Annotated in this window: 85 protein-coding genes and 1 pseudogene (1 of these 86 running past the window's edge); 56 read left to right on the top strand and 30 right to left on the bottom strand. The window is 45.5% G+C overall.

Annotated elements, in window-relative coordinates; all coding sequences use genetic code 11:
• Window positions 1-67: the beginning of a DinB family protein gene (locus ABIE27_RS20570; RefSeq protein WP_123064882.1), read on the bottom strand. 407 nt of this gene lie to the left of the window's left edge; only the first 67 of its 474 coding nucleotides appear in the window; the start codon lies at window positions 65-67; its stop codon lies off the left edge, out of view.
• Window positions 68-279: 212 nt separating this feature from the next.
• Between ABIE27_RS20570 and ABIE27_RS20565 the strand changes: the two genes are divergently transcribed.
• The 4 genes from ABIE27_RS20565 (at window position 280) to ABIE27_RS20550 (ending at window position 11,009) form a co-directional block, all read left to right on the top strand.
• Window positions 280-1,269: a tRNA dihydrouridine synthase gene (locus ABIE27_RS20565; RefSeq protein WP_123064883.1), complete on the top strand. Its 990-nt coding sequence runs from the start codon at window positions 280-282 to the stop codon at window positions 1,267-1,269.
• A 258-nt stretch (window positions 1,270-1,527) separates the two neighbouring features.
• Window positions 1,528-4,608 (top strand): ATP-binding protein, encoded by a 3,081-nt coding sequence (locus ABIE27_RS20560; protein WP_429351371.1) that lies wholly within the window; start codon window positions 1,528-1,530, stop codon window positions 4,606-4,608.
• A gap of 35 nt (window positions 4,609-4,643) precedes the next feature.
• Window positions 4,644-5,759 carry a response regulator gene (locus ABIE27_RS20555; protein WP_161556946.1) on the top strand — a complete coding sequence of 372 codons (1,116 nt, stop codon included), beginning with the start codon at window positions 4,644-4,646 and terminating at the stop codon, window positions 5,757-5,759.
• 342 nt (window positions 5,760-6,101) lie between these two features.
• Complete coding sequence (locus ABIE27_RS20550; protein ID WP_429351370.1) at window positions 6,102-11,009, top strand: S-layer homology domain-containing protein; 4,908 nt, start codon at window positions 6,102-6,104, stop codon at window positions 11,007-11,009.
• 200 nt (window positions 11,010-11,209) lie between these two features.
• On the opposite strand, the gene ABIE27_RS20545 is transcribed toward ABIE27_RS20550, so the two are convergent.
• From ABIE27_RS20545 to ABIE27_RS20535, 3 genes are all read right to left on the bottom strand, one after another.
• Window positions 11,210-11,896 carry a response regulator transcription factor gene (locus ABIE27_RS20545; protein WP_123064887.1) on the bottom strand — a complete coding sequence of 229 codons (687 nt, stop codon included), beginning with the start codon at window positions 11,894-11,896 and terminating at the stop codon, window positions 11,210-11,212.
• Window positions 11,893-14,052 (bottom strand): ATP-binding protein, encoded by a 2,160-nt coding sequence (locus ABIE27_RS20540; RefSeq protein WP_429351369.1) that lies wholly within the window; start codon window positions 14,050-14,052, stop codon window positions 11,893-11,895. Before ABIE27_RS20540 ends, ABIE27_RS20545 begins: the two co-directional genes overlap by 4 nt.
• A gap of 124 nt (window positions 14,053-14,176) precedes the next feature.
• Window positions 14,177-15,232, bottom strand: coding sequence for an ankyrin repeat domain-containing protein (locus tag ABIE27_RS20535; RefSeq protein WP_123064889.1), 1,056 nt, complete (start codon window positions 15,230-15,232; stop codon window positions 14,177-14,179).
• Between the two features lie 253 nt (window positions 15,233-15,485).
• On the opposite strand from ABIE27_RS20535, the gene ABIE27_RS20530 reads away from it, so the two are divergent.
• The 4 genes from ABIE27_RS20530 to ABIE27_RS20515 all read left to right on the top strand — a co-directional run bounded on the left by ABIE27_RS20530 (window position 15,486) and on the right by ABIE27_RS20515 (window position 19,591).
• Window positions 15,486-16,055 carry an SF0329 family protein gene (locus ABIE27_RS20530; protein ID WP_429351368.1) on the top strand — a complete coding sequence of 190 codons (570 nt, stop codon included), beginning with the start codon at window positions 15,486-15,488 and terminating at the stop codon, window positions 16,053-16,055.
• Window positions 16,056-16,442: 387 nt separating this feature from the next.
• Window positions 16,443-17,639 carry a winged helix-turn-helix domain-containing protein gene (locus ABIE27_RS20525; protein WP_429351367.1) on the top strand — a complete coding sequence of 399 codons (1,197 nt, stop codon included), beginning with the start codon at window positions 16,443-16,445 and terminating at the stop codon, window positions 17,637-17,639.
• 145 nt (window positions 17,640-17,784) lie between these two features.
• Window positions 17,785-18,945: a cobalamin-independent methionine synthase II family protein gene (locus ABIE27_RS20520; RefSeq protein WP_123064892.1), complete on the top strand. Its 1,161-nt coding sequence runs from the start codon at window positions 17,785-17,787 to the stop codon at window positions 18,943-18,945.
• 322 nt (window positions 18,946-19,267) lie between these two features.
• Window positions 19,268-19,591 carry an FAD-dependent oxidoreductase gene (locus tag ABIE27_RS20515; RefSeq protein WP_123064893.1) on the top strand — a complete coding sequence of 108 codons (324 nt, stop codon included), beginning with the start codon at window positions 19,268-19,270 and terminating at the stop codon, window positions 19,589-19,591.
• Here ABIE27_RS20515 and ABIE27_RS20510 read toward each other — a convergent pair.
• Window positions 19,476-20,099 carry a GNAT family N-acetyltransferase gene (locus tag ABIE27_RS20510; RefSeq protein ID WP_429351366.1) on the bottom strand — a complete coding sequence of 208 codons (624 nt, stop codon included), beginning with the start codon at window positions 20,097-20,099 and terminating at the stop codon, window positions 19,476-19,478. The two genes, ABIE27_RS20515 and ABIE27_RS20510, sit on opposite strands and share 116 nt — an antisense overlap.
• Before the next feature lie 108 nt (window positions 20,100-20,207).
• Entirely contained in the window at window positions 20,208-21,029 is an 822-nt protein-coding gene (locus ABIE27_RS20505; RefSeq protein ID WP_123064895.1) for a TVP38/TMEM64 family protein, read from the bottom strand.
• A 160-nt stretch (window positions 21,030-21,189) separates the two neighbouring features.
• Here ABIE27_RS20505 and ABIE27_RS20500 point away from each other — a divergent pair, with 160 nt between their 5' ends.
• The 3 genes from ABIE27_RS20500 (at window position 21,190) to ABIE27_RS20490 (ending at window position 26,794) form a co-directional block, all read left to right on the top strand.
• The gene (locus ABIE27_RS20500) at window positions 21,190-21,888 is read left to right on the top strand and encodes a response regulator transcription factor (protein WP_429351365.1); all 699 of its coding nucleotides are present in this window, start codon (window positions 21,190-21,192) and stop codon (window positions 21,886-21,888) included.
• A complete protein-coding gene (locus ABIE27_RS20495) occupies window positions 21,881-23,218 on the top strand; it encodes a HAMP domain-containing sensor histidine kinase (RefSeq protein ID WP_429351364.1) in 1,338 nt (445 codons plus the stop codon). Before ABIE27_RS20500 ends, ABIE27_RS20495 begins: the two co-directional genes overlap by 8 nt.
• A gap of 195 nt (window positions 23,219-23,413) precedes the next feature.
• Window positions 23,414-26,794: a HEAT repeat domain-containing protein gene (locus ABIE27_RS20490; protein ID WP_429351363.1), complete on the top strand. Its 3,381-nt coding sequence runs from the start codon at window positions 23,414-23,416 to the stop codon at window positions 26,792-26,794.
• A gap of 86 nt (window positions 26,795-26,880) precedes the next feature.
• Here ABIE27_RS20490 and ABIE27_RS20485 read toward each other — a convergent pair whose 3' ends face one another.
• Window positions 26,881-27,372: a hypothetical protein gene (locus ABIE27_RS20485; protein ID WP_429351362.1), complete on the bottom strand. Its 492-nt coding sequence runs from the start codon at window positions 27,370-27,372 to the stop codon at window positions 26,881-26,883.
• A 216-nt stretch (window positions 27,373-27,588) separates the two neighbouring features.
• On the opposite strand from ABIE27_RS20485, the gene ABIE27_RS20480 reads away from it, so the two are divergent.
• The 12 genes and pseudogenes from ABIE27_RS20480 (at window position 27,589) to ABIE27_RS20425 (ending at window position 41,233) form a co-directional block, all read left to right on the top strand.
• A complete protein-coding gene (locus tag ABIE27_RS20480) occupies window positions 27,589-28,665 on the top strand; it encodes a glycosyltransferase (protein WP_429351361.1) in 1,077 nt (358 codons plus the stop codon).
• A gap of 594 nt (window positions 28,666-29,259) precedes the next feature.
• Complete coding sequence (locus tag ABIE27_RS20475) at window positions 29,260-30,618, top strand: radical SAM protein (protein ID WP_429351360.1); 1,359 nt, start codon at window positions 29,260-29,262, stop codon at window positions 30,616-30,618.
• Window positions 30,590-30,886, top strand: a complete 297-nt coding sequence (locus ABIE27_RS20470; protein ID WP_123064901.1) for a PqqD family protein — start codon at window positions 30,590-30,592, stop codon at window positions 30,884-30,886. The genes ABIE27_RS20475 and ABIE27_RS20470 overlap by 29 nt, the downstream gene beginning before the upstream one ends.
• Complete coding sequence (locus ABIE27_RS20465; RefSeq protein ID WP_429351359.1) at window positions 30,856-31,632, top strand: S24/S26 family peptidase; 777 nt, start codon at window positions 30,856-30,858, stop codon at window positions 31,630-31,632. Before ABIE27_RS20470 ends, ABIE27_RS20465 begins: the two co-directional genes overlap by 31 nt.
• The gene (locus ABIE27_RS20460; RefSeq protein ID WP_123064903.1) at window positions 31,620-31,862 is read left to right on the top strand and encodes a 4Fe-4S dicluster domain-containing protein; all 243 of its coding nucleotides are present in this window, start codon (window positions 31,620-31,622) and stop codon (window positions 31,860-31,862) included. Before ABIE27_RS20465 ends, ABIE27_RS20460 begins: the two co-directional genes overlap by 13 nt.
• A gap of 90 nt (window positions 31,863-31,952) precedes the next feature.
• Window positions 31,953-33,242, top strand: coding sequence for a hypothetical protein (locus tag ABIE27_RS20455; protein WP_123064904.1), 1,290 nt, complete (start codon window positions 31,953-31,955; stop codon window positions 33,240-33,242).
• On the top strand, window positions 33,239-35,083 hold the full coding sequence (locus ABIE27_RS20450) for an ATP-binding cassette domain-containing protein (protein ID WP_429351358.1): 1,845 nt from the start codon (window positions 33,239-33,241) through the stop codon (window positions 35,081-35,083). The genes ABIE27_RS20455 and ABIE27_RS20450 overlap by 4 nt, the downstream gene beginning before the upstream one ends.
• Window positions 35,083-36,792: an ATP-binding cassette domain-containing protein gene (locus tag ABIE27_RS20445; RefSeq protein ID WP_123064906.1), complete on the top strand. Its 1,710-nt coding sequence runs from the start codon at window positions 35,083-35,085 to the stop codon at window positions 36,790-36,792. Before ABIE27_RS20450 ends, ABIE27_RS20445 begins: the two co-directional genes overlap by 1 nt.
• Before the next feature lie 31 nt (window positions 36,793-36,823).
• On the top strand, window positions 36,824-37,831 hold the full coding sequence (locus tag ABIE27_RS20440) for a glycosyltransferase (RefSeq protein WP_429351357.1): 1,008 nt from the start codon (window positions 36,824-36,826) through the stop codon (window positions 37,829-37,831).
• Window positions 37,828-39,246 (top strand): glycosyltransferase family 2 protein, encoded by a 1,419-nt coding sequence (locus tag ABIE27_RS20435; protein WP_429351356.1) that lies wholly within the window; start codon window positions 37,828-37,830, stop codon window positions 39,244-39,246. The genes ABIE27_RS20440 and ABIE27_RS20435 overlap by 4 nt, the downstream gene beginning before the upstream one ends.
• A pseudogene (locus tag ABIE27_RS20430) lies at window positions 39,209-39,850 on the top strand (glycosyltransferase); the annotation flags it as partial. The gene ABIE27_RS20435 and the pseudogene ABIE27_RS20430, both read left to right, overlap by 38 nt.
• A gap of 804 nt (window positions 39,851-40,654) precedes the next feature.
• On the top strand, window positions 40,655-41,233 hold the full coding sequence (locus ABIE27_RS20425; protein ID WP_123064910.1) for a DUF4256 domain-containing protein: 579 nt from the start codon (window positions 40,655-40,657) through the stop codon (window positions 41,231-41,233).
• A gap of 111 nt (window positions 41,234-41,344) precedes the next feature.
• Here ABIE27_RS20425 and ABIE27_RS20420 read toward each other — a convergent pair whose 3' ends face one another.
• Window positions 41,345-42,181 (bottom strand): MerR family transcriptional regulator, encoded by an 837-nt coding sequence (locus tag ABIE27_RS20420; protein WP_123064911.1) that lies wholly within the window; start codon window positions 42,179-42,181, stop codon window positions 41,345-41,347.
• 129 nt (window positions 42,182-42,310) lie between these two features.
• Between ABIE27_RS20420 and ABIE27_RS20415 the strand changes: the two genes are divergently transcribed.
• A complete protein-coding gene (locus ABIE27_RS20415) occupies window positions 42,311-44,047 on the top strand; it encodes an ABC transporter ATP-binding protein (protein WP_123064912.1) in 1,737 nt (578 codons plus the stop codon).
• Entirely contained in the window at window positions 44,040-45,857 is a 1,818-nt protein-coding gene (locus ABIE27_RS20410) for an ABC transporter ATP-binding protein (RefSeq protein ID WP_123064913.1), read from the top strand. Before ABIE27_RS20415 ends, ABIE27_RS20410 begins: the two co-directional genes overlap by 8 nt.
• 111 nt (window positions 45,858-45,968) lie before the next feature.
• Here the strand turns inward: ABIE27_RS20410 and ABIE27_RS20405 are convergent, their stop codons facing one another.
• Together ABIE27_RS20405 and ABIE27_RS20400 are read right to left on the bottom strand one after the other, a co-directional pair.
• A complete protein-coding gene (locus ABIE27_RS20405) occupies window positions 45,969-47,777 on the bottom strand; it encodes a flagellin (RefSeq protein WP_429351355.1) in 1,809 nt (602 codons plus the stop codon).
• Window positions 47,778-47,981: 204 nt separating this feature from the next.
• A complete protein-coding gene (locus ABIE27_RS20400) occupies window positions 47,982-49,517 on the bottom strand; it encodes a carboxylesterase/lipase family protein (protein WP_123064915.1) in 1,536 nt (511 codons plus the stop codon).
• A 200-nt stretch (window positions 49,518-49,717) separates the two neighbouring features.
• Here ABIE27_RS20400 and ABIE27_RS20395 point away from each other — a divergent pair, with 200 nt between their 5' ends.
• The gene (locus ABIE27_RS20395) at window positions 49,718-50,533 is read left to right on the top strand and encodes an AraC family transcriptional regulator (RefSeq protein ID WP_123064916.1); all 816 of its coding nucleotides are present in this window, start codon (window positions 49,718-49,720) and stop codon (window positions 50,531-50,533) included.
• Window positions 50,534-50,554: 21 nt separating this feature from the next.
• On the opposite strand, the gene ABIE27_RS20390 is transcribed toward ABIE27_RS20395, so the two are convergent.
• Window positions 50,555-50,758: a hypothetical protein gene (locus ABIE27_RS20390; protein ID WP_429351354.1), complete on the bottom strand. Its 204-nt coding sequence runs from the start codon at window positions 50,756-50,758 to the stop codon at window positions 50,555-50,557.
• A complete protein-coding gene (locus ABIE27_RS20385; protein ID WP_429351353.1) occupies window positions 50,759-51,928 on the bottom strand; it encodes a glycoside hydrolase family 27 protein in 1,170 nt (389 codons plus the stop codon).
• Window positions 51,929-52,295: 367 nt separating this feature from the next.
• Here ABIE27_RS20385 and ABIE27_RS20380 point away from each other — a divergent pair, with 367 nt between their 5' ends.
• The 3 genes from ABIE27_RS20380 (at window position 52,296) to ABIE27_RS20370 (ending at window position 56,298) form a co-directional block, all read left to right on the top strand.
• Complete coding sequence (locus tag ABIE27_RS20380) at window positions 52,296-53,591, top strand: AAA family ATPase (protein ID WP_429351352.1); 1,296 nt, start codon at window positions 52,296-52,298, stop codon at window positions 53,589-53,591.
• Entirely contained in the window at window positions 53,588-54,589 is a 1,002-nt protein-coding gene (locus ABIE27_RS20375; protein ID WP_429351351.1) for a hypothetical protein, read from the top strand. The genes ABIE27_RS20380 and ABIE27_RS20375 overlap by 4 nt, the downstream gene beginning before the upstream one ends.
• A 536-nt stretch (window positions 54,590-55,125) precedes the next feature.
• Window positions 55,126-56,298: a DUF4317 domain-containing protein gene (locus tag ABIE27_RS20370; RefSeq protein ID WP_090923180.1), complete on the top strand. Its 1,173-nt coding sequence runs from the start codon at window positions 55,126-55,128 to the stop codon at window positions 56,296-56,298.
• 164 nt (window positions 56,299-56,462) lie between these two features.
• Here ABIE27_RS20370 and ABIE27_RS20365 read toward each other — a convergent pair whose 3' ends face one another.
• Window positions 56,463-57,581, bottom strand: a complete 1,119-nt coding sequence (locus tag ABIE27_RS20365; protein WP_429351350.1) for a response regulator — start codon at window positions 57,579-57,581, stop codon at window positions 56,463-56,465.
• Window positions 57,578-60,715 carry an ATP-binding protein gene (locus tag ABIE27_RS20360; protein ID WP_161556950.1) on the bottom strand — a complete coding sequence of 1,046 codons (3,138 nt, stop codon included), beginning with the start codon at window positions 60,713-60,715 and terminating at the stop codon, window positions 57,578-57,580. The genes ABIE27_RS20365 and ABIE27_RS20360 overlap by 4 nt, the downstream gene beginning before the upstream one ends.
• A gap of 277 nt (window positions 60,716-60,992) precedes the next feature.
• Here ABIE27_RS20360 and ABIE27_RS20355 point away from each other — a divergent pair, with 277 nt between their 5' ends.
• The gene (locus tag ABIE27_RS20355) at window positions 60,993-64,886 is read left to right on the top strand and encodes an S-layer homology domain-containing protein (protein ID WP_429351349.1); all 3,894 of its coding nucleotides are present in this window, start codon (window positions 60,993-60,995) and stop codon (window positions 64,884-64,886) included.
• Between the two features lie 101 nt (window positions 64,887-64,987).
• Here the strand turns inward: ABIE27_RS20355 and ABIE27_RS20350 are convergent, their stop codons facing one another.
• Entirely contained in the window at window positions 64,988-65,962 is a 975-nt protein-coding gene (locus ABIE27_RS20350; protein WP_123064923.1) for a helix-turn-helix domain-containing protein, read from the bottom strand.
• Window positions 65,963-66,139: 177 nt separating this feature from the next.
• Between ABIE27_RS20350 and ABIE27_RS20345 the strand changes: the two genes are divergently transcribed.
• The 9 genes from ABIE27_RS20345 (at window position 66,140) to ABIE27_RS20305 (ending at window position 79,468) form a co-directional block, all read left to right on the top strand.
• On the top strand, window positions 66,140-67,168 hold the full coding sequence (locus tag ABIE27_RS20345) for a glycoside hydrolase family 88/105 protein (RefSeq protein WP_429351348.1): 1,029 nt from the start codon (window positions 66,140-66,142) through the stop codon (window positions 67,166-67,168).
• A gap of 2 nt (window positions 67,169-67,170) precedes the next feature.
• On the top strand, window positions 67,171-69,348 hold the full coding sequence (gene gnpA / locus ABIE27_RS20340) for a 1,3-beta-galactosyl-N-acetylhexosamine phosphorylase (RefSeq protein ID WP_429351347.1): 2,178 nt from the start codon (window positions 67,171-67,173) through the stop codon (window positions 69,346-69,348).
• A gap of 335 nt (window positions 69,349-69,683) precedes the next feature.
• Complete coding sequence (locus ABIE27_RS20335; RefSeq protein ID WP_123064925.1) at window positions 69,684-70,391, top strand: DNA alkylation repair protein; 708 nt, start codon at window positions 69,684-69,686, stop codon at window positions 70,389-70,391.
• A gap of 52 nt (window positions 70,392-70,443) precedes the next feature.
• A complete protein-coding gene (locus tag ABIE27_RS20330; RefSeq protein ID WP_123064926.1) occupies window positions 70,444-72,276 on the top strand; it encodes a cache domain-containing sensor histidine kinase in 1,833 nt (610 codons plus the stop codon).
• Window positions 72,277-72,287: 11 nt separating this feature from the next.
• Window positions 72,288-73,892, top strand: coding sequence for a response regulator transcription factor (locus tag ABIE27_RS20325; RefSeq protein ID WP_123064927.1), 1,605 nt, complete (start codon window positions 72,288-72,290; stop codon window positions 73,890-73,892).
• Window positions 73,893-74,047: 155 nt separating this feature from the next.
• Window positions 74,048-75,718: an extracellular solute-binding protein gene (locus tag ABIE27_RS20320; RefSeq protein WP_123064928.1), complete on the top strand. Its 1,671-nt coding sequence runs from the start codon at window positions 74,048-74,050 to the stop codon at window positions 75,716-75,718.
• 286 nt (window positions 75,719-76,004) lie between these two features.
• Window positions 76,005-76,979 (top strand): ABC transporter permease, encoded by a 975-nt coding sequence (locus tag ABIE27_RS20315; protein ID WP_192895112.1) that lies wholly within the window; start codon window positions 76,005-76,007, stop codon window positions 76,977-76,979.
• 15 nt (window positions 76,980-76,994) lie between these two features.
• On the top strand, window positions 76,995-77,894 hold the full coding sequence (locus ABIE27_RS20310; protein WP_192895113.1) for a carbohydrate ABC transporter permease: 900 nt from the start codon (window positions 76,995-76,997) through the stop codon (window positions 77,892-77,894).
• A complete protein-coding gene (locus tag ABIE27_RS20305; protein ID WP_429351346.1) occupies window positions 77,891-79,468 on the top strand; it encodes a glycoside hydrolase family 43 protein in 1,578 nt (525 codons plus the stop codon). The genes ABIE27_RS20310 and ABIE27_RS20305 overlap by 4 nt, the downstream gene beginning before the upstream one ends.
• Before the next feature lie 214 nt (window positions 79,469-79,682).
• Here the strand turns inward: ABIE27_RS20305 and ABIE27_RS20300 are convergent, their stop codons facing one another.
• On the bottom strand, window positions 79,683-80,402 hold the full coding sequence (locus ABIE27_RS20300) for a suppressor of fused domain protein (protein ID WP_123064930.1): 720 nt from the start codon (window positions 80,400-80,402) through the stop codon (window positions 79,683-79,685).
• A gap of 131 nt (window positions 80,403-80,533) precedes the next feature.
• Here ABIE27_RS20300 and ABIE27_RS20295 point away from each other — a divergent pair, with 131 nt between their 5' ends.
• Window positions 80,534-80,863, top strand: a complete 330-nt coding sequence (locus tag ABIE27_RS20295) for an ArsR/SmtB family transcription factor (protein ID WP_123064931.1) — start codon at window positions 80,534-80,536, stop codon at window positions 80,861-80,863.
• Window positions 80,864-81,004: 141 nt separating this feature from the next.
• Here ABIE27_RS20295 and ABIE27_RS20290 read toward each other — a convergent pair whose 3' ends face one another.
• Window positions 81,005-82,270 (bottom strand): S1 family peptidase, encoded by a 1,266-nt coding sequence (locus tag ABIE27_RS20290; protein WP_429351345.1) that lies wholly within the window; start codon window positions 82,268-82,270, stop codon window positions 81,005-81,007.
• Between the two features lie 104 nt (window positions 82,271-82,374).
• Between ABIE27_RS20290 and ABIE27_RS20285 the strand changes: the two genes are divergently transcribed.
• From ABIE27_RS20285 to ABIE27_RS20275, 3 genes are all read left to right on the top strand, one after another.
• Complete coding sequence (locus ABIE27_RS20285; protein WP_123064934.1) at window positions 82,375-82,737, top strand: DUF3221 domain-containing protein; 363 nt, start codon at window positions 82,375-82,377, stop codon at window positions 82,735-82,737.
• 294 nt (window positions 82,738-83,031) lie between these two features.
• Window positions 83,032-84,804, top strand: a complete 1,773-nt coding sequence (locus ABIE27_RS20280) for a SulP family inorganic anion transporter (RefSeq protein WP_123064935.1) — start codon at window positions 83,032-83,034, stop codon at window positions 84,802-84,804.
• A 75-nt stretch (window positions 84,805-84,879) separates the two neighbouring features.
• Window positions 84,880-85,926 carry a phosphotransferase gene (locus ABIE27_RS20275; RefSeq protein WP_123064936.1) on the top strand — a complete coding sequence of 349 codons (1,047 nt, stop codon included), beginning with the start codon at window positions 84,880-84,882 and terminating at the stop codon, window positions 85,924-85,926.
• A 141-nt stretch (window positions 85,927-86,067) separates the two neighbouring features.
• Here ABIE27_RS20275 and ABIE27_RS20270 read toward each other — a convergent pair whose 3' ends face one another.
• Window positions 86,068-87,063 (bottom strand): DUF4003 family protein, encoded by a 996-nt coding sequence (locus tag ABIE27_RS20270; RefSeq protein ID WP_429351344.1) that lies wholly within the window; start codon window positions 87,061-87,063, stop codon window positions 86,068-86,070.
• 32 nt (window positions 87,064-87,095) lie between these two features.
• Entirely contained in the window at window positions 87,096-87,464 is a 369-nt protein-coding gene (locus ABIE27_RS20265; RefSeq protein ID WP_123064938.1) for a DUF6713 family protein, read from the bottom strand.
• A gap of 238 nt (window positions 87,465-87,702) precedes the next feature.
• Between ABIE27_RS20265 and ABIE27_RS20260 the strand changes: the two genes are divergently transcribed.
• Together ABIE27_RS20260 and ABIE27_RS20255 are read left to right on the top strand one after the other, a co-directional pair.
• A complete protein-coding gene (locus ABIE27_RS20260) occupies window positions 87,703-89,079 on the top strand; it encodes an amino acid permease (protein ID WP_123064973.1) in 1,377 nt (458 codons plus the stop codon).
• A 229-nt stretch (window positions 89,080-89,308) separates the two neighbouring features.
• Complete coding sequence (locus tag ABIE27_RS20255; RefSeq protein ID WP_123064939.1) at window positions 89,309-90,211, top strand: SDR family oxidoreductase; 903 nt, start codon at window positions 89,309-89,311, stop codon at window positions 90,209-90,211.
• Window positions 90,212-90,361: 150 nt separating this feature from the next.
• Here ABIE27_RS20255 and ABIE27_RS20250 read toward each other — a convergent pair whose 3' ends face one another.
• Window positions 90,362-92,863: a transglutaminase domain-containing protein gene (locus ABIE27_RS20250; RefSeq protein ID WP_429351343.1), complete on the bottom strand. Its 2,502-nt coding sequence runs from the start codon at window positions 92,861-92,863 to the stop codon at window positions 90,362-90,364.
• Window positions 92,864-93,253: 390 nt separating this feature from the next.
• Window positions 93,254-94,012, bottom strand: coding sequence for a GNAT family N-acetyltransferase (locus tag ABIE27_RS20245; RefSeq protein WP_123064941.1), 759 nt, complete (start codon window positions 94,010-94,012; stop codon window positions 93,254-93,256).
• A gap of 161 nt (window positions 94,013-94,173) precedes the next feature.
• On the opposite strand from ABIE27_RS20245, the gene ABIE27_RS20240 reads away from it, so the two are divergent.
• The gene (locus ABIE27_RS20240; protein WP_429351418.1) at window positions 94,174-94,833 is read left to right on the top strand and encodes a M48 family metallopeptidase; all 660 of its coding nucleotides are present in this window, start codon (window positions 94,174-94,176) and stop codon (window positions 94,831-94,833) included.
• A gap of 1 nt (window position 94,834) precedes the next feature.
• Here ABIE27_RS20240 and ABIE27_RS20235 read toward each other — a convergent pair whose 3' ends face one another.
• Complete coding sequence (locus tag ABIE27_RS20235) at window positions 94,835-95,917, bottom strand: saccharopine dehydrogenase (RefSeq protein ID WP_429351342.1); 1,083 nt, start codon at window positions 95,915-95,917, stop codon at window positions 94,835-94,837.
• Window positions 95,918-96,111: 194 nt separating this feature from the next.
• Between ABIE27_RS20235 and ABIE27_RS20230 the strand changes: the two genes are divergently transcribed.
• A complete protein-coding gene (locus ABIE27_RS20230; protein ID WP_123064943.1) occupies window positions 96,112-96,483 on the top strand; it encodes an iron chaperone in 372 nt (123 codons plus the stop codon).
• The gene (locus tag ABIE27_RS20225) at window positions 96,480-97,025 is read left to right on the top strand and encodes an isochorismatase family protein (protein WP_123064944.1); all 546 of its coding nucleotides are present in this window, start codon (window positions 96,480-96,482) and stop codon (window positions 97,023-97,025) included. Before ABIE27_RS20230 ends, ABIE27_RS20225 begins: the two co-directional genes overlap by 4 nt.
• Window positions 97,026-97,136: 111 nt before the next feature.
• Here the strand turns inward: ABIE27_RS20225 and ABIE27_RS20220 are convergent, their stop codons facing one another.
• Both ABIE27_RS20220 and ABIE27_RS20215 read right to left on the bottom strand, forming a co-directional pair.
• On the bottom strand, window positions 97,137-97,358 hold the full coding sequence (locus ABIE27_RS20220) for a hypothetical protein (protein WP_151458080.1): 222 nt from the start codon (window positions 97,356-97,358) through the stop codon (window positions 97,137-97,139).
• Window positions 97,359-97,588: 230 nt separating this feature from the next.
• The gene (locus tag ABIE27_RS20215; RefSeq protein WP_123064945.1) at window positions 97,589-98,191 is read right to left on the bottom strand and encodes a hypothetical protein; all 603 of its coding nucleotides are present in this window, start codon (window positions 98,189-98,191) and stop codon (window positions 97,589-97,591) included.
• A gap of 198 nt (window positions 98,192-98,389) precedes the next feature.
• Here ABIE27_RS20215 and ABIE27_RS20210 point away from each other — a divergent pair, with 198 nt between their 5' ends.
• Entirely contained in the window at window positions 98,390-98,839 is a 450-nt protein-coding gene (locus ABIE27_RS20210) for a hypothetical protein (protein ID WP_123064946.1), read from the top strand.
• A gap of 181 nt (window positions 98,840-99,020) precedes the next feature.
• Here ABIE27_RS20210 and ABIE27_RS20205 read toward each other — a convergent pair whose 3' ends face one another.
• The 5 genes from ABIE27_RS20205 to ABIE27_RS20185 form a co-directional block, all read right to left on the bottom strand.
• Window positions 99,021-100,259, bottom strand: a complete 1,239-nt coding sequence (locus ABIE27_RS20205; RefSeq protein WP_123064947.1) for an alginate O-acetyltransferase AlgX-related protein — start codon at window positions 100,257-100,259, stop codon at window positions 99,021-99,023.
• Window positions 100,260-100,273: 14 nt separating this feature from the next.
• A complete protein-coding gene (locus ABIE27_RS20200; RefSeq protein WP_123064948.1) occupies window positions 100,274-101,695 on the bottom strand; it encodes an MBOAT family O-acyltransferase in 1,422 nt (473 codons plus the stop codon).
• A gap of 32 nt (window positions 101,696-101,727) precedes the next feature.
• Window positions 101,728-102,906 (bottom strand): hypothetical protein, encoded by a 1,179-nt coding sequence (locus tag ABIE27_RS20195; RefSeq protein WP_429351341.1) that lies wholly within the window; start codon window positions 102,904-102,906, stop codon window positions 101,728-101,730.
• An 18-nt stretch (window positions 102,907-102,924) separates the two neighbouring features.
• The gene (locus ABIE27_RS20190; protein ID WP_429351340.1) at window positions 102,925-105,201 is read right to left on the bottom strand and encodes a glycosyltransferase; all 2,277 of its coding nucleotides are present in this window, start codon (window positions 105,199-105,201) and stop codon (window positions 102,925-102,927) included.
• A 258-nt stretch (window positions 105,202-105,459) separates the two neighbouring features.
• Window positions 105,460-105,864 (bottom strand): CBS domain-containing protein, encoded by a 405-nt coding sequence (locus ABIE27_RS20185; protein WP_429351339.1) that lies wholly within the window; start codon window positions 105,862-105,864, stop codon window positions 105,460-105,462.
• A gap of 175 nt (window positions 105,865-106,039) precedes the next feature.
• Here ABIE27_RS20185 and ABIE27_RS20180 point away from each other — a divergent pair, with 175 nt between their 5' ends.
• The gene (locus ABIE27_RS20180; protein ID WP_429351338.1) at window positions 106,040-108,211 is read left to right on the top strand and encodes a penicillin-binding transpeptidase domain-containing protein; all 2,172 of its coding nucleotides are present in this window, start codon (window positions 106,040-106,042) and stop codon (window positions 108,209-108,211) included.
• 177 nt (window positions 108,212-108,388) lie between these two features.
• Here ABIE27_RS20180 and ABIE27_RS20175 read toward each other — a convergent pair whose 3' ends face one another.
• Window positions 108,389-109,144 carry a class I SAM-dependent methyltransferase gene (locus ABIE27_RS20175; protein ID WP_123064955.1) on the bottom strand — a complete coding sequence of 252 codons (756 nt, stop codon included), beginning with the start codon at window positions 109,142-109,144 and terminating at the stop codon, window positions 108,389-108,391.
• A 276-nt stretch (window positions 109,145-109,420) separates the two neighbouring features.
• On the opposite strand from ABIE27_RS20175, the gene ABIE27_RS20170 reads away from it, so the two are divergent.
• From ABIE27_RS20170 to ABIE27_RS20145, 6 genes are all read left to right on the top strand, one after another.
• A complete protein-coding gene (locus ABIE27_RS20170; RefSeq protein ID WP_123064975.1) occupies window positions 109,421-109,846 on the top strand; it encodes a VOC family protein in 426 nt (141 codons plus the stop codon).
• A 425-nt stretch (window positions 109,847-110,271) separates the two neighbouring features.
• Window positions 110,272-111,411, top strand: coding sequence for a hypothetical protein (locus ABIE27_RS20165; RefSeq protein ID WP_123064956.1), 1,140 nt, complete (start codon window positions 110,272-110,274; stop codon window positions 111,409-111,411).
• Window positions 111,412-111,423: 12 nt separating this feature from the next.
• Window positions 111,424-112,575: a S1C family serine protease gene (locus ABIE27_RS20160; protein WP_429351337.1), complete on the top strand. Its 1,152-nt coding sequence runs from the start codon at window positions 111,424-111,426 to the stop codon at window positions 112,573-112,575.
• A gap of 216 nt (window positions 112,576-112,791) precedes the next feature.
• Window positions 112,792-113,397 carry a TetR/AcrR family transcriptional regulator gene (locus ABIE27_RS20155; protein WP_123064976.1) on the top strand — a complete coding sequence of 202 codons (606 nt, stop codon included), beginning with the start codon at window positions 112,792-112,794 and terminating at the stop codon, window positions 113,395-113,397.
• A gap of 21 nt (window positions 113,398-113,418) precedes the next feature.
• Entirely contained in the window at window positions 113,419-114,639 is a 1,221-nt protein-coding gene (locus ABIE27_RS20150) for an MFS transporter (RefSeq protein ID WP_429351336.1), read from the top strand.
• A 140-nt stretch (window positions 114,640-114,779) separates the two neighbouring features.
• Window positions 114,780-114,944, top strand: a complete 165-nt coding sequence (locus ABIE27_RS20145; protein ID WP_123064959.1) for a DUF3934 family protein — start codon at window positions 114,780-114,782, stop codon at window positions 114,942-114,944.
• Window positions 114,945-115,343 lie beyond the last annotated feature (399 nt).

Here is a 115,343-nt window from a genome sequence, read left to right as displayed (position 1 = left end):
CACACATTCGGAAGAGGGACTCTCTTGTTCGTTTAATCATCTCATATTGACTCGTTAGTATATTCATTTTCATTAATCTCCTTTATAAGCGGCTACCCATTCATGCTTTGATTAAAGATTAAACATATCCATAATATCCTCCATGTATATTTATGTCAAATATTTTCAGTTTTACAGGAGAAGTATGCTTCTTTCAGCGGTGTGATATAATTGAGCTACAACTGTTTGGCTATTTTCGGGATGAAGAATTTTCCTAGTATGCATAGAGAGGTTTTGGATATGACGAAAGACAATTTTTGGCGTGAATTGCCACGACCATTTTTTATATTGGCGCCGATGGAGGACGTGACGGATGTTGTATTTCGGCATGTGGTCAGTGAGGCGGGCAGACCGGATGTGTTTTTTACCGAGTTTGCGAATACGGAAAGCTACTGCCACCCGGAGGGCAACAAAAGTGTGCGTGGGCGGTTAACGTTTACCGAAGATGAGCAGCCGATCGTGGCGCATATTTGGGGAGACAAACCGGAATTTTTCCGAGAGATGAGCATTGGCATGGCGAAGGAAGGTTTCAAAGGCATCGATATTAATATGGGCTGTCCTGTAGCGAATGTAGCGGAGAACGGCAAAGGGAGCGGTTTGATTTGTCGGCCAGCTCTTGCCGCGGAGATCATCCAAGCTGCGAAAGCCGGGGGCTTGCCGGTCAGTGTCAAAACAAGGCTTGGTTTCACCGAGGTCGATGAATGGCGCGACTGGTTAACCCATATTTTGCAGCAAGACATCGTGAATCTGTCCATTCACCTGCGCACAAGAGAAGAAATGAGCAAGGTGGATGCCCACTGGGAACTGATTCCCGAGATTAAAAAACTGCGCGATGAGATCGCACCGAATACGTTGCTAACTATTAATGGGGATATCCTCGATCGTGAGGCTGGCCTTAGACTGGCAGAGCAATACGGTGTGGACGGCATTATGATTGGGCGGGGCATTTTCCAGAATCCATTTGCTTTTGAGAAGGAGCCGCGGGAGCACACCACGGAGGAGTTCCTTCATCTGTTAAGGCTGCATCTGGATTTGCATGATCAATATGCGGAACTGGAACCTCGTTCGTTCAGTCCACTGGCGCGTTTTTTCAAAATTTACGTTCGTGGATTCCGCGGTGCAAGTGAGCTGAGAGGTAACTTGATGAATGCCAAAACAACCGCTAAAGTACGTGAGCTGCTGGATGAGTTCGTAAGACAGGAACAGGTAGAGAAGGCGGAGGCAGAGTAAAGAAGCATGCAAAACAACATGTAAAACAGCGTCATGTTCACAGTAGACTCCGGTTAAGGGAACCCTCGATACAAAATGGAACGCTACGATCTTAAATCGCTCAAGTGGAACAATCGCTTGGGCTTTTTATATTGTTTAACCATTTGACATGAGACCTTACATCTACCTTCTGCAGCTTGGGATAAGCTGATATAATGAACCGGATAGGCTGATCCCACGTGCCTTTACGTTAGGATATGAAACGGAGTAGATTGTTAGATGAGAAGAATGCTCGTGGCATTGGTTGCGGTTAGTCTTGGTTGTTATCTTTTATTATTTGGACTACTGGAAGCAACGGAGAATAAAGGCATGAAGCCGGAGCCATCCAAGAATGGAATCCTGGATATGACCACGTGGAATTTTAATTCCAATGAAGTTGCACCATTGGACGGACAGTGGGAATTTTACTGGAATGAACTACTGAGGCCAGGAGTCCAGCCTGTTTCAACCGCACAATTCATTCATGTACCCGGATTTTGGAGACATACAGCGCAAGATGGGGCTCTTCAGGCCAAGGGCGGTGGAACCTATCGTTTGAAGGTGAAGCTGGAGCCTTCTTCGAGGGTATACGGTCTAAGAATTTCGAACATCCGAATGGCGAGTACAGTTTATGTGAATGGCGAGAAGGTGGGAGAGAGCGGTGTCCCGACTTTAGATCAAAATACATATGAATATGTGAACAGGCCGTATAATGCCTTTTTTACAGTACAAGGGGATACGGCAGAGATTTTGATTCATGCAGCCAATTTTGAAAATACGCAAGGCGGCATTCCCTATAGTCTTTACTTGGGGAGTGCGCAGGGAATCCAAGCTTTTAACATTAATACAACCGTCCTTAATTTAACGCTAATTGTATCCCTCCTGATGCTGGGATGTTATCAATTAGGTGTATACATTATTCGCAAAAAAGAACAAGGACTTCTCTATTTCGGGTTAAGCTGTATTGTAATCGCATGGTCCTTTGCCAGTAACGGCGAACGGATTATCGTAGAATACTTTGATCTGCCCACCGAGTTTTATTATAAAATTCAGGCCATATCGTTATATCTTTCTTTAATTACGATGGTGATGTTTATCCAATCCATGTGCACAGGACTGATTGCTCGCTGGTTTACCAGAAGCCTTGTATATGGGATGGCATTGTATATCGCATTTGTTCTGGTCACCCCGTTTCAATGGTATTCCGACTTCAATATCATCGCCAGTACCTTTCAACTCGGGGCTTACATCATTATTATTGGTGTTCTGCTCTATTCCTACCGGAAGGGACGATATGGCGAGTTCAACAAAAAAAGTCTGGCGCTCTTTATCATGGCCTTATGCAGCTACTTGGTGGGTCTATTCGATTATGCTCTATATTTGAGCAGTCTAACGACAAGTTACCGATTGGGGTATTATGCGATTTTGGCTTTTTGTTTCTTGGCATCGTTCATTATGTCTTACCGCTTCTCTGAAGCGTATAACACCATTGAGAATCTGGCAGCCAAGCTTCAAAAGGCGGACAAGCAGAAGGATGAGTTTCTGCTTCAGACTTCGCACGAGTTTCAAACGCCACTGCACGGCATCATCAATTTGTCCCAAAACATGCTGGAGACAGGCGCAGAAGAACTGAACGACATTCAGATGCAGAATCTGTCTTTAATCCGGGATACGTCCAGAAGGTTGTCCGCGTTGGTTCATGATATTTTGGATATGGATAAAATCAAACGTAATGAATTGACTGTCCTTCCTGCAAAAGTGGATGTACGCGTTACGGTATCTCTCGTATTCCATTTGTTCGAACATCTCATCACAGGGAAAAAAATCAGGCTGGTGAACGCCGTACCGAATAGGTTGCCTCTCGTTTATGCAGATGAGAACAGGTTGAAACAGATTATCTACAACCTGGTGGGCAATGCGGCCAAGTTCACTCAGGAAGGCGTCATCACCGTGAGTGCTCGGGCAACGGCAGATCGAGTGACCATTTTGATTGAGGACAGCGGTGTGGGAATTGCCAGGTCGGAATGGGATACGATCTTTCAACCTTTCGAGCAAGCCCACTCCCCGTATGAGTATAGTGGAACGGGCTTGGGATTGTTTATTTGCAGAAAGTTGCTACATCTGATGGATGGAGACATTTATATTGATTGGTCCGAGCAGGGCAGAGGAACGGGGATTGCTTTTACACTTCCGCTTGCGGATGAGAACTGGGATGGCATTACGGAAGCTGCTGCGACTTGTGAGAATGATATAATAGAGCAGAAGCAGATCTCGATAGTTCCATCCATTCCAGAACATTCGGTTAATCAGTCTCCGTCTGCTGAAAGCCAGTTCACTATATTGGCAGTGGATGACGAAATGTCGAATCTCCATGTTCTGTCCAGTCTGTTTACGAGTGAACCCTATCATATCGTGTGGGCTAATAACGGAGTAGAGGCACTGGAGCTGCTTCATAGCCGCTCGGATATTGATCTGGTTCTACTGGATGTGATGATGCCCAGAATGTCCGGTTTTGAGGTCTGCAGAGAGATACGAAAGCAGTTCAGTCTGTTTGAACTTCCGATTATCTTACTGACAGTGCTTCATTCTTCCAGCGATATTGAGGGCGGGTTAAAGGCAGGAGCGAATGATTTTATCGTTAAACCCTTTGACGCTTGCGAAGTACGGGCCAGAACAGAAACGTTGCTGCGGTTAAAGACGTCTGTTGAGGATGCAATGAGGTCAGAGCTTGATTTTCTTCAGTCGCAGATTAAGCCGCACTTCTTGTTTAATTCATTGAATTCCATTATGGCTTTATGCCGAATAGATCCGATACAAGCAGAGAATCTCATTACACATCTTAGTCATTATTTAAGAAGGAGCTTTGATCCCAGACCGGATCGTTATGTGTCGCTGCAAGACGAGCTTCAGCTGGTTGAGGCCTACGTGGCGATTGAAAAAGCCCGATTCGAGGAACGACTGACGGTTATATATGATGTACAACCAGCAACGCTGGAGAAAAAAATCCTTCCGTTAACGATACAGCCTTTGGTGGAGAACGCGATCCGGCACGGTGTCATGAAAAAGGTACTTGGAGGTACGGTTCGTTTGTCCATTACCCTGAATGGGGATAAGGTTCAGATCGAAGTATGGGATGATGGCATCGGTATGACCCCGGATCAATTACAACAATTATGGGTAGCGAGTAACTCCTCATCTCAACGAAGGGGAGTAGGTCTAATGAATATCCGCCGGAGATTGGCACACTTCTGTAAAGAAGAATTAAAGGTAACGAGTGTAGCAGACGAATGGACAAGCGTCAGGTTCCAGTTCAAAATATAAAATCGTGCAACCGTGGAGAGAGGGGAATGGTACTCATGAGAGTTGTCATCGTGGATGATGAGCGACTGGCTATTATGCGGCTGCAGCACATCCTGGAGGGCATAGAGGAAGTGGAGATCGTCGGCACATACACGAATGTTTCGGAGTTGCTGAATGATTTCCCCCATCTGCAGCCAGATGCAGCTTTTTTGGATATTGATATGCCCGGTATGAATGGTCTGGAACTGGCTGCTAACTTGCAGGGGATGGAACTGGATACGGAGATTGTATTTATTACAGCTTACGATCAATATGCACTGGATGCATTCCGGGTGAATGCGCTGGACTATCTCTTGAAACCTGTAGATGAAGTAGCGCTGCGTGATACCATTCATCGAATTCTCAAGCGTAAAGAACGGACTCCTGTGAAGAAAAAGGAAACGGGTGCCCGTATCCAATGTTTCGGTCATTATATTGTATCTCGTTCAAGCGATGGGAGCCCGGTCGATTTCCCGACGGCGAAGGCAGAAGAGCTTCTTGCATACTTTCTGATTCACAGGGATACGAGTCTTTCTAAATGGAGCATATGTGAAAGTCTGTGGCCGGAGCATGAGCCGCAGAAAGCTGAACAAAATTTGCATACGACCGTATTTCGCATGAAGAAAACATTGCTGGATAACGGAATCCATATTCAATTAAGCTCCAAAAAGGGTTTTTATCATTTTCAACTGCTCGAATCTTGTGATTATGTGCGCTTCGAAGAGTTGAGGAGGGGAGGCTCTACCCAGATTGATAGATATCCTGTTGATGCAGAAGAGGTTTTAAGGCAGTATAAGGGGGCACTTTTTGGCTGGAAAGATTACGCCTGGTGTGAAGCGGATAAGGAACGGGCTAATCAAAGCTTTCGAGATATGTCCAAAACGCTGGCTCGCTTATATATGAAAAGAGGAGAATATCGGCAAGCACAGGATTTTCTGCAATTCTTTCTCTCCATTGTTCCTTACGATGAAGAAGGTCATGAAATGATGCTAAGGATCTATATGCACCGGCAGGATCGAACTTCCTTTTCCATGCATTTTAACAAAATGAAAGAGGTGTTCCAGCAGGAAATGGGAATGGAACCGCCCGCCTTCATGGAACAGATGTATGTGGAAATGATGGAAAACTCATAGTTAGAAGATGCTTTGTGGTACTCCCTGATAAATGGGATACTGCGGAGCTTTTTTTGTGGCGTTTTCTGAGGTTCTTTGTAAGTGTTTTGTAAGCGCACGTAAGTAAAATTAGTTCTTGGGACCCACGAATGTCGAAAGAAGGGGAATTACGCGACTTGTTGGCGTTGAAGTGAATACAATGACATTGAGAGGAGAGCACCTGTGGTGATAGCAGGGAAGGCTGGAGAATGACGGGGCTGAGATGTTTGACTGTGTACCAGTACATAATTGGAACCGGAACATGGACAGGACAGTAGCGAGAGCAAGAGGATTACGATTATTTACTTTAGGGAGGAATAAAGAATGATGCAACATATTAGGGGCAGGAACAAGCTTCGATCCTTGTTTTCTGTTGTTCTTGTTTTCAGTTTACTTTTGAGTTCGTTTCCATCCATTGCTTTTGCGGATGATCCAACATCACTTGAGATCGGAACGGCTTCCGGATCTCCTGGTGATGTAGTAGACGTTCCAGTATACATCTATCCGGGGGATAATAGTGTTTATGGTTATGACCTTACCATTTCCTATGATGGTACTAAACTTGAACCTATGCCAACGGCTGCAACGAAAACATGGGAAGTTTCTAGCTTTAATCAGTTAGCTAATCCAGAAAAATCCGAAATTAAAGTTAACGCGTATGTTGGAGAAAATCCCTACATTATCAATGGGAAGCAAGGAGTATTTGTTTTACATTTTCAGATAAAGGAAGGCGCCGAAACAGGTGTATCCAATGTAAGTCTTCGTACGGGTGCTTATATTGGATACAATGACGCCGTGGGTGAGATTCAATCCAGCATTCCTGGTTCTGTCACGATAAATCCTAACCAAGGAAGTGGAGCGGGAGGATCTGAACCGAAGGAGGCTCAATCACCCCGGATTATCGAACAACCTTCGGATCGAAGTGTAAGCCGTGATGAAAGTACACGTTTGAGTGTAAATGCAACGGTAAGTGACGGCGGAGTGTTAAGCTATCAATGGTACACTTTAATTATGACTGGAGAGAGGGCAATTGATGGGGCTACGGATAGTACCTTTGATGTGCCCACAACGACGGCAGGAACAACGTATTATTTTGTTAAGGTAAAGAACACACTCGGTACCAGTTCCAAGATAGAGTCTAGCCAAGTAGTCAGTGTAACGGTGAATCCCGTATTGGCTGAAGGGAATTGGCAAGATATCACGGGGCCAGAGATACCTGTTAATAGACCAATTGATATCGCAGTTGATCCGAATGGTACGGTGTACGTGGCTAGTTCCACAACAATTAAGATGCGGTCCAACAATGGTAACTGGATCAATATAACACCAGAAGAAGGGCTCGAATATATCTCGGGTATGGCTGCAGACAGCACAGGAGCAATCTATGTGTCGCGGAGCCGCAGCAGTTCCATTTTGAAATATATGGATGGTACTTGGGAAGTTGTTAATGGCACTAATGAAGGTCTCTCCACACCAGTTGATGTAGCAGTGGATGAGCATAACCAGATTTTTGTAGCAGATAGAGAGTTCAGAAACGTTAAAAGACTGGTCGATGGAACCTGGGAAAGTATCAGTGAATTCAACGTCTCTACTCCTGTTGGATTAGCAGTAGGTAATGGGAATGTATATGTAACATATGATAACTTTGTTGAATATGGAGTTAAAACATTAATGGATGGTAGCTGGGAAGGTATCACAGCTGGCACAAAATTTAATATGCCACAAGGAATTGCAACCGATGCAAGTGGGGATGTGTATGTAGCAGACTCATATAATCATGTTGTAAGGAAGCAGTCTGCAGGCGTATGGACAACGGTCAGTGAAGTAAGTGATTTCAGCATTCCATATGGTGTGGCCATAAGTCACAATGGAGACGTGTATGTCACGGATTATGAGAGCGGACATATTAAAAGGCTCATTGTTAATGCAGCTATTCCAGTTATTCATGCACAGCCCATTGGCGATACGGTAGATCAGGGAGCGGAGCAACCGAAACTGAGCATTAATGCCACAGTTAACGATGGTGGGACATTGAGCTATCAATGGTATAGCAACACGAAAAATAGCGTGGAAGGAGCCACATTGATTGAGGGTGCAACGGAGAGCAGTTATTCCGCACCGACAACTCAATCTGGAAATCTCTACTATTATGTGAATGTAAAAAATATGAATATATCTGCTGCCCAAAATCAAACCGCATCAGTCAATAGTTCCCTTGCGCTGGTGACGGTGAGTAGCGGCGGCAACACTGGTGGTGGAACAGGACCAGTGATTACGGAACCAACAAAGGCACAATCCCCTCAAATTACCCGACAACCTGCGGACAGAAGTGTAAGCCTGAATGATCCAAGTCCACAGTTGAAAGTCGTTGCATCCGTAAATGATGGGGGTCAGCTATCCTATCAATGGTATCGCAATACAAAGAAAAGTGTCGAGAGTGGAAACATTGAAAAGATTGCAGGAGCAACCGAAAGTAGGTATGATGCACCGACATCAACTGTAGGAACAACGTATTATTTTGTAGAGGTAACTAATACGTTAGGTGACAGTTCCACAACAACGCCGAGTACTGTAGCTACAGTAATGGTAAGTAGGGGGAACTGGCAAGATATCACGGGGCCAGAGGCGGCTTTTATTGGTGCAAATGGTATTGCAGTCGATCCGAATGGTACGGTGTATGTAATAATTGGAACGAAAATTGCAAAGCGTACTATAGACAGTGACTGGCAGGATATCACACCTGCTGATGGGGAGACAAGGGAAGATTTTTATACAGGGATTGCAGCAGATAGCAAAGGTACAATTTATGTGTCCAGGTACAATAACAGCTCTATCTTGAAATACGCTGGTGATACTTGGGGATCCATTGATAGTAATGGACTTTCCAACCCATCCCATTTGGCAGTTGATGAGCAAGATCAGGTTTATGTAGTAGATAGAGGCGACGTAATTAAAAAGCTGGTTAATGGAACTTGGGAGAACTTCGGTTCAATCAATAGTTACATTTCTGGTTTGGCAGTGGCTGGCGGGAAAATGTATGCTAGTCATAGCAATGGAGTTACGGTCAAAACGTTGTGGAACGGCAGTTCGGAGGAAGTTGCACCCGGCATCCAGTTTATCCTGTTAACAGGAATGGCAGCGGATGCGAGCGGTAATGTGTATGTTGCAGACAGTGAGGGCGTGAAAAAACTGTCAAACGGCGAAACGACGCCAATCAGTACAAAAGCCGATTTCAGTATTCCGTTTGGTGTAGCCTTAGATTCCGTTGGAAATATATATGTCGTTGATAACTTGCTTGGAAAGGTAAAGAAGCTCATCGTCAACGCAGCAACCCCGGTGATTCATACGGATCTGGTTGACCTAAAGGTGAATCAGGGAAGCGAGAGCCCGCAATTGAGCGTAAATGCCACGGTAAGTGACAATGGAACATTGAGCTATCAATGGTACAGCAACACAAATGATAACATTGAAGGCGCTACTTTGATTGAGGGTGCAACGGAGAGCAGTTATTCCGTGCCTACAGATCAAGCAGGTAAGGTTTACTATTATGTAAAAGTGAAGAACACAAACGATTTGGCTGCTCAGAATCAAACGGCAACAGTCAATAGCTTGGTTGTGGCGGTGACTGTCAACTCGGTTCATCTTCCGGCTTACAATGTATTCTTTAATCGGCAGGATGGAACTGCTCCGTTCTCAATGGGGGTAACACAGGGCTCCAAGATTCCAGTAATGATTGTTAAGGAAAGAGCAGGTTACACCTTTGAAGGGTGGTACAAGGATGCAGCAGGAACATTAAAATGGAATAGCGATACAGATGTTGTGACCAGCGATGTTACTTTGTACGCAAAATGGACTGCCACTAGCAACGGTAGTGGAACGGGCAATGGCAACACTGGTGGCAACAGTGGAAGTGCTGGCAATGCTGGGGGCAACAATAGTGTTAGCGCAGGAGCAACTCCTGTAACCGTACCAGCGACTAATGATGCGGTTGTTGTACTGGTGAATGGCAAGGAGGAGCGTATTGGTAAGTCTGTAGCTTCTAAGGAGGGTGAACGTACGGTAACGACGATCACTGTTGATCAGAAGCAACTCGATACCAAGCTTGATTCGGAAGGGCAAGGCGCGGTTGTGACAATCCCTGTTTCCACTGAGTCCAGTATCATCATTGGGGAACTCACTGGGCAGATGATCAAGAAGATGGAAGACAAACAGGCGGTTCTGGTTGTGAAAACAGGAAATGCAAGCTACTCGATTCCTGCGCAGCAACTTGATATTGATTCGATCTCCAAGCAATTGGGTTCTACGGGGACGCTGGAGGACATCAAGCTGTCATTGCGTATCGCTTCTCCAGAAGCAACAATGATGAAGGTTGCCGAAGACGCAGCGAAGCAAAATGCACTTACAATGGTAGCACCTTCAATTGACTTTACAGTCAAAGCAGAATACGCAGGAAAGTCCGTGGATATAAATAAGTTTAATGTATATGTGGAACGGTCCATTGCTTTGCCGGAAGGCATTGATCCGAGCAAAATTACGACAGGGATTGTCACAGATCCAGATGGATCTGTACGCCATGTTCCGACCAAAGTAACACTGGAAAATGGAAAATATTTTGCTCACATTAACAGCCTGACCAACAGCCTGTATTCAGTAGTTTGGCATCCGCTGACGTTCAAAGATGTAGAAAGTCACTGGGCCAAGGATGCTGTTAATGACATGGGTTCCCGTTTAATTGTAAACGGCAGCGGTAATGATCTTTACAATCCGAATGCGGATATGACACGTGCTGAATTTGCAGCTATTATGATGCGGGGCTTGGGATTGAAACCAGTTAAAGGAAATTCAACATTTGCAGATGTAAAAGCATCCGATTGGTATCATTCCGCCGTACTGACGGCTTATGATTACAAGCTAATCGATGGCTTCGAGGATGGAACTTTCCGGCCGCAGGAGAAGATTACCCGTGAACAAGCGATGGTGATTCTGTCCAAAGCGATGGCTATTACCGGGCTTGCTGACAAGCTTGCAGATAAGAGCAACAACGAACTGCTGAAACCTTATACTGATGCATCTCTTGTTGCAGATTGGGCGAAAGCTGGTGTAGCGGCAAGCTTGGAAGCAGGTGTTGTGAGCGGCAGAGGAGCAGAGCAGCTGGCTCCGAAAGCGAATATTACCCGTGCTGAAGTTGCGGCGATTGTACAACGGTTACTGAAGGTATCCGGTTTAATTTAATCTACTTCAAAGGGTTGCTCCGTGCAGAACTAACTGCATCAGGAGCAACCCTTTTTGTGTCTTTTGCATAATGAAAAGACGTTACCGGAATGGTTGGTCACATGGACCAGAAATTCCAGACACGCCTTATACTTAACACGAAATGTTGCTAAAGATTGGTGCCAAACCAGCAATTCGCTAAGAGAAAGCTACGAAAATGGTTATGACGAGGCCAGCATGTATCCTGCTCCCCGAATCGTAATAATTCTCTCCGGATGGAGAGGGTCATCCTCTATTTTTTTGCGTAAATTGCTGATGTGTACAGCGACCGTTCTCGTATCCTCCAGACTTTCCATGCCCCAGATGAGATTGAACAACGTATCGACCGAGATGACCCGGTTCACATTTTGTGCCATATAGGACAGGAGGCTGAATTCTTTTTTGGATAAAAAAACGGTTTTACTACCTATGTTGACGGACTGAGCATAGAAATCCAGTTGCAACCCTGGTAACTCCAGCAGTTGTTCCCGCCTGCTTGACGATACTCTGCGAAGATGAGCCTTGATTTTGGCCATGAGTACGCCCGGACTGAACGGCTTGGTCACATAATCGTCGCCGCCGTCCGTTAATGCACGGATCTTCACCTCATCCTCCTCATGGCTGCTCAGAAACAAGATCGGCGCATTGGTGGAGGCCCTTGCGTTCCTACACCAGTCAATGCCGTTTTCATTTGCTAGCATCACATCAAGTACAATCAAATCAGGATTAAACGATGCAAGCAACTTCATGGCTTCTATCCCGGTATGACTATAAGTGCAATTAAACCCTTCTCGTTCGCAATACGCCTGAACAATTTCACATATATGGGGATCATCATCGACGATCATAATTTTGTATGAGTCCTTCATGCGGTCACCTTCCTGCTTATTGAATAGAGCGGCAGCGATATATAGAATATAGATCCTGTCTTACCATCGCTCTCCGCATGAACTCCTCCTCCATGTGCTTGAACAATTTCCCTGCAAATGGCCAGTCCGAGCCCGCTACCCTCTACTTTTATCTCTGTGCTTGCCCGATCATATCGGTAATTACGATCAAAAATTTGCTCAAGTTGATTCGGGGGAATACCCATGCCGGAGTCTTCTACACTAATGATCACACAAGAGGGATCTTGTGTATCGTCCATGGTTAGAGCAAGACGTACCATCCCACCAGCAGAGGTGAACTTCATCGCGTTGGATACGAGATTAAACAAAGCCTGCTCCAATCGTTGCTCATCAATCTCAAGGATAGGAAAGTCAGCTTGTTGATCTTCTCCTTTTCCGATGTCCAGTACGAAATCCAACCCTGCGTCAAGCACAACCAGCTCATATTGTTCAAAAAAACGATGTAAGAAGTCGGCTGCATGAATCGGCTCCATCTGGTATTCTACTTGACCCGTCTCCAGATGCGACAAGAAGGACAACTCCCCGATCATATGATTAATCCGTATCGTGTTATCACGGATATACTTTAGGTACTGTTCATTGCGCTCTGGCTTCACCATGTCTTTTACAGCCTCGACATATCCAAGCATGCTGGACAGCGGCAGGCGCAAATCATGCGTAATGTAGGCCAGCAGCTTCTTTCTTCCATGCTCTGAGCGGAGTAACTGCTCATATGACGTACGCAGGTCTTCGTGAGCTGCAGATAATGCATGCGTGCGTTCCTCCACCAGTTGCTCCAGATTGGTATTCATATCCGTAAGTCTGTCATTCGCTTCCTGAAGCTCACGGGCAATCCGCACCTCGTTCGTTGCTGCCCTCGTAAATCTGGAAGAAAGCAGAATCATCTGTGCAATCGTAAATATCAACAGACCTGCTGGGGAAGTATTTCCGATTGGCGACCACTCATTGAAATATAGAAAATCATTAATCACTGTAATCAAAGCAACCACCGAAACGAGCAGGAAAATCAGGGCTCCCTCCAACCGCTGCATAGCTGCCTTGGCCAGTCCAATCATTAGATATGCCATATGTAGCACAACGACCACACCAATCAGCATTAACAATTGGGTATAGATCAGTGCAGGGGTTATGATAACAACCATACACAGCAATCCCGTTACGATTCGGCTGCCCAGACGGAACCATTGCGAGACATAATTCGGGAAAACACATTCAAAATACTTGGTAATGACATACCCGCCAAGAGAAAGAGTCAGATACTCCATCTTAAATTGCAATTCCCACGGGAAATCAGGGAAAAATTGTGTGAACATCAGCTCGCCGTTCAGCAAGGAGCGGACACCAAACAACAAGGTGAACAGACCGAAGTATAACGGTGCTCTATCCTGACGGCGCAGAAGGAATAACATCAGATTATACACGCCAATGACGAGCAGACTTGCAGTGATGAACATATCTGTGGCAACCTTCAGTTTAGTCCCGACCGTTAACATGTTACTGCCGCCTAGTTCTATTTCCTTGGTAATCCCGCCTCGATGGTGATGAAAGTTGGAAACTTGCAACACTAGTTCTACTGTGTCTTTATTAGGCTCAAAGAACACCAATTTTGTTGCCAATTGAGGTGTCATGTTACTTTTGTCCTGACCAACCCTACCTGCTTCTGCAAGCAGTTCTCCATTAACCCATAGTTTATATGCATGGAAAATGGTAGGTAACCGCAGCGCAAGTCGCTCATTTCTGTCCTGCTCGCTAAGCTTGATGAGTAGACGAAAAGTGGCAAAGCCTTCTCCTGTCAGTTCTTGACCATCTAATCGGTAACCTAGCCATGATCCAGGGATGTTGATGTACCGATCAGGCAACCCACCCTTTTCGATCCGGTTCCGTATATCCGCAGGCGAAAGCAATGCATGCCAGTAGAATGTCCAATCCCCCTGTAACTTTACAGGATTCGTACGAATGTGATCCTGAGTTAAATCTAATAAGCCTTTTTCGCTTCGAATAGTAGGGGAGTCTGGTGCAGACATCACGGCAGAGCTTATGACCAAACCGATAACTACAACAAAAGCGATGTGAAGCAAGATCGTACGAGAACTGACTCGAAGAATATCCCTGATCATGAAGTCGACCCCAATCTACAAAATGCGCTATAAATATCTGAATATCTTCATGATAGCATCATCAAAAGAAAATGTGTGAGTCGTGGAGATGAAAACTTCAAGTTAGGGTTGATTCTTATGGAACTTAACGTTTATATTCCGGTTGTACCAATGCGACCGGATAAGGATTATCCAGCACCCATAATACGGATAACTCACTTAATCGGGCAGGTGCGTCATAATCCGATCCATTGCGTAGCCTGTGTGCCAAGCCTTGTGCCTCTTGTAAGAGAGTCAGGTTTAGTGGAGTACCTGTGCCTAAGTGCTGAACCAGGGTAGCCAGCATCTTCCGATAATCGGCATCCCAGTTTCCACCACCATTGCGCAATACTTCATCAGAGATGCGCCCGGTAATACGAATGACCTCGCCCTGAACCGTCGGGGCGTGACCCTGGGGAGGAATGAGATACGCCCACAGCTCTTGGTGCTGCTTGGACCAATGAGCTGCCTTTACATGGATGGGGCTTGTTCCATCATGCATGATCCGATTGGCCACAGGTTCAACATCAAATTGTCGATACAGCTTGTCCAGTGCGTCCGACACTTCATCAACCTTGTCTTTATTATAATTTTCACGGACGAATTCAAAATCCTTGCCGATTCGTTTCACCGACTCCTTCATTGCCGGGGTGATCGTTGCTCCAGCATTCAGCAGAATGGAGGAAATCTCTGACATGTTCACAATATCGCTATTCCGGCAATTAACTAATCCCTTCGCTAGCGGGGTATTTCCCTGGTTATTTTCCACATCAATCTTAGCCCCCCGACTTACTAACTCCTGAACCACTGGTGTTCTATATGAATTCACTGCTGCATGCAAAGGGGTTTCGTTGGTGTAGTCTACCGCATTCAGATCGGCACCGCGTTCAAGGAGCAGTGCTACGTTCCCCGACCAATGTGAAGCATGAGCATGTAAGGGTGTACGTTGGTATTTGTCACGGGCATTCAGATCGGCCCCTTGCTCCGCAAGCCAGTGAATAATCTCATCTGGAATATGCCGAAAGCTGAGGGCAGTGCCTTTGCTATATCCCCCGATTGCATCCCATTCGCAATGTTCGAAAACTTCTTTTATCGCATGAATATCTTGATTTTTAAAAAGCAACTCTAGATTATCAGGTAATGTTGTTTGCTTCTTTGTCATTAATATCTCCCTCTCCTTAGTGAGTATAAGATCTCTAATGATAGGTAATCAGATTCCAGAGTGATTGCTATGACAGAGTAGATTGCAATGATTACCAAATTTTATCACACACGTCCTTTGAGAACCAAACATCCGGCTACCTTCAAAGTTGAACTATTCCTTTTTTCTGTAGCTATTAGAGGGGCGTATCGTTGTGCTGTGCTATACTTTAGGTAAATGTTCTGTTGAAGCTTTTCTGAGAATAGGAGGATATATGTCCTGGAGTAAATTAAAACAACAATTAGACAGTTTCCTTAGCCCCACACTCGCTGGAACAGTAGCATACCGGGCGACCAGCTATCGCTTTTTGCCGGATAAATCGGGGAGCTGTTACCTGACTGTGGATCAGAAAAACATCCTCAATATGGCGGATACGACGACACCCATCCGTTGGTACCAGACCGATCAGGAGATCAAAAATGATCCTGGCATCGTCATCCCTGTAAGTCCTGAAGAGATCGAAGCGATTCGCAAAGAAACCAAAGGGGCTGTGCCGGAGGAACGTCTTGAGATCATGGTGCGAGGTCGAAAGAGCACTTCTCATGCCAAAGAGCTGTTAGCGGCTCAGGCCGCGTTGAGCAAAGCGAATTTCACAGCGGTAGCAACGACGTTTCTGGCCACTTCAATCGAGGACAATCTGGAGAGCAGTGACATCCTGCTCAATATTCTCGCGTTGATCGACAGGCGGGTGGGAAAAAAGCGGATTCTGAATATGTCGGATTCGATTAAAATGAAGCATTCTGCCGTGCAGTATTTTTACGAATTGCGCCGCAGTACGGTGTGAAATTTGAATTTCGCATGTTAAACCAAGACTTTAAACAGCTCATAAAGCGAAGAAAGCCATGCTGTAAAACGATTCTTTGCACAATAACCGCTTGCAGTGGGCTTCTAACAAGATGATACACGATCAAGCAGACCGCAACCTTTGCATGGGAGCCGGTCTACTTGTGTTTATCGGACAGCAATTTTATGTTCCTAAAGCCAGCCTCATAAGGCGGAGAATGTAATATGAGTCGCACAGAACAAAATTACAGTTGTTATGTGGTACTATATGTTGTTTTTGCAGTGCAATAGAGTTAAAATAAGACAAGAACATATGTTTTGTTTGTGCTAAATTATACATATTCGAGGGATCAATCTGCTTGAACTTGTTAAGGGGTGGACATGTCCAATGATACGATTAACTAAACAGCAAGCCAGGCAATTTTTATTGTTAAAGCATGGGTTAGTGGGCGGGCATCAATATGACGGAAAGTCAGGGATCATGGAATTTACAAGGCAGGTTGGCTGCCTTCAATATGATCCGATCGATATCTGTGGAAAAAATGCCGAGTTAGTACTGCAGTCACGCATTCGTGGGTTTAGCAAGAATATGCTCGAAGAGCTGTTGTATCAAGATCGATTGCTGATAGATTATCCCGATAAGAATCTCGCTATCATCCCCGTAGAGGACTGGCCTTATTTCGAACGGTACAGACAAGCGGCCAGACTGCATGCCGGAAGCTATCCCCAGATGGAGACGCTCACAAGCCAAGTACGGGCTTATATACAGCAAGTTGGTCCGGTAAGTTCGAATGAATTAAATGCATTGCATCTAGAGGGAGATTTCACTTGGCGTTCGGCCATTCACTGGAGTAGTGGGAACAACGTTTCGCGCTCTGTGCTGGAGCAGATGTATTCGACAGGTGAACTGGTTATCCATCATAAAAAAGGAACACGTAAATATTATGATCTGGCTGAGAAACACATACGGGCTGATTTATTGCATGCGCCAGACCCGCTGTTGAACGAATTACATCATCACAAGTGGAGAGTATTGCGCCGAATTGGTGCTGTCGGTTTACTGTGGAATCGTGCATCCGATGCCTGGCTTAATATATGGGGATTAAAAACAGAGCAGCGGAACAGAGTTTTTCATGAGCTATTACTGGAGGAGCGCATTGTTGCTGTTGAGGTAGAACAAATGAAGGAACGATTATACTGCCGGGCAGAAGACTTACCTATTATTGAACGCATACTGCAAAATCCGGAGTTACAAGAGCGTTGCGAATTCATTGCTCCGCTGGATAATTTAATGTGGGATAGAAAGCTTATTTATGCATTGTTTGAGTTCGACTATAAATGGGAGATTTATACGCCAGCTCTCAAACGGAAATTTGGTTATTATGTGTTGCCTTTATTGTATGGTGATCGGTTCATTGGGAGAGCCGAGATCATCGTGGAACGTAAATTCAAAAGGCTGGTTGTTAAACGTGTCTGGTATGAAAAAGACATGCAGCCAACCGAAGAACTTGTAGCCGTGGTGAAGGAATGCTTTGAGCGGTTTTCAATATTCAATGACTGTGAGGCAATTTCAATAGAGGGGTAAGACAAAAGACCAAGTTAAAGATCATGCATGTTTTTGATTTCCATCTGCTATAGTCTAAAGCTATAACCAGTCATACTTTTTTGGTATCTCTTCTAACCCCGCTCCACGTGATATGATAATCATATACAACGAGGGGGTTATTAACATGACTGACAAGTTCCAGATCGTAGGTAGTTTATTGCGGCCGGAAGAGCTGCTGACATATAAAACACAGATTGAACACCGGGATGATATCCAGTATCCATTCTATGAAGACTTTCAAGGATACCAGCAATGTGAGACGAAAGCGATTGAACAAGTAATCCAAAAAGAGATCGAGAACGACTTGTCTGTCATCACGGATGGCGAATTTTCCAAATCGATGTGGCATCTCGACTTTGTGTGGGGATTTGGCGGAGTGGAGCGGTATATTGCGGATCATGGGTACTTTTTCCGGGATGTGGACGGCACTTCTAAATATGAAACGCGCAAAGATATCGGGCTGCGTATTACGGGGCAACTGAGTGGCAAGAATCATCATTTCATTCAACTGTTCAAGCAGTTGCAAGACCAAGCGGGTGACCAGCAGACCAAACTCTGCATACCATCGCCATCCCATATTTTCGGTGAATTATCGTGGTCGGACAACATTGGGGGCAAGGATGCCGTATACCAGAATACACAGGAGCTAAAAGCAGGATTGGTAAGTGCTTATAAGGAATTTGTGCAGGAGTTTGCAACTGCGGGTGGTAAAATTCTGCAAATGGATGACTGCCTCTGGGAGCTGTTTGCCGATGACAATCCGAACTCGCCTTTTACCGGAGAGCATATTAATCAAGAGGAAGTACAGGGTCTCGCCACGGAGTTTATTGATATCAACAATACGGTCATTGACTTCGGTCATAGCCTGGGTCTGAAAATGTGGACACATAACTGCCGCGGTAACTATGATTCCCGCAACATGGGCGGCGGATCGTATGTGAAGATTGCGAATCTGTTCCTGAAGCAATTGAAGTATGATCGTTTCTTCCTGGAGTGGGATGATGATCGTGCGGGTTCCATAGAAGCGCTGGAAGTGTTCAAAGACAGACCGGATACAGAAATTGTACTGGGTCTGCTGTCCTCCAAAACAAGTACGCTCGATGATGAGGAGCGCGTGGTTCGTCTGCTGGACGAAGCCTCCAAGATCATTGACAAGGATAGGCTACTGCTGTCTCACCAATGTGGTTTTGCCTCCTGTGATGGCGGGAACGAACTGAGCGAAGCCCAGCAGTGGGCGAAGATTCATCAGGGTCAGCAGATTGCGAAGCAATACTGGGGCAACTGATCTCCGTAACATATAGACATTTTCATAGGCGTGACATAGACATAGACATAGACATAGACATAGACATAGGCGTAGTTATAGACAATGCCTCGTAAATGGGGAGCAAGATTCAACAATACGTGATGTCTTCAGATGGCGATCTTTTCCGAGTAGTATTCGGGAGAGGTCGCTTTTTATTTTGCCTGAAAGGAAAAGAAAATATATAAATGACAGATTGGGATAAAGATAAAGATAAAGACAGAGACAGAGACAGAGATGGAGATAGTGTGCAGAAGAAGAAAAAAGGCAGGGGGCATTATACGGTTCATTTTAAAATGGAACGATGTTTGTAGCCGATGCGGTAGTGATCGCCACTCCAGCGTATGCGGCAGCAGATATGCTTGCACATGACCATAAGTCGATTGCAGAACACCTGCGTTCGATCCCGTATGCTTCGGTGATGAACGTCGTACTGGCTTATCGCGAGCAGGATGTGGGCGTTTCCCTGAATTCATCCGGTTTTGTTGTACCGCGTAAAGAAGAACGCAAAATTACGGCTTGCACCTGGACATCATGCAAGTGGGAGCATACTGCGCCAGCCATTCTTTTTTTAATATCGCATATTGATACGTGTTTTCGTATTTTGGCGTGCCGTCTTCATTTTTGACAAAAGAAATAAACTCAAGAAATAGCCCTTCCCGGCGCATGCCGAGTTTCTCACACAGCTTCTGAGACCGGAAGTTATCGTCTTCCACATAAGCATAGATTCGCCGAATTCCCTGTTCCATAAAAAGGTATTCCATGAAGGCACGAGCACTCTCACTGGCGTATCCTTTCCCCTCAAACCTTCCGTTAAAATTCCAGCCGATACTATACGTATCTGAATCTGACTTTGGATCTGAATTCGATTTCGAGTCTGGATCTGAATCTGGATCATGGCCCTCTGTCATACCAAACAGCTCTCCAATGATTTCATTGCTGTCTTTCAGACAAACGGCGATATGGGAGTCGTCCTTGCTTCGTTTCTCTACCTCTGCAATTGCTTCCTCAAGTGTCGACATCTGATGATCCATAAAGCAGTTCACTCGTGGATTCGCGGTATACTCGAGTAGTCCGGTAGCATCCGTTGCGGTAAAATTACGTAAAATCAATCGATCCGTTTCAATGGTTTGCATAGATGATTCCTCCAATGATGATGGAAATAGATCATGGTTATCTATTCCGTATTCCGTATTTTGTTGTGTGTGTGATTGCATAGTACATATTCAAATCTTCCGTAACGCTTATCCCTTTTTCGGTGCCAAATCTCTCGGCTTAACTAGAGCAGGTGCAGCTTTTGTTTTAAACGTCGTGTTGACTTCCTTTGTCTCGTTTATCTCCTTGATCTCACTGACCTCGGTAGTCTCATTAGTCTGATTTGTTTTATCCGCTTTGGAGAACAGATTTATTAATTTGTCCTTGTAGATGTATCCGAATATAAATCCAACGACAGCGATGACCGATATGATGATGGCGATGGTGTATTGTTGCATATGAAGATTGGAACCCACCGCGGCTGAAGCGATAATCCAGGGCAACCGTCCAACTAGCAGAATAGTGAAGAAGCGTAAAGAGCTGATGGATGTCAGCGCAGCGACAAATACAAGCATATCTTTGGGCAACCCGGGTATGAGGAAAAAGATAAACAAAAAGGCAGTAAGTTTTCGCTCATCATGCATGAATGACATCCATTTCATATTTTGCTTCTGGAGCAGGCGAGATACAAAATCACGGCCGATGAAACGGGTGAAGTAGAAGGCAATCGCTGAACCTAAGACCAGACCAACGGTTGTATAGAAAGACCCCAATGCAGAACCATAGATGTATCCTCCGGCAATCTGCACAATTTCCCCTGGAATCGGCGCAACAACGATCTGCAAAATCTGGAATAAAATAAACATGATCGGGCCCCAGTGTCCCGTGGAATGAATATAAGCTCTGAAATTGTCCATCGAGGACATGATTCTAATGATAGCTGGAGCATAATAGATCAGTAGACCCGTAGACAAGGCAGCGAGCAGACCCAGCAGTATTTTCATCACAGTACGTTTTGAGAATTTCGGCATAACGTAAGACCCCTTTGTATAATGAGATTCACTATTAACAGTATAAAACGAAATCATGAAGAGATACCTACTTAACTTCTTAAGAATTCTTAAGGCGATGCTGATCCGCTGGCTCTGTTAAAACGCGCGGACTATACTGGAAGGAACGGAGGGATTTCGAATGAACAACACCAAGCAGATTTTAATTGCAGATGACAATAGTGAGATTCGTGAGATCGTGAAGATTTTGTTAGAAAGTGAAAACTACGAAGTCATTGAAGCCGTCGACGGTCAAGATGCGATAGATAAAGTAACGCAGGAAACAGATCTTATTATTCTGGATATGATGATGCCCAATAAGTCGGGACTGAAGGCATGTCTGGAGATTCGTGAAAAAACGAGTGCACCGATCCTGTTCCTTACAGCGAAAACACAGGATTCAGATAAACAACTGGCTTTTTCGTCCGGAAGCGATGACTTTTTGTCCAAGCCTTTCTCGTATACCGAACTGGTGGCAAGGGTCAAGGCGCTGCTTCGCAGATATTATGTATACCGGGGCAAGGAAAAAGTCGAGGAGGCCGAGCACATTGCGGTGAAGGATCTGACCATTCACAAGGATGCCAAATCGGTGTATATCGGTGAGGAAGAAATCTCGCTGACGGAAATAGAGTATCAAATTCTGTTGCTCTTGGCTTCCAAACGAAGAAAGGTTTTTTCAGCCGAAAATATCTATGAAAGCGTGTGGCAGCAGCCTTATTTTTATACTTGTAATAACACGGTAATGGTTCATATTCGCAATTTGAGAAATAAGCTGGAAGACGACCCGCAGCATCCTAAATATGTGCAGACCGTTTGGGGGAAGGGGTACAAAATTGAATAAACTGCTCATCGGGAAAAAACTAAAGCTCAAGCTGGTGCTTGCAATTATTCTGTCTCTGTTTGTTGCGGTAGGAACATTTATCGTGTTACAGGTGGTTGGCGAGACCGCGCTTGATAGTTATCTTAGTAAATCAACGTTTAGCGAAAACAGACAGCAGGATGCGCTCGAACGATTCCAGACCATGGTAAGCAGTGAGCACTTGTCCACACAGGATCATCAGCGGCTCTCGGAATGGATTCGTGGGGAGCGGTATCTGGAGCTGTTTATGTTTGAACAGGATAAATTGATATATTCGTCCAACATACAAGCGGATTCTGCGATTAATGAAGAACTGTTAACTCAGTTCTTGCCTTCTCGCACACCGATTACAACGGTGCAGTTTACAGATAAAACAGTGCAGATCTATCTGGTTGGTTTCTATGAATATCAATACTATAACCTGCTTTTGATTTTGACGGTATTCGCAGCTTTGATTGCGTTTATTGTTGCGTTCTTGCTCATGATCAATCGGAAAATATCCTATATTGGTAATCTGGAGCGTGAGATTAAAATACTGGAAGGCGGCAATCTGGATTATAAGATTACTGTATCTGGTAAAGACGAGCTGTCATCGCTCGCAATGAGTATTGATGAGATGCGGAAATCATTTGTGGAACGGCTCGGTAGCGAGGAAAGGGTGAGAAACGCGAATCGAGAGTTGATTACGGCCATTTCTCATGATTTGCGCACACCGCTCACGATTCTGCTGGGATACATGGACATTATTGAACTGGGCAAATACAAGACACAGGAAGACCTGCACCAGTATATTCACAATAGCCGAGAGAAGGCGTATCAGATCAAGATCCTATCAGATAAGCTGTTCGAGTACTTCACGGTGTCTACTGCATCAGAGGAAGGGGACGTAGAATTCGAAATCTATGATGGAAGGGAGTTGTTTGATCAGCTCCTGGATGAGCAGCTAGCCTTAATGGAAAATTTCGATGTTGAGATGAAGCAGCAATACGGAGAACGGGCCTTTTTGATCGAGTTGAACCTTGTAGCGATCCGTCGTGTGTTTGATAATATTTTTTCGAATATAAAGAAATACGCACACACGTCTTATCCAGTGCATATCGAGCTGTTCTTTCATCAGCAAACCTTAATCATGACGGCTCGGAACCGGATTAAACCTGTCGACAAAACGAAGGACAGTAACGAGATCGGACTCGTTAGTTGCCAGAAAATCATCGAACAGCATAACGGAACATTGAAGATATCTCAGGCAGCAGACACATTTATCTTACAGATCGAATTGCCTGTTATTCTCAGTAAAGAAGATCAGAAGTAACAGCTTATACAGGCAAATGGGGAGTATAGGCAGTTTAGGCAGAAAGAATGCATGTTCACTTATTCGATGAAACTTCCAGGTGTTAGGAAGGGTTATATAAGAGAGCTATAGAAAAGGTCACATAGAAGAGTGGCGAAAAGAAAAAGTGTAAGTGGAAATGAAAGTACAAGTGACAACATGAGGGGAGAGAGTTTCGTGAAGAACAATCATACTCCACTGAGTAAAAATCGGGTTTTGGAAGAACTGGACTCGCTGGGTTATTCGAACCGAATGAAAGAGATTGCGCGGCTGGGACGGAATCATCTGGCTGTGGCCCCGAAAGAATACGCAGCGCTGCTCATTCAGCTACTGGACAGCGGGACAGCGTACGAGGCACATCTGGCACTAACCGGAGCTGGTGCGGTAAAAGATGCACAAGCTGTTATACACGCATTAAATCATTCTAAGGCCGGGGTTAGGGGACGAGCAGCCTGGATGTTGGCAGAGGTGGTCATTGATCCGGGGTATAACATTGAATCCGAGATTGTTTCGATGTCGCACCATTGCCGTCAGCAACTCATGCGAAGTATTGTGAAGTATGCCAGACAGGATTGGGCAGAACGTCTGTTGCCGATCGTATTGGAACGTTGGGGTGCCGATGAGGCTGTTTTCCTACTATCCATGTGCAGTGAAGCAACGGTTCGCACACGACTGCCACAGCTTGGATATGCGATTGATAATTGGCGGGTAATTACGACCCGGTATCCTGATTTGGTCGCTGCTTACTTAGAAAATGCCTTAAATCAGGCATCGGAGAGCGACAGGCCCAGTGTGTGGTATGAGATGAGCACGGCGGTAGAGAAGCTGAGTATAGTAAGACCAGCAGTAGTCCTGGAATATGCATTGTCTTATGGTCCAAAAGAACAGATTCATCCTGTGATTAAGAATCAACTGGGTATCCTGATTCGGACTAGCCCTGAGCAAGTATTTGAGCTGCTCACGAGGCAGGAAACAAGGGCATACCTGCTGAACAACGGAGTTCCGGCGGGTGTGTTGAAAAAGAGAAGATACTTCACCACCGCGCATTGGACTGCAATGGTGACCATGCTTGCCGAAGCACCTTTTCAAGTGGCCAAGGTGCTGGATACGCTTGCCCCTTCGAGCCGTGAAGCGTTATTTAATGCGGCGTATCCGGAGCAGGAGCGAACGAATCGAGTGTTCCCTATGACCTTGCTCGATGTACTGCCGCATCAGTTGCGCGACAAGGAAGCGGTTCGCATGCTTAACCTGCGAGAAGTCAAGGAAGACCGGGGAAGAACGTTCGATATGACAGCACGTCGCCTGATTATACAAGTTAGAGAAACGCTGGAACAGTCTGTTCAGGTATCGAATGCGGATGAGCGTGCTACGGCGTATTCCCGGTTGATACAAAGCACGGCTTTGTCCCGTAGTGGGATGGAGGAAACAATACGCTTTCTGACAAGGGTAAAAAACGATCAGGACCCGGTACGTTTCATCGTTATGGCCGAACTATCGAGATGTCCAGTCACGATGTTTAAGGAAGAGCATGTGCCACATCTGACGGTCCTGGTCGACAGTGTCATTGAGGCGAGAGATACTTCACATGGAACCAGAACCGCAGTCGAGCAATTGGCTTTTACCGTTCTGCGGGAGCATGCAAATGAACCGGAGCGTCCCTTGTTCCAATTCGCACTTAGAACACTCAAGCGTATGGCGATGCGTGATGGGCAGTTTATGTTATTTTCCAGAGAGTGGGAGAGTCTGCCGCAGGCCGCGCTAGAAACCTTATTTGAGGAGATCTATGCCATGGGTATAGAAGCGAATAAACGGGAGAGTGACTACGTCGTTCTACAGATGGCTAGTGCATTTGGCAAAGCAATTGATCGATTGCCCAAACTCCATGATCTGCTCGAGGAATTGGTGAAGGGTAAAAAATCGGCGGCTCAAGTCGTCAGGTACTGGCTGGCACCCTACAAGACCAGGGATAAACGGGTTAGGGAACTGCTGGACCTTGATCCGACATTCATCTCATTCTACGAAGTGTTCGAGCACTTGCACCTGAAACGTCAGGAGTGGCTTGATCCGTTTATCTCCGGCAAAGTCCTCAAAGGCAAGCATTTAACAGGGAAAACGATCTATCTCGTTCCGGCTTATAATGGCTTTTACCGCTGGCTGCCTCGTCAGCAACAGGCGCTGGCTTCGCTGCTTGACCGGGTGGCACAAGACAACAAGCGAAGCTTCTATGAGCGTGCAAATGCGATGCGGAGTTTGGCGGGCATGCCGGATTATCGCTCGAATCAGCCGTTAGAGAAGCTGTTAACTGATCCAGAAGTACATATTGTCGAGGCTGCACTGCATGCCTTTTCGCTAACGGAGGAACCGGAAGAGGCTCTTCCGGTGTTATTAAATAATCTGGATGGAGATCGTGCACGAGTGGCGATGTATTCTATTCCGCGGTGTGCACGCAGGGTGAATCCGGTGCTGCTCACGTCCATGCTTTCGGACCTGTTAGACCGGGAGAAACTCAAGATTACAGTGCGGAAAGAAGCAGTGCGACTGCTGGGAGCCTATAAAAGCCGCGAGAGTGTGACCTTACTCGTCCGGGAATTCGAAAAGCCAAACAGGCACAAGGATGTCATCATTGCCATTGGTCATGCGGCCAGACAATGTCTGGATGATGAGCGAAGCTGGGCGATGATGAGTGTTATGGCGTCTTCTTCGGATCGAGACATTGCACGCAGTTTGCTGAATCAGCGTCCCGATGAACTTCCGGTGGAAGCGCGGCAGCGATATTTACAATGGATTACGGAGATTGCAGGTCATGATGACCCGATTGTATCGATGGAAGCTTTTCATGCCATGTCACGTTGGGGAAAGGTAAGTGCAGAGGTTATTGCAGATTGTGCTGGCACAGCGCTGAGCAATCTCCAGGAGGGTACACGCTGGAAATCTGCACTCCATGCCTTCGTCACGGTTTGCAAAGACGGGAAGGTGAATGATCGGGTCGTGCAGGTCACTCGGGAATTGGCACAAGCAAAGGTGGAGGACGACTGGAACGCAGGCAGTGAGCGGGATTTGCCGCATCGTCAGCGACTGCACCAGTTGATTGACTCGCTTGTCTCGTTATCTCCACTGGTGAAAAGGAAACTTGCTCCGTTATATGCAGCCATGATCGAGACTCTTCAGCAACATGAAATGCTGAAACTCACCGTGATTCGTCTGCACTTGGCTGCGATGGACTGGAGCCAGCCGGATCAAGTGATCACCCGGTTGTATCCTGTCATTGACGTTGCAAATGCGAATCCGGTTGTACTGAACTCGGTGGATCGGCAGGTTACACGTACAGTGCTCGATAGCAAAGGGTATTGGAATCCTGAACATCTGCTTCACATCGTAGATGTGTTGAGAGCGCGGGCGGATATAACTTCTTCATGGATTGGACTCTCTTTGCTCAAGATTGCTGGAGAGGAATTATTATGGAACAAGGATTGCCGCGAACGTCTGAGAGCATACCGGCAACATGAGCAAGAAGCGGTTCGTCTGCTGGCGTTGGATAGTTGGACAATACTTGAATAACATCACAGGAAAAGCGGTACAGAGATCATTCTGTACCGCTTTTTTGGCATGATTTCATGTTCAGAAGAACATGGTTTAGTGAAGGTTTAGCGGCCCGCATTAATGGATTCAAACATCTGCTCTTCATATTTCAGTACACTGTCGCTTCCGGGCTTGGTTACTCCGGTGTATACATTTTTGGTATTGTGATAGAAGGCTTCAGCCAAATCCCTGAGACGGTCAAGATCATGATGCTTCAGGGCAATAGCCTGGAATATACCGCTTAACATATATTTGTCGTCTGAACTATCGTCAAGATATCTCAAATTAAGAAACTCATTGAGAACATATACTTTGAATTCCTCAAGCTCTTCAGTAGTGGGGACATATTCCTTAGCGAGCTTCTCTACTGCAGCAGCCTTTTCCTTCGGGGATTGCTGGTTGTTTGCGATTTGATCAATCTGTTCTTCCCAAGCAGAGGAAGGGGGTTTATCCTGAATAGAAACAGCAGGTGACACATCACTACCGGCTCCACTGTAGAACATCAATGTCGTAAAAGTGTACATCAGGAATGATAACATAAACGCAATCTCTTTCATTTTTTTCCTCCATTGTATATTTATATAGAGTAGTGTACCAGAGATTCGAAAGACATGTCATGTAATGTAGATTTAATTAAACATGCAAATAAGTTCTAGATGTCAAAATAATAAATTTACTTTAAAGCGGAGAAGTGTTAGTATGTGGTGGAAAATGTTAGAAAAAGGATCTGAATTATGCTTCTACATGATCTGCACTCAAGGAGGCATCCCGTATTGAACATTGTATTTGTCGTGGATATTGTGCTCAGTGGCCGAGGTGGTATGGAGACAGCCCTTTCGTTAATCTATCATGAGCTCAAACAGAAACATGATATCACCGTGATTTTAAGAGGGGAATCTGCAGATGATGCCTGGGAAGAGGGGATAAATACGATCACTTTGTCTGCCAAGATCAATGATTTTATCCCAAAGCATATTTTGTTCAATATGTATTCTGCTGCCTTGGCGAACGTCATGAAAGACCTTCCGAGAGCAGATATCATCGTCTCGACAGGTGCTATTGGCGTGAAAGCTTCAACGATGGCAGTGAAGCGGTTAGATATTCAAGTACCGGTGGTTAGCTGGCTTCATTTTAATCTGGATTTTTACTATCAATTCTTCGAAGATTTACGTGCCGCGGATGGCCATCTGGCGATCAGCGAAGGGAATTTAAGAGATTTAAACTGTGTTTTTCCCGAAAAACAAAACAAGCTGGTCTATAATCCCGTGAAATTTGATAACATTCCATATGTGAACAGAGCACCTCATCCCGTATTTCTGGTTGTTGGAAGACTGGCCAAGGTGAAAAATGTGGATCAGATCTTGAGGGCTTTTTCTCCTTTGCAAAAAGAATACTTTGAATTACACATCATTGGTGATGGTAATCAATATGAATCTTTAGTAGAACTGTCCAGGCAACTGGGACTGCAGAATCACGTGGTCTGGTATGGGTGGCAACCAAGGCCATGGGATACGGTGATTAGTGCGACTTCACTAGTCCTGGCATCGGATACAGAACCGTTTGGGCTGGTTCTGATTGAAGCCCTTGCTAGAGGCATTCCGGTGATCTCCAGCAACTGCAAGTATGGGCCAGGAGAGATTATAAATGACAGCAATGGCTGGCTGTATGAGCCTGATAATCTGGAGCAACTGACGTCTATTTTGGATGGCGTTATGCAAGGGCGCTTGCCGCTTCCTGCACCAGAATTATGCAGAGAGTCGGTGAGAAGTTACGCCGTGCAAAGCATCGCTGAACGTTTTGAACAGGCGCTCCAGGACATTGAAAATGACCAAGCTATTCAACAGAAATGAATTGTTCACAGAATATTCAAAAAATAGTTGACACAGCAAAAGAATGGAAGTATTCTAGAAAAAAATTCAATTAAATGAAATAAAATACATTGTACTCCAAGAAGAATTACACATGTTCATACCATGCACATGGACTCTACAGCATATCCAATTACAAAATCTAATGTGAATTAATTTGATGTTCACGTTAACTTCCTAGAATGACCTCTCGATCTCCTTCCTTTCTTTTTTTAACTAGACTTGAAAGTGCAATCTTTGTGCTAGACAAGCCTTTACCCCATTCGTTCAACGTTTGAATCGTTCAGCTTTTTTGTTTTCTCTTACAGCTTCCTCTTTCAATAAACCTTTTTCGCTCAAAATGCAAGCGCTTACCTTACGTTGTTATATGAGAGGAGGTGAGAAGACATGACGAATTATAAAAAACCGACTTTTCGCAAATTGGAATCCGCAGCGATTGCTGTTGCAGCAGGTTGTGGCTGTGGTTGCGCATTTTCAGTGGGCGCCGGTTATGGATCTTGCTAATCATTTATTGTTCATGAACACACAAAGAGGCCTGTTTATCGGCCTCTTATCTTGATTATTGGAGGCATGTTCATGCAAATGGAGGAACGATTGCATATTCCGGATGTCGCGGTGTACTACGAGGATGGTCAGTATGTCGTACATAACGTTCAACTCAACTGTTGGGTTGTGTACTCACCAAGCGAGTATGAGATTGCATCGGAATTGATATATGACGGAAAATCGGCAACTGAATTGATTGATTCAGGCTTAAACCCGCAGCAGGTGAAGCAGGTTGCACGAAAAATGTTGATGTATCGTGTAGCCTATCAAGGAGAAAGACCCGCTGAGTACCACATGCTGGATGTGATGCAGAAGCAGGGAATGGGGAAGGTTCCGCCTGCTGCTGTATATTTCGTAACGACCTATAAATGTAATCTGAGCTGTATTTATTGTTATGCGGACAGCAGCCCGGAGCGCTCGATGAATGGGGATATGAATACGGAAGAAGCCAAAGACATGATCAGACAGATCAAGGAACTTGGCAGTAGTACCATCGTGTTTACGGGTGGTGAGGCGTTTATCCGTAAGGACATCATGGAGCTCATGGCCTACAGTAAAGAAATCGGATTACGAGTTAACGTAATCAGCAATGGAACATTAATTAACAGTCGTGAAAAGGTCAATGAAATTGCCAAGCTGGTAGATGTGTTTACGATCAGCTTTGACTCACTCGACAAAGAGGAGCATGAAGCCAATCGCGGTATAAATACGTGGGAACGTGCTCGTAAATCGATTGATCTTATCTTAGAAGCCGGAATTAAATTGAAAATCAACCAAACGGTGACCAAGCATAATCGGGATTCAGTTGAGCCCATGCTGCAGTTTGCCACGGAGCGCTCGGTACGCTTGAATATTGTACCGCTAGCGACGCTTGGCCGCGGGGATGACCGCATGCAGGGACTGAACTTTGGCGAACGTCGCCGAATTGCGGATCGGATGCTGGATATTGAGATGGGAGACGCTCATGAAGATTGTCATGCCTTGAACGTAAGGCAATATGAGCGTAGACGGCATTGCGGTCACGGTACAAGCGAGTTTTCAATTGATGCGAAGGGCAACGTTTTCCCCTGCAAGCTGCTGCATTCTCCGATGTTCCACGCTGGATCGATTCGAGAGAAGTCACTTCGGGAAATATGGGAGACGTCGGAGGTGTTTGAACGCTCGCGGAACAGGACGGTGCACACGTTGCCAGAGTGCATGAAATGTACGTTCAGGGAATCTTGCGGTGGGGGCTGTCGTGCATTTCATTGGGGAGCTACAGGTGACATTGACGGAACCACCCCTCATGATTGTTCAGGGATCCGGCGTGGAATTCGTAGAAAAATGGTAGCTTATTTCAAAATGGCAGGAGGTAAACCGAATGAGCCAGTGGTTTCAAATAGCCGATGATGTTTTTTTTGATGAAAATGTAGAAGGAATATTCATTCTTTCGGATGCTGGTGAGGTATTTGTATTGGAGGATGATGTCAGTAAAGCGGTGTGGAATATGCTCGCAGATTCTGCACAATCTCTTGATGAGATGTGTCAGCAGATCAAGCTGAAATTCAATATTGGCGATGAAGATCATGTCGAGGACGACGTTCGGGATTTTGTAACGGCATTATCCAAAATAGGAGTTCTGAACGAATGCTTAGTACCCGCAGACAGGATTTCCTGATTCGTGCATTGCAACAAGGCAAGTCCATCCCCATCGTGATTGAGGGTCACTGTATGCACCCTCTTCTTGTTGAAGGGCAGCACATTACTGTGCATCCTTTACTGGAAGACATCAAAGTAGGCGATATTGTGCTGGTTCGTGACCAGATGAAAGGTTTTTTGGCTCATCGCATTATCAGCCTTGGACATGACTTCGTTGTTACTTCAGGTGACCGCAATCACATGTCTGATCCTCCGGTACGGCGGAACGATATTTTGGGACGGCTGGATGTACCGGAAAATCCAATGCTCAATCAGAACCCGGAGCAAAATCCTGATCAGCGTTCATCGACCTTAACTGATTTACAAGGGTTATCATGTGAAATAAAGATTGTTGTTCATCCTGATGCCATTGATAGTTCATATGGTGAAGTGTTGTCTCGTGCCTTTGGTATAGATGTCGTCATTGCGGAAAATCCGCTCACCCAGCTAAAGCATATGCGGGAGAAGGGATGGACATCCGTTGTCATTCATGAAGGTGCAAGACAGCATCTATCTCAGTTGCCGCATGCTGCTAGCAGGGTTGTGATCTTTGCCGGTTACGAGGTGGCGAGGGACACGGATGAATCTGCCGGTATTATTGGCATGAGTGATGTGGACTTCGTAGCTCGAACAGCAGTCGAGTATTGGAATAACCTGCATGCAGAACTAAGCATTGCAGCGATTATAGGTTTTCATATGAGGGGGACAACCGTATGTCATGGGTAATTACCGCCACATGCGAAGGAGAACTTTTGGCTAAATGTATCGTGGCTTGCCCCGAAGAAGCCATTCAGACATCTCCGGATGCGAAGCAATATTATATTAATCCATCGGTATGTACCGATTGCGGCCTGTGTGATCTGGCTTGCCCTGTGGCAGCTATTTTTCCGGAAAGCGCTGTGCCGAAGCAATGGAGAAGCAGCATTGAAGAGAATCGTTTGTTCTTTCTCACGTAGTCACGCCATCATAACCTGCATATGTCAGCGCAAGGCGGAAGAGGCTTGCGTTGACATGTAGTATCAGGGAAGAAGGGGAGCCGTAATACGATGCCGACACTTCGTGTACGAGTTGGGCAATATCCACTGTTATTGGAGTTGTGTAGAGCCATTAATGAGTTAAGACAAGATAAGTTGTGGACTGTTCCTAAGGAACGAAACTATCCGCCTGCGCTCTTGAATCTTATCCGTAATCGGGGTCTTCGTTCTAATGTCTATCGCTATTGGGGCAGTTTGCTTCTGAAAGATATGTTGGCTGTCCAAAGTGAGCCGGAAGTTAAATTGGTCAAACGCATATTAAGTGCATCTGCGGATACCAAAGCGGATGAGGTTATGGCTGAATATGAAAGTCATCTGGCTTCACAATGCGAGGCGATTCGTGAGTATCTCGCACCTTTAATCCAAAATTTTGACATTGCCGAGGTTGTTGAACTGAAGCTTTACCCGCTATCAACCATGCCTCCTCCGCAGATCGGAAGATTCGGGGCCAGCCTGAGCAAAGCAACAACAACATCCGTTCATTTGGCCTTCGGCGCACCACCGCTTCATCTGTGGGATGACTTTAACCTGACCGTCTCTTTCTTCGCACGAGGCGGCATTCATTATCTCGTTAAAGAATGGCTGCTTGCTCACGAAGGTGAATATGGAGAAGTAAAGGAAGGTTTGAAGCCGTATCTGATTAATCTGGTATCGGCGATCATTTTAATGGAAGTGGATCACTTTTTCAGCACGAATTTTGATCTGGTTTTCCATGAAGAGGACAAATTAGTCTATCAGTGGGCACTCTCGCAATATGATGGCAAGATGGGGTTTGGTAACCATCTGATTCAATATGTTCGCAATCTGAATGCGGACTGGCCGCCTCCGCATCTGGGAGATGTTCGTCATGACGTCCCTATGACGGTCGTACATACGATCCAGAAGAAGGTTCGAGTCTCCATAAGCGACCAGTACAACCTTTTGGCAAACACCAGATGGATTGCTGATTATTATGATATTGCGGAGGCGGAGGATGATGGCGGATTGGGGAGGGCATATCCGTTTCTGGTCTTGCCATGGAATGCAGAAGGTGCTGCCGAGATCTGCTCAAGGCATCATATACAGCACAGCTATCATGAAGCCGCCGTGACTTATGAGCATATGACGGGTCAAAAGCAGTTCGATACCACCGATACCCTCTGTCTGCTCATAGACGATGATGCGGAGTCCTCTTGGAAGTTTGTTTTACTGTGTCCTTCCGCGCGTACCGGATCAGGTTATTACATTGAGACTTCCGTATTGTCACAGATTCATACAGCAATCGCTTTCGTAGATTCTGCCTCGGGAAGGAGAATATTATGAGCCGTTTACAGGCCGGATTGGTCCAGATGTGGATGATTGTCCGGGCAGGGGATCGGGCGATCTGGGTATTGTTAGCGCTTATTCTTGCACTCGGCGTATGGCCTGGTTTCATGGTATGGGCAATCAAGCATTCGGTGAATCAACTGGCTAATGGCGACCGCAACGCCTCTTTAGCTTACATAGGCATTATTGCTGGGGCTGGCACGATTGCGATTTTGCTCAACGTGATACAGCCCTATTTTCTTAGAAAAGTAAAAGACCACGTCTATCATAATCTGTCTATCCGTTTGTTTGACAATGTGAATCGCAGAACAGAAAATGAGCTGCTCCGTGCGTCGACGCGAAACCGGATTTCAAGCACCTCGGAATCGGTCAGCTCCATCTACCATGGTGGACTGGACGGGTTGTCGGCACTACTCCAGGTCATTATAACGGGATTTTCCCTGACATGGATTCTGCTAGTTGTAGCATGGTGGGCGCCCCTGCTAATTCTCGCTGGAACGGTGCTTAATGTTTGGCTCATGAAAAAGGCAGCAGCTACTGAATCGGATTTTCTACAAAGCATCTCGGAAAAAACGAGGCTGGAAGGAACTTTTCTGGACATGCTGACCACATTAAAGTCTGCCAAAGAAATGCGTGTTTTTGGCATATCCGGTTGGGTGAAAGACAAATGGCAGACCGAGCAGATTCGAATTGCACAGTTAACGATCAGACAAATGATCAAGACCGGATTTTACAGATTGGCAGGTCAACTTGGCAGCGGGGTTGTAACAACCATTGTATTGCTGGCCGGGTTATGGAAGCTTTGGCAAGGTACACTGCATCCCGGAGAAGTCGCAGCACTGCTAATTGGGGGGCTGCATCTGGAACAGTTACTGGGTCTGGTTCTTAGCCAGGGCAAGCACTGGTTGGGACGGAAAATGTTCTTGGCGGAACTGATTCAGCAGCCCGCAGAGGAACAATCGAAAACAGTGGCAAATCCGGTTACAGAGACAGTTGCAAACACAGCTGTTGCCAGAAGTACAAACATAACTCCGTATGCGGGTATGGATACAGGCACAGTAGGCTGCCAAAATAATGATATCCATTCTACCTACGCCATTTCTGTTCGACAACTAACGTTCAGTTATGACGGGGATCATGATGTGCTGAAAAACATCAACTTTGATATTGAACGCGGAGCCAGGGTGGCGATCGTTGGCGCCAACGGCTCAGGCAAAAGTACCTTGATGCTGATGCTTGCGGGCTTGTTGAAGCCGGACCATGGTTTCGTAGTGTCGGAGGATACAGGTGGCTTCTGTTTGCAAGACTACGGACGTTATAAACTATCCGCTGCCGAGAACGTGTATCTGGGTGATATTACTCGCAAGGAGCATACGGAAGACATAATGGAAGCATTGAAGCTGACCAATGCCCAATTTGTAAACACACTGCCTCAAGGGCTACAAACCGAGTTGTGGCCGGAAGTCGGGGGATCGGATTTGTCAGAAGGCCAGTGGCAGCGGCTCGCGTTAGCCAGAAGTATGTTCCGGGCTATTTATCGGGCAGGCTCGGTCATTATCATGGATGAGCCAACGTCCAAACTGGACCCGAGTAACGAATTAAGCATTCTGGAGTCCATCATTAACCGATTAGAGGGATACACCGTATTGTTTGTTGTTCATCGTCTGGTGGGTTGCGCCTTTGCGGATACAGTTCTTCTGATGGATCAGGGAGAAATCCGGGACTATGGAACACATGATGGATTGCTTCAGACAAGCGAACCTTATCAAGCGATGTGGAAAGCCTCTTCTTCTTTTATGGAGACGATGAAGGAAGAGGAAGGAGGGGACGTGGCCTAATGTGGTTAACCAAGGTAAAGAACAAACGAAAGTTATTACCATGGATTGCGTTCGCTCTGTCCGTGACACTGTTCAAAGGGATATTGCCCGCCGTTCGCATTTTTTTATTCGGTTATGCTGTTCAGCAAGTGATTTCCGGGGTGGATCTCGATCGGATGATTCTGCTGATGGCCTGGTTTGCGGCAGCAACCATCGGAGAGAAAGTGATGGATTCGTTGTACGGCATTGCGCTGGAGGGACTGCGTGTTCATATGGGCCGAGCCGCCAAAGAGCTGTATATCGATCAATATAACAAAGTACCCTATCAGAAACTTCTCGATGCCTCGTTTTCCGAATCAGCGGAGAAGGCAGCGAACGGTCTCGATCGTGGACATCGCGTTCTTACGCTGGCCCTGGATGTTCTGAGTGCCGCAGTAACTTTAATCAGCTTGGGTACAGCGCTATGGTTTGTCACGAAAATCGGGTGTCTGGTGATGATGGTAACCTTTGCTTTTGTTGTAATCAAACAATACAAGCTGGGCCGCCAGATGTTTAACATAGAAAATCAGCTGTCAGGTCAGCGTATCCGTGAAAATTATTACCGTAGCACTGTCATGGACTTTCAACTGGGCAAGGAACGAAAGCTGTTTGGATACTCCCCTTATATCGTGGGTCTGTGGAAAAATACATTTACGGACATCAGCAAGACCAATCAATCCTTTCTCCTTACCTCCCAAAAGACATCAGGACTGATGCAGATTGGTCAACTTCTTCTCATCTCAGTGGCTTATATGGTATCGATTCTGACGGCCAGTTCATCCATCGGTGGTTTAATCATCGCCTTTCAATTAATTGATGAATTGCTTGGCAAAGCCAATGCATTTGTACTGGAGCTGCGCATGTTTACCAGTGAATTACTCACTGCGTCCAATCTCTCTCGTTTTTTGGCTAAAGATACTGCTGATCAAGTCGAGACCCCTGCCAAGGAAGCGAACAACGAAATTGAACTGAATGGAGTGGGATTCTCCTATCCGAATCACAGCAATCCTGTATTGACCGATGTGACCATGCATTTTCGTACTGGAGAGCTCGTCGGGCTGGTTGGGGAGAACGGAGCTGGTAAAACAACGCTATGCAATCTGATCTGTGGTTTGCTTGAGCCTGCCGAAGGCGAGATTTGGGTGGATGGAAAGCCTAGCTTGCACACCGACAGGTTGCGTTCAGTCTCCGTTGCTTATGCTGATTTTTCCAGATTCCCGCTAAGTGTTCAGCAGAATGTTGGACTTCATCAAAAGTGGAGTGATGTTGCGCAGCAGCTTGTACAGGACATCATCGAGCGAAGCGGAGACAAGCGGCTCGGTGCAGGGTATACAGACGGAACGGAGCTGTCGGGCGGACAATGGCAACGTGTGGCGGTTGCCCGGGCGATGGCTAATACCCGAACGATGCTGATCCTGGATGAGCCTACGGCTGCGATGGACCCTGTGATGGAGGAAAGTGTCGTTCGAAGTGTGAAACAATTTGCCGCTCAAGGCAAAGCGGCATTGCTGATTGCACATCGGGTCAGTACGGTGATGCATTGTGACAGAGTTTATGTAATGGCGGATGGACAGATTGTGCAGGAAGGCGCACCGCTTAGACTGTTGGAGGAAGATGGCGTATTCAGGGATATGTACGGTGCGCAGGTTGCATTGCTGAGGAAGCAGGGAATGGCCGCATCCGTCGGATGATATCTGGAAGCGTTGGAAAGGGGAAATATCGATGAAAGTACTCGTCGTATCACGTGGAAACGGATTTGGACATGCGAAGCGTGATTTGCTTGTTGCGCAGCGGCTTATACAGTTCAATCATGAAGTCATTATCGCGTCTTATTCCTCCGGATTTCAATACTTGCAGAGGGTATATTCAGGTCAATTGATCGATCTGGAGCTGCCTTCTGCTGGCAGCAGTGCCGAGCGAACCTTGAAGTTGCTGGACTTGATACGTCGCACACAACCCGATGGGATCGTGGTGGATGAAGAGCTGCTTGTTCTACCACTTGCCAAAAGTTTGGGTATTCCCACCTGCTTCATTACCAATTGGTTAGAGGATGAACAGGAGACGCTGGGTTATCTGCACATGGCGGATCGAATTGCGATTGTGGATCAGCAGGAACACTGGATGTTCCCGACATCGGACTCGATTCGGGAGAAGCTGCATTTTGTGGGCCCGGTGGTTGAAGTGCCTGAACGGGCTGCGGCCAGGGAGAAAAAGATTGTCATCACGTCAGGCTCAGCGACGATTGTGGACGTTCCTTTTTTCAAAAAAGCAATAGCGGATCTGAAAGGGGAAACCGATTATATCAAGCTGGTGTACAGCGGTACATTGACGAAATCATTGCAGCGGCTGGGGGATGAAACGACACAGTTTATCGCTGACCCAAGCTCTTTCATGGATAAAGTGAGAGACAGCTCGCTGGTGGTGTGCAGGGGTGGACATACGACATTGTGGGAATTGGCTTCGCTGGGTATACCCGCCATCGCTGTTCCCCGGCGGGAAGAAGTGAATCGCAGCAACATTGTATATGCACGGCAGATGGGCGAGAGAGGTTATATCCGTTGGCTGGAGGAATCCGACATGGATCAGGGTTTGATCGCTGCGTATGCCCGTGAGATTTTGCGAGGTGAGACACAGCTTCAAACGTATGCTTATGATGGTGCAGCACTCGATCATCTGACCTCTTGTATTCTGGAAAGCTTTTCACTTCAGCTTGCGGAGAAGCCGTTATGAACGTGACAGTCATCATCCCGGTGTATGGCAAACCGGATGTGTTGCACCTGACTCTGCAGGCGCTTGCCGGGCAGCATTACTCCGACTTTTCCGTCTGGCTGGTGGATCAGGGAGGCACGATTCCTTTTGAGCAGTTCAGGAATGCCTATGAGGACAAGTTGCGTATTCATTACATCGATACCCCTGCGCATACAACAGTGTCTGACAAACGGAATAGGGCGATTCGTGAATCCGCTGAGGATGTTGTTATTTTTCTGGATGCAGATACGATTGTGTGCGCTGACTTTGTAGGTGAACATATGGCGCTGCAGTGTGCCGGGAACGAGGTGGTGATCGGTTATATCTATGGGAAGAAGGGCATGCAACGGGAAGAGCTGAACTATGAGGGGAAGCTGGAGCTTGAGGCTTTTATGCGATGGTTTGAGCATGAATCCAGGCGTATTCCAGACGAGCGTGAGAAATATTATGAGCCGGTGCAGGATCAATTGATGCGATTGCAGTGGCCTTGGGCTGTATTCTGGTCAGGTAACATCTCTGTATCCCGAGCTGCATTACAGCGTGCTGGCGGATTTGATCACAGGTTCAAAGGCTGGGGCATCGAGGACATCGAGGTTGGCTACAGACTTGTTCAATCTGGCTATGAACTCACCTTAAGCCGCTCGGCTTGGGCTGTGCATGTGCCACACGAGGTGGATGAGGCGAAGCGAATGCAGGATCAGACGGCAAATGCCAGAATGTTTTTACGAAAATATCCTGCAATGGAGATTGAATTATATTTTCTCAAAGTGCATGACTGGAGGAAGGTCCCAGATCGAGGCGAAGCCATAGCTAAAGCAGCAAATAAAGCCACAGTAACAGCAACGACGTCCATAGCCGACACCCTCATGCAGGAAGATGAACTGACCCATGGGATGCAGAAGATTATACAGATGGTCACTTCCAGCTACGACACGCACTTTTTACTGGTAGGTTATGATGCCAAACTGTTTGTTTTATCGCAGGTGAGCACACTGATTGACCCCAGAGCGATGAGCGAAGGGCTGATGAATGTTTCTGGAAAAAAGGTCTACAGGCTTGCCGGGAGCTGCATGCCGTTTGAGGCATTATCATTTGATGTTTGTATCATTACACCTGTGTGGACGATGTACAACCCCGAGATGATTCCTCATCTCCTCATGGAAGCATTGAGAACCTCACGTGTATGCTATTGTTTAAGTCCAAGAACGGAAATTTTGCCTCTGCTTGCAGTCCTCACTTCTTTGAAAAAGCTGGGCAGAGACATCGAATACAGCATTGTGGATGTCGTAGATCAAAACATGAAGCTTATCACGTGCAAAGATCGTGGAATGATTCAAGTTCAGGAAGGGGGCATGTTAGATGATCAAGGGCGTTACCGTCATCATTCCTACATATAATCACTCGGATTTACTGGAACGAACGCTTGTATGTCTGAAACATCAGGAGGCTGACATATCATTATTCGAGGTCATCGTGTGTGATGACGGGTCAAGTGATGATACGAAAGAGGTCGCCTGTTCCTTTGAATCCGATCTAGATCTGAGGTACTGCTATCAGAAGGATCTGGGGTTTAGGGCAGGAACGGCACGTAATATGGGACTGCATCTGGCTAAACATGAGATATGTGTATACCTGGATACCGGTGTATTGATTGGTGCCGACCTTATTCTTAACGTCATTCAATTTCACGATCTTCACGAACATACAATTGGACTCGGCACGGTTCATGGTATGAATCAAAAGGATCACCAGCATCCACTTGCTAAATACTTGCAATCTATTGCTTCCTCCGAACATCCCGAGGCATGCTTGCGGAATCCCATGTTGAAGGCTTATCCCGATTCCAGACAAACACAGTTTGATTTTTATGAAAATGATCTGGATCGAAGTTCTGCTCCATGGTCGATGTTTTGGACAAGCATGGTTTCTGTGGAAACCTTTCTGCTAAGACAGGTGGGCGGATTTGATGAGTCGTTCCACGGCTGGGGGCACGAGGATCTGGAATTAGGTTACCGCCTCTGGAAGGCAGGTTTGCATTTCCGGTCCGATCCTTCGCTCCGCGCGCTGCATTTGCCACATGAGCAGTTCAATCCGGTGCAGATGACAAGTCGGAAGAATCATCTGCACTTTGTGAAGCTGCATCAGGAACTTCCGGTGGAACTGTCCTATGTGAACGAAAACTTTATTTTTGAAATGCTGCTTGGACAGTTGAATGTTGCGGATCAATACCTGCCTCAAAATTATGATGATCTTGATCCGAACCTGCTTGGTTCCCATGAAGAAGGAAGACGATTGGCAGTGGGGTATATAACCCCGGCGTTTGCTAGCAGGTTGAACATTACGGATGTGTTTGCGTGTAATCAACGTAACGCCGAGATTATTCGTACACAGAGACCGGATGTTCACACCGCTTTCAAAGCAGGGTTTGTCAATTTCTGTGAGGATAATATGTATCAGACGGTTATCATTACAGATGTATGGAAAGTCATCCCGATTACATTGTTAATTGTACTGCTGGATGAGATGCTACGGATAGCCAAACGAGTCTATCTGCTGGATACAGCGGATTTAGAGCTCGATAAACTGCCGATCGTCGGCGAGCTTCTTCCAACCGGATTCCATGCGGAGTCGATTGCAAGTGCTGGCAAAACAGAAGTTTATGCCATAACCCGGCTGGTGCAGCAGCTTCATGTCGAAGTAAACAACCTGTAAAGGGGACAGGTTGTTTTTCGTTTTTATTTTCACTACAATCGAGTAGAACAAGTGCGCTACACCACTATGTTAATGAACCGGGGGAGAATGAGGATGACCACGAACTCCATTGAAAATGAGAAAGAACTGTCACCGGAACAACGTGATGAGTTGTTCAAGGCATTAAAGACCCGTTTTGAAAAGAATACGAGTCGTCATCCCGATCTGGAATGGGTTAACGTTGAGGCCAAACTCGAAGCACACCCGGATAAACTGTGGTCGCTTCACGAGATGGAGCAAACAGGCGGCGAACCGGATGTCGTGGAGTTTGACAGTGAGACAGGTAAATATATCTTTGTGGATTGTTCTGCAGAGAGTCCCAAGGGCCGCCGCAGTGTATGTTACGATCAGGCTGCACTGGATGCACGCAAAGAAAACAAGCCCAAACATAGTGCTGTTCAGATGTGCATCGAAATGGGCATTGAACTTCTGGACGAGACCCAGTATCGGGAACTACAGCAACTGGGGAACTTTGATCTGAAAACATCCAGCTGGGTGGTGACCCCTGAACACATTAGACAGCGGGGTGGGGCTATTTTTTGCGACCGCCGTTACGATACCGTATTTATGTACCATAATGGTGCAGAGTCTTATTATGCGGCAAGAGGTTTCCGCGGTTTGTTAAGGGTGTAAATGAAATCTAGAGTGAGCTAGGTTAGATGAATGAGGACAGTCCAACAGTAATAGAGAGGAACGATTCGGCAAGCTGCGAATCGTTCCTCTTTTTAATTTAAATTAAGTTAGTTAAGCTATATCTTCTTTTTCATTTGGCTTCTCAATATGCACCATAACCCGAACCAGGTAATCCTCCGCATGCTGCAGCACAATCTCATCCTGCATGTAGTCCTCGTAGGCATCCCCCTTAATGACGTACTGTTTCTTCTCGATGTAATCAAAGATTTGCGGAAAGAACTTCTCGGTATCTCCATAGTCGGCTCTGGCATAAGACACTAGATAATACCCCTCCGGCATATACGCCTGTTCATGATGCTCTGTGGTCATGTAGCTGTACATATGGGAGATCATGTCTCCATTTTTCTGAAGTAAATCAGCTTTAGGGATGATGACGCCGCCGGGATAACCGAGCGGTGCATGTTCCTTGTTCAAACGTACTCGAAAATCCTCCCAAATTTCCTCAGGGAACTCCTTTTTGGATGAGTAGATGCGGCGGCTCAGCAGCAAGGGGGTTTCGGGTTGCCAGATGACATGCATTCGGCTGGTGTCGAGGTGCATGGATTGCTCTATATTTTCCGCACGTTGAATAATCATTTGTTTCGCCTGAGTCAGTTTGGCAATTTGCAACTGCAGATTTTCTTCCTGTTTGCGCAACAGTTGGAGGGTAGTTTCCGGAGAACGCTCGCCGAGATGTTGCTGGATTTCCTCCAGGGACATGCCCAATTCTTTGAAAATATGAATAACGCCGATCATTTCAAACTGGCCGTGGCTGTAATAGCGGTAACCGTTATCTGCCACATAAGCAGGTTTGAACAGTCCGATGCGGTCGTAGTAAATGAGAGTTTTGCGCGAAACCTCGGACAGCTTGGAAAAAGCACTAATGGACAACATTTCATTGGGATGCATAAGTACCTCCAGATCAAAAAAGTGGATTGACTGTATAGTTGCTATACAGTTTATAATACGGCTGTTCTGACCGCCGATCCACCTTTAGATGGCTGATCAGGGTGTTTATTTTAGACGAGGAGAATGCTTATGGTAAGGAAATTACTGCAAAGTGTACGGGAATATAAAAAAGATATGTGGCTGACGCCTTTGTTTTTACTTGGTGAAGTGGCCATGGAAGTCATTATTCCGCTGTTTATGGCTGAATTGATTGACCAGGGGATTGCCGGAGGCCAGATGAATGAGGTAGTGAAGTATGGCTTGATTCTGATGTTGTTTGCCCTCGTGTCTCTGATCTTTGGAGCGCTGGCGGGTAAGCATTCTGCGATTGCGATGTCGGGGTTTGGCAGAAATCTGCGTTATGACCTTTTCCGTCATGTGCAGCAACTGTCGTACTCCAATATGGATAAATTCTCAACCTCAGGCATCGTCACCAGGCTGACTACGGATATTACGCATGTGCAAAATGCGTTTCTAATGATTATCCGGATTGCCTTCCGCAGTCCGGTGATGATGATTTTTGCGACAATTATGACGTATCGCATCAGCCCATCCATTGCTTCTTGGTTCATGATTGTTATCCCTGTGCTGGCCATTGGCATGATCATCATCATGAAGTATTCTTTTCCGATTTTCGAGCGTGCCTTTGACAGTTACGATGATCTCAATAAAGTTGTTCAGGAGAACGTCCGTGGCATCCGGGTCGTGAAATCCTATGTGCGAGAAGAGCGTGAGGTATCCAAGTTTCAGGCCGTATCCCAGCGGATCTTTACACAGATGGTTAAGGCAGAACGCATGCTGTCGTATGAAATTCCGCTGATGCAAGTTGTGCTGTATGCCGTGATGCTGATCATCTCATGGATTGGTGCCAAACTGGTTGTGGGTGGAAGCATGACGACCGGCGAGCTTACGAGTGTATTCGCGTACTCCATGCAAATTCTGATGAGTTTGATGACCCTGGGTCTCGTTGTTATTATGGTTGCCATCGCCCGGGCTTCGGCAGGACGGATTAATGACCTGTTAAGTGAACAGCCGGACATTACCAGTCCGGAGTCACCCGTTACAGAGCTGCACAGCGGGGAGATTGAATTCCGCGATGTATCCTTCCGTTACTCAGGCAAAGCCGAGAATTACGCCCTGTCTGGCATCAATCTGCGAATTTCTTCGGGACAGACGATCGGTATTATTGGAGCAGCGGGCAGTGCAAAATCCACCTTGGTACAGTTGATTCCACGTCTATATGATGCCAGTAAGGGTGAAGTGCTCGTCAGTGGAGTCAATGTGAAGGAGTACGATCTGAGTGTACTTCGCAGCCAAGTCGCAATGGTATTGCAAAAAAACGTCCTGTTTGAAGGTACGATTAAGGAGAATCTGCGTTGGGGCAATGAACATGCGACCGACGAAGAGTTGATTGAAGCGTGCAAAGCGGCACAGGCACATGAGTTTATTTCCACGTTTCCGGATGGATATGACACTCATTTGGCACAAGGCGGTACGAACGTTTCAGGAGGTCAGAAGCAGAGACTGTGTATTGCCAGAGCTTTACTCAAAAAGCCGAAGATTCTGATTCTGGACGACTCCACCAGCGCCGTAGATACACGAACCGACGCGTTAATCCGAAGCGTTTTCAAGGAAAGCATACCGGATACAACCAAAATTATTATTGCCCAGCGTATTGCATCTGTGGAAGATGCGGATCAGATTGTCGTGCTGGATGAAGGCATGATGGTAGATATCGGAACCCATCAGGAACTGCTGGGCAGAAATACAATTTATCAAGAGGCTTATTATACACAGACGCAAGGCGGTGAAGCACTGGATGGATAACATACAATATGGTCGGACAATAAAACGTCTGCTAGCCTACTTTAAATATTACAAATTCAGAACGACAATAGCGCTAATTCTGGTTCTGGTGAGTTCCGCTGTCTCTGTCGCTTCTGCGGCCTTTCTGCGATTGCTGATCGACGACTTTATTACGCCGCTGCTCGGGAATCAGAATCCCGTGTTTGACGCCTTGTTACAGGCTTTAATCATTCTGGCTGTGATCTACGCTGCTGGAGTCATGAGTACGTTTATCTCGAAACGGCTAATGATTACCGTCTCACAGCAGATTATGAAGAGGATTCGTGACCGCTTATTCCATCACATGCAGAAGCTGCCGATTAAATATTTTGACCGTAAAGCCCACGGGGATATTATGAGTCATTACACGAACGATGTGGACACGCTGAACATGATGCTGACGGATGGATTACCCCAGCTGTTGTCCACTGCGGTGACAGTGGTGGTTGTTCTCGGTACGATGTTGTATCTTGATGTGCCTTTAACGATCGTGGTTGTACTCGGGGCACTCGCCATGCTTTGGGTTACCAAAACCTTGGGTACCAAGGCTACCGAGCACTTTTTCCGGCAGCAGGAGTCGATTGGTGTGGTGGATGGATATATCGAGGAGATCATTCATGGGCAAAAAGTGGTGCAGGTGTTCGGTCGCGAGCAAAAAGCGATGGAACAATTTGCCCGCCTGAATGATGGATTATTTGATGACTCGGCGACAGCTAACAAATATTCGAATATTCTCATGCCAATCAATGCAAATCTGGCCACATTAATCTACGTGCTTGTGGCCATTGCAGGCGGAGCAATGGCAATATCGGGCTGGAATGCCGGTCTGACTCTGGGAAGTATCGCAGCTTTCCTGAGCTTGTCCCGTAATTTTACGATGCCGATTGCCGAAATTTCCTCGCAGGTCAACATGTTTGTCGTGGCTCTCGCAGGGGCAGAACGGATCTTTAACCTGATGGATGAACAGCCTGAAGCAGATGAAGGCCGGGTGACCTTGGAGAAAAATCAGGATCAGACCGGGTGGGGCTGGAAACTGGAGGACGGAACAAGCATTGTTCTGAAAGGAAAAGTGGAATTTAAGGACGTCAGCTTTACGTATGACGGAAAGAAACAGGTGCTTCAGAATATTACGTTATATGCCATGCCTGGACAGAAGCTCGCGTTTGTAGGTGCAACGGGTGCAGGCAAGACTACCGTAGCCAACTTGCTCAATCGTTTCTATGATATCACAGAAGGCGAGATCATCTATGACGGCATTAATATTCAGCGTATTCGAAAAGCGGATTTGCGGCGTTCTCTGGGAATTGTACTGCAAGACACGCATCTGTTCTCGGGCACGGTAGCTGAGAATATTCGTTATGGAAGGCTGGACGCCAGTGACGAAGAGGTGATTCAGGCGGCGAAGCTGTCTTATGCGGCGAGTTTTATTGAACGATTGCCTGATGGCTATGAGACCCGACTTGATGGCAACGGCAACGGTCTGTCACAGGGGCAGAGTCAACTGCTGGCGATTGCCCGAGCGGCGATTGCGAGTCCGCCTGTCATGATTCTGGACGAAGCGACCTCATCCATCGATACACGTACCGAAGCGCTGGTTCAGAAGGGGATGGATAATCTGATGCAGGGTCGAACGGTATTTGTTATCGCCCATCGTTTATCTACCGTGCGAAATTCTGATGCCATTATGGTGCTGGAGCATGGCAAGATCAAGGAACGTGGCGACCATGAACAGCTGTTAGCGGCGAAAGGTACTTATTATCAATTGTATACTGGAGCTTTTGAGTGGGATTAAAGTTTAACGTAGTATTTAATCATCAAAGAGTATACTAGAAAGCAGCCAAGATCAAAAAGGGGGTGTCCCAAAAGCCTTATAAATGGCTTTTGGGACACCCTTAAATTTTGTTCACTGGTGGAGCAATTGTAGAACGGATTGAGGGCTTTGATTCGATTGTGTGAGCATGGCTTGTGCAGCCTGCAATAAAATATTTGATTTTGTATACTCTAACATTTCTTTGGCCATGTCTGCATCTCTAATTCGAGATTCTGCATTACTCAAATTCTCTGTAGCATTACTTGTATTGTTTAATGCATGTTCCATTCGATTTTGGATTGCACCGTATATTCCACGAATACTGGAAATTTTGGAGATGGCTTTGTCTACCCGAGATAATGCTTGTTCTTGAATAGATGGTGGTAACAAGCCCATCGTTGTAATGCCTAACTCATCAGCCTGCACGTTGAATAAGGGGATATCCATATGTTGCCCTTGATTTGCTCCGGCTTGGACCGTGAGTTTCGGTGTGATATAGTCTATGTCTTTGATCTCGACATTTGAAGTTGTTTCTATGCGTGTAGACACTTCTGTTTCGTTTGTACGTTCAAATACATCCAAATTTAATGAGAAGGGACCGTATTTGAAAGCAAACGTTAAACTTGATTGAGAAGGGAGGTTAACATCCCAATCAAAATTGATTGTAGGTTGTCCCCCTGCGGGATTATGAATTGCAAGTTGGGTTGGAGATAGAGATCCGAGTGAATTATCGAACGTAATATTAGCATTTGCTTCTGTTCCTGTCATCGTATATGTATTCCCAGATGGCGAATTAATGGATGTTACACCATTGGGGATAAGTAGCCCATTTGCATCTGTCATTACTGAATTATCAGGCGGGTTAATTAGGTTACTTAGTTTTAAATTCGTATCCGTTGGATTTCCGTTATTGATTATATATTCGATTTGCATCGAATTATCTGGAAGTATAGTCCGGAGTCTTTTTATCGATACATCGGTATTTGGAAACCACATATGATCCCAAGCCGGAACTGTACCGGTATTGCTTCTAGATGTATACTCCACTGGTCGCATCATGCCGTCCACTTCTACATTCTCACTCATCGTGCCATAAACACGACCTAATGTTTTGGGGCCAAACCAGGTTGTGTTCATTCCCGAAGCATACCAATAGTCTGGTGCTGAATATTGCGGATCGGTTGTAAGTGCTAAAGTTTCATATACTGAACGCTCTGTATCTGTTTTAGTTGTTGTATAAGTATCCACATTATATTCGTTGTAACCTTGTCTCAAATCCTGCGAGGTTATCGGAGTAATTACATTTGTGTTTGTATACGTCTGAGTTGTAGAGGACGTATTAGAAATGCTGGTCAGGTGTCTTGCTTCTGGGGGTGTCCCAGAGGCTGCATAAACGACAGTTTTCTGTACGGTTGGAATTGTAGGCGGCTCACTAAGGGAAGTGTTTGTGCTGGAACTTGAACGATCCGCCAGTATTTCATAATCATCTCTTGCCAACAAGTTTATCGTGTTATAGCTTGTGTTTTGTGAAATGTGGTTTATTTCATTCGTAAGCTCTTGAATCTCACTTTCAATCATCAGACGATCGTTATTGGTGTATGTATCATTTAGACCCTGAACAATCAATTCTTTCTGTCTTTGTAAAATAGCTGAAATTTCTTGCAGTCCACCTTCTGCTGTTTGAACAAGAGAAATCCCATCCTGTATATTTCGATTTGCTTGGTCAAGTCCCCGAATCTGTGCCCTCATTTTCTCGGATATTGCTAGTCCTGCTGCATCATCAGACGCACTATCAATTCTTTGCCCAGAAGATAGTTTCTGTAGGTGGCTAGAGTTATTACGGGCGTTTTCTTGCATTCTCCTATGTGCACTAGTAGCCGCTAAGTTATGCGAAATAATCATATGTTATACCTCTATCTAAAGTGGAGTAATATGATTAATTTTACCATGGTAGAATAAGGATAGTCTATTGATATGTGATTTTTTTGTAAATTTAGTGTGCAAATTGCCTAACAAAAGTGATGTCTCCACTAAGATAATCAGCTCAGAAAGAAGAGGGCCATGCGACACCGCACAGCCTATTTAGAGGAGAAAGAGCTACACGTATTAAACCACAGGTTCATTTTGCTTTTTGAAAAAGTATTCAATCACTAATTCAAGCACAGGTTCAGGCTCCGCTAGCTGCAACTGTGCCTGATCCGTAAATTCCATGCGATAGGGTTGCTTGATGCTGCTCGGAATCCAGTAGGGAAGTGGTTTTCCAGTGGAATCCAAACCGTTGGGGTCACCTGTCGCAATGAAGTTCGAGAGATAGTTGCACATCTGGCGTGCCAGATCATAATGTTTACCCGTGAAAGGGCGCCAGCATTTGGCGAGTGTTTCAAAAAAGAACCACAGATCGACCGAATGGAACGTGCCTGGCTGATCCCATCCCGGAATCTCTGCGTCGAAGTTATAATAATAGAGCGGCGTCTCGGACGGATGACCGCTATTAGAGCGGATTACAAGCTGAATCGCATGTTCAATCATGCGCACAGAAGCCCGCTGTAAGGCATGATCCAGATCGCCAGTATCGGCTTCACATCGCTCTAAGAAGGCAGGAGCATCCTCGCCAAATAGCTCTGTAGCCATCTGTTTCAGTTCCTCCACACTGTTTACCGCAGGCTTGGTCCAGAACTCCGAGGACGTATGCCCGAGCATGACGGGAACGAGTTCGCGCTTATGTTGCATGAAGCGGGTGAACGGATCACCTATACAAAACTGATCATCAATGACCGTTCCCCAGAAGCTTCGATATTCGAGGATTTTATCCCGTAGTGTAAAGGCATCCAGCTGTCTGGCTTCCTCCAGTGAAGCTACCCCCAGAAAACGGAAAAATTCAACGCCTTTCTGCTCGGCATCCCGCAGCGTACTGCGAACAGCAGGTACAGGGACGTTTGGATACAGCTCTGTAGCGATACCGCTCATGATGACAGCTCGCTGGAAGAGACCTTTATTTTGCGGAGAAGTCATCTGACTAAGAACACTGCCACCGCCAGCAGACTGTCCCCCGATTGTAATCTGATCCGGGTCACCGCCGAACGCGGCAATGTTACGCTTCACCCAGGCTGTTCCTGCTTGCTGATCGAGATGCCCAAAATTCGCTGGTGCGTGCGGTGACTCCGCACTGATTTCTGGATGGCACAGGAAACCAAACGCATTCAAGCGGTAATTGATGGTCACGACCACAATCCCCCTGCGTGCAATGCGTTCACCGTCGAATTCCATCTCTGCCGTGTGGCCGACTTGGAGCCCACCACCAAAGTACCAGACAAAGACCGGCAGTTTCTCATCGGTTCGTTTGGCAGGTGTCCACACATTTAGATATAGACAGTCCTCATTCATCGGCAGATCAGGATCAACCGCCCATTCTCGCGTATAGATGTTATTCTCATCAATGACGGTTGGTGCCTGCATGGAGGTCGGCGCAAAATCAAAGGCTTGCAGTACACCATCCCAATCGGAAGCAGGCTGTGGCGCACGCCAGCGATTCCGGCCTACAGGGGGCGCGGCGAACGGAACACCTTTAAAGCTTGTAATACGTGGATCTGCGGCAGGCAGTCCCTGAACTTGACCATTTTCGACCGTAACAGTTCTAAGCAACACAACATTCTCCTCTCTGAATTGAACATCGTTAATGTATGTCGATCCAAGATGTCTGGTTGCGCTTACAACTCTGCTGGGCGATATGCCCTCTGTCTCTATCATAAGCAACTTGAAGCGTTGTTTCCAGCATCGAAATTAAACCAATAACCCCTCATAATGATATATAATGACTGGGATCATGAAAGGAGTTGCTGGACGTGGACACATTATGGCGAGACGGGAGCAGGGCGAGCCAGGTATATTTTATCAGCGGCGGTCACAAACCGATCAATCTTCATCAGTGGGGACCGGGCGTACGTGACGTCTATGCGCTGCATTTTATCATTCGAGGGCAGGGTACACTGGAAACGGGGGGCCAGCAATTCCGGCTGGGTCCCGGAGAGAGCTTTATCCTTTTTCCGCAAAAAGAAATCTATTACTACCCCGATCCGGTGGACCCGTGGGAGTATGTATGGATCGAGTTCAACGGACGAGACGCGGGGCGATTCGTAGATATGACTCAGTTATCGGTGCGGCATCCTGTACTGCCAGCTGCACCGAAAACAATGGCGCCATGGTTTCATCTGGGCTGGAATGCAGGCGCATCACCTGGTGAAGTGTTAAGAGCGGATGCACGTTTGCATCTGTTATTATCCTATTACATGGAATTTTTTCCGAGCGAGAAGCAGGCAGAAACCAGAGATGATGTATGGATGGCGAAAACCTATATCGAGCAAAACTACTGGCAATCGTCCTTGACGGTGGCAGAGATTGTACAGGCCGTAAATCTGGAGCGAAGTTACCTGTTCCGCAAGTTCAAGGAAGCTACAGGTGAATCGGTGTCAACGTACATAACGGCATGTCGTATCCGGCGTGCCTGCGAGCTTCTTGAGTCATCCCAATTGTCCATTCAATCCATAGCTTATTCGGTAGGATATAATGATCCGCTTTATTTTTCCAGAGTATTCAAAAAGGCAACATCATACACGCCGTCTGCCTATATGATGTTGCACCAGAAAAGAGCAGGTCGTTAGGGAAAGAGCGTTGTACGCCCTTTAACGAAAAAGAGCACAGTTTCCTGACTCCCGGAAGTAACGAATGAGCTTCTCAATCGGCTCCCGCCCGCAATTCATCTTCACGCCAAGACAATCAATGCAGACAAATTGCCGGGCTGTTAGCGAGACTAATTTCAGATAGATGCCGACATCGTCGGAAGTGAGCGGAACCTGACAGGTTGTGCACAGCCGGCTTTGTGCCATTTATTTCACCAGTTTGGCTCGCACGACGAGACAATCATGGGCCGCTACGACGGGAGCATAACGCTCGCGGAATACACCGAGTTCCTTGTGCTCCCAGCAGTCATAGAGAGACAGGGAATAGCCTGATGCGTAAGGCAGTCCCATATCCCAAAATTGCAAGGATAGTTCGCGCTGGCTGTCGCTCAGATTGAAGAAACCAATCGCCAGATCACCATCCGTAAGCACCTTCACCAGCATGAATACATCATCGGTATGGAACCATTGCGGCTCAGGTTTGATGCGGTAAGCCCCGCGTGCCTCTGCGTCCTGATTAATGGCAAGCAGATCGGGGTTCAGCAAAATGTCCTTGGTGGCCTGATTGGCTTTGCGCACATCACACCCAATCATAAGCGGTGAACCCATCATCGACCAGAGGGAGAAATGGGTTTTGTACTCAATATCGTTGCAGCCACCAATGCTACCGATAAAGTCATTGTTACTTCCGCCGTACATACCAACGATGAGCATATCCATATCATTGTGGCAGAAGGAGCCCGTATAGCTTTGTTTTCCGAGCTGTGAAAGAGCCAGCTCTTTGACCGAATCCCAGTTATCACGGATATCCCCGGTGGAACGGTACATATGGGCCCCTGATTCACGAATCCATTCGTAGACATTGTCCTCTCCCCAGTTGCAGGCGGAGAAAAGAATATCGCGGCCGCAGTTTTTGAGCGCAAGACTCATGCGTTTGTATAACAATTCGCCAGAGATATGGCGGGGCTTGAAGCAGTAGTCATATTTTAAATAATCCACGCCCCACTCGGCGAATAATGCCGCATCCTGAAATTCATGCTCGAAGCTGCCTGGATATCCAGCACAAGTATGTGTTCCGACACAGGAGTACATGCCAAACTTCAAACCTTTGTCGTGAATATAATCTGCAAGCGCCTTCATTCCACTCGGGAATTTGGCAGGGTCTACGACCAGATTGCCGTCCGCATCCCGCTCCTTCAGGCTCCAGCAATCGTCAATGACAATGTACTCGTACCCGGCGTCACGGTATCCTTCCGTTACAAACACATCGGCAACATCCCGAATCAATTGCTCATTGATGTCCCACGTAAACGTATTCCATGAATTCCAGCCCAGCGCAGGGGCAAATCCCATCATTGCTTTGGTGTTATTGCTCATGATCTGACTCGCTTCCTTCCTCGAATAGTTTTTTGAAAATGACAAAATGCCATTTTTTCATGTAGTGAGTATAGTTACTAACTATCATGAACTTAACGGATTAAGGGCATTTCAACCATAGCCTGACGTTGCTTGGACATGGATAAATGTTGTTTAGATATTTGAAATCTATTTAGAGCAGAAAGATTGAAGAACAAAATTTCATTTGACTTTATATAATAATAATTCTTTCAATATTCAGTAAAAAGTATAGTAGATTTAATCAGAAAATCATCTCAATTGTTAGAAATAACACACAATGGATTGCAATTTCCTTATTATAGAAATACAATATCAACGTAAGATTATAAACATGGAGGGGTTCTCTTTGTACAGAATTCTCAATGTAACAATCGATGGTTTTAGAGGTGATAGAAAAATAGAATTGAACTTCCCAGATGATAATGTCACTATCATCCATGGTTCCAATGGAACGGGTAAAACAACTCTATTAAAAATTTTACACGCAATCTTCTCTGGAAACGGGACCCTTTTAGAGAGCGAGCAAATAAAAAAAGGATCCATTATTCTGAAAAATAGAAAAACAAATATAATATGCTATATTGAAGCAGAATATTCATCAGATAAGAATGAATATGAGTGGTTCAGTGACATAGAAGACATTGAAGATTATATTGAGTCTTTTTCATCGTTAGTGTTTGGGGTTAATCGTGGCATTACAGTAAATAATGCATTAGGAAGAGTTTCACCTTTAGATGTAAGTAAAATGCTACGATTATTTAAAATTGAATTTGTAAATAATTCAGAAAATAAAAAAGCATCAAGAAATATTGAGGAAATGTCAGATTTCTTGAATAATCAAATTCAAACTAAATACAAGAGGCAAAGACGCAATTCAAATGAAATAGATTTTGATAACAGGCATATTATGATTGATAATCTATCTATGAGTAATGTTGAAAACACGCTCCATGATAGATATCTACTAGAGAAGAATTATATTACTAATAGAGTTCAAAAGGCACTTTTTGAAACGTTAGCTCAAATTGTAGACAATCCAGAAGAAGATTCTAATTTATTTTCAGAAGAAGAATTTTTAGATAAGTTGATAATTTATTCAGATACATTGTTAGAAGTGTTATTGGAACTACCAAATAACCAATTGAGCAACCGAATAAGAGGTATATTGGAAAATTTTGATGAGAATTCTTATTATCAAGATTTTGTTAACCCTTTTGAAGGGAAATATATCTTGTCCAGTCTTGTATATAATATGATAATTGAATTAGAGAAGGGGAGAGGGGTTTTGAACTCAGTAACTCAACTTGTCGATGAATTTAATACATATCTTAATGATAACAAAAAGTTAATAATTGATGAGAAGGGGCCTAGAATATCTACTCCTAATGGGTTCCATAGTATAGACAAGTTATCTAGTGGAGAAAGACATTTATTATCCTTTTTAACCTTGTTTATAATTGATGGAAGCGATAGAAATGTCCTTATGATAGATGAGCCAGAAATTTCATTGAACCTAAAATGGCAAAGTAAGCTGCTCAATCTTCTAACAAGGTGTGTACCTGATGCGCAGATTATCGTAGCTACTCATAGCCCAGCAATTGCTGAATATAACACTAACAACTTGGTGGAGATTAAAGAATGAGTTCTATTATTACTTTTAACAAGAGAAAACTTGACTATAGTGATAAAAACTTTACCCATACTATATCCAGTGCTGAATCAATTCAATATAACTCTTTTGGACAAATAATATCTCGGGCAAGACTAGAAAAGAAACCCTTAATTATAGTTGAAGGGTTTGACGATGTTCCGATCTACGAATCACTCGCTTTGTCTAATAATATAAATATATCTGTTCGAGCTGTAGAGACGTTCTCAGGATATTCCGAGGGTTGTGAAGGAGTAAAGAAGTTTATTCAAGCTGCTCAGTTTGAAATTGATAAATCTCTTGAAAACGAAAGATACATTTTAGGTATTGTTGATAGAGATGCAACTGTTTTTCGTGGTGAATCTTTATCCGAATTGAAGTGCTTATTCACCTTAGAAGTATATTCAATTGAAACTCATTTTGTTACAAGGGAACACGCTAGATATGTGTTGGAAAATATGCTTAATAGTCATTCAATGATAAATGAACATATTATTGAGTTTGTCGCTCCTGAAAATCTGCACTCTATTTTTCAAGAGCTATACTATATCTCTTTGGAATCATTAAAAAATGCATGTGATATAAGATATTCTGGAATTTTAGGTTATAAGTATAGTTTTGGGAGGATTAAAAATAGCTATGCAGATATTCAACAAATTCTTGAAAAAAGAAACGAATTAGATGAATTTGCAACTTCTTTGGAACTTAGTATGGATCATTCTTATCGACAAGTGATCAAGGGAAAGTGGTTGCTTGAGTCATTTATTGAAAATATATATATTAAGGCTCAAGAATTAATGGAGAAGTGTATAAAAGATGAAGTAATAATGGGACAACAGAGATGTCAATTTTGTAATTCTGGTATCTTAAATAAATGCTCATGGAAGCTTAAAAAAAGCTATTCAAAGGATATCATTCATAATGTTATTTTACAGCATCACTCAGAATCAGAGGTAGGGTACATTAAGGATAGGCTTAGAAAGCTAGGCTAATCTAAATATATAACTCCGATTTTATTAAAGCCATACCTTTCACAAAGTAAATTTACAACTGCATCGTAATCATCATGATGACTTAACTCAAACCTAGCAGTAGAGACCAACTCATAAAATTGGTTTTTGCTGAATTTTTTTCTATGTGTGAGTTGAGTCTTTTCTTGTCTGAATTTATTGTAATTTAATTCGTAGATCATTTTGTATCACTCCGTAATAATTTTTTATTCTTTTATTATTATCTTCAAATTAGTATATATATACCTGATTTCTGCCAATATAGAATAAAAATCATGCAGTTTTAAGTTTCTCATTCTGTATAATGAAGAAAATATTTTCAACTAAAGCATGTACAATTTTTCTGAATTAATTGAGAAAGGGCCTTTAGGTATTTTCAAACCAATTGTTAAAGAGAATATTTTTTATAGTATATGCTAAGATACAAAACCACTAACATCAAACCTCCTTCTGGCGAAGCTTTTTTTTATCGTTTATACTTGTAAAGCCAATTTACTTGAGGAGTTGTCTAACGAATCATGAATAAAAAAGAAGTCGCGCACATTCGCAAACAATTCAAGCTGGATCATGACCTGCTGAACATTTACGACATCCTGAATGTCTATATTACGAAAGAAACCAATGAAGTCTATCACTGGGAACGCCATCCGTTTGAACTGGTGGATCGGGAGAAGCAAGAGTTATACATGGGCAATTTCAAAAAATTGCTTACAGGTGAACTGGATCAGAAACTGTTCGAACTGAAATTCCAGGAAGAGGCGGAGGAGCCAGCACAGGTGATGCTTCACCAGGCACTCGTCACAGGTGACCCGGATGAGTGGCAGGATCTGATGCTGTTGCTTGTCGATCGTATGATGGCTGATGCCAAGTATGAACGGGATATGGTGGTTACGTTTATTAAAGGGCAGTATTATCTGCCAACGAAGGCGAGAAATGAGGCAACGGAGGAAAGCGAGAAAAATGAGGTCTTTGCTCACCCCTTCATCCTGTGTAGTGTGAATTCCACCGAGAAACAGCGTAAGACGCTGCTCTTCGACTATGTAGAGCGGGAATTCAAGTACAACATCATCGTTGATCCGATCATCAAATTAAGTACGCCGGAGCAGGGTTTCCTGTATCCAAGCGTGACGGACAACTATTCCGACGTAAACCGTGTGCTATACTGCACGGGCAAATCTAATTTCCCGGACCCTCATTTTGTTGAAAATGTGCTGAATGGGGAACGTTCGGTAACGGCTCTGGAAGAGCGGGCAATATTCGAGGATATCGTCAAAGAGATCACGGGTGAGCAGATGGATGCTACTACGCTGGCCCATGTGTATGAAGAGATTAACCGGGTTATTGAAGTGAACGAGGAATCCCATGAGGAAGAGCCACCGAAGCTGGATTACAAAGACGTGGAACGTCTGCTTACAGCCAGCGGCGTAGAAGAACTGACCACCGAGAAGGTGGAACGTGCATTCGAAACGATCGTTGACAATAAAAACTATGAGCTGAAGGCAAACAGCGTGATGCCGAAGTACACTTCCAAGTCGATCAAGATTGATACCAAGGTGGCAACCATCTCGATCAGTCCGCAGGACCTCAAATATGTGAGACAAGTCAACTATCAGGGAAGACGCTGTATCATGATTGAAGTAGATGAAGATGCGGTGATTGAAGGGTTCACGCTGGCTACGGAGAATCTGTAACGACGAACTTAACTTCGAACATCAACTAGACTCTACTAAGCTTGATAAAAATGATTCAACTTAAATGTAATGCAAAGCCCAAGCTTGCGGTCATTCCGCCAGGCTTGGGCTTTGTTGTCTTAGGTCTGTCTCTGTCTTTGTGTCTGTCTTTGTGTCTGTCTCAGTTATGATTGTCGCAGTAACTGCTGGATATCGGTTGCCGGGCGGGAGCCAAGCTCCTCGTGAAGCAATTCCTCGAGTAGCTGGTATTGCCACTGGGCTTCAGTCCGCCGACCAAGCGAAAGATAAATCACGATTTTTTCACGGTGAATATCTTCTCGAATCGAATCGACCTGCAGGATTCGATCCAAATAATGCAGTGTACGCAGGGGTTGCTTTTGCTGAATATGATATTGAGCAGCCGTTTCCATCATTGTGATGAAGTCCATCTCGAGCTGTCTTGACCATGCGAATGCCCATTCATAATGCCGCCCTTTCAAAAGTTCACCCCGGTACAACGTGTCTATTCGTTCGAACATCTCAGGTGAATAGGTTGAAGTTTGACGGATCTGGCGGAATAACGCTTCGAACTCATACAGATCACAATCGATGGAATCCCGGTCAATACGAATCCCGTTTCGATCCTTCTGGATCAGAGGAACATCGCTGTTATCTCCAACCGCACGCCTGACGTAGTACAGCGTTGAGTTGATATTAGTCCAGGCTTTCTGCGGACTGAGATCCTTCCATAACGTATCAGCCAGTACATCACGGCTCGTCGACTTCGCACATAAAAGAAATGCGAGCAACTCCTCTGTTTTCGGCGTTCGTAGCTTCACAGGGGTATCCACATTCGCTCCATCAAGCACAGTAAATTCGCCAAACATCCGCACAGTCAGACGAGGGGAAGGGGAAACCGGCTCCGATGAGATAGCCGTGTTCCGGAGAAGTTGCTGCAAGCGCTGAATCGTACGACTTACACGCTCGGCTGTCACAGGTTTGATGATATAATCGATGACTTCTTTTTCAAAAGCCTGTACGGCATATTCCTCATATCCTGTGACCAGCACAATCGGAAGGGAGGCATGATGCTTGCGTAATTCGCCGATCAGTTGCATACCGGAAATTCGTGGCATGGTGATATCCAGAAAAGCAGCATCAAAACGGTGATTTGCTGCATATTCGCAAGCTTTCTCGGGGTCATGGAATACTTCGCATACCTCAATGGCTCCACTTTCAGTCAAGATCCGTTTTAGTCGTTTGAGCGATAGATCCTCATCGTCTACGATGATTACTTTTATCATGTAATGTACCCCCCGTTACCCTTCATGCTCTGGTGTTGTATGGGAAGATCGAGCGTAATGCGTGTTCCTTCACCATCATGGCTTTCCATCCGAAAATCCCTGTTGTACAGCAGTTTGAGCCTGCTCGATATATTCCATAAACCGACACCTGTGCTACCGTCGGCGGCCTGGCGGAGCTCTTTCATTTTCTGCTCCGTCATACCTATGCCGTTGTCTTCAATGGTAAACCTGGTTTCCGTTTCGCTGAGATTACGAATAGAGAGCATCACACGACCGCCGCCAACTCGGGACATCAGCCCATGCCGAATAGCATTTTCGATCAAGGGCTGCAGAATCAGCGGCGGAATCTGCATGGTTCGATCCACATCCGCATCCACATCGATAATGACTTCGAGCCTTGATCCGAAGCGTGCCTGTTCAATGGCTACATAGGCCTCGATCATACCCAATTCGTTCTCCAGGCTGGTCTTGGAATCCAGATGTTTGAAGTGCACACTGCCCCGCAAATAACTGGATAATTGTAAAATCAATCGTTCTGCCTCATCTGGCGCATCCACACATAATTCGGCAATGGCGTTCAAGGCGTTATACAGAAAGTGCGGGTTAATCTGGGAACGTAAAAAGGAAATTTCGGCATTTCGTGCAGCCTGAACGGACGCTTTCATCCGGGTTAGACCACCGATTCGGGCCAGCAATTCCTCCGATTCAAAAGGCTTGGATACAAAATCATTGGCTCCCTTCTCCAGCGCAAGCTTTAATTGATGAGCTTTATTGCCTGCGGTCAGCATGAGCACGGGAAGTTCGGAAGGGGAGAAGCGCTCCCGAATCCGGTCGAGCAGTTCATAACCTGACATGCCTGGCATCATGATATCAGCTATCACCAGATGAACGGAAGGAAGCTTGTCTAACAGCCCTAATACCGAATGGGAACGGGAGGTAACGGCATAACTGTACCCTTCCAGCTTCAGCAGACCAACAATAGTCTGCAGATTGGCTGCATCATCGTCAACCACGAGAATCCATTCATTCCTTACCCCTTGCACAATGACAGGTTCTTCATATCTCAGTGGTCGATTCCCCGTAACCGTAGGGGCCATACTGAAAGGCGTCACGTTGGAACGTTTTTCTTTTTTACCTTCAGCCAGTGGGAACGTCAGAATAAATGTGGCGCCTTGACCCAGCGTTGATTCGGCGTGAATGGTTCCGCCATGCATCTCAACAAGCTTGCGCGTGATGCTTAGTCCAAGGCCAGTGCCTCCGGCAGCCATAGGGCCGGCATCTGCTTCCTGCTCGAATGGCAGGAAGATATGCTCCAACTTGCTGGGGCTGATGCCTCGTCCCGTATCGGCAATGCGTAGTTCTGCTTTGCCCTGAACGAGTGTAGCACTTATCCGGACAAAACCCTGTTCCGTGAATTTGATGGCATTACCGATCAGATTGTGCAGAATCTGAACAAGACGATTCCCGTCTGCATATATTGCCGGGAAATAGGCAGGGATGTCGTTGATCAGTTCCACCTTTTTGGTACCGAGCAGGAAGGAATGCATGCGCATTACGGATTCGACATAGGAAGACAAATCGGTGGCTGAACGGTGTAGTGGGATGTCCCCGTGTTTCATTTTGGAGTAGTCCAGCAGTTCATCCACCAAGTAAGTCAAACGTCTGCCGCTACCTGTCACAATCGCCAGATTATGTGCCTGCTCATCCGTGAGAGGGCCTTCTGAACCCTTGAGCAGACTCTCGCTAATATTGACGATGGCGTTGAGCGGTGTTTTGAGCTCATGGGACGTGTTGGATAGAAAGTCATCCTTTACCTGGTCGAGCAGGAGAAGCTGATCCTTCAGAGAGCGAACGGTGAGGTAGGCCTCGAAAAATCGCAGGACGGCTAGAAACAGCATCAGGATGCTGAATAGTACGATACATACCTGTCCGATATTGACATTTTCTTTGAGTGAAATGGAGAACAGATTGATGTCCAGACAATACAGTGTAATACAGAGCATGGCCGCGTACCATAGAAAGCTCGATAATCGTTCTCCCTTCTCACTGAGCACATACCGCAAAGCACACTGCACTAGTAGCCATAAGAGAATCAACGTATACAGTCCGATAACATAAGGTGCGGTTAATACGTAGACGGAGATAGGGAAGAGTACGAGCAAACTGATATAAGCGCCAAAAATAAACAGCGTTACAGAGGTAAGCACCCCTGAGAATATGCCCGTTCTGAAACGGTAGAAATAAAAGATCAATAAGCCGAGACAGGCAACGGAGCAAAAATCTTTTAGTTTATATAACGTGCTAAATGAAAGATCTGTGCTTGCTGCCGCCAAAACCCGTTCACTGATCATGCCATTGTAGAGGGCATATAGTAAACACACCAGACCAAGTAGTAGCAGGGAACTATCCCGGTTTCGATATAGAGCAGATCCCAGATAACTGATGAGAAAAATGATGGATATGGTGGCCAGTACAGCCATAGTTGCCAGTTCAATGGCTGTGCGATTCTGATGGCTTTTTAGCATGGCAGTCTGTTCTCCCAAAAAAAGCGGACCCGAGATGCCTGCATTGGGATAGTCATAGTTGGCGACCCGAACCAGTATTTCAATATCACCGCCATGATAAGGAAAAAATCCGATTTGTGGTGAATTGCCTGCCTGATATCCTGCATTTTTTTCCACGGCTTGTCCGTCTTCCATCAGTTTGGTGCCATTGACGTAAATTTCGCTGGCAAAACGAATGTTGCTCTTTTTGATAGCAAGTGTGCCCTCAACGGGTGTATTGCGCAGGACAAGCCGATATGTAGCAAAACCGTAGGAAGGTAATCGTTTATCCCCTATCTGAATGGGTCCCCAAGTACCAGGGACCTCTGCATAAGCATCAGGAGATGTTTGGGTTCCCGGTTGTTTCTGACCCGCGATATTCACTGGAGCTGGTAGTAGCGTCTTCCAATAAAATTCCCATTCACCGTCCAGCCTGATGCGATTCTCTAGCTTCGGGTTCCAGGTTGATAGATCCAGAATACCCTGACGTGCATGGAGCTCGGCAGCTTGCGGTTCTCTTGCCGTGGATAGAACTAGCAGCATAACAGCAAGTATCACGGTGAGAACAACACCTGAAATTCGTATGAACACGTTTTGCTGCTCCTTTGGGAGATTACCAATCATCTCTAGTATTCTATCGGCATTGTAGCGGATATCCCGAGGGGGTGCAATTCAATATCGACAAAATTCTTTGTTTATTTTTTGTTTATTGTAATTTTGTATAATTCGAATGTGTGATATGTCGAAAGAATCTAGTGAAAGTATCCAAAGACCTATCTTTGCGCAACTCTGGACTTATGGAGCTGAGGGTATGTACAAATCCTTAAGCTTTTTGATTTACAAATCAAACTTAGAAAGGAAGTAGAACATGATCAAGATTCTGAATGCAAAAAAAGCTTTATCTATGATACTCACCTTTTTATTAGTCCTGAGCGGTATTCCCGGATTTCATAATTGGGGAGAAGACCGTGCCTACGCAGCCACCGAGACTTGGGCGTCCTTAGGAGCTCCAGGTATTAGTACTGGAGAAGCTGAATACAATTCCGTAGCCTTGGACGCACAAAATACTCCTTATGTTGCTTTCGCAGATAAAGGGAACTACGGGAAGGCGACGGTCATGAAATTTGTGAACGGCCAGTGGCAAACTGTAGGAAGTCCTGGAATCTCGTCAGGAAAAGCCTATGAATTGTTCCTTGGCATTGATAAGCAAGATACGCCATACCTTGTTTACACGGATGAAGCTAACGAAGGTAAGCTAGGAGTAAAGAGGTTCACTGCTGGTCAATGGGAATATGTGGGAGGGAGCAATGTTTCACCAGGATCAGCGAGTGGTATGCAGATTGCCTTCGACTCCGCAGATAATCCATATGTTCTCTATAAAGACTATCCAAACCAGAACAGAGCTAAAGTTGTGAAGTTTACGAATAATACATGGTCTACCGTGGGAACGTGGGTGACTTCAGGCTTGGCCAATGAAATGGCTCTCGCCCTGGATTCACAGAATACCCCTTATGTGGTCTACAGTGACGGGACAGACAACTTTAGGTTGTCTGTTAAGAAGTTCGACGGATCAGCATGGAGTTACGTGGGAGCTACCAAGCTCACAGCGGGTCAATCATCGAACCATGCGATCGAAATCGCTTCCAACGACGTTCCTTATATTGCTTTTTCAAATCAAGACAATTCTTATAAAACTAATGTACTAAAGTTCGCAGGTAACCAATGGGAGGCGGTTGGAAACAGTGGTGGCATTTCTGTTGGCTCGTCCAGAGAAAATACACTGGCTTTCGATTCCATAGGAACTCCATATGTTGCTTATAGTGACAATGGAACCATGTTCGGAGAGCGGCCTTTTGGAGTTGTCAAAAAGCTCATCGGGAATCAGTGGCAACCTGTTGGAGGAAGTAACTTCACTGGACCGAACACCCTTAATCAAGTTCAATATGTATCGTTTGCCTTGGGATCCGATAACATTCCATATGTTGCTTATCAGGATCAATCCGCTAGTAAGAAAACAACCGTGAAGTCACTTACTACCCAGTATAACGTCAGCTACAACGGCAATGGTCATGAGTCAGGTAGTGTACCTGTAGACATGCAGGGCTATTCTACGCTGTCTCCCCTTGTCACAGTAGCTGCAAACACCGGCAATATGGAGAAAGAAGGCTACACTTTCTCACACTGGAATACAGCTGCAGACGGAACGGGCACGGACTACAGTCCGAATGATACCTTCAACATTAACGGCGCTGACGTTACACTCTATGCGCAATGGGGAAATGGGAATTCGAATGTAACCTTCGTCACGAACGGAGGCACCCCAATCTTGTCGCAGTCAGTCGGCCATAATCATAAGGCAACAGAGCCACTGCCACCGATTAGAGAGGGATACAAGTTTTTCGGCTGGTACACAGATATCGAGCTTATGCAGGCCTATGATTTTCAGTCACCTGTGACGAGTAATCTTACTCTATATGCCAAGTGGCAGTCCGAGAATGCTACACTGTCCAGCCTGAATGTAGGTCAAGGCACGCTGGAGCCAGGCTTCTCGCCAACAGAGATGGATTACCAAGTGGAAGTAGCTCCCGAAGTAACGAGCCTGGTCTTCTCCTTCTCCAAGGCAGAGACCAGCCAGACAATCAGTGTGACTGGAGCAACAGAGCAATCCGTTACCGATGATGTATATTCCTATACGGCTTCTAACCTGATGACAGGCTTGAACCCTGTACAGATCAAAGTGACGGCCGAGGATGGCAACAGCAATACTTATAACCTGAGCGTGAAACGTCTCGGCGAACCTAGTAACAATACCCACCTGGGTGGTCTGACACTGAATAGCGGTACATTATCTCCAGCCTTCTCGCCAGAAGAGCGGAATTACCAAGTGGAAGTAGCTCCCGAAGTAACCAGTCTGGACTTCTCCTTCTCCAAGGCAGAGACCAGCCAGACACTAAGCGTCACTGGAGCAACCCAGCAATCCGTTACCGATGATGTGTATTCCTACACGGCTTCTAACCTGGTGACAGGATTGAATCCTGTACAGATCAAGGTGACAGCAGAGGACGGCAACAGCAACAGTTACAATCTGAACGTAAAACGTCTCAGCGAACCTAGTAACAATGCCAACCTGGGTGGTCTGACATTGACTAGTGGTATATTATCTCCAGTCTTCAGCCCGGATGTGGAGCATTATACAGCAAGCGTGAGCAGTTCAACCCGCTCGTTAGTAGTTAATGTCACTCCTGTTCAAGAAGGTGCGAGCGTTAAGATCAATGGTACGAGTGGAAAAAGTGCAGATATTTCGCTCGCAAACGGACGAAATAAAGTAACGATCGAGGTGACTGCACCGAATGGCAGCACCAAGAAGACTTACACGTTACTCATTACTCGTGGTAATGAAGATAACGGCACTGGCAATACTGGAAATGCTGGAACTGGTGGAGCAAGTAACGGGGGTGGAGGCGTTACCTCACCAGTGATCAATAATAATACCAGCAGTAACGTTCAGGTACTGGTGAACGGCCAGGCACAATCTGCGGGAACCTTAATGACTACGACAGTGAAGGGGCAACAGATCGTGACGATCTCTGTGAATGCAGAAGCGATCGCCCAAAAGCTGAATACCGAAGCCGCTGGCAGCGTAATTACGATTCCAGTTACGGGCAGTAATATTGCGAATGCAGGTGTAATTATCGGCGAATTGAATGGACAGACGGTGAAGCTTATGGAAGATAAGCAGGCGGTGTTGGTACTCCAGACAGATACAGCAAGCTTTACTCTGCCAGCAAGTCAGATTCGGATCAACAGCGTGGCTGACCAGTTTAAATTGAATAGTAACGACTCCCTTGAGAGCATCAAGCTTCAAGTAGAGATTGCTCAAGTAGATCCAACTACGGTGCAAGCAGCGAAGTCCGTTTCACAGCAAGCTGGATATACGCTGGTCGGAACACCTGTGGAATTCAACGTAATTGCCAGCTATAACGGTAAGACTACAACTGTAAATGAATTCAGTAGCTACGTAGAGCGTACGATTGCTCTTCCAGCAAACATTGCTCCAGACCGAATGACAACAGGTGTCGTCATTGATAAAGATGGCAGCGTTCGTCATGTACCAACGAAGATTACAATAATGAACGGCGCATATTATGCGAAGATTAACAGCTTGACCAACAGTGCATATAGCATTGTGTACTACCCTCAATCCTTCACGGATGTGGCTAACCACTGGAGTAATATAGCAGTGAACGATATGAGCTCACGTATGATCGTGAGCGGCGTATCAAACAACAATTTCGAACCAGATCGCAGCATTACACGGGCCGAATTCGCAGCCATCGTCGTACGCGCACTGGGTTTGAAGCCGGGTGAAGGAAGCACCGGCTTCCGCGATGTGAATGATAAAGACTGGTTTGCAGATGTCGTGAAGACGGCTTCAGAATATGGTCTGATCGGCGGCTATGAGGACGGAACATTCCGTCCACAAGAGCAGATTACCCGTCAGGAAGCGATGACTCTCATCGCACGAGCCATGAAAGTGACAGGACTGGACGGTCAGGTGCCTGCTGATGCTGTGCAACAGTTGTCCAGCTTCACAGATGCAGAACAAGTAGCCGACTGGGCGAAGGAAGCGGCCGCAGCCAGTGTCCATACGGGACTAGTAACGGGTCGCGGTTCGAATACGATTGCACCATTACAGTCGATCACAAGAGCCGAGACAGCGACCATCCTGAGAAGACTATTGCAACAGTCTGACCTGATCTAAAGATTCGTTTGCATATTTGAGCTGCGAAATGGAGTCAGTCATAAGAACGAATAAAAAAATCCCGGAAGTCTGCAATGACTTTCGGGATTTTTTTATGTAGTTTAGACCCAGCCTGTAAATGCCAAAATAGATGCTTTGGCTGATTGGGCTTCCATGTGAGTACCTGTGCGCCAAGCCTTCGGCGACGTTCCTATTAATCTGGCAAAGCAACGGTTGAAGCTGGAAATGGACCTGAACCCGACTTGCTCGGAGATCGAGAGCACAGAGGCATCGGTACTTTTTAATCGTTTGCAAGCCTCTTCTACGCGTGTACTGTTTAGAAAATCAAGAGGAGTCGTGCCCATAATCTCATGGAACTTGCGGCGAAAATGGGTGGTGCTTAGATGACACAGTTCTGCAAGCTCGTCAATCGTCACCGGCAACATATAATTCCTCGTGATAAATTCCAGAGCAGGGGATATAACGAGATCAGGCTGACGGCTCTGCCTTTCCGGTTCCCGCATCTGTTCTAACTCCAGCTTCTGCTCTCGGCTAAGCCCGTTCTCATCGCTCGCATGAATTCGCAGCAACTCAATATACAGCGACATTAACAATCCATACGCACTCTCTCGATAGAATGGGGATTGCCGCTGAATTTCCTCCACAATCGATGTCGCCAGCATATACACCTTTGGATACTGATCTTTATGTAACACACAACGGCTTGCTTGAATAGCTCGGAGGTTGGGCTCCATGTTACTCTGCGGTGTTTTTAATGAATGCTGGAACAGTTCCTCTGGCGAAAAAAAGAGATAGGCCCACCTGCTTGCAGTATTAGGTGAACTGTACGTCGTATGGGGCAGGTAACGAGGCAGGAATGTAACATCTCCGGCTCGGAAAGGAACGTTTTCTCCCTTAATCTCCATTACACCTCCATCGGAGTAACAGATTCCGATCTCCATATGATTATGGAAATGAAGGTGCTCACTCTTCACATCAGAGATTTTCCAGCGCTCCCCGCTGAGCAGCAGAACAGGAAAGTCTATGGGCAGGCTGTAATGGCGGTATTCAATGACAGGTTTTTTCGGTTTGGGCATGTCCGGCTGCTCCTATTCGTCGGATTATAAATGATCGAAATTGCGCAGTTTTGTTACGAATATGCTTAGATGCAGACTATTTTACTGCGTACAATGAAATAAGTAAAGCGTTTACATCACAGGGCGGTCACTTCTTATACTCAATCTGAGGAGTGTGCGCGGGAGAGGGGAATTTCAATGCTGCAAGTGAAATACGACCGTGAACAAATTTTAAACGTCATTCAAAATGTAACGAGAAAAACACTGGATATGGATTTAACGTGGGATTGGCCCTGCGGCGTAGCTTATTACGGAGTATCGAGAGCTTACCAAACGACAGGTGATTCGGAGATTTTGGACAAACTTGTGAAGTGGGCGGATGAATATATAGAACTTGGATTGCCGAGCTGGACGGTGAATACATGTGCGATGGGGCATGTGCTAATCACGTTATACGAAGAGACGGGCGATCAGAAATATTGGGATATCGTGATGAGCAAAGTGGATTATTTGCAGAATCATGCGCTTCGCTTCGGTGATCGGGTGTTACAGCATACGGTATCAACAGCGAATGATTTTCCCGAACAAGCCTGGGCAGATACACTGTTTATGGCGGCTTTTTTCCTGCTCCGAGTGGGCAGTAAGCTGAAGGATGAAGCGATGATCCAGGATGCGCTGAATCAGTATTACTGGCATATCAAATACCTGCAAGATCCGAGCACCGGTCTGTGGTATCACGGTTATAACAACGTAAACAAGGATCATATGTCAGGCTTTTATTGGGGAAGGGCAAATGCGTGGGGGGCTTACACTATGTCACAGGTGAAACCACAGCTCAAAGAGTGGTACTTGTATCCGCAATGTATGGACGTTGAATGTTCTTTGCGCGATCAACTTGCGGCTCTCAAGCTTCTGCAGACGGAAGATGGCTTATGGCGTACCGTGCTGGATGATGCGGAATCTTATGAGGAAGTTTCCGCGTCGTGCGGCATTGCCGCAGCGATGATCAATAACGGCAACCCGCTGCATACGAAATATGTGCAGAAGGCGCTGCAAGGCGTTATGAGCCATATCAGTGAAGACGGGCGTGTGTTAGGCGTATCCGGCGGAACGGCTGTGATGAAGGATCGCGAAGGATACCGTAACATTCCGAAAGACTGGATTCAAGGCTGGGGTCAGGGACTGGCACTGGCATTTCTGTCGGATATGCTGCGACGAGGAGAGTGAATATGTTGCCGAGATCAACCAAAGGCGCTTTCACGTTACCAGGAGAATCCGGTTATGAAGCGTTGACGCTGGAGCTGGCAGAGCGGTGGGGAGCTGATACCATAAGGGACAGTGACGGAACAAAGTTGTCGGGTGAGATCATTCAGGCCGGATACGGCATTTATTCGACGATCTGTATCATCCGGGATCATAATGAGTGGGCATCAAGGAACCAGGATAAGCTCCAGCAATGTTTTCTTATTACCCATCCCAAGGTAGCCGTGCAGGATTATATCTCCATCTATCTGATGGAGGACTTTTTTGCCGAACAATTCAAGGTGAACGATTCGAAAGAAGCGTTGAAGTATTGGCAGGTGTACGACCGGACAACCGGACAGGAAGTACCGAGAACGCAGTGGAACTACGAAAGGGAATCCGGGAACGTAGTCATTACCGGCATTACAGCTTGGCACAAATACACGGTAAGTTTCATGGTTTATCGCATCTGGGAAGAAATCTCTATGTATAATCACACAACGAACAACTGGGACAAGGAACACCTGATGCAGATCGACCCCATGTATACGGACACACAAACGTATCTATTGGATTGGATGGAAAAATGGTGCCTTGCTCACCCCGAAACAACGGTTGTTCGATTCACGTCGCTCTTCTATAATTTTGCCTGGATTTGGGGCAGTGATGAGCGTAACCGCCATCTGTTCTCGGACTGGGGTTCCTACGATTTCACGGTCAGTTCAAGAGGACTCGATTTATTTGCTGAAAAATATGGCTATACACTCACCGCAGAGGATTTTGTGAATGGCGGAAAGTACCAGGCCAGCCATATGCCTGCGGGGCAGCGAAAGCTGGACTGGATGGCATTTATCAATGATTTTGTCATTGATTTTGGCAGAAAATTGATTGATATCGTGCATCGCCATGGCAAGCTGGCTTATGTTTTTTATGATGACAGCTGGGTGGGCATGGAGCCGTACAACGACCGCTTTGAAGAGTTTGGCTTCGATGGCATGATCAAATGTGTGTTCTCCGGGTATGAGTCCAGAATGTGTTCAGGCGTCAAGGCTGAAACACATGAAATTCGCCTGCATCCCTATCTGTTCCCCGTTGGGTTAGGGGGATTGCCTACCTTCAAGGAGGGAGGCAACCCAACGCTCGATGCCAAAAACTACTGGATCAACATTCGGCGCGCACTGCTGCGTGAGAAGATTGACCGCATCGGACTGGGTGGATATCTGCACCTAGTGGAGCCTTATCCTGATTTTGTAGAGTATATCGAGAAGGTCGCAGATGAGTTCAGGGAGATCAAAGCATTGCACCAGGCAGGCAAACCTGCGCAACTTCAGACGCGTGTAGCTGTTCTACATAGCTGGGGCCGATTGAGATCATGGACGTTGTCGGGACATTTTCATGAGACTTACATGCATGACTTGATCCATGTGAATGAAGCGTTAGCCGGGTTGCCGGTTGATGTACGCTTTATCGATTTTGAAGATATTCGTCAAGGCGTGCTGTACGAGGTGGATGTTGTCATTAATGCTGGAAGAGCCGGTTCGGCATGGAGCGGTGGCGAGCATTGGCATGACACGACATGTGTAGATCAGCTCACCCGTTGGGTGCACGACGGAGGCACATTCATTGGCATCAACCAGCCGTCGGCGGTGGAAGGTTATGATACCTTTTTCCGAATGGCTCATGTGCTTGGGGTGGATGAGGACACTGGTGCGCGTGTAGTACATGGAAAATGGGCCTATGATGTACAGGATCGGCATGAGCTTATGCCAGAAGGTGCGACAGTGAAAGGCAAGCCGCAACGTTATCTGACCGATGGAACGGCCGAGGTGGTGCTGGAAACGGAAGGGAACATTGCGCTGTCTGTACATGCTTTTGGCAAAGGAAAAGGAATCTATCTGTCTTCGTTTGAGTTTAATTGGGCGAATGCCAGACTGTTGCTGAATGTGATTCGCTTCGCCGGTAATGAACAACACAACGCCAAGTATATTACGGATAATGTGTATACGGAGTGTGCGTATTATCCCGAGAGCGGCAAGCTGGTTGTGATCAACAACAGTGATCAGGCGCAGACGACGACGATTGACACGGAGCATGGGATGCAGAGGTTGGATATCGCTCCATTTGATACCATCATCACCCGAATTGGGGCGCAGGCATCGGTGTAACATAAATATGGAAGGTTGTCCTGTCATCGAATCGACCGTAAAAATGATTAGTTTTGACACCAAAAAAGCTCAAGGTCTGTAGCACATACGCTATAAGCCTTTGGGCTTTTTGTGGCGCCAGCAAATTTATAATGAATGCCATACGTTACATGTATGGACATACGGCCTGATGTGCTAGACTGATAAAAAGTATTTCAAAACTTGAAGCTAGGTATAGCGCGAGTTGCTTTATTTACTATGAGACTAAACGATTCATTTACACGTCAGCGATTAGAAGGTTGTTCTGTCATCGGAGTGTCCGTGTAAACTTAATCCTTATAAAAGGAGCTACCCATATGAATGTAACCGAGGTTATGCAAGAGCTTGAGGCTCTGGGCAAGGAACGCACGAAAAAGATCTATCTGTCCAACGGTGCGCGTGAACCCTTGTTTGGTGTTGCTACAGGGGCCATGAAACCCATGGCGAAGCAGATTAAGAAAAATCAGCCGCTCGCAGAGCAGTTGTATGCAACAGGCAACTATGATGCAATGTATTTTGCAGGCGTGATTGCAGACCCGAAAGCGATGACCCACGCCGATTTTGATCGCTGGATGGATGCAGCGTATTTCTACATGGTGTCCGATTATATCGTTGCTGTAACTTTAGCGGAGACGGATATTGCCCAAGAGGTTGCGGACACCTGGATTGCGAGCGGAGAAGAACTGAAAATGTCCGGCGGATGGAGTTGTTACTGCTGGCTTTTGGGCAGTCGCAAGGATACCGAGTTTGAGGAAGGTAAACTTAGACAAATGCTTGAACTGGTAGAACAAACGATTCACAGCGCGCCTGAACGTGCAAAAATAGCCATGAACCTATTTATCTATACGGTCGCCATATCTTACGTTCCGTTGCATGAGCTAGCGGTGGAAACGGCCAAAAGGGTTGGCCCACTTGAAGTGGGTCTGGACAAGCCGAAAAGCAAGCAGATCAGTGCTTCCGACAATATTCAAAAGGCGCTGGACCGCAATCAGCTAGGTTTCAAACGCAAATATGTAAGATGTTAGTGCGAAACGTGTATTCCATTATCACCAAGGCTCGTTATAATGGTGGTAATGGATGACACGGGTGGGGGAGACAACAACGGACATGAAACGCAAGTTGAAGTGTAAGCGTATTCAGTTGCTGGATGATTGGAGTCTTAGAACGAAGTTATACATAATGTTTATTTTTTGTGTGCTGGTACCTGTAGTGGCGACCAATGCCGTATTTTATCAAAGCATCAAAGGACAGATTGAAGCCAAAGAACAGAGCCGGATCAACGAAATGCAGCAGCGGATTCGCTTTAATCTGCGGAACAGTCTGGATAACAGCCTGTACGTGTCCAATTTTTTATACACGGATGCTACGCTGAATCGGTTTATGGAGTCCAAATACAACAATCAGGAAGATTATTATTTTGCATATTATGATATGCTGAGCGGCAACAATCTGGTTCGCTATTATTACAGTTACCAGCAAGTGAATCAGGTGACGTTTTATGTAGATAACGATACGTTTGTGAATGGCGGCAACTTTATCAAGCTAAATGATGACATAAGGAAAAGCGAATGGTATCAGGCGCTGATGAACACAGATGACCAGATGATGATTTATTCCTATTTTGACAAGCAGCAGGCTGAGATGTCGCAAAACCAAGGCGGTCGTAAGGTTAGCATTATACGCAAACTCAATTATTTCGGGAAACAACAGGTGGAGAAAGTATTGAAGGTAGATCTCGACTACGCCTTCATTAACAAATCATTCAAAAATGAAGGAGCGGGCGGAAAAATATATATCGTTTCGAATGACCGGATTATTTTCTCCAATGATGCACAGATGAATCAGGCTAGGAAGCCGTTCCATCTCATGTCCGCCATGGCGAAGGATGAGGGGCAATCCACGGAACTGATTCCTGTCGTATCGGAAAAATGGCAGATTATTGTGCGTGGAGAGAAGCTGGATTTTCTGACGGAGATCGTGGATTCCAGATTCAATCTGCTACTGCTGATTATTGTTAATCTGCTCGTACCTACACTGCTCATCTGGCTCATCTCCAGATCGCTTGTTCACAGGGTAGGGAGAATTGCAACGCATCTGGATCAAGTTAAACAGGAAAAATTCGAAGTGATTGCAGAACCCGCGGGCAAGGATGAGATCGGCAGCCTAACCCATAGTTACAACATGATGGTCATCAAAATCAGGAATCTGATCGAGATTGTATTTAAAGGGCAGGTCGAACGGCAAGCACTTGAGCTTTCGAAAAAACAAGCTGAATTAAAGGCACTGCAGAGCCAGGTCAATCCACACTTTATGTTTAACACCCTTGAAACGATCCGCATGCGCAGTCTGATTAAGGATGAGCATGAGACCTCTGATATCATTCAGAAGCTGGCGTTGCTGCTCCGGCAAACGATCAATTGGGGCAATGATCTCGTTACCATTCAAGATGAGATTCGTTTTGTCGAGAGTTATCTGGTGATCCAGCAATATCGCTTTGGCGAGAAGTTACAATTCGTTATTGACGTCGCCGATGCTGACATTTTGGAGATGAAAATTCCGAAGCTGACCGTGTTAACGTTTGTCGAGAATGCTTGTATCCATGGTATTGAAGGTGGCTTGAATGATGGCGTCGTGGAAGTCAGATTCCAGAAGTATAACGATCAACTGCATATGATGATCCAAGATACCGGAGTTGGCATGGAGAAGGACAAGCTGGAACTCATTCGAACGATGTTGCTTGATCCGAGTCTGGAACGGCTTAGTGAACTGAGCAGCATTGGAGTGATGAATGCATACATTCGGCTTCGGATGTATTTCGATGAACGTGTGCAAGTGAACATTGACAGTGAAAGGTACAAGGGGACTACGATTCGTATACAAATTCCGCTTGTACAAGCATCTCAGGGATAAGGAGCGAGGATATGATCAACGTGCTGATTGTGGACGATGAGCCATTTATTCGCCAAGGACTGCTTTTGCTGATTGATTGGAACTCGCTTGGGTTTCAAGTTTGTGGTCAGGCTTCTAATGGGGTACAGGCACTCGAATGTATCCGAACAATGCGGCCTGACCTCGTCATATCTGATATTAAAATGCCGGAAATGGATGGCATGCAGCTTGCCAAAATCATCTATGAACAATACGGCGGCGAGATGAAGATGGTGTTACTTAGCGGGTTCTATGAGTTTGAGTACGCTAAACAAGCGATCAAATATCATGTGAACGATTATATACTTAAACCGATTGTGAAGGATGAGCTGTTGCAAGTGCTGGAGGCCTTCCGCAAGGCTTTCATGGAAAGAACGGAAGAAAAGCGGCATCAGGAAAAACAGGAACAGATCGTTATGGCTCAACAGGTGCAATCGATTTTGCTTGGAACGGCAGATGAGGATACGCTCTCCAGTGTCCAAGTCTCATATGGGGATGTAGCGACGAAGTTGCGATGTTTGATGATTGAAACGGAATCGGAGAGACAACAGCAGCAAACCGATGGGAGTCTGCTCGTGGAAGCCCATATAAACCAGAATCATGCAGGATATGTCCTGAAATCTTTTACAGGTGAGAAAAATCGAGTGCTGCATGTTGTAACCGACATGTTGCTTAAGCGTGAGGCATTATCGCTTGAACAATACGTGACGAGGCTGTATACAGAGCTAAGTCAGATACAGAGTGCAGCTATAGCCATCTATGTCGGCAAGGAAGTGGACCGGCTGGAGGAACTGCATGAGTCTTATTATTCTTGCGGTAAGATTAAAAATTTACGTTTCTTTAGTGCGTACGGGCCGATTTATTATTTTGAACATATGGACACAAGTGTATTCACCAATCAACCAGCCGGACGGGAAAAACAGCTCTTTGACGGACTGATTCAAGCGATCGAGGAGCAACAGATTGAAGATATACGCGGTCATGCGCAGGCCATTTTTCAATTTTTTCTGGAGCAGCGCATCGAGCCGGGCATTGTGGGCATTCATCTTCATTATTTGGCGTACACGTTGCTTGGATTGGTGAACAGGGACGATACGGATCTGAATTCAGATGAGGAATGGATGCAGTCCACATTTTTGCAGACGAACTATGCCATGCTGTCCATGGAAGAGAATATCGAGAATCTGTGTGACTTTTCGTACACCTGTGCAGAGAAGCTGAAAGAGCGGCAGAAGCGGAATGCAATGGGGGTACTGGCGCGAGTCGAGTCTTATATTCATGAGCATTATATGGAAAATATCAGCCTGAAGCTGCTCGGAGAGCATTTTTTCATGAACAGCGCATATCTGGGACAGATTTTCAAAAAGCATTATGGCGTGAGTTTCAGTGATTACCTGAATCAGATTCGTATTGACGAGGCCATTCGATTGTTGCGCAGAACGGATTATAGAGTCTATGAGATCGCAGCGAAGGTAGGGTATCGGGACTCTGATTATTTCATTAACCGGTTTGAGAAAATCATGGGAGAGACGCCTGCCCAGTATCGAAAAAGGGCACAAACGATGCATAACTCGGATTCATCATCCTGCACGCCTTGAGGGGGAGCAGGATTTTTTGTATATCTGGAATTATTGGGATGAGGCCTATAATTTGTCCCGTTGAGCAGGACAGGTAACAATGATAATTTTAAATCAGCCTTTGGAAAGCGCTTTCTAAAGAGCGTCTCTCAACATACTTTGCTGGAGGGGTCATGATGAAAAAGGATGTCAGAAAAAGATTAAGGCAGCTCGTTCTACTGACGTTGATGTTTACGGTTGTGCTCGCTGGTTGTACGCCGGGGTCATCCAAAACGGAAGAGAAGACGGCAGACGGCAAAGAACTGAAGCAGTTTTCCGCATTTTTTGCTGTACCAGGCAAGCTCGCACCTGATGATAACCGGGTGATGAAGGCTATTGAGGAAAAAACAGGCGTGCGGGTCACGATGGACTGGCTTACCGGTCAGACCGCCAAAGAACGGATCGGGGTCATGATTGCAGGTGGTGAATATCCGGATTTCATTGATGGAAGTGATGGTACACAGCAGTTAGTATCTGCTGGTGCTTTAGTGCCGCTTGAGGACTATATCGATAAATACCCAAATATCAAAAACTATCTCGGTGACAATTGGAAGAAAATGAAGAATTCAACGGATGGTCATATCTACTTCATTCCGCAATTCGGGAATTTACAGGGCGAGTCTATGAAAGTATCCCATGACGGGGAAGCGTTCTGGATTCAAAAAGCGGTGCTGGAGTGGGCGAACTATCCAACAATCAAAACGCTGGATCAGTACTTCGATCTCATCGAAAAGTATAAGGCAGCAAATCCAACCATTAACGGTCAGCCAACGATCGGTTTTGAGATCATCTCTTACGACTGGCGTTACTTCGCACTGGAGAATCCGCCGCTGTTCCTGGCCGGTTATCCGAATGAAGGAGCCGCAATTGTTGACAAGGCTACGTTAACAGCGAAAAACTACAATACGATTCCAGAAGCAAAGGCTTATTTTAAAAAGATCAATGAGGTCTACAACAAGGGGCTTGTCGACAACGAAACGTTCACAGCCAACTACGATCAGTACATTTCCAAAATTTCAACGGGACGTGTATTGGGAATGGTCGATCAGGGATGGCAGTTCCTCGACGCAGAGGCTTCTCTGGTAAAACAAAAGCTGTATGAAAGAACGTATGTACCACTGTCCATTACGTTGTCCGAAGATGTAAAAGGACGTTATCAGCATAAGCCGATTCTGAACGTCAACGGCGGACTTGCGATCACGAAGAGCTGTGAGGATGTTGAGGGAGCGCTCCAATACATTAATGATCTGCTCGATCCGGAGATTGAAGTACTGAGAACGTGGGGACAAAAAGATGTGGATTATCAGGTGGATGACAAAGGTGTATTCTCCCGTAACGAGGAGCAACGTGCTAATTCAAAAGATCCGGACTGGGTGCTCGCCAACACTGGAAGCCCGCTGGTATATTTCCCTCACCATGAAGGCATGACAGCAGACGGTAAAAATGCGATGGACCCGAAAGAGCAGCCTGAAGAATATCTTGCCACACTGAATGACATTGATAAAAAAGTACTCAAGGCTTACGGATACACTAAATTTACGGATTTCCTGGAGCCTGCGGAAGAGAACGAACCTTGGTTCCCGATCTATACGTTCAATTTTGAACCAAATAAACCTGAAACCATCGCCAGACAGAAGATGGATGATGTGAAACGCAAATGGTTGCCTAAAGTGATTATGACCTCACCAGCAGAGTTTGATCAGGCCTGGGAAGAATATCAATCGACACTGAAAGAAAGTGCAGATATCAAAGCGTATGAGGACGCACTTACGGAAGAGGTTCGCAGACGTGTAGAGCTGTGGGGTTAAGCATGTAAAACAGGTACAAGTAGTACGACAGGCAATACGATAAGAAGCAAGATAAGCAATTCAATAAGCGGTATGACAAATAGCATGATAAGTGTGAGGAGTAATACGAGTAGTAAGAAAAGCAACATCAGTAAGCAATAGCTAAGGTTAAAGCAGAGAGGCTATGGGATATCCTGTAGCCTTTCTTAATCCAGACATGAACGTGTACCCATTGGACAGGAATGGATTCGAAATCATCCGGTTCGGATGATATAGATAAAACTCGTAATCAAGGAGAGAGAAAAGCATGGCTAAAAAGGAGTTGCAGTCCTCGGTCAACATCAGTCATATCCCTTCGGGGAAAAGCTGGATCGGGTATAACTTGTCTAGAATGAAAAGTCAGCGTCAATTGATGTGGATGTCATTCCCCTTCATTGCGTTTATTGCTATTTTTGCATATGGGCCTCTATGGGGCTGGCTCATGGCTTTTCAGAACTATAGACCGGGCATTGGTTTTATGGAGCAGGACTGGGTGGGACTGGATCATTTTCAAACATTATTTACGGACCCAACCTTCTTACGTGTCATTCGTAACACACTGGCGATGAGTCTGATCAGTCTGTTTCTGGGATTTGTCGGTTCGATTGGTCTGGCACTCTTGCTCAACGAACTGAGGATGGTTTTATTTAAACGGGTTGTGCAGACCGTTTCCTATCTTCCGCACTTTCTGTCATGGATTATCGTGACAGGTATCGTTGCGAATGTATTGTCGACGGAAAACGGGATTGTGAATGTGCTGATGACCAAGCTGGGGCTGATTGATGCACCGATTAATTTCTTTGCCGAACCCAAATACTTCTGGGGGATCGTAGGTCTATCCAGCATGTGGAAAGAGATCGGCTGGGGCACGATTATTTATCTGGCATCCATGGCTTCGATTAATCCGAGCCTGTACGAGGCAGCTTCCATCGATGGAGCGGGTCGTTTTCGCAAAATGTGGAATGTCACACTGCCGAGCATCAAACCAACCATTATTATCCTGCTGATTATCAACGTGGGTAACGTACTGAATGCAGGCTTTGAGATTCAATATTTGCTGGGGAACGGACTGGTGCAGGATGTATCCGAGACGATTGATATTTTTGTTCTGAAATACGGGATTAATCTTGGGAACTACTCACTTGCCACTGCGGCGGGAATCTTCAAAAGTGTGGTCAGTCTGGTGCTCATATTTATCGCCAACGGGATTGCCAAATCTCTTGGTGAAGAGCGGTTGATATGATAAGGGGGCAGCGCTGTGAATCGAATTAGCGGAAAACGAAGCCTGGGTGACTCTATTTTCTCCATCACCAATGGCATATTTATGTTGCTTGTTATGGTTGTTACGTTATATCCTTTTTTAAACACCATTGCCGTATCTTTCAATAACGGTCTGGATACGATTCGCGGGGGAATCTATCTCTGGCCGAGAGAGTGGACGCTGCAAAACTATGTATCTGTGTTCCAAAATCCACATCTGACCCAAGCGGCATTTATTTCAGTTGCCAGAACGGTTATTGGAACCGTGGTACAACTCTTCTGTACAGCTATGCTGGCTTATGTACTGAGCCGAAAGGAATACATGTTTAATAAGTTTGTCACTACACTCTTTGTGATCACAATGTATTTCAGCGGCGGCTTGATCCCTGGATACATGCTGATCAAACAAGTGGGACTGTTGAACAGCTTCTGGGTGTATATTATTCCTGGACTGATCGGGGTATTCAATATGATTGTCATCCGTACCTACATTCAGGGGTTATCCGAGGGACTGATTGAATCGGCCAAAATGGATGGTGCAGGAGATTTCCGCATCTTTATGCGTATTGTGCTTCCGCTCTCCAAGCCGGTGCTGGCTACGGTTGCACTCTTTATTGCCGTAGGTCAGTGGAACTCCTGGTTTGACTCCATGCTCTATACGGCAGGCAACCGCAATTTGACCACCCTGCAATATGAACTGATGAAGCTGTTATCTTCGGCAACGTCACAAGGGGGAATGGTCAATGTGGATCAATACAAAAATGTGACCAATATGGTCACCCCCGTATCTATTCGGGCTGCCATCACCATCGTGACCGCGATGCCCATCGTTGTGCTGTATCCGTTCTTGCAAAAATACTTTGTCACTGGACTCACCATTGGAGGGGTAAAAGAATGAACAATGTTAATCAAGGCGAGCAATGTACATTTAACAATCCGATCATGCCTGGATTTTATCCAGACCCGTCTGTCTGCCGGGTAGGAGAAGATTTTTATCTGGTCACATCCACGTTTGCCTATTTTCCCGGCGTTCCGATCTTCCATAGCCGCGACCTGGTTCACTGGGAGCAGATCGGCAATGTGTTAGATCGTGCGTCTCAGCTTAATCTGCAAGGCGCAGGGCATTCGCAGGGCATCTTTGCGCCAACGCTCCGGTATCATGAAGGGCTCTTTTATATGATCACAACGAATGTATCTCATGGTGGAAACTTTGTTGTAACCGCTACCGATCCGGCTGGGCCGTGGTCTGATCCTTATTTTATTGAAGGTGCGGAAGGCATTGATCCAACGATGTTCTTTGATGAAGACGGGAAGGCGTATTATTTGGGAACACGTCCTTGCTCCGAAGGTGTGCGTTACAACGGAAACTGGGAAGTGTGGCTTCGTGAACTGGATTTGGGCAGCATGAAGCTGGTCGGAGACAGCTATGTTCTGTGGCGCGGGGCGATGGTAGATGTGATCTGGCCAGAAGGACCGCATCTGTACAAAATTGGTGAGTATTATTACCTGATGATTGCCGAAGGTGGCACAGGTCTGAACCATGCGGTTACGATTGCACGCAGCAGCAGTCTGACCGAAGGTTACGTCGGCAATCCGAAAAATCCGATTATTACCCATCGTCATATGGGCAAGCATTATCCGGTTATTAATGTAGGACATGCGGATCTGGTACAGGCGCCTAACGGTCAATGGTTCATGGTGATGCTGGCTTCCAGACCATATGGCGGGGCTTTCAGCAATCTTGGTCGTGAGACATTTATTGCTTCAGTGGAATGGGAGGATGGATGGCCAGTCATCAATCGGGGGCTTGGAAAACTGGAGGAGCAGGGTGTGCTGAATCTGCCAGCAGTACCTGTGGCACCGGATCTGCGCTGTGAAAATTTTGACAGTGACGAATTGGGCCTGCAGTGGATGTTCCTGCGTAATCCTCAGGAGAACCTCTACTCGTTGACTGAACGGAAAGGTTACCTGCGTTTGAAGTTGAAACCGCAAACATTGAAGGAACTTGATAATTCCAGCTTTGTCTGTGTGCGGCAGCGGCATATGGATTATGTCGCTGCGACTGCGATGGAATTTGTGCCGCAGCATGAACATGAGACGGCGGGTCTGGTGGTTATTCAGAATGACCAGTATCATGTGCGAATTGAACGGGCCCGTGAAGGTGAGCAGCAGGTGCTGCGGGTAATGACGTGGCTTGGTGGTGAGGAATCACAGGTTGGTCAAGTTGTGCTGGATGGAGAAACTCCGCGTGTATACATTAAAATGGTGGCGCTAGGACAGCAACTCAGCTTCTACTACAGCATAGATGGAAGGAAGTATCATCTGGTTGCAGGACAAGTGGATACGACCAGCTTGAGCACGGAGGTGGCTGGCGGTTTTGTAGGCTGTTGTATCGGTGTGTTTAGTAGCAGCAATGGTCAATCCTCTGATCAGGTGGCGGACTTTGATTGGTTCGAATATGGCTCGTACTGATATGTAACGGGCAAATTGTTGAATATCAACGTTTAGTCCTGGAAGCGGAGCTAGATAAGCACTCGAAGTTCACATCATAACAAAGGAAAGCTCAATCCAGTAGCAGATGCCCGCACAGGATTGAGCTTTTTTGATGTTCGTTAAGAAGAAGGATTAGTGATCTTTGCAAAACATTGCATTTGAATTCTTTTCAAATATAATTCGAATGATGTTTTTACGCATTCTCGCAGGTGTTAATCCGATTCAAATTCATTATTTCATTAACATGTTGTGTTTCAAATTGATCAAGCAGAGCGTCCAAGCCATACTCTAGCTTATGTTCAAGCTCCTCCAGATAAATGGGAAGGATCGCATAGAAGTGCACAGTTTGCCCATCCCCCATGTCCAGTGTGAGGAAATCCTCTTCGACCTCAAGCGGAGGCAACACGATTAAGGCGCACATATCTGTATTGTTGGAAAATGGCGTTGCCGGGTCGCCATTGGGTACTGTATGACCCCAACTCAGCCAGGTATCATAGTCATGTGGCAGTCGAGCCATCGTTTTCAACCATCGGATCGGCCAGTAATTATCCGATTCCTCTAGTTCTTCTTCTAATAGAGGCCAATCCGGAGGTAAACATATCATCAGTTCTGCATACTTATATTCCTCTGCATCTTCAGGTGTGTTCATCGGCAAGGCGCTCATGCCTGTGGTATACAACGTATAATAATTACGCTCAGGTGTCGGACGAATGATATGAACATCAATATGAACTTTGTCTGACACCAGCTCATGGAACACAGAGTCGGCTTCGCCGAGATACGTATCCGCGTGTTTCTCAATTCGCTGCAGCCATTCGGTTGCTGCATAAGAGGTAGACTGCCACTCGCGTTCCAAATCTTTATGACGAAGAATAGGAACACCAGAAGGCGAATATTCAGATGATTTAGACATGTTTACCGCTCCCTTGCGCCATATAATGTACTCGCTTTTCATCATATCATATCGTGTGAATGGAAGCCTGTACTTCGTTCTATGGTATGATAAGGTCATGTTGATGAGTTCGATTGAAGGAGCAAAAGGGTATGAATCAGAACGTACAACAGTTCAAAGCCGATTTCTTCAAAGCACTGGCACATCCGATGCGAATTCGCATTCTGGAACTGCTGGGTGAAGGAGATAAAAGCGTCAATGAATTGCAAAGCATTCTTGGAACGGAGGGTTCTGCAGTATCCCAGCAGCTGGCTGTGTTACGTAGCAAAAATGTGGTACAGGGCATTAAAGAAGGCACAACCGTCACCTACTCACTGCGGGATCCGCTGATTAAAGACCTGCTGACTGTTGCCAAACAGATTTTTGATAACCATCTGGTCGATGCAATTTCAATGCTTGAGGATATGCGTAAAGACAGCTGACACAAGAAACAAGAGCAACCGTAAGTTGGCACGGGAGCTCTTGTTTTTTGGTGTATATTATATTCATATGAATATAAGAAGGGAATATCAACTACCTAGCAGATCGTTATTTCTCTTAAATTACATTAGTATTCACAACGTTCAAAGTGGGTTTGATGACTTATAAATAGTAAAATCTGAGCCAAAGTGTTCAGCTACTTTACTAGTTTTTGCAGCAAAGCCCCAAGATAGTGTACTAGAATCCCCACCACCACTGTGTACGCCTAATAATACTTCTCCAGCCCAAGTAGTTGACCCACTATCACCAGGTTGAGAATAATCTTTTGTATTGCCGGTTGCATAAATTTTCACTACATCTTTCGTTATAACACCTGAATCAGAATCTGTATAACTTGTGCTCGTTTCCTGTACTTGACCACAAGTATAACCTGTCGTGATTCCTGATTTACAAACATATTGATTCATTAAGAAGGAACCTGAGTTTGTATATTTTGCATCATAATTAGTTACAGCTTTTGCAAAGATAAAGTTCGATATTTTCCTGCCAGAGGTAGTAACATTAATTAACCCGATGTCAAAGCCACGACTCTTATAATAACTTAGGTGATCCGTACCCACATTACTGCTCCATTGTCTTACGACTGATCCATCACCTTCAAGACAATGACCAGCCGTAGCTAAGAACTTAACGCCTCCTTTTGTAGCAGTGAATGCAGTTGAACACGAACCGGAACTTTGTATTCCAATCCCTCCCCCTAAAATGCTATGATTTTCCCTTCGTGAGAATTCATTGTAATTCTTAGCTTCTGGATCAAAGACAACATTCACAAATTTCTCAGCACTTTCAAAATTGTCCGTAAGTAATTTTGTCGATTTCGCAAAATTATCTGTAAACAGTTGAGAAGCAATAGTCATATTATCTACTTTATTAATGATTACGTTGACTTTATTAGCTTTTTCATCGACACCAGCAGAAGAAATTTGAATGCCCTTTGCTTCTAAAATTTCACGGTTGCCAAATATATTATCTTTGATCTGAGTTAATTCATCATAGGTGATGTCTGAAACGATAAACCTAACCTTTTCATTAAGTCGCTCAGATAATGTTTTTTTAATTGCGTCTGTAGAGTTGTCCTCATATTTAAAAGCAATAATAATTGTAAAGCCATTATTTCGATCAATGTGAACCGTCCCATATTTCTGAATTTTTTCATAATCTCCTAATATTTCAGCGACTGCATTTTGCATGATCATGATGTCATCCATTTCTGCAGATATTTGCTCTTGGGAGACTTCCTGCTCTAATGTCTCCCGGTTAACTTCTGCATGCACATCTTTATTGGTGAAAATTGAAAAAAAAACAAAAATAAGGATTGGAATAATAACATAGCTTAGTCTGTTCTTCATAGTTTGCCTCCTGGTAATAATTTTTTTTATCCAATAATTAGACTAAAATAGGTTGTGAATAGGAGACAAGAGAATAGCATCATTTAGATTATAGGAGGTTTAATATGAAAAAAATAATGCTAATCATCTTAATTAGTTTGATTACACTGCCTGCTTGCACTAACAAAGAGGAAAAAGAAAATTATCCAATTTATGAAGGTACTGTGGTATTTAAAACAGAGGAAAATGACAAATACAAAATACTTGTTCTTCAAAATATAAGTAAGGAAGATTTGGAGAATGGTAAATTAGAGGATTTTATTGAATTAGCACAAGAACAAACGGAAGCCTCATATTATTATATTGAGAAGAAAAATTACGAATCAATTGATTTAGGACAACGAGTAAGAATTACTGCTGACTTTAATCAAAACGAGTCCTTGCCTCCCATTAGAACAGTTGTGAAAATTGAAAAAATCTCTGATTAAGATACAATCAAACACCAAGCTTTCATTCTTAGGAATAGTTTTACATTTTGTGAGAGAACCATGATTCAATTCCACTAATGATGGACTTGAATCATGGTTTCTTTGTTCCCATGAGCTATATGTGCTATCGCTTTAAATAGTTTTGCATTTTAGTTTCTAGTATGATCTGTAAAATTTATAAGAGCACAATTTTATAGGACTGTGATATTTGCGATTGACAGAGCATATATCAAGGAGTAGTGTTCACTTTATATTCAAATATTCAAATATATGAAGAAAAGAAGGTTATGGAGCATGAAAGGCATCGGGAGATATGCGGGTTATCGAATAGCTGATTTTCGCAAGGATCTGATATCGGGGCTGATTGTAGGTATTATTGCGATTCCTCTGGGTATGGCTTTTGCCATCGCTTCTGGAGTCAAGCCGGAATATGGATTGTATACCACCATTATTGCAGGTATTTTGATTTCACTGCTGGGCGGTTCCAAATTTCAGATCGGTGGGCCAACAGGAGCATTCATTCCGATCCTTTTTGCCATTGTCATGCAGTATGGTTATGAAAATTTGCTCATTGCTGGCATGATGGCTGGACTGATGCTCATAGTTATGGGGGTATTCAAACTCGGAGCATTAATTAAATTCATTCCAAGACCCGTGACGATTGGCTTTACAGCAGGCATCGCTGTTTTGATTTTTAGTGGACAGATCGTGAATGTGCTGGGACTTACGGGTGTCACGAAACATGAGGATTTTTACTCCAATATGAAAGAGATCGGGATGCACATTGGGACGATTAATATATACAGTTTGCTGACAGCGGGGGTGTGCCTGGCTGTTCTTCTGCTTGTGCCGAAGTTTGCACCCAAAGTGCCTGCTTCCCTGCTGGGTCTGATATGCTCGACCGTTGTTGCAGCCGTCTTCTTCAAAGATCAGGTGGCTACGATTGGCTCATCTTTCGGTACAATTCCTGGAACCTTACCTGGATTCCACCTGCCGGAGGTCACATGGGAGCGTATCGTGAATCTGCTGCAACCTGCTTTTGTCATTGCTATGCTCGGTGGTATTGAATCGCTGTTGTCCGCCGTTGTCGCTGACGGTATGACGGGCAGCCGCCATAACAGCAACCGGGAACTGATCGGGCAGGGGGTTGCCAACCTTGTCACACCATTGTTCGGTGGAATCCCAGCGACAGGAGCCATTGCTCGTACAGCAACAAATATTAAATCGGGTGCAGTGTCTCCATTATCGGGCGTAATTCATGGTGTTGTTGTTTTGCTTGTTCTGATTTTATTTGCACCGTATGCATCCCATATACCGCTTGCCAGTATGGCGCCGGTTCTGATGTTGGTGGCCTGGAATATGAGCGAACGAAAATCCTTTGCTTATGTACTGCGAACCAAAACGGGGGATTCACTTGTGTTGCTTTTGACCTTTCTTCTTACTGTATTCACGAGCCTTACGACTGCGGTGGAGGTGGGATTGATTCTGGCGGTCATTCTATTTGTGAAACGAATGAGCGAGATGCTGAAAGTGGCCAAGGTACTGCCTGATCCGGATCATAAACATGAGAAGGTTATGGCTCATATGGTACGGGAGGGACATGATTGTCCACAGATCAGCTTGTATACGATCGAAGGGCCGTTATTTTTTGGTGCAGCGGATATGTTTGAAAAATCGGTTATGGATTCACTTCCGGAGCGTCCGGGTATGCTCTTGTTGCGCATGGGGAAAGTTCCTTTTATAGATACAACAGGAGAGGCTAACCTGGCTAGTTTAATCAAACATTTTGAACGTTCAGGCGGGATAGTACTGTTGTCAGGCCTTCAGGAGCAGCCGCTCGAAATGCTGAAACGAACAGGTTTGCTGGAACGGTTAGATCCGGCACATCGGTTTGAACATACGGGAGAAGCTATAACCTATGCATTAAGGCATCTAAACGAAGAAAAGTGTAAGGGATGCAAACATTTGGCGTTTCGGGAGTGTGCGGCTTTGTCTGGTTGTGGGTTGGAGCCTAAGCCTGAGCAGAAGCAAAAGTGGAAAGTCGTAACCGGTAAAACGGCTCCTTAATAACCGTTCCAATAAATTCCTGTATGTTATATATTAAGTATATTGACGAAATATCAGACAGGAAGGAACTTGACTATGTATAATCATCCAACGGCTTTGCGTTCAGTGCTCAGTCCGGCATATCTGGAGTGGGCATTACAGGCACATTATGATATCGGAACGTGGGAAGAATGCAAGTTTTGGCTTCGAGGTTTGAATGACACTTACCGGGTACGAACAAGCCAAGAAACGTATATATTGCGTGTATATCGCACCGAGGTATCAGAAGCAGATGTTCATTATGAACTTAGTGTGCTGACTGCACTAAAAGAAAGATTGGTTACGAGCGAATACACTAAGGTGGGAGAATTTGTACCAACGAAGGCGCAGACTGATTATATCATGCTGGATGCAGCTGAAGGGAAGCGGGCAGCTGTTATCTTTCATTATATCGAGGGAACGGAGAACAATCTGAAGGATGAGCATTCCTGCTACGCTTTTGGCCGGTCTGCTGCTGAACTGCACCAGGCTATGGATCGGATTAATCTGGAACCAGAGCGAGAACAAGAACAAGTGTCAGCGTCAGTAACGGAGTTGGAGTCAGACATTGCAAGGTTTAAGCTGGATACGAAATTTCTCATCGATGAGCCACTGGAGCGAATCATTCGTTATATTGGAGAAGCTCATAAGGAAACAGCATTTTTGCAAGCGTTTGCTAACGTGTTAAAAGAAAAGATTGTTGCCGTCTCCAGATCAGGTCTGGACTACGGCTTATGCCATGGCGATATGCATGGAAACAACAATGTGTTTGAGCGGCAAGAACGCTTCATCCATTATGATTTTGAATGGGCTGCTCCGGGATGGCGTGCGTATGATCTGGCTCAAGTGAAAGTTCGGAAACGGCAGTCGGGTGATTCGGAGCAAAAACAAAAGCTATGGGATGCGTTGATGAAAGGATACCGCTCGGTTCGAAATTTTACGGATGCAGACGAACAGGCGATTGATTTGTTTGTTATCGCTCGTAGGTTCTGGGTGATGGGTCTGGACGTTGCTTTCATCGAAAATGATATGGGTGCGCTGGATTATGGCGAAGATTGGCTGAATGACTTTTTGGAGGAATTTCGTGGGATGGGGATCGTGTAGTGAACCGAATCATATCTAAATGAAAATAACTGTTAAAAAAACGATTATGCGCGTTTACTCACATAATCGTTTTTTATCTATATGTTGGCCTTGCTAGAATTAAAAACAAAGCCAGACGCAATTTTGAGCTACCGATGTCAACTACGATTGAGTGGAAGAGGTAGCTGCAGCGGCTGCCGCTCCAGCAACGGCTGCGTTCATGGCTGCTTGCTGAGCGGCGATAATGTTGGTAATCGTTGTGGACATGGAAGATGTGAGGATCTCATTCTGTAGACGCTCCACATGTTGAAGTGCAGTCAATGCAGACGAGAACAGCAACAACTCCTGTTTGTTTATGGACCAAGCCCCAAAACCCTCTTGGATTCTTAACCAGTCATACGTCTCAACAACCTGATCTACCAGCAAGTCGATCTCTGCTGGCAATAATGCAAATAGTGCGAGTGAAGGCAATGTGTACGTTTTATCCATCCGAAGATTCCTTGAACGGAAAGCCTCGCTTAAAGCCAGCAAACGTTCACTAACCTCAGGGCCGCCATCCCCGATAACGAGAATGTGTGTTAAGGTCTGCACGCTGTTTTTCGCGGAAAAGTTAGGCTTTAACTCCCGATAAAACTGCTCCATATGCGCGATAGCGGTGTCCACTTCCAGATCAGAGAAGGCTAACATTACTGTGAAAATATAATCATCATGCCCTGTGAGGAAGGGATGCTCTTCTTTCATACGGTCGTAGAATGATTTGGCGCGTTCCACGGTATGCTGAAATTGATCGGGCGGCACTTGAGCAGCGATCTGATAGGCAGCCATCACCAGGTAATCAGAGTTGCGGAACTTGATTTCTTTCATTAAATCATGGACCTGAATCGTATGTTGCAGTCTTGTAAGTTGATCCGTTGTCAGAGAAAGCATAGCTGCAATATGAAAGGAGGAAGGGCCTCTAAATGCAGAGAAACGTTTGGTATGCTGTTTCATCAGGTCATTGCTTTGCTGAATGGCTTCTGGATCTATACTTTTATTTTCCACAACATAGAGCAAGGCTGCCAGACGACGCATGATCGGGTGCTGCCATTTGAATGGTTTCTTGAGAATTAGGGTGTTAGCCACGAATAATTCGGCTTTTTCCAGCTGTTGTGGTTGCATGTGTAACCCTCCTAATGGTTCGTTTCGTATGTTTATTTCAACATGAGGAATATGATATGAAGCAGTGCAATGCATCCCATTGGATAGATCAACGATCTGGAGAACCTATTTTTAAATCCGTTCTGAGGATGCTTTTCGAAAAAGAAGTGTAACACGGTATGTATGATAAAAAACACATCTAGTACCCAGAATGTTAAGGTCTGGTAGGAACTGAAAAGAAGTGAGAAGATGATCGTATACAGTGGAAGATGAATCCAGGTGAAATATGTATATGCTTTTTCTGCTTCCATATCTTTTAACACGATAAACAATTTCCATTCGGACCGTCGGATCGCATCCATTTCATGCAGTAGAAATAGCGAAAGGTTAAACAGAAATAAGATCAATAACAAGCTTGGCATCTTCATTCTCCTATTTCAGATTTTCATGGATCTATTTGTGAAGGGCATTAAAACTCATACGTTATTGCCATGGGAAAGGTTCCAGTAACAGAGCTGTTCTTCAATTCCTCATAATCCATATTGTATTTCTGCTTCACATCTCGTACAATTTGGTGAAGTAATTCTGCATTGCGTTAATGTGAATGGATTGAAATGGAATAACATTAGGAAGCTGTTTATGAGAAAAGGGGAGAATCACTTGGAATCAAAGGAACTATCGAGAGGGCTGAAACCCCGTCATGTTGAGCTGATTGCGCTCGGCGGTACGATTGGCGTCGGGTTATTCATGGGATCGGCAAGCACGATCAAATGGGCAGGGCCATCTGTGCTACTGGCCTATTTGCTGGCCGGGATCATTATCTTTTTTGTTATGCGTATTATGGGGGAGATGTTGATTCAGGAGCCGGTGACCGGTTCGTTTGCAACATTTGCTCACAAATATATTGGCCCGCTTGCCGGGTTCTTAACGGCCTGGAGTTATTGGTTCCTGTGGATCACGGTGGGCATGGCAGAAGTTACGGCTATTGGAATTTACGTGGGATACTGGTTCCCGGATATTCCGCAGTGGATTCCAGCACTCGCAGGTGTTCTCATTATTGCAGCAGCCAATCTGGCGGCGGTCAAGTTTTATGGCGAATTCGAGTTCTGGTTTGCGATGATCAAGGTGACCGCGATTGTGGCGATGATTATCATCGGAACAGGTCTTATATTCTTCGGATGGGGGAATGGAGGAGAGCCGATTGGCTTGTCCAATCTGATTAGTCACGGAGGCTTTTTCCCGGGAGGCATCAAAGGATTCCTGTTTGCGCTATGCATCGTCACAGCTGCCTATCAGGGTGTGGAGATGGTCGGAATTACGGCTGGCGAAGCCGAAAATCCGAAGTATACGCTGCGCAAAGCGATCAAAAACATCGTGTGGCGTATTCTCATTTTCTACGTAGGTGCGATATTTGTAATTGTTACGCTGTATCCGTGGAACGAGGTAGGGGAGACGGGAAGTCCATTCGTGCTTACCTTTGCCAAAGTCGGCATTGTTGCAGCGGCGGGTATTATTAACTTCGTGGTGCTGACAGCAGCGATGTCGGGATGTAACAGCGGGATCTACAGCGCAGGACGGATGTTATACACACTGGCAGAGAACGGACAAGCGCCCGCTTTTTTCAAAAAGTTGTCCAAAGGCGGGGTTCCCCGCAACAGTATCGTAGTGACTATCTCTCTTCTTCTGATCGGAGTTGTACTTAATTATCTGATGCCGGATTCGAAGCTATTCCTGTACATTTACAGCGCCAGTGTATTGCCGGGAATGGTGCCTTGGTTTGCTCTGGCGTTCAGTCAGTTTAGATTCAGAAAGCGCTGGGGGCAGGAACTCGCGGAGCATAACTTCAAGTCAAAATGGTTCCCGATCAGCAATTACATCATTATTGTGTATCTCATTCTGGTCATTATCGGTATGGCCTTTAACCCGGATACACGTCTGCCGTTAATTGTTGGTGCGACTTTTATGGCGATTGTGGTGGTTGGTTATTACGTATTTGGCATCGGCGGTCGGCAGTCCAGAGCTAACGATTCCAAATAAACAATAATTACAACTGTAATGTAATCCGTTTAACCAATGATAAGCTACCTGTGTAGCAACAATGATGATGCACTTCTTCAACATACTCGGGTGACTCGCCAAGAGTCCCGTATGTTGAAGGAGTGTTTTTTTAGTTTAAATAACGGACAACTCGGTTACAAAGGAAAGAGTGAACCTTTACACACATGAAATTCACAACACATAAATATGAACCGAGGAGGAACCAAACATGGCTACGCAAGATCAGCATTCGATTCAAGATCCAACGACACAATATCCGAAGGCAACGAAGGATTGGAAACAGCAGCAGGATGAGCCGGGATTGCAGCGCGAGATGACTCCAGTTCCGGATTGCGGTGAAAAAACATACAAAGGGAGCGGGCGTCTTACAGGGCGTAAAGCGGTCGTTACCGGTGCGGATAGCGGGATTGGCCGGGCGGCAGCCATTGCCTATGCGCGTGAAGGTGCGGACATTGTACTCTCCTATTTGCCAGAAGAGGAAGCAGATGCCAAGGAAGTAGTGCAACTGATCGAGGAAGCAGGCCGAAGAGCTGTCGCTGTTCCAGGTGATCTAAAGGATGAGAAATACTGTGAGGAACTGATCGAAACGGCGGTCAGAGAACTTGGGGGTATTGACATTCTGGCGAATGTCGCGGGCAAACAGCAGTTTGTCGAGCAGATCGAAGACCTGACAACGGAACAATTCGATGCAACGTTCAAAACGAATGTCTATTCCATGTTCTGGCTCAACAAAGCAGCAGTCAAACATATGAAAGCAGGCGGTTCGATTATCAACACTTCGTCGATTCAGGCGTATAAACCGTCTCCGATTTTGCTGGATTATGCAACGACAAAAGCTTCCATTAATACCTTCAGTAAAGCACTCGCCCAGCAAGTCGGCAGCAAAGGCATTCGTGTGAACGTTGTCGCACCAGGTCCAGTATGGACTCCATTGCAGGTTGTTGGTGGACAACCTGTAGAGAAACTGGCTGAATTCGGCAGCAACACACCGCTTGGCCGGGCAGGACAGCCTGCCGAGATGGCTCCAGCGTACGTATTCCTGGCGAGTCAGGAATCCAGCTATGTGAGCGGAGAGACTTTGAATGCCAATGGTGGTACGGTTAGTCCATAAGCAGATAACGCTATATATTATCTCGAGATAACCTCGTTACAGTAGATCAGGAGATCAATCCATTCCATGAAGTTGCCAAAACAAACAGGCCAAGGCAGAGTCGCTCTGCGTTGGCCTGTTTGGATGTGTTGTGTACCATCAGAAGTTGATTTATTTCTGCTCCGACTTCGTTTCCAGTAGTACATAGCTCCCTAGTGTGGCGAGCTCCGCGTTATCCAGTAATGCTTCATTCACAGCAGTCACCGCTTCAGTTGTTGCATTCAATAGTTCATCGAAGTCAACAGGTGAGGCAAACCTGAGCACGACAGAAGCCTCTCCTTTTTTCAAGTGTGTCTCGGTTTTGCTCTTATAATCGTTAATTGAATCAACTTCAAGCCCGTTTTGTACATAATAATCATTGGCGTCGCTTTCGCCTTTGAACAACCCGAGTTCGGAATCGATCCAGTAATCTTTGTCCGCGATTGTCTTCTGACTTGCAGCTGTCTCATCATTGGCATTGTACAAGAAATAAGGAATTCCGGAGTTGGTCAAATTATTGGTTGCATCAACGTTTAACCACTCGTTTCCGATTTTCACCTTGTTCCATGCATGAGGTACGCCGCTGGATGCTCCCGTAACCACGATACTCTCTAAGCCGGACAGATCTGAGAGCAGCTTGTATACAGAAGCATAACTTGCACATACGCCGACGCCTTTAACGAGAATACCATAGGTGGTAAACGAGTCGTTAAACTGTGCGTCAACGTGTTTGAAGTTGTTTTGCTCTGCATTTTTGAGCGCAGCGTCATCATATTTTGCATTGTCGTTCAAATAATCGTAGATGACTTTGCGTTTCTCATCATCGCTCATGCCTTGTTTAATAATAGAAGCAACAACCTCTTGGGCTTTGGCGATAATCTCATTTTGTTTTTTCTGGATATCTGCAGCCGTTTCGTTGTAATGAATGGAAAGGGTCAGTGTGCCATAGTTATATTCAAAGCCTTCTACCCCAAGAATCAGTGGATTCTGGTACATGACTTTCAAGACAACATCCGAAAGTGTTGTGAAATTCTGAGCTTCAGGAAAAGCTTTCAGGGAGATACTGTCCTGAGCGGCAATCATATTTTTAGCCAAAACTTCTTCCAGCGCAGAATCTGCGTTCATGAAATCATCGCCAGTAGCTGGCTCAGGGACAATCTCTTGATTGCCTTGTTCTACATTTTGCTCGGTATTGGACTTCTGCTCGTCGACAAGGTTTTGCTGGGAATCTGTATCTTTTGCTGCATCTGTATCTGTTTCCGGAGCGGATGTCTCTTTCGAGGGATCACTCGCAGATTCGCTTACCGTCTGATCGGCAGCTTCTTCGCGGGTAGTGTCATTGTTCTCCGTTGTAGCAGAGGATGAGTCTGAATGTTCTTCAACTTCTGACGGTGTATCATTATTTTTAATAATCGTTGGCACATCCGGTGCAGGTACATAAGGTGTATTGTTTTTAGGCTCTACGAATCCGTTACTGGAATCGGCCACACGTTGCTGTGTAAGCTTATCTAGATCTTCCTGAGTGACATTCTCTACGCGGACGTAGCTTTTAAGTGCTGTTCCCTTGACATGGAAGGGAATGTCAGTTTCATTAAACTCTGAAATCTTTACATTAGCCGCATCATAGACAACCGTTTCGCGGGCCAGCGAGCCGTCATTGTACTCTACGGTTATTTTCTGAGGCAGTTCGTTCACGTTTTTCAATTTGTTGAGATAGAGTTGTTCTTTCGTAGCCGAAGGTAATTGGGTTGCTAGCGGGGCTGTAGCCACTCCGTTACTGAAATTCGATTCCTTGCCGTTCCCGATTGCGGTAACGTAGTATTCTCCTTTGAGCCCAAGATTTTGATGCGATGTAATAATGTCATCATAAAATCCCAGTCCGCCACGCCCATCCTTCATAAAGTCGTTAAATGTCGTTTCGGTTGTTGTCGTGACAAACAAAGGAGTGGTGTCATCATAAGCGCGCTCTGCCCCTGGGAGAGGGAGATTCGTATTATCAAAAATATTACCTCGAAAATCTAAACGGTTATATATCTTGTATCCGGTTGCGCCTTCAACCTTATCCCAGACCAGCTTGAACCGTCTGTCTTTGTCGATCTCATATCTAAGATTAGGTACCGGAAGCTCAGACTTTACAGTAAAAGGTATAATGATGGGTTCATCAAGCAAAGTGGGATTCTCTGCATCCGGATCATAGTTTAGGCGAATATAATAGATTGGAGCTCCGCCCCAACTACTTTGCCCCTTGATTCGCATGGAATCGGAACTCAGAACACCCCAGCTCATTGGTTTTACAGAAACACTATTATCTTTATAGTCTACCAACCATCTTACTTTACTGGCTTCGAGTCCTTTAATATCGGTATGTACTGAGATAATATCATGGGAATAATAATCTATTTTGCTCAAATCGCCTTTAAACTTAAACGTAAATTCTTCATCCTGCGCTACATTATACATAGGCATAATTGCTTTTTCCGAGGCTGTGCCATACTTCTCTTTCAAACTTAAAATGCTGGAGCCTTGCTTGGGTTCGGTTGATTTGTTATCTGTGGGGCTGCTTTCCTGATTATTACTCTGGCAACCAGCCAGAAGCAGGGTGAGGGCAAACATCATAAAAAATAGTCGTTTCATGGTACACCGCTTTCTACTTATTCTAGGTATAACTTATTTTCAATCCTCTTACCTTGTTAACCTCCTATTAATTTCCTAATACCTTTGATAGTTTATGGTCATACCTACTTATTGTCAAGGCAGGTGTAGGGGATTCGTAGACCTATACGTAGGTAGAACAGTCCAGCATTTTTTATACAGAAACGATGATAGAAGGGAAAATCATGGTGTATTGGATTCAGCTCGATGGGTTAGGCGAATGGAAACAAATCGAACGCAACTTGAACAGATAAATCTCAACGATTGAGCAGTTGAGGAGAAATTAGAAATAGCCTTTCTTAATATATAATTCTTAATATATAAGAGAGGCCTGTTAGCTTTAGTAGAAATTACTCCACATGCTGAAACTTTCTATGTATAATTCTTAACCCTGTACCAATACGGATAGGCATCGGTATATCCCAATTTTGCATATAGTCGCCGTGCGGCTGCATTGCCCTCGACCACTTGCAGATAGCTTGAATTAGCACCATGGCTTTTTCCCCAATGCAACAAATGCAGAATCATCTGCTCCGCCAGACCGCGGTTACGGTAGTCCGGATCTGTAATGATGTCATGTAGTCCAATGAATCCACGTTCAACCACACCCAGCCCACAAGCCGCTATACAGCCGTCAACAGACAGTGTGATGAAACCCGTCATTGCACGGACATTGAGTAACATCTGTATCATGGTTCCCCGGAACTCTTCATTGACCGCATTTAAACGGCAAAAATGATGCAACCATTCCTCCGTTAACTGCTCATTGATGTGTACCTCCAAATGTTCAGGAACTTTCAGATTCTTCAGCTCTCGAAGCTGTACGAGCGTTTTATCTACAACGACATAACCTTTATCTTGTAAAAGTTGATCCAATTCTTCGGGCTGAACGAACGGTGTTATTTTAAAAACGGTATTTAACCGGTTCGAACTGTAGATATTCTCACATGCCCTGATCTTCTCATGCACATCCAGAGTAGAAGGGTAGATCGGTTGAACGGAGTTGGCACGTTTTGAATATCCTTTGGCAAAACGCAGCACCCAACCGTCATACAATGAGGTTGATAAAGGTTGCCAGTGGTTGAGAGTCAGTTCTTCAATTAGACGATGTTTATGCTCTGTTGCATACATGCTGATCCTCCTAACATAGGATATAGGCGATATAATAACTGGATTAAATAATAATACATAAAATGTATAAAAATTCAATACGGATTGTTCGGATGTTATGCATCTGAATGGTATAATCGACAAAGAGATCAATTTGTGGAAATGGAGTACAAATAAACATGATTAACATAGAGATTCAGGGTCGAATAATTACATGTCATATCGAATTCGGTAAACGAAAAAAGGCCTCCATCACCATGGAACTGCCATACATGGTCACCATTAAGGCTCCCAATGGCGCGAGTGAGGAAGTGATCCGGCGACTGGTTATGCAGCATGGAACTGAGATTGTACAAAAGTCAGCTCGCATGCAGCAAGTGCTGGATGGTCCTCAAGCCAAAGAATATGAGAATGAGGGCAAAGGGTCATTTTTGCTCTTTGGCAAAGCCCATGCCTTGCATCAATTAATTCCGGTGGAGGGATTAACGGAAGAGGAACTGCGATCGAATTTGAAAAAGTTTTATTTTGCCGAATGCAAACGCATGATTGGGCAACGAATTATACGTTATCAGCAGGAGCTGAAGGTGAAGCCGAAGTCCATCGACATCGTAGACTCTCCCACGAAATGGGGGAGCTGCAGCTGGGACAAAAAGCTGACGTTTAATTACCGCCTTGCCATGGCACCGCCAGAAGTTATTGATTATGTCATTATCCATGAGCTGTGCCATATTCATCATATGAATCATGACCGCTCGTTCTGGCGGCGGGTAGGTAGTATTATGCCGAATTACAAGGAAAAAGAAGATTATCTCATGCGCAATGGCCGAGCCATGACGTTGTAGGTTAACCGAGTTGAACACCATGTTCTGTGTAAAATTGTACAGCGGCATCCCGATCCGTATGGTGATCCAGCCAATGCTCAGGATAATAAATTCCTGCAGCCATCGGCTTGTCAGCAGGCAAGCGAAGCAGCTTATCCGCCTGAATAGCAGCACCGAGTGCTGTGAGATGGGACTGTCCCTGAGGATCGGAGACGGTTAACCTGCGCTTCACCTGTTTACCCGAGTTATCCATACCATTCAGTTCGATGACAAGATGATGGGCGCCGCCGTTTCCCGGGTTGTAGAGCAACTTGCGTCTGAGGGGCGTAAACCGTTCACCACTAATCATGCTCCAAATTCCAGTTTTGACCATACTCGCAAGTGCGTACGTGGATAATTTATGATCAAAGGCAATGCGGAAGCTGGAAGCATCGATGTGGCTCTGCCGTGGAAGCGTAACGTGATCCGGTGTATCGAGCCTGTAACATGGTGTTCGGTATCCTCCAGGAAAAGTGACAGGAAGCGGATCAGTCATTGGATAAACTTCACGCTGTGTATTCAATTCAGTGATCTGAAAAGGGATGCTCATCCGATCCATAAAAGTAACGGAGTCAGGCCCCGCTTTGTCCCGGAGCGAATACAAAGCACTGATATTCATCTCCACATGATTAAGGTTCTCAGCAAGCATCATGGCAAATAAGGAAGCTGTTCCGCCCATCCAGCCGGAAGACAAAATAACAGGAGAGCGTAGTTCTTCTTGTTTTACCGTGTGATGTGCCTGATGAAATACTTCTGTCCAGCGAGTGACGTCAATGAGCGGGATGCCTCGCCGAATGGCAGATACGAGCAATGAATCCTGTAAATCATTTACGGCATTGATGATTAGGAAGACGTCATCTTGGACGTGGATTAGAGGATCGGGTGCAGCTGTATCCACAATGACGGTGTGAACACGGTTTGAAGCAAACGGAGGTGTTTTGCCAGAAGAACGGCCTCCAAGTAACAGTTCTAGATCAGCATGTCTGTCATGCAAGATGCGGGCAATCTGTGCACCAACTGCGCCATAACCGCCGGCGATAAGAATTTTCCGATTTGTGGTAATCATGAAGTTAACCCTCCATTAAATGTTTAAATGTTCGAACGTTTAAACATATTGTAAAGTTATCTATCTCAAAAATCAAGCCGATGCATTCTCCTGCAGAAAAACAGTTGTTTTTCTAGCATGCTGATAATGTACAATAGAGCCAATAGTACTCGCCGCGAATCACTCTAAAACGGATGTGGCGGAAGGAGCCCAAGATGAATCAAAACGGACAACACTCGGAACTAGTGGATGAATATATCGCTTCATTTCCAGCGGATGTGCAACTAAAATTACAGAGGCTGAGGCAGATCATTGGTGAGGCAGCACCGCTCGCTGAAGAAAAGATCAGTTACAAAATGCCTACATATGCGCAGCATGGGAATCTGGTTCATTTTGCCGCGTACACGAAACATATTGGCTTTTATCCTGCACCCAGCGGTATTCTGGCGTTTAAGGAACAGCTCTCCAGGTTTAAGGGGGCGAAGGGCTCCGTTCAGTTTCCACTTGATCAACCGTTGCCCGAGAATTTGATACGCGAGATTGTTGAATTCAGGGTGAAGGAGAATGTGGAGAGGAGTCAGAAATGAATAAATGCCTAATTGTACTTGATGTCCAGCGAGGGCTTACCATACAACGAGATGTATCAGCAACTGTATCAAAGATCGAATCGGTCATGGCGATTTTTGAGAAGATGAATTGGCCGATTATTTTTACTAAACATATTGATGAGCAGCATGAAGAATCCTCACTCTACCGCGGGAAAGCAGATTATCTGGAAATTGTTGTGAATACGAAGCAACATCTTGTCCTGGAAAAGAACAAACCGAGTGCTTTCAGTAATAGTGACTTGAAAAAATGGCTATGCGATCAGCGGGTTGAGCACGTATTCATTGTTGGCTTTAACATGGAATATTGTTGTCTGTTTACAGCAATTACTGCTGAACATGAGGGTTTTAAAGTGACGCTGATTGAAGATGCAGCCGGTACGGTGAATACAGAAGAGACTTATGACATGGAAGGACTGGATATACCTGATTTTATTGGTTCGATTCTCAATTGGTCAGGCTGCATAGAAGTTCTATATACAGATGAATTCAGTGACGTGTACTCCCAGGGTGTTGAAAAGTAGTATTTGTTTATAATATGGATGCCACTTCGTTTCTAGCTAAACAAAACTTATAAAAATCCGGATGAATACTCATCCGGATTTTTTTGATTCCTGCTCTTTCCCCAACGGTTTCTACTCAAAGTAATAGGTAACATCGGAGTTGCTGGCCGCAGGGATCAGATACATAAAATAGGGGCTCACCTGCAGGTGTATGTTCAAATCAGACACACCGAGACTGCGAACCGTTAGATTGAAACGGCCATTTGCATCGACTGCGACGGTTTCCGTACGAATATGTTTTTCTTCTGGTGACGGGCCATGAATCTGAAAGGAGGCCAGCGATCGGTAGCACAAGCAGCGAGCTTAATTTTATTTTTGTACTCATCATCAATCTGCAAAACTCCGCTCATCTTCAGTACACACCCAGAGGGATACGAAGTGTAACTTTATATATATCATCGTCTGTTTTATTCGTTTTGCTTAGGTGAAGTTGGATGCATGCAACAAAAAAAGAACATAGGCTATCCTTAGACGCATGATAGCCTATGCTCCTCTTTCATATCTTTCATATCTCTCATATGCAATCAGTCCAGATTCAAGTCGAAATCGGGCTGGCACATATAATCTATGGGATACAGATCATCTCGTGCTGAGATCAATGCACGGAAGTGGAGATATAGATTGTCCGCTTGCTCCACAACGCCACCTGCTCGAAAAGGGACAAGCTCAGCTACGACGAAGACATCTTCCGCATTTGTACAGCGAAAAATGACATTGCTTGGGTTAATGACTTCTTCCATATAACTGTAAGTCATCACATGAAAGGACTGCCCGCGCCAGTTCGTCTGAATGACGCGATATGACTGCGTTCGGATCAAGTCCAAGTAACGCTCTAACTGGAAGGTATGTTCAAACTGTGTGATATAACCTTTTTGATCTACATCGATCGTAAACTCTACATCATAGCTTTGATGGAACTCTTCCTGATATGTACCCTTCATCATCTTTATCGCATCAAAGTGTGATCCGAAGTTGGGATCAGTCACATAGGGAATGGAAATCAACTCAGGATCAACATGTTGAGAAATCTGACTTGTCGTGGATGGAGGCTGGTTATACTTGGTTGGTCTCAGATCAATAGAACCGATCATACTGCCGGGAAAACCGGGGCTGCAACTTATTCTCATAGTTATCTCCTCGAAATGTAGTCATTTAGTTGGACGAAGCTGACGGGAGAAAGTTGCACCTTAATTATGGAAGGGATATCAAGGTGAACATTCATCAGCTGACTTGAACCGGGAGATTCCAGAGGATATAGTGTAGAGGATATTCTAATCTATCAATGACATATACAAGAAGTATAGATTCATGAACGGGGGCTTGTGATGTTATCCACCAAAGTTATTGAACATTGCCGCGTGAAAGGCTGGTGGCATGAAGATGTACCGGCTGAATATGAAGAAGCACTGCGGAAGCTGGATGTCGATCTGAACTCGGACTTTGCACAATTTTACCTGCATGCAGAGGATGGACCGACGTTTTATAGCAGACATCAGGAGCTCTACCAGATCTGCTGGGTGATCGAGAATACCGTGTACCTGCAGGATATGCATATATCGCAACTTACACTGGGACTACCAGAGGCGTACATTCCGCTGGACAGCTTTGAAGGGGAAGGTGGATTTTTCTATAATCGTCAGACAGGCGAGGTTGTGCTGGTTGAACTGGGCGAGTCGATTGAACTATTCCTGAACGGAGAGAGCAAGCCGCAATGGGCGGATTTCAATGCCTTTCTGGAGTGGTATTTCGGTTTGGCGGAAGTGACCACACTGTAAAGGAACGAAGAGATACCGAAGTATACAACGAAGCAATATGAGAGATGACTATAATTGTTGTAAACATGAATGTTCTTCTGATGATATTCGTTTTATCCTGGGTATACAGTAAAAGGGTGCTCCCGTGGCTATGAACGCCAAGGCAGTACCCTTTTACATGTTCCAACTCGATGAACGATATTTACTTAGAGCTGGTGAATTGACCTTCCACTTTATTCTTCCCGTAAGGGAAAAACTCATCGACGAGGTCTTGAGGAGAGATCGATACAAAGACATGATCCAGATCGGTTTTTTTTGCAAAATCAATGATGTCTCCCGTATAATACCTTGGATCAATTAGGTACACTTCAGAGACTACGGTTGAGAGAAAAGAAATCATAGGTACGGCGAGTGAGTCCTTGATAAACATGACCTTGAGTCCGTTTGGGTTGTCTTTGTTGACGACATGTACGATTCCTTGATTACCATACAGATACGTAAAGTATTTGTCCGCCGTCAGGTCGTAGGTAGCACCCTTCACATTCAGAGGATATGTCGTAAGTAGCGCATCCTCAAATCGACCATTCAAGGTAGCTTCCGTCTCGCCTGTTTTAAAATAAAAAGAATAGTTGGTTTTGAATTTAGGATAAATCAGGTCAAAGTCATCATCACCGGCGAAAAACTTCCCGGTTTTGCGGCCTTGTGAGCCGATAAAGAAATCTGTATACGGGATGACATTGTAGTTGCCGATATCAGTGAAATAATGATCCGGATCAAGTGGCTTATTGTACAGCCCATCCAGATGATGAACCAACTGGCCGAAGGCCCAGAAGGCTGTTTTGATTTTCCAGTGATGATCGGTTGTGAAAAATAAATCCTTTGCCGGTATGCCGCTCTCTAATAATCCTTCGCGCAGATCCAGCGTGTCAATTCCGTTCTGCTTCAGATGATCCAGGAAGCCATCAGCCGTTTCGTTATTGAAATTATAAGGTATGCCTTCCGGGAATGTTGTATAGCCACGTACATATTTGTCTGGTGTCATGACATATGTAAACTTGGTTTTTGCCCCCAATTGCGCCCCTAGCTCGGCAACCCGATCAGAAAGCTCTGTCGTATCCGTAGGCCCCGTGGCAAAATAGGTATAGTGAAGCTTACCCTCCGTATCTTTGACCACCTCGAAGTTGTTCTCTTCGTTCTTCCACATGAGTGACTGCAAGTATCCGTAGGCTTCCACGAATCCAAACTTTTCAAAAACATGCTCATTGATGTCGGCATCCAGTTCGTTGATGATGCCTTTGGCATTGGAGAAACGGTAGTCCGCTGAAGCCAGTGTTTTTTTCATCGGACCGAAGGAATGAATAATATTCAAGATCGAGAACGTGGCGAGCACAAGAATGAAGAGGAAGGCGGTCATTCTCTTTTTAGCAAAAAAGTTATGCATATGGAATCCTTCTCTCAGAAATTAAAATAAATGAACGGATTGTATGTTCCTTTGACCAGATAGGATACACACACGAGAAACAGAGCAATAATGGTCACCGGGTAAAGCAGTTCAAGCGGTTTACCGAAACGTACACCATCCACCATCCATTTGTTCATCCGTAAGGCAAGTGGTGTGGAGAATAGAATACCCAGAATGAAGAAAAGGGCATATTCCTTCATGAACATCCATGTCGTATCACTCCAGAACCCATTGCCATACAGTCCGAACATATTGCCAAGGTAGTTGCCGGCTTGTAACAAGTCGGGTGAACGGAAAATCACCCATCCGATGACTACAACAAACATGGCATAGAAATGTCGGAGCGGAGCATACCGTGTGCTTTTATCCAAGTTGAAAACTTTCTCCAGTGCAATGAACGCGAAGTTGATTAGACCCCAGATGACAAATGTCCATTCTGCCCCGTGCCAGATGCCCGTGAGTCCCCAGACGACCAGCAAATTACGGATCATTTTATCCTTATTGCTAACGCGTGATCCTCCCAGCGGGAAGTAAACATATTCCTTGAACCAGGTGCCAAGCGAGATGTGCCAGCGGCGCCAGAATTCGGTAATGGAGCGTGAGATATACGGATACCTGAAGTTTTCTTCAAACTTGAAACCAAACATAAGCGCGAGTCCAATGGCCATATCCGAATAACCCGAGAAGTCGAAATAAATCTGCAATGTATAAGCGATTGCCCCCAGCCAAGCGAGGCTTGAAGCCATATCACCTGTTCCGCCCATGCTGAATGCATGATCGGCCACAATGGCCATGCTGTTGGATAACAACACTTTTTTACTCAAACCGACGATGAACCGACAGCAGCCGACCGCGAACTTGTCCCAGCTTTCCTTCCGATGCATCATCTGGTCTGCAATCATGTTGTAACGCAGAATGGGCCCGGCTACAAGCTGAGGGAAGAAGGAAATATAGAGAGCGACATAAAACGGATTTTTCTGCACACTGCCATGACCGCGGTACACATCAATGACGTAGGAGATCGCATGGAAGGTGAAAAAGGAAATGCCGAGCGGCAACGCAATATGCGGAATGCTGAGGCCAAAGCCTGTACTTTCATTGACAATACGCAGGGCAAACGCCAGGTATTTATAAACAAACAGCATGCCCAGATTGGCAGCCAGCATCACGGTAATAACGGTATAGGCGGCATTGCGCCGATCCCGGTACTTGTCCACGAGCAATGCGAAAACATAATTTAGTGCGATGGAGACCAGCATAACCAGCACAAAGCGGGGTTCACCCCATGCGTAGAAGAACAGGCTTGCCACAAGCAACAACATATTTTTCAGCGTCACAGAAAACCGCAATATATAATACAGCCCGAGCACAAGCGGCAAGAAATAAAATAAGAAGACTACACTGGAAAAGAGCACTGCCTTTCCTCCTTGAAGATGGAATAAAAAAGCTACATTTTAAATAGCCTCTTGGACCTGCGATGATTCATCGAACGTTGTTTCCCCGCTTGTGAGCCGTGATGAAGTTTGCGCCACAGCCAATACGGAATAACTACCATGAGTCCAATCAGAAGAAGACCGATACGAATGATCCATTCCATCCAGGGTTGTAACCATACGTTGGAAGGTTCCAGTACTTTGGGAACCTGGCCTGGCGAGGGGATAAAACGCGGTGTTCCATCCGCTTCCTTCATCTGCATCGCCGTGGAACGATCAAGCTTAACGGTATAATCGAGATTCCACTTCTGATCCACCAGCGCACGAATAGTCACCGAATCGGCTTTTGCGGCGTCCGTTCCAATGGTTAGTAGGCCACCCGTTGTGATGGTTACGCCCTGTACAGGATGAGCAAGCTGGAAATGTACTTCTGGCATTTCCGAAGCTTTCGATTCTGTCGGTTGCAGGCCAATAACGGTATACGTTTCAACCGATTCACCGGCCACCGGTTTCACGACTCGCTCATCACCTTTAATCATCACAGAAGATAATTGATTCTCTGCAGTAGCTTCTTTCCTCGGAACTAGCTTGATATTTCCAACGCGGTAATTCAGCTGTGCGTTTTCCGTTGTGGTCATCGTGATGCCCCAGCTCAGCATTTTCCCTGGTGTGACAAGGCCAACCGTAGCTGCGTGATTTCGAACCATGAGGCTGGAAAAGGGAACACGAACCTCACCCTCAAATCCGGGCTCCAGCCTTATCAACCCATCTACCGGATGAACCAGCTTCGGTTCTTTGGTTGCTTTGGGAATGAGGATGACATTGCGTTGGTCCGCCACCGTCAGTGCCGATTGATCCGTTCGTGTGATGACAACGTTTAGCGGCAACGTCTGATCGGAATCACTATGAATCGAGAATCTCAACTCGCTGTAGCCCGACCAGTCCCTATTTTGCAACTCATATACATAGGCGGAGTAATATCCTTTTTGTAGACCTTGTGTCGAGGTGTTGATCTGTAAGCTGTCGTTACGATTCAACTGGGACTGCACTTTGGGCCCATTATCCCACACCTTTATGGAACGCTCGCTCCACTGCAGCTGATCCGGCTGGGCCGAAACAGTAGCAGTGAGGTATAAGCTTGATAAACCTGTGAGGATTGCGACAAGCAGCCATTGCTGCCATTTCGTACTCATGCTTTCTTTGCCTCCATATTATAAATAGGCCATCTCGTCCAGCTCATCATTCGAAATGAAGCTTTTATTCTGTACTGGGCGTTTGGGTCGGCCTGCCTCGGTATACGCCACATTCCACTGTTTCAAAAGAGCTTCCAGTTCAGGCATTTGTCCATTTCGGGCAATGTCCTGAATATTTCTGATCCGGTACAGAATGCCATGTTTGCTTCGCATCGACTTCGCCCATACACAATCCAGGACGAGGTCTTCGGCAAGCGGCAAGCAAAGCTCATAGACCATTTCCTGCCGTGATATGTTCACAAGCAAAAATTCATAATTAAAGTCCATCAGTGTAACGGTTCCATAATCGGGTGTGTTCAGTTCATGATTCAGCGGAATGCGTGCCAGCTTGCGATTGGACATGAGGCCCACTTGTCCGCGTCTTACAAAATTCAGACGGATGTCCTCGAATGTACTGATATCTTTGTCCAGCTTCTGCGGAAGCGTAGGCTCGCGGTCATACACAATATGTAACAACTGACGCTGATCCTGCTCTGTAATCTCGTGCACTTTAAATGCATACTTCCATTTATTACCGATTGAAGTTACATGTGTTACCTTGGCCGTAAACTCGCTTGAATAATGATCCGTTACCAGACGTACAGCAAATTCGGCTTCGCTGGGGATATATCTCGGTGTATCTAGTACAATGGCGATTCCGCCTTCTGAAATATCATGCGTAACCGTGGACAGAGTTTCACCTTCAGTAGTTAGTGTACAGTCCACTGTAGCCAGAATACGCTCATAGTTGCGGAACACTTTACGTCCGCTTAGGAAAAAGATCGACATCATTATGTTGTAGAAATTAATTAACAGCCAGTATAGAACAACGAGGAATCCAATGGTGCCCTGACTAAATGTCCAGTGAATGCAGTTGACGATACCGATTACAGAGAGCACAGCCAAAATCAGATGCGGAATGATCTGTTTGAGCTGGTAGCTGCGATCGTTATGAGCACCGTCTTTGCGGGTCACCGCAAATTTATTCATCGTGATGCCCAGTGTTTCGAGAATAACCGCAGGCAGCAGTGACGGAAACAAAATTGTTTCGTATACATTCGTCCATTTCGTGGTTCGAATATTACCTGACAGCATGCGCAGACACATATTCGTTAACAGATACATCGGCAACCAGAAAACGAGAATTTCCAGAATGGTACACTTCACCACGAGCACACCGAATACAGCAAACAGAATTGGCGACATGATGTACAGCACTCGTTTTAGACCAGAATACCAATAGGTTATGGAAGAGATGTAATTCAGTCTTTGCGCAAAGGTAAGTCCGCGCTTGAACAAAATGTTCATTTTTCTGCCCGTTTGAATACATCCGCGTGCCCAGCGTTGGCGCTGCTTGATCAGGCTTTTCAGATCACCGGGAGCAAGTCCCGAAGCAAGCACTTTATTGGTGGCAAAACAGCGATATCCTTTGCTTTGCATTTCAATGCCAGTGGCAAAATCCTCAGTAATGGAGCCGGTATAGAAACCGCCCACATCTTCGAGTGCTTGTCTCGAAAGTACCGTATTCGTTCCGCCATAGATGACGGAATTGGATTTGTTTCGCCCAACCTGCACATCACGGTAGAAATAGTCCTGTTCATTCGGGATTCGAGCTTCGGAATACAGATTGTATTGAAACTGATCAGGATTATAGAAGCTTTGCGGGGTTTGTACGAAGCCGATCTTTTCTCCTGTCAGAAAATAAGGCACGCAGGACGTCAGAAAATCATGCTTCGGAATCATATCGGCATCAAACGTGGCGATTAGAGGGGAGGAAGTATGTTTCATGGCGTTGTTCAAATTTCCAGCTTTGGCGTGGATGTGCTCTGTCCGAGTCAGATAGTTAATCCCCATATGATCTGCCAGCTCTCGCATCTCGGAACGATTGGAGTCGTCGCATAGAAAGATATGTACTTTGGAGCGATCTGGATAATCCATGTTGAGACAGCCGTTAATCGTTTTGAAAAGTAAGGACGCAGGTTCATTATACGTAGCTATAAAAACATCAACATCTGGATACAATGACTCATCGACAATGGGGAGTTCGGGATATTCAAGCCGGGTCATATTATAAAAATGCACAGCGAGCTCGAACATACCTATGAGTTCAACAATCAGGAGGGCAAGACCGGCAGTCACAGCGAGCGGGCCATGGCCAAAAGGAATGGTGAAGAAGGTACGCCATATGACGTAAATACAAGACATGACTACCGTTGCGGTAACCAGCATTTTTTTGCGTGTGCTTAAACGATTCAAGGTGCATACCTCTCTCTATGATTGGTGAAAGAATCAACGTTCATCAAGTCTAACCGTATGTCCATCTTACCATAGCGTTCTGAACGAATTCTGAACAAAAATTAGCAACACTTTTATTCTAAGCCCATAATGTGGAAAAGTTGCGTCGGCTGAATATTTACACAAAAAAAGACGAGCCTGTTGGCTCGCCTTTTTCGATTGATCTTTTGCAGGCACCGTTATCTCAGTAGGGCATTCCTAGGCTGCCCAAGATTCATTCTAATCGGATATGTTGCGGGTGTAATATTCAATGATATCTTTACGACGAATGATTCCGAGAAAGACACGATCTATATCCACCACAGGTACAAAGTTTTGGTCTGCCGCAAGAGTCAGCATATCTTCCATCTCGGCTTCGATGTACACGCATTCATTATAAACGCGATGGCTAATCTCATTGACCTGCACTTGATCCATGTTATCAAATGTCAAGCCGGGCGTGTTGCGCATTTTCCATAACAGATCACCTTCGGACAGAGTAGCAACATATTTTCCATCCGGATCAATTACGGGAATGGCGGTGTAGTGGTGCGATTCCAACTGCTCAATAGCATCTTTCATGGAAGCGGTAGACTTGATATAGGCCACTTCGGCTTTTGGGAGTAAAAAATAGCTGATTTCCATCATCGGGCTCCTTTTCAGCCTTTTGCATCGCAAAAAAGCTTTAGTATGTAATTCACTATTCTTATTTAAACATATTATGTGAGCTTAAGGCTATTTTTAATGACAAATTCATCAGATTTGTTACATTGTTTAATCGGCGCAGGAAATTTATAGTATAGAGTAGAGGTGATATGGCATGAAATCGAAACGTAAATTATTATATGGACTTTTGCCGATTCTATTTGCAGGCGGTATTGGAATGTATCTTTATATGCAGCATAGCAAACCGGAGGAACCAAAACCGCAGACAACGGTAAACCAGTACATAGAGCATCTACAAAAGAAAGAGTTTGGCCAACTGTATTCGTTGATGTCACCTGCTTCGTTGACTGAGGCGGGCATGACCAAGGAACAATTTGTTGAGAAATATAATGCTATTTATTCAGGGATGCAGGTCTCTGTTATTAAGGCCGAACTGCGGCCGGCGCAACCGTCAGAGGCCGGGGCTGAGACAAACCTTGGCAATCAAACAACGCAAACTGAAAATAAAAACGATACGCAGACTGGATCAACCACCACAGAAAATGAAAAGGGTAAGGATAAGACACAGCAAGATGCAGACAGCTCTGACTTATACCAGACCGATTATGATTTGTATCTGACCACGTTTTTAGGCGAAGTCAACGAGACACATACACTTAGTTTGGTTCGACAGGAGCTGGAGGACGGGAGCAAAGTTTGGCAGATTAACTGGAAGCCGTCCCTGATCCTCAGTGACATGGTAAAAGGTAGCAAAGTTCGGGTGAAGACGTTGTTCCCGAATCGAGGGGATATTGTAGATCGTGACGGGTTGCCGCTTGCAACCCAAGGCACCATGAATGAGTGGGGCATCGTACCCGAGAAGCTCGGAGAGAATCCGGATCAGATGATCACACGCATCGCGGATCATTACAAGGTGTCCGTGGAAGCCATTCAGAAGGCACTTGGTCAGACATGGGTGAAACCGGAATTTTTTGTGCCAATGGGCTCAACAGAGGAATTTGATGTCCCTTCTTCTCTTAGCGGAGTTGCGCTGCAAAGTAAGGAAATTCGTTATTATCCGCTTGGTGAGGCAGCGGCACATCTGATCGGATATGTGCGCAAGGCCACCAAGGAAGACTTGGACAAAGATACCGAAGGGTATTACCGTGCGGAAGATTGGATCGGCAAAGCTGGACTTGAACAGTCTATGGAGAAGCAGCTACGCGGAGAGCGTGGCGGTTTAATTGAAATTACGGATGAAGCGGGTAACACGCGTTCTGAATTGCTCCGCAAAGATGCGATCGACGGTAAGGATGTACAACTAACGATCAGTTCTGCACAACAGAAAAAGCTGTATCAAACGCTGGCGGGTGGCGGCGATGCAGGAGCGATGGTCATGATGGACCCGAAGGACGGAAACATGCTTGCTCTGGTGAGTGCACCTTCCTACAATCCGAATAAAATGGTCACAGGTCTGACCCAGGCGGAGTGGGATGCCTATTCGGCGAACGAAAAGCTTCCTTTTATCAACCGGGTAACAACAAGATACGCTCCCGGTTCCACCTTCAAAGCGGTTACTGCGGCGGCAGGATTGATGGAGAAGGTGACGACACCAGATAAAACCCACGAGATTTCTGGTTTGCAATGGCGGAAGAACGATAGCTGGGGCGGGTATTACGTCAAACGGGTCAAAAGCCTGAGCCCTGTGAATATGGTGGATGCCCTAGTATACTCCGACAATATTTATTTTGCGATGGAAGCGACGGAGATGGGGAGCGCCAAGTTTATCGAGGGTATTCAAAAGTTCGGGTTTGGTGACAATTTCGGGCTGGATGAACTCTATTTGAAACCTAGTCAGTATGCGAATGAGGCGCACAGGGATTTGTCTTCCGAGGTACTGCTAGCAGATACTTCGTATGGTCAAGGTGAGATGTTAATGTCGCCAATTCATCTGGCCGCTGCGTTTACGCCGTTTGTGAATGAAGGCAAGATGGTGAAACCCGTATTAATTGTTGGAAAAGAGACCCCTGATCCTGAGCTGATCATCACACCGGATGTAGCCAATGCCGTTACTGACGCACTGAAACAGGTGGTGTCTCGACAAGCTGGAACGGCACATGCCCTAAGCTCGATTGCTGGAAATCTTGCAGGCAAGACAGGAACGGCCGAACTGAAAGCGAAGAAGGGTGAGCAAGGTCAGGAGAACGGATTTTTCGTTACCTTTGATACCGAATCACCGTCGTTCCTGGTGGCTGCCGTAATCGAAGAGGTGAATGGTCGCGGTGGCAGCCATTATGTGGTGGATCGCTTGAAGCCATTCTTGGAGAAGCTTCAGCTTGAGCCGTGACCGTAACCTAGTCATGCTTCTCGTATCAAAATATGGAAAAGGACTACCAATCTAGACGATGAAGTCTGGAAACGATAAGACATAACCAAAAAACGCGTTCTTAGCGTGAACCATACAGTTCGCCAAGACGCGTTTTTCATTTTACTTTATATACTAAAATTCATGTTGGAATTCAGATCATTTTCTGGCTGTAATCATGAACCGTGCCGAGTTGGTGCGAATCCCCTTCTCGTCCCGGTGAACTTGAACAAACGGTTCGAAAACGTCCAGGTCGGACGCGAGTTCTCCAAATTGAGTAACGATAGGCGTGTGTGTCAGCAGAAACAATAGATCCTCCGGGGTAGTGTAGTGCTCGGTTACATTATATTCGCGGACTTCGATTTGCTGGAAACCTGCATGTTTCAGCTCTTGTTTGTACTTTTCCAGCAGTGTTCCAGGCTCTATGCCGAGATGTTGTCCACGTCCAAATGCCTGCTTTATATTTAATTTATCGTGCTCGCTGACCTGCTGGGTCAGGAATACGCCATCCTCTGCAAGAACGTTGTACACTTCTGACGCGAAGAATGCGGAATGTCTGCAGGATACGATATTGAAAAATGATTTAGGAAACTGTAAGTTGTCCGCATCCATCTGCATGAATCGCACATTGGAGCAGTTTGTAGTTCGCTTTAAATTTCGCTGAGCTGTCTCGATCATTCCATGAGCCAAATCGATGCCGACAAGCAGATGAGCATGTTCAGCAATGGACAGCACGGCTTCGCCTCCACCTGTGCCGATGTCTAGCAGCAGGTCGGACGGTTGTGTGCAACGAGTTACCTCATCATAGAAGTCCCAGTCTGTGGGTTCAGAAATCACCTTCATTGTGCTGAAATCCCATCCATTTTGTTGACCGACACGTTCATAAAATGTGTTGTAATCCCACTGTTTTCTCATATTCAAATCTTCCTCCAATATATGATGGTATGATCAGGAATTGTTGTCATGGGCAATCGTTCTTCTACACATCGAACAGGCTCAAAAGGACAGACCTACCCCTTGGTAGCTGGTACGCGTTTTGATCCAGCCCGACGTTTAATTACTTCGAACGATTGGGAACAACATCCCTTTCACCTCACATGTTGGAATAGCCCCATTATACCGAATTGACAGCGCATACGCGAGGTGATATTTTGGGGTGGAATCTATTCTAGGAATCCGAGGTGATCAATGGTGGCTGTTCGTGCTAATCAGATTTTTGTTAACTTGCCAGTCCAGGATTTGAAGAGATCGGTTGATTTCTTTACGAAAGTGGGATTCGAATTCAATGCCCAGTTTACGGACGATAAGGCTACCTGTATGATTGTCGGAGAAAATATATTTGCCATGCTTCTGGTGGAGGAACGTTTCCAATCCTTTATCACGAAAAAAATCGCGAATGCGGCTGAGACAACAGAAGTGATCGTCGCTTTGTCTGTTGGTTCCCGTGAAGAAGTGGATGCGATTGTACAGGCTGCCCTTGATGCTGGAGCGAAGCCATATAACGAACCTCAAGATCACGGATTTATGTATGGACGGAGCTTTCAAGACTTGGACAACCATCTATGGGAAGTATCTTATATTAATTTGAGCGCGTTTCCTTCGAACCAGACCGAATAGATCGGCATGAATGATGTCGGCTAACTATCCTCGAATGGATAAATGAATGAAACTAAATATATCCGCATCAGACGGACCTGCTGAATATACATGAAGGCCTTCCTTGAAAACAGGAGGGTCTTTTTTTAAAAAGATACAATACAAAATAAGCAATCAGCATAAATCCTTACTACATCTCTTATTTTTTCATCAGGAATATATGGTGCATTTTACCTTTTTGCTATATGATAAATGTCGATTCACCCCGAGATTAGGCAACACATATTCTGGAGTGATATCAAGTAACAGAACGACAACAGAACAAAACAGCAGATGACATATCTGAATCTACATACGTTCAGGCTGGAGGGATCAAGGTGTACTGTCATATATGCGGGACAAAAAATAGCTCTGGGGAAAAGCGCTGTCAGAAGTGTGGAACCCCATTGAAACAAGTCAGCTCCACAGAGGAGCAAATCTGGTCGGAGCCAGCAGGACTCGAACCACGTAATGCACCTGCAAACGGAACGGTGAACAAGCGCAAGAGCAGTCCATTTCTATGGGTCATCCCACTGCTGCTTGCAGCAATTATGGGCGCGTTGTTGACGTATTATTATAATCAGGAGAATCTGATTAACGCTCATGTGAAGACACTGCATCTTGAGGCGGAGAAGGCTGCACTGGGCGGGGAATATTCAGAAGCCCTGGAGTTGCTGGACAAAGCCCTCGCTCAAAGACCGAATGTAGGAGCGCTCGTTAAAGATCGTCAAATTACAGAGCAAGCCAGCAATGTACTAAAACAAATGGACGAAGCCGCGAATTTGCTCAAAACAGGCAAGCTGTCGGAAGCGGACAAAATGATTCAAACCGCGGCTAAAACATTAAACGAACGCCAAGAGCCGGTATTTGATAAGGTAAGGTCAGCTTTGAACAATCGAAAGGTGACCCTGGCTGTTTTGAAAGTGAAAAAGGAAATTGATCAGTTAACAACTGTCGAGGCACTCGCTGAAAAACTCAAAACACTATCCAAGCTGAACGGTAAGGAAGCCGAAGCTGTGAAACAACAGATTACGGATAAGCTGGCAGGGATCAGTTACAAGCAGGCGGAGCAGCAAGTGAAGAAGCGTGATTTTACAGCGGCACTGCAAACCGTGGACAACGGATTATCTTATGCGCCTGAAGATCAGAAACTGACCAAATACCGGGATGAAGTATTGCGTGAGAAGAAAGCTTTTGAGCAGGCGGAGGAAGAACGTATTCGATTAGCAGAGCAGCAGGCAGCGGAAGAAGAACTTCGAAATCGTACAGGAGCGGTATATGTAACGGATTTATCTGCTGAGCTGGATGAGTATGGGGACTTATATATCAGTGGATCAGTGTTTAATCAGGGAACACGCCCCATTTCATCCGTGGCGCTTATCGTTAGCATCAATGCCTCGAATGGTGATTATATCGGCGAGACAGATGTTTATGTGTATCCGGATATATTGGATGTAGGAGAAGAGGGATATTTTGAAACCTCCTATTATGGGGTATATGAAGCAGCGAATGTGACGGTTACGAATGCATCATGGTATGTGGAGTAGGAGGACGGCAGAATGAGCAAACGTGTGTGGGGAACGATCATTTCCAGTGCAATAATCATTGGCGCTGGCGCTGGAGGGGTATTCTGGATTCATCAGCATACAGCAGATGAGATGGCGCTAGCTCCCAAACTGGCTGTGGCTTTCTCGAAACAGGCGGATCAACCGAAAGCAAAGACAACATCCAACACCACGGAAAAGAAAACGCGTAAACAGATTATTGAAGATAGTCAGAGAAAAGTAGTTACGATTGAAAGCAGCGATGGTCTGGGCTCCGGCTTCTTATATAATAACAAGGGCGATGTCATCACCAATGCGCATGTCGTCGAGGGTTCCAAAGAGGTGACGATTCGCACCTTGGATCATCAGGAATATCAGGGTACGGTAATTGGTTTTGGCGAAGAGACGGATGTGGCTGTTGTCAGAGTCCCTGATCTTGTAAAAATGGAACCTCTGCCTATCGCGTCAGCTAAAGCGGAGGTTGGTGATGAGATTCTGGCACTCGGCAGTCCGCTCGGTTTTGAGAATACGGTGACCACTGGCATTATTAGCGGACTTGACCGCAGTTTTGAAATTCCACCCTATATTTATACCAACTTGTATCAGATATCTGCTCCGATTACTTACGGTAACAGCGGCGGTCCGCTGATTAACGCCGAAACGGGAGAAGTCCTGGGGATTAATTCGACGGTGGTTAAACAGGAGGGTGGACTAGGGTTCAGCATTCCCATCACCAGTGTCTTGAAGCAGGTGGAACAATGGTCAGAGCGTTCACCTGATACCAAAGGGGCGCAAACGGTACGTGACTCATCTTCGCAGACGTCGTCCGCTGCTTTATCTGAAGCGGAAGCCTTGGTTGCTGATTTTTACAACTACCTGAACATGAGTGATTATGTATCTGCCTATGCGCTACTTGGAAGTGAATGGCAGAGCGGCACAAGTTACGCCAAGTTCCGTGAAGGTTATACGTATACGAGCTATGTTAGTGTGGAGAAAATCTCGTCTGCGAGTACGAGTAAGGAAGAGATGGAAGTGAGCGGTGTGATTGCTGCTGAAGAGCGCAAGGATGGGGAATACGTAACGACTCAATATAACGTGACATATCAGGTCGGATACGAGAATGGCCAATTAAAGATATTACATGGACAAGGTAAAAAGAAGAAATAAATGGATTCGGGAATGAATTGGTCCACAGTTGGTCCATTCCATTGAATCAAAGTATTAAAATTGGCCTAATTAAGCATGGATAACTTATCAAACAATAAACGAAACGGAGAGCTTGCGACATGGCAGGTTCTCCTTTTTATATTGCAGATTAGATCTATATTTGATAGAATACAGAACGAATGTTCAGTATATAAGAATGGAGTGAAGGTTGTGAGTTTGAATAAAAAGCAGCTCCAGTCCGAGCAAACCAAGAAAAAACTTGCAGATGCATCCAAAGCCCTTTTTGTACAAAAAGGATATAAAGCAACGTCTATTGAGGACATCGTCGCGGCGACGGGAAGCAGCAAGGGGAATATATATTACCATTTTAAAAGCAAGGAAGGGCTTTTCCTCTATCTCATTGATGAATGGGATCGGGAGTGGGAAGCTAGCTGGAAGTCCAAAGTGCACCTGTACCGCACTTCCACCGAGAAGATCTATGGCCTGGCGGAACAACTCATTCTGGATGATATCAACCATCCTTTAACGAAAGCGGCTGATGAGTTCTTCACCGGAGAGAAAAAAGAGAATGATATTGAAGAACGAATCGCTGTATTGTTTGAGCGGCACATCCAATTCAATAAACAGCTGATTCAAGAAGGAATAGACAGCGGGGAGTTCAATGATCAGAATGTAGAGCATCTCGCGTTGATTTTGGAAAGTACCATTATTGGGCTCAGTCAAATGTCACGGAAGCTGGAACCCGATGAGGCTCTTGCATTGTATCGTCAGGCCGCCAGTGTATTTCTGCACGGGATTGCCAAGGATAAACAGCATAATTAGACAACGATGGAGGATGGAATCATGGCTTTACTTACACGTAACAGGGGCGCATTGCTGCTGTTGATGTTTAATATTTTTCTCGTATTTATGGGAATAGGTCTGGTTGTGCCGATTATGCCTGCTTATATGAACTTGCTTCATATAACGGGCTTCACGATGGGACTTCTGTTTGCGGCTTTTTCATTCACACAGTTTTTGTTCTCTCCAGCTGCAGGCAGGTGGTCAGACCAGTGGGGACGTAAAAAGATTATCATATTCGGGATGCTGATCTTCGCGGTATCTGAATTTATGTTTGGTGCGGTGAATGCACCCTATCTGCTCTTCGCAGCCCGGATGCTGGGTGGTATTGGTGCGGCGATGATCTTTCCTGCGGTTATGGCCTACACGGCTGATATCACAACGGAGGAAGAACGCGGTAAAGGCATGGGGCTTATTAATGCAGCGATTACAACAGGTTTTATCATCGGGCCAGGGATCGGCGGTTTTATTGCCGAGTTTGGCATACGGGTTCCCTTTTATGCGGCAGGGGTTGCGGGTTTGCTGGCTGCAATCATTACACTGATTATCTTGCCTGAATCCGAGCGGAGCGCGAGTGAGCAGACTACACCTGAAACTAGCGGGGCGAAAGTAAAAGCACCAGGTATGGTATCCCAACTTATCAACTCTTACCGGGAACCTTACTTTTTCAGTCTAATCATCGTATTTGTCATGGCTTTTGGTTTGGCTAACTATGAGACGGTATTCTCCCTGTTTGTGGATCGCAAGTTTGGTTTCACGACCAAAGATATCGCGTTTATCATTACATTCGGTTCCATTGCTGGAGCAGTCGTGCAAGTATCACTGATTGGCTGGCTGCTGAACACATTTGGGGAAAAGAAGGTTATCACGGTATGTTTGCTGTTTGTCTCCGTATTTGTATTACTAACCTTGTTCGTTCACACGTACTGGTTGATTCTGGTTGTAACATTTATCGTTTTCTTGGGAATGGACATTTTACGTCCTGCAATCAGTACGCAGATGTCCAAGTTGGCTGAGGAACAACAAGGGTTTGTGGCTGGACTGAATTCTGCGTATACAAGTCTGGGCAACATTGCTGGACCCATCGTGGCTGGAGCGTTGTTTGATGTGAATATTAACTATCCGTATGTATCGGCTGCGGCCGTTCTTGGCATCTGTTTCTTATTGTCCTTACGTGTGCTAAGAAGTGTTAAATCGGTACAAGAGCCAAAGGTTCAAGTGTAATTCTTCTAAATAAAGAGCGTGAACACTTCAAGTTTGTTATAATAAGAAATGCTGAAAGTGAACCACATGGGCTGATTTACTTTGGAACGTTACCGAGGAAGATCATTTTTAGACATAGACGGGATTAATGGAGTGATTACATGAGCAAAGCAAAAGGTAAGGGCGGCACGGGCCGCGGAACGGGCAAAAAAGGCTGGAATCGCTGGCAGGCCAGTGCCAACCGGGCGAAGAGTGCTCCAAAGCCTTATAAAAGCAAGGGAACCAAGAATAAAGAAAGCGCCGAGTCTGCTGCCGATAAGTCTTAGTAAACGGACATGTGAAGAGGCAGAGTCGTATCAGGTGCATCGTTTGTCAGAGAAACAGCAGTTTTTGGATATGGTAATCATATCTGAAGAACTGTTGTTTTTTTATGCAGGCATAGGGGAACGGACATTTATGGGATCAGACATTTAAGAAGGTTCTTATAGAGATATATAAATATTAAGGTGCACTGCTTCGTTTAGTTCTTAAGGTAAGCGGCCGATATCTAAGACCAATGTGACTTTAAAAACAAGGTGCATTTATATGGAGTACATCCACCATCAAAAAAATCCGTAATATGGAATTATAAATTTAATAAATAATGCTTTACAAGTGGTAGTGATACATGGTATATTCTAATTCCGGCCAAGAAAACACGGTTTACACGGTGCGGCAAGCAATTG

The organism is Paenibacillus sp. 4624 (assembly GCF_050435065.1).
GTDB classification, from domain to species: Bacteria; Bacillota; Bacilli; order Paenibacillales; family Paenibacillaceae; genus Paenibacillus; species Paenibacillus amylolyticus_D.
Note: the sequence above shows the minus strand (reverse complement) of the source record. Positions and strands in the feature narration are given on the sequence as shown.

Excerpts from the sequence above, each read along its gene's own strand:
- ABIE27_RS20565 (WP_123064883.1), top strand. The coding sequence starts at position 280 with ATGACGAAAGACAATTTTTGGCGTGAATTGCCACGACCATTTTTTATA.
- ABIE27_RS20560 (WP_429351371.1), top strand. The coding sequence starts at position 1,528 with ATGAGAAGAATGCTCGTGGCATTGGTTGCGGTTAGTCTTGGTTGTTAT.
- ABIE27_RS20555 (WP_161556946.1), top strand. The coding sequence starts at position 4,644 with ATGAGAGTTGTCATCGTGGATGATGAGCGACTGGCTATTATGCGGCTG.
- ABIE27_RS20550 (WP_429351370.1), top strand. The coding sequence starts at position 6,102 with ATGATGCAACATATTAGGGGCAGGAACAAGCTTCGATCCTTGTTTTCT.
- ABIE27_RS20545 (WP_123064887.1), bottom strand. The coding sequence starts at position 11,896 with ATGAAGGACTCATACAAAATTATGATCGTCGATGATGATCCCCATATA.
- ABIE27_RS20540 (WP_429351369.1), bottom strand. The coding sequence starts at position 14,052 with ATGATCAGGGATATTCTTCGAGTCAGTTCTCGTACGATCTTGCTTCAC.
- ABIE27_RS20535 (WP_123064889.1), bottom strand. The coding sequence starts at position 15,232 with ATGACAAAGAAGCAAACAACATTACCTGATAATCTAGAGTTGCTTTTT.
- ABIE27_RS20530 (WP_429351368.1), top strand. The coding sequence starts at position 15,486 with ATGTCCTGGAGTAAATTAAAACAACAATTAGACAGTTTCCTTAGCCCC.
- ABIE27_RS20525 (WP_429351367.1), top strand. The coding sequence starts at position 16,443 with ATGATACGATTAACTAAACAGCAAGCCAGGCAATTTTTATTGTTAAAG.
- ABIE27_RS20520 (WP_123064892.1), top strand. The coding sequence starts at position 17,785 with ATGACTGACAAGTTCCAGATCGTAGGTAGTTTATTGCGGCCGGAAGAG.
- ABIE27_RS20515 (WP_123064893.1), top strand. The coding sequence starts at position 19,268 with ATGTTTGTAGCCGATGCGGTAGTGATCGCCACTCCAGCGTATGCGGCA.
- ABIE27_RS20510 (WP_429351366.1), bottom strand. The coding sequence starts at position 20,099 with ATGCAAACCATTGAAACGGATCGATTGATTTTACGTAATTTTACCGCA.
- ABIE27_RS20505 (WP_123064895.1), bottom strand. The coding sequence starts at position 21,029 with ATGCCGAAATTCTCAAAACGTACTGTGATGAAAATACTGCTGGGTCTG.
- ABIE27_RS20500 (WP_429351365.1), top strand. The coding sequence starts at position 21,190 with ATGAACAACACCAAGCAGATTTTAATTGCAGATGACAATAGTGAGATT.
- ABIE27_RS20485 (WP_429351362.1), bottom strand. The coding sequence starts at position 27,372 with ATGAAAGAGATTGCGTTTATGTTATCATTCCTGATGTACACTTTTACG.
- ABIE27_RS20475 (WP_429351360.1), top strand. The coding sequence starts at position 29,260 with ATGCAAATGGAGGAACGATTGCATATTCCGGATGTCGCGGTGTACTAC.
- ABIE27_RS20470 (WP_123064901.1), top strand. The coding sequence starts at position 30,590 with ATGAGCCAGTGGTTTCAAATAGCCGATGATGTTTTTTTTGATGAAAAT.
- ABIE27_RS20465 (WP_429351359.1), top strand. The coding sequence starts at position 30,856 with ATGCTTAGTACCCGCAGACAGGATTTCCTGATTCGTGCATTGCAACAA.
- ABIE27_RS20460 (WP_123064903.1), top strand. The coding sequence starts at position 31,620 with ATGTCATGGGTAATTACCGCCACATGCGAAGGAGAACTTTTGGCTAAA.
- ABIE27_RS20455 (WP_123064904.1), top strand. The coding sequence starts at position 31,953 with ATGCCGACACTTCGTGTACGAGTTGGGCAATATCCACTGTTATTGGAG.
- ABIE27_RS20450 (WP_429351358.1), top strand. The coding sequence starts at position 33,239 with ATGAGCCGTTTACAGGCCGGATTGGTCCAGATGTGGATGATTGTCCGG.
- ABIE27_RS20445 (WP_123064906.1), top strand. The coding sequence starts at position 35,083 with ATGTGGTTAACCAAGGTAAAGAACAAACGAAAGTTATTACCATGGATT.
- ABIE27_RS20440 (WP_429351357.1), top strand. The coding sequence starts at position 36,824 with ATGAAAGTACTCGTCGTATCACGTGGAAACGGATTTGGACATGCGAAG.
- ABIE27_RS20435 (WP_429351356.1), top strand. The coding sequence starts at position 37,828 with ATGAACGTGACAGTCATCATCCCGGTGTATGGCAAACCGGATGTGTTG.
- ABIE27_RS20425 (WP_123064910.1), top strand. The coding sequence starts at position 40,655 with ATGACCACGAACTCCATTGAAAATGAGAAAGAACTGTCACCGGAACAA.
- ABIE27_RS20420 (WP_123064911.1), bottom strand. The coding sequence starts at position 42,181 with ATGCATCCCAATGAAATGTTGTCCATTAGTGCTTTTTCCAAGCTGTCC.
- ABIE27_RS20415 (WP_123064912.1), top strand. The coding sequence starts at position 42,311 with ATGGTAAGGAAATTACTGCAAAGTGTACGGGAATATAAAAAAGATATG.
- ABIE27_RS20410 (WP_123064913.1), top strand. The coding sequence starts at position 44,040 with ATGGATAACATACAATATGGTCGGACAATAAAACGTCTGCTAGCCTAC.
- ABIE27_RS20405 (WP_429351355.1), bottom strand. The coding sequence starts at position 47,777 with ATGATTATTTCGCATAACTTAGCGGCTACTAGTGCACATAGGAGAATG.
- ABIE27_RS20390 (WP_429351354.1), bottom strand. The coding sequence starts at position 50,758 with ATGGCACAAAGCCGGCTGTGCACAACCTGTCAGGTTCCGCTCACTTCC.
- ABIE27_RS20385 (WP_429351353.1), bottom strand. The coding sequence starts at position 51,928 with ATGAGCAATAACACCAAAGCAATGATGGGATTTGCCCCTGCGCTGGGC.
- ABIE27_RS20375 (WP_429351351.1), top strand. The coding sequence starts at position 53,588 with ATGAGTTCTATTATTACTTTTAACAAGAGAAAACTTGACTATAGTGAT.
- ABIE27_RS20370 (WP_090923180.1), top strand. The coding sequence starts at position 55,126 with ATGAATAAAAAAGAAGTCGCGCACATTCGCAAACAATTCAAGCTGGAT.
- ABIE27_RS20365 (WP_429351350.1), bottom strand. The coding sequence starts at position 57,581 with ATGATAAAAGTAATCATCGTAGACGATGAGGATCTATCGCTCAAACGA.
- ABIE27_RS20355 (WP_429351349.1), top strand. The coding sequence starts at position 60,993 with ATGATCAAGATTCTGAATGCAAAAAAAGCTTTATCTATGATACTCACC.
- ABIE27_RS20350 (WP_123064923.1), bottom strand. The coding sequence starts at position 65,962 with ATGCCCAAACCGAAAAAACCTGTCATTGAATACCGCCATTACAGCCTG.
- ABIE27_RS20345 (WP_429351348.1), top strand. The coding sequence starts at position 66,140 with ATGCTGCAAGTGAAATACGACCGTGAACAAATTTTAAACGTCATTCAA.
- gnpA (WP_429351347.1), top strand. The coding sequence starts at position 67,171 with ATGTTGCCGAGATCAACCAAAGGCGCTTTCACGTTACCAGGAGAATCC.
- ABIE27_RS20335 (WP_123064925.1), top strand. The coding sequence starts at position 69,684 with ATGAATGTAACCGAGGTTATGCAAGAGCTTGAGGCTCTGGGCAAGGAA.
- ABIE27_RS20330 (WP_123064926.1), top strand. The coding sequence starts at position 70,444 with ATGACACGGGTGGGGGAGACAACAACGGACATGAAACGCAAGTTGAAG.
- ABIE27_RS20325 (WP_123064927.1), top strand. The coding sequence starts at position 72,288 with ATGATCAACGTGCTGATTGTGGACGATGAGCCATTTATTCGCCAAGGA.
- ABIE27_RS20320 (WP_123064928.1), top strand. The coding sequence starts at position 74,048 with ATGAAAAAGGATGTCAGAAAAAGATTAAGGCAGCTCGTTCTACTGACG.
- ABIE27_RS20315 (WP_192895112.1), top strand. The coding sequence starts at position 76,005 with ATGGCTAAAAAGGAGTTGCAGTCCTCGGTCAACATCAGTCATATCCCT.
- ABIE27_RS20305 (WP_429351346.1), top strand. The coding sequence starts at position 77,891 with ATGAACAATGTTAATCAAGGCGAGCAATGTACATTTAACAATCCGATC.
- ABIE27_RS20300 (WP_123064930.1), bottom strand. The coding sequence starts at position 80,402 with ATGTCTAAATCATCTGAATATTCGCCTTCTGGTGTTCCTATTCTTCGT.
- ABIE27_RS20295 (WP_123064931.1), top strand. The coding sequence starts at position 80,534 with ATGAATCAGAACGTACAACAGTTCAAAGCCGATTTCTTCAAAGCACTG.
- ABIE27_RS20290 (WP_429351345.1), bottom strand. The coding sequence starts at position 82,270 with ATGAAGAACAGACTAAGCTATGTTATTATTCCAATCCTTATTTTTGTT.
- ABIE27_RS20285 (WP_123064934.1), top strand. The coding sequence starts at position 82,375 with ATGAAAAAAATAATGCTAATCATCTTAATTAGTTTGATTACACTGCCT.
- ABIE27_RS20280 (WP_123064935.1), top strand. The coding sequence starts at position 83,032 with ATGAAAGGCATCGGGAGATATGCGGGTTATCGAATAGCTGATTTTCGC.
- ABIE27_RS20275 (WP_123064936.1), top strand. The coding sequence starts at position 84,880 with ATGTATAATCATCCAACGGCTTTGCGTTCAGTGCTCAGTCCGGCATAT.
- ABIE27_RS20270 (WP_429351344.1), bottom strand. The coding sequence starts at position 87,063 with ATGCAACCACAACAGCTGGAAAAAGCCGAATTATTCGTGGCTAACACC.
- ABIE27_RS20265 (WP_123064938.1), bottom strand. The coding sequence starts at position 87,464 with ATGCCAAGCTTGTTATTGATCTTATTTCTGTTTAACCTTTCGCTATTT.
- ABIE27_RS20255 (WP_123064939.1), top strand. The coding sequence starts at position 89,309 with ATGGCTACGCAAGATCAGCATTCGATTCAAGATCCAACGACACAATAT.
- ABIE27_RS20250 (WP_429351343.1), bottom strand. The coding sequence starts at position 92,863 with ATGAAACGACTATTTTTTATGATGTTTGCCCTCACCCTGCTTCTGGCT.
- ABIE27_RS20245 (WP_123064941.1), bottom strand. The coding sequence starts at position 94,012 with ATGTATGCAACAGAGCATAAACATCGTCTAATTGAAGAACTGACTCTC.
- ABIE27_RS20235 (WP_429351342.1), bottom strand. The coding sequence starts at position 95,917 with ATGATTACCACAAATCGGAAAATTCTTATCGCCGGCGGTTATGGCGCA.
- ABIE27_RS20230 (WP_123064943.1), top strand. The coding sequence starts at position 96,112 with ATGAATCAAAACGGACAACACTCGGAACTAGTGGATGAATATATCGCT.
- ABIE27_RS20225 (WP_123064944.1), top strand. The coding sequence starts at position 96,480 with ATGAATAAATGCCTAATTGTACTTGATGTCCAGCGAGGGCTTACCATA.
- ABIE27_RS20215 (WP_123064945.1), bottom strand. The coding sequence starts at position 98,191 with ATGAGAATAAGTTGCAGCCCCGGTTTTCCCGGCAGTATGATCGGTTCT.
- ABIE27_RS20210 (WP_123064946.1), top strand. The coding sequence starts at position 98,390 with ATGTTATCCACCAAAGTTATTGAACATTGCCGCGTGAAAGGCTGGTGG.
- ABIE27_RS20205 (WP_123064947.1), bottom strand. The coding sequence starts at position 100,259 with ATGCATAACTTTTTTGCTAAAAAGAGAATGACCGCCTTCCTCTTCATT.
- ABIE27_RS20195 (WP_429351341.1), bottom strand. The coding sequence starts at position 102,906 with ATGAGTACGAAATGGCAGCAATGGCTGCTTGTCGCAATCCTCACAGGT.
- ABIE27_RS20185 (WP_429351339.1), bottom strand. The coding sequence starts at position 105,864 with ATGGAAATCAGCTATTTTTTACTCCCAAAAGCCGAAGTGGCCTATATC.
- ABIE27_RS20180 (WP_429351338.1), top strand. The coding sequence starts at position 106,040 with ATGAAATCGAAACGTAAATTATTATATGGACTTTTGCCGATTCTATTT.
- ABIE27_RS20175 (WP_123064955.1), bottom strand. The coding sequence starts at position 109,144 with ATGAGAAAACAGTGGGATTACAACACATTTTATGAACGTGTCGGTCAA.
- ABIE27_RS20160 (WP_429351337.1), top strand. The coding sequence starts at position 111,424 with ATGAGCAAACGTGTGTGGGGAACGATCATTTCCAGTGCAATAATCATT.
- ABIE27_RS20150 (WP_429351336.1), top strand. The coding sequence starts at position 113,419 with ATGGCTTTACTTACACGTAACAGGGGCGCATTGCTGCTGTTGATGTTT.
- ABIE27_RS20145 (WP_123064959.1), top strand. The coding sequence starts at position 114,780 with ATGAGCAAAGCAAAAGGTAAGGGCGGCACGGGCCGCGGAACGGGCAAA.